This window comes from Psychromonas ossibalaenae ATCC BAA-1528, assembly GCF_000381745.1.
Classification (GTDB): Bacteria; Pseudomonadota; Gammaproteobacteria; order Enterobacterales; family Psychromonadaceae; genus Psychromonas; species Psychromonas ossibalaenae.
Window position 1 is genome coordinate 1 of the sequence record NZ_KB906971.1, and the last position, 115,343, is coordinate 115,343.

108 protein-coding genes (1 of these 108 running past the window's edge) are annotated in these 115,343 nt (G+C 41.2%); 51 read left to right on the forward strand and 57 right to left on the reverse strand.

Annotated features, from left to right (window positions below):
• Window positions 1-141: 141 nt before the first annotated feature.
• Both G327_RS0103625 and G327_RS26395 read left to right on the forward strand, forming a co-directional pair.
• On the forward strand, window positions 142-708 hold the full coding sequence (locus tag G327_RS0103625) for a primosomal replication protein (RefSeq protein ID WP_019613400.1): 567 nt from the start codon (window positions 142-144) through the stop codon (window positions 706-708).
• On the forward strand, window positions 701-871 hold the full coding sequence (locus G327_RS26395; protein WP_019613401.1) for a YbaM family protein: 171 nt from the start codon (window positions 701-703) through the stop codon (window positions 869-871). The genes G327_RS0103625 and G327_RS26395 overlap by 8 nt, the downstream gene beginning before the upstream one ends.
• A gap of 18 nt (window positions 872-889) precedes the next feature.
• Here the strand turns inward: G327_RS26395 and yccX are convergent, their stop codons facing one another.
• Window positions 890-1,162 (reverse strand): acylphosphatase, encoded by a 273-nt coding sequence (yccX, locus tag G327_RS0103635; protein ID WP_019613402.1) that lies wholly within the window; start codon window positions 1,160-1,162, stop codon window positions 890-892.
• Window positions 1,163-1,364: 202 nt separating this feature from the next.
• Window positions 1,365-2,750: a cysteine--tRNA ligase gene (cysS, locus tag G327_RS0103645; RefSeq protein WP_019613404.1), complete on the reverse strand. Its 1,386-nt coding sequence runs from the start codon at window positions 2,748-2,750 to the stop codon at window positions 1,365-1,367.
• 129 nt (window positions 2,751-2,879) lie between these two features.
• Here cysS and G327_RS0103650 point away from each other — a divergent pair, with 129 nt between their 5' ends.
• Together G327_RS0103650 and G327_RS0103655 are read left to right on the forward strand one after the other, a co-directional pair.
• Window positions 2,880-3,374: a peptidylprolyl isomerase gene (locus tag G327_RS0103650; protein ID WP_019613405.1), complete on the forward strand. Its 495-nt coding sequence runs from the start codon at window positions 2,880-2,882 to the stop codon at window positions 3,372-3,374.
• Window positions 3,375-3,379: 5 nt separating this feature from the next.
• Window positions 3,380-4,120 carry a UDP-2,3-diacylglucosamine diphosphatase gene (locus G327_RS0103655; RefSeq protein WP_019613406.1) on the forward strand — a complete coding sequence of 247 codons (741 nt, stop codon included), beginning with the start codon at window positions 3,380-3,382 and terminating at the stop codon, window positions 4,118-4,120.
• Between the two features lie 400 nt (window positions 4,121-4,520).
• Here the strand turns inward: G327_RS0103655 and prc are convergent, their stop codons facing one another.
• Together prc and proQ are read right to left on the reverse strand one after the other, a co-directional pair.
• Window positions 4,521-6,515, reverse strand: coding sequence for a carboxy terminal-processing peptidase (gene prc / locus G327_RS0103660; protein ID WP_019613407.1), 1,995 nt, complete (start codon window positions 6,513-6,515; stop codon window positions 4,521-4,523).
• A gap of 10 nt (window positions 6,516-6,525) precedes the next feature.
• Window positions 6,526-7,149, reverse strand: a complete 624-nt coding sequence (proQ, locus tag G327_RS0103665) for an RNA chaperone ProQ (protein WP_019613408.1) — start codon at window positions 7,147-7,149, stop codon at window positions 6,526-6,528.
• 321 nt (window positions 7,150-7,470) lie between these two features.
• Here proQ and trhP point away from each other — a divergent pair, with 321 nt between their 5' ends.
• From trhP to tpiA, 11 genes are all read left to right on the forward strand, one after another.
• Window positions 7,471-8,814 (forward strand): prephenate-dependent tRNA uridine(34) hydroxylase TrhP, encoded by a 1,344-nt coding sequence (trhP, locus tag G327_RS0103670; protein ID WP_019613409.1) that lies wholly within the window; start codon window positions 7,471-7,473, stop codon window positions 8,812-8,814.
• A 2-nt stretch (window positions 8,815-8,816) separates the two neighbouring features.
• Entirely contained in the window at window positions 8,817-9,065 is a 249-nt protein-coding gene (locus G327_RS0103675; RefSeq protein ID WP_019613410.1) for a YfhL family 4Fe-4S dicluster ferredoxin, read from the forward strand.
• A 30-nt stretch (window positions 9,066-9,095) separates the two neighbouring features.
• Entirely contained in the window at window positions 9,096-10,433 is a 1,338-nt protein-coding gene (locus tag G327_RS23935) for an MATE family efflux transporter (protein ID WP_245542671.1), read from the forward strand.
• Window positions 10,434-10,522: 89 nt separating this feature from the next.
• Window positions 10,523-12,127 (forward strand): ABC transporter substrate-binding protein, encoded by a 1,605-nt coding sequence (locus tag G327_RS0103685; protein ID WP_019613412.1) that lies wholly within the window; start codon window positions 10,523-10,525, stop codon window positions 12,125-12,127.
• Window position 12,128: 1 nt separating this feature from the next.
• The gene (locus G327_RS0103690; RefSeq protein WP_019613413.1) at window positions 12,129-13,091 is read left to right on the forward strand and encodes an ABC transporter permease subunit; all 963 of its coding nucleotides are present in this window, start codon (window positions 12,129-12,131) and stop codon (window positions 13,089-13,091) included.
• Complete coding sequence (locus G327_RS0103695; RefSeq protein WP_019613414.1) at window positions 13,078-13,968, forward strand: ABC transporter permease subunit; 891 nt, start codon at window positions 13,078-13,080, stop codon at window positions 13,966-13,968. The genes G327_RS0103690 and G327_RS0103695 overlap by 14 nt, the downstream gene beginning before the upstream one ends.
• The gene (locus tag G327_RS0103700; RefSeq protein WP_019613415.1) at window positions 13,968-14,999 is read left to right on the forward strand and encodes an oligopeptide/dipeptide ABC transporter ATP-binding protein; all 1,032 of its coding nucleotides are present in this window, start codon (window positions 13,968-13,970) and stop codon (window positions 14,997-14,999) included. Before G327_RS0103695 ends, G327_RS0103700 begins: the two co-directional genes overlap by 1 nt.
• Complete coding sequence (locus G327_RS0103705) at window positions 14,974-15,759, forward strand: ATP-binding cassette domain-containing protein (RefSeq protein WP_019613416.1); 786 nt, start codon at window positions 14,974-14,976, stop codon at window positions 15,757-15,759. Before G327_RS0103700 ends, G327_RS0103705 begins: the two co-directional genes overlap by 26 nt.
• A 132-nt stretch (window positions 15,760-15,891) precedes the next feature.
• Window positions 15,892-17,736, forward strand: coding sequence for an EAL domain-containing protein (locus G327_RS0103710; protein ID WP_019613417.1), 1,845 nt, complete (start codon window positions 15,892-15,894; stop codon window positions 17,734-17,736).
• Window positions 17,737-17,842: 106 nt separating this feature from the next.
• Complete coding sequence (gene ttcA, locus G327_RS0103715; protein WP_019613418.1) at window positions 17,843-18,772, forward strand: tRNA 2-thiocytidine(32) synthetase TtcA; 930 nt, start codon at window positions 17,843-17,845, stop codon at window positions 18,770-18,772.
• A gap of 186 nt (window positions 18,773-18,958) precedes the next feature.
• Window positions 18,959-19,711, forward strand: coding sequence for a triose-phosphate isomerase (tpiA, locus tag G327_RS0103720; RefSeq protein WP_019613419.1), 753 nt, complete (start codon window positions 18,959-18,961; stop codon window positions 19,709-19,711).
• 158 nt (window positions 19,712-19,869) lie between these two features.
• On the opposite strand, the gene G327_RS0103725 is transcribed toward tpiA, so the two are convergent.
• Window positions 19,870-20,748: an ABC transporter substrate-binding protein gene (locus tag G327_RS0103725; protein ID WP_019613420.1), complete on the reverse strand. Its 879-nt coding sequence runs from the start codon at window positions 20,746-20,748 to the stop codon at window positions 19,870-19,872.
• 199 nt (window positions 20,749-20,947) lie between these two features.
• Here G327_RS0103725 and G327_RS0103730 point away from each other — a divergent pair, with 199 nt between their 5' ends.
• Both G327_RS0103730 and G327_RS0103735 read left to right on the forward strand, forming a co-directional pair.
• Window positions 20,948-21,607 carry a Bax inhibitor-1/YccA family protein gene (locus tag G327_RS0103730; protein WP_019613421.1) on the forward strand — a complete coding sequence of 220 codons (660 nt, stop codon included), beginning with the start codon at window positions 20,948-20,950 and terminating at the stop codon, window positions 21,605-21,607.
• A 64-nt stretch (window positions 21,608-21,671) separates the two neighbouring features.
• Window positions 21,672-22,277, forward strand: a complete 606-nt coding sequence (locus G327_RS0103735; RefSeq protein WP_019613422.1) for a GDSL-type esterase/lipase family protein — start codon at window positions 21,672-21,674, stop codon at window positions 22,275-22,277.
• A 39-nt stretch (window positions 22,278-22,316) separates the two neighbouring features.
• Here G327_RS0103735 and lolE read toward each other — a convergent pair whose 3' ends face one another.
• The 3 genes from lolE to G327_RS0103750 form a co-directional block, all read right to left on the reverse strand.
• Window positions 22,317-23,561, reverse strand: a complete 1,245-nt coding sequence (lolE, locus tag G327_RS0103740; protein WP_019613423.1) for a lipoprotein-releasing ABC transporter permease subunit LolE — start codon at window positions 23,559-23,561, stop codon at window positions 22,317-22,319.
• Entirely contained in the window at window positions 23,561-24,244 is a 684-nt protein-coding gene (lolD, locus tag G327_RS0103745; protein ID WP_019613424.1) for a lipoprotein-releasing ABC transporter ATP-binding protein LolD, read from the reverse strand. The genes lolE and lolD overlap by 1 nt, the downstream gene beginning before the upstream one ends.
• A 169-nt stretch (window positions 24,245-24,413) precedes the next feature.
• Entirely contained in the window at window positions 24,414-25,640 is a 1,227-nt protein-coding gene (locus tag G327_RS0103750) for a lipoprotein-releasing ABC transporter permease subunit (protein ID WP_019613425.1), read from the reverse strand.
• A gap of 243 nt (window positions 25,641-25,883) precedes the next feature.
• On the opposite strand from G327_RS0103750, the gene G327_RS0103755 reads away from it, so the two are divergent.
• From G327_RS0103755 to G327_RS0103765, 3 genes are read left to right on the forward strand one after another with little or no spacing between them, the layout of a single operon-like run.
• Window positions 25,884-26,444, forward strand: a complete 561-nt coding sequence (locus G327_RS0103755) for a hypothetical protein (protein WP_019613426.1) — start codon at window positions 25,884-25,886, stop codon at window positions 26,442-26,444.
• 23 nt (window positions 26,445-26,467) lie between these two features.
• Window positions 26,468-29,947 carry a transcription-repair coupling factor gene (mfd, locus tag G327_RS0103760; RefSeq protein ID WP_019613427.1) on the forward strand — a complete coding sequence of 1,160 codons (3,480 nt, stop codon included), beginning with the start codon at window positions 26,468-26,470 and terminating at the stop codon, window positions 29,945-29,947.
• A 15-nt stretch (window positions 29,948-29,962) separates the two neighbouring features.
• Window positions 29,963-30,925 (forward strand): peptidoglycan binding protein CsiV, encoded by a 963-nt coding sequence (locus tag G327_RS0103765; RefSeq protein WP_019613428.1) that lies wholly within the window; start codon window positions 29,963-29,965, stop codon window positions 30,923-30,925.
• A gap of 44 nt (window positions 30,926-30,969) precedes the next feature.
• Here the strand turns inward: G327_RS0103765 and G327_RS0103770 are convergent, their stop codons facing one another.
• From G327_RS0103770 to rluC, 3 genes are all read right to left on the reverse strand, one after another.
• Entirely contained in the window at window positions 30,970-31,953 is a 984-nt protein-coding gene (locus tag G327_RS0103770; protein ID WP_019613429.1) for a glycosyl transferase family protein, read from the reverse strand.
• 12 nt (window positions 31,954-31,965) lie between these two features.
• Window positions 31,966-32,610, reverse strand: a complete 645-nt coding sequence (locus G327_RS0103775) for an HAD family hydrolase (protein ID WP_019613430.1) — start codon at window positions 32,608-32,610, stop codon at window positions 31,966-31,968.
• 165 nt (window positions 32,611-32,775) lie between these two features.
• The gene (gene rluC, locus G327_RS0103780) at window positions 32,776-33,714 is read right to left on the reverse strand and encodes a 23S rRNA pseudouridine(955/2504/2580) synthase RluC (RefSeq protein WP_019613431.1); all 939 of its coding nucleotides are present in this window, start codon (window positions 33,712-33,714) and stop codon (window positions 32,776-32,778) included.
• 377 nt (window positions 33,715-34,091) lie between these two features.
• Here rluC and rne point away from each other — a divergent pair, with 377 nt between their 5' ends.
• Together rne and trxB are read left to right on the forward strand one after the other, a co-directional pair.
• Entirely contained in the window at window positions 34,092-37,262 is a 3,171-nt protein-coding gene (gene rne / locus G327_RS0103785) for a ribonuclease E (protein WP_019613432.1), read from the forward strand.
• Between the two features lie 181 nt (window positions 37,263-37,443).
• Window positions 37,444-38,394, forward strand: coding sequence for a thioredoxin-disulfide reductase (gene trxB / locus G327_RS0103790; RefSeq protein ID WP_019613433.1), 951 nt, complete (start codon window positions 37,444-37,446; stop codon window positions 38,392-38,394).
• A gap of 75 nt (window positions 38,395-38,469) precedes the next feature.
• On the opposite strand, the gene nlpI is transcribed toward trxB, so the two are convergent.
• The 16 genes from nlpI to G327_RS0103880 all read right to left on the reverse strand — a co-directional run bounded on the left by nlpI (window position 38,470) and on the right by G327_RS0103880 (window position 56,580).
• Window positions 38,470-39,390, reverse strand: a complete 921-nt coding sequence (gene nlpI / locus G327_RS0103795; protein ID WP_019613434.1) for a lipoprotein NlpI — start codon at window positions 39,388-39,390, stop codon at window positions 38,470-38,472.
• Window positions 39,391-39,625: 235 nt separating this feature from the next.
• The gene (gene secF / locus G327_RS0103800) at window positions 39,626-40,573 is read right to left on the reverse strand and encodes a protein translocase subunit SecF (protein ID WP_019613435.1); all 948 of its coding nucleotides are present in this window, start codon (window positions 40,571-40,573) and stop codon (window positions 39,626-39,628) included.
• A 14-nt stretch (window positions 40,574-40,587) separates the two neighbouring features.
• Entirely contained in the window at window positions 40,588-42,450 is a 1,863-nt protein-coding gene (gene secD, locus G327_RS0103805; RefSeq protein WP_019613436.1) for a protein translocase subunit SecD, read from the reverse strand.
• Window positions 42,451-42,513: 63 nt separating this feature from the next.
• Window positions 42,514-42,849, reverse strand: coding sequence for a preprotein translocase subunit YajC (yajC, locus tag G327_RS0103810; protein WP_019613437.1), 336 nt, complete (start codon window positions 42,847-42,849; stop codon window positions 42,514-42,516).
• Window positions 42,850-42,901: 52 nt separating this feature from the next.
• Window positions 42,902-44,026 (reverse strand): tRNA guanosine(34) transglycosylase Tgt, encoded by a 1,125-nt coding sequence (tgt, locus tag G327_RS0103815; protein ID WP_019613438.1) that lies wholly within the window; start codon window positions 44,024-44,026, stop codon window positions 42,902-42,904.
• Window positions 44,027-44,073: 47 nt separating this feature from the next.
• Entirely contained in the window at window positions 44,074-45,114 is a 1,041-nt protein-coding gene (gene queA, locus G327_RS0103820; protein WP_019613439.1) for a tRNA preQ1(34) S-adenosylmethionine ribosyltransferase-isomerase QueA, read from the reverse strand.
• Between the two features lie 215 nt (window positions 45,115-45,329).
• Window positions 45,330-46,037: a phosphate signaling complex protein PhoU gene (gene phoU / locus G327_RS0103825; protein ID WP_019613440.1), complete on the reverse strand. Its 708-nt coding sequence runs from the start codon at window positions 46,035-46,037 to the stop codon at window positions 45,330-45,332.
• 296 nt (window positions 46,038-46,333) lie between these two features.
• A complete protein-coding gene (gene pstB / locus G327_RS0103835; protein ID WP_019613442.1) occupies window positions 46,334-47,146 on the reverse strand; it encodes a phosphate ABC transporter ATP-binding protein PstB in 813 nt (270 codons plus the stop codon).
• A 58-nt stretch (window positions 47,147-47,204) separates the two neighbouring features.
• Window positions 47,205-48,863: a phosphate ABC transporter permease PstA gene (pstA, locus tag G327_RS0103840; protein WP_026339170.1), complete on the reverse strand. Its 1,659-nt coding sequence runs from the start codon at window positions 48,861-48,863 to the stop codon at window positions 47,205-47,207.
• Window positions 48,864-48,902: 39 nt separating this feature from the next.
• Window positions 48,903-51,128: an ABC transporter permease subunit gene (locus tag G327_RS0103845; protein ID WP_019613444.1), complete on the reverse strand. Its 2,226-nt coding sequence runs from the start codon at window positions 51,126-51,128 to the stop codon at window positions 48,903-48,905.
• 317 nt (window positions 51,129-51,445) lie between these two features.
• Window positions 51,446-52,627, reverse strand: a complete 1,182-nt coding sequence (locus tag G327_RS0103850; protein ID WP_019613445.1) for an aminotransferase-like domain-containing protein — start codon at window positions 52,625-52,627, stop codon at window positions 51,446-51,448.
• A gap of 379 nt (window positions 52,628-53,006) precedes the next feature.
• A complete protein-coding gene (rplT, locus tag G327_RS0103855) occupies window positions 53,007-53,363 on the reverse strand; it encodes a 50S ribosomal protein L20 (protein WP_019613446.1) in 357 nt (118 codons plus the stop codon).
• A gap of 15 nt (window positions 53,364-53,378) precedes the next feature.
• On the reverse strand, window positions 53,379-53,576 hold the full coding sequence (gene rpmI / locus G327_RS0103860) for a 50S ribosomal protein L35 (RefSeq protein WP_019613447.1): 198 nt from the start codon (window positions 53,574-53,576) through the stop codon (window positions 53,379-53,381).
• Window positions 53,577-53,673: 97 nt separating this feature from the next.
• On the reverse strand, window positions 53,674-54,231 hold the full coding sequence (infC, locus tag G327_RS0103865; protein WP_019613448.1) for a translation initiation factor IF-3: 558 nt from the start codon (window positions 54,229-54,231) through the stop codon (window positions 53,674-53,676).
• 6 nt (window positions 54,232-54,237) lie between these two features.
• Window positions 54,238-56,145: a threonine--tRNA ligase gene (gene thrS, locus G327_RS0103870; protein ID WP_019613449.1), complete on the reverse strand. Its 1,908-nt coding sequence runs from the start codon at window positions 56,143-56,145 to the stop codon at window positions 54,238-54,240.
• Between the two features lie 168 nt (window positions 56,146-56,313).
• Window positions 56,314-56,580 carry a YebG family protein gene (locus G327_RS0103880; protein WP_019613451.1) on the reverse strand — a complete coding sequence of 89 codons (267 nt, stop codon included), beginning with the start codon at window positions 56,578-56,580 and terminating at the stop codon, window positions 56,314-56,316.
• A gap of 149 nt (window positions 56,581-56,729) precedes the next feature.
• Between G327_RS0103880 and G327_RS0103885 the strand changes: the two genes are divergently transcribed.
• The 4 genes from G327_RS0103885 to rsmF all read left to right on the forward strand — a co-directional run bounded on the left by G327_RS0103885 (window position 56,730) and on the right by rsmF (window position 62,122).
• Entirely contained in the window at window positions 56,730-57,323 is a 594-nt protein-coding gene (locus tag G327_RS0103885) for a paraquat-inducible protein A (protein ID WP_157600979.1), read from the forward strand.
• Window positions 57,316-57,945: a paraquat-inducible protein A gene (locus G327_RS0103890; protein ID WP_019613453.1), complete on the forward strand. Its 630-nt coding sequence runs from the start codon at window positions 57,316-57,318 to the stop codon at window positions 57,943-57,945. Before G327_RS0103885 ends, G327_RS0103890 begins: the two co-directional genes overlap by 8 nt.
• Window positions 57,938-60,604 carry a PqiB family protein gene (locus tag G327_RS0103895; protein WP_019613454.1) on the forward strand — a complete coding sequence of 889 codons (2,667 nt, stop codon included), beginning with the start codon at window positions 57,938-57,940 and terminating at the stop codon, window positions 60,602-60,604. Before G327_RS0103890 ends, G327_RS0103895 begins: the two co-directional genes overlap by 8 nt.
• 72 nt (window positions 60,605-60,676) lie before the next feature.
• Window positions 60,677-62,122, forward strand: coding sequence for a 16S rRNA (cytosine(1407)-C(5))-methyltransferase RsmF (gene rsmF, locus G327_RS0103900; RefSeq protein WP_019613455.1), 1,446 nt, complete (start codon window positions 60,677-60,679; stop codon window positions 62,120-62,122).
• A gap of 220 nt (window positions 62,123-62,342) precedes the next feature.
• Here the strand turns inward: rsmF and G327_RS0103905 are convergent, their stop codons facing one another.
• Together G327_RS0103905 and G327_RS0103910 are read right to left on the reverse strand one after the other, a co-directional pair.
• A complete protein-coding gene (locus G327_RS0103905) occupies window positions 62,343-62,567 on the reverse strand; it encodes a DUF2835 domain-containing protein (RefSeq protein WP_019613456.1) in 225 nt (74 codons plus the stop codon).
• Complete coding sequence (locus G327_RS0103910) at window positions 62,564-63,337, reverse strand: methyltransferase domain-containing protein (RefSeq protein ID WP_019613457.1); 774 nt, start codon at window positions 63,335-63,337, stop codon at window positions 62,564-62,566. Before G327_RS0103910 ends, G327_RS0103905 begins: the two co-directional genes overlap by 4 nt.
• 61 nt (window positions 63,338-63,398) lie before the next feature.
• On the opposite strand from G327_RS0103910, the gene G327_RS0103915 reads away from it, so the two are divergent.
• On the forward strand, window positions 63,399-64,163 hold the full coding sequence (locus G327_RS0103915; RefSeq protein ID WP_019613458.1) for an ElyC/SanA/YdcF family protein: 765 nt from the start codon (window positions 63,399-63,401) through the stop codon (window positions 64,161-64,163).
• A gap of 62 nt (window positions 64,164-64,225) precedes the next feature.
• On the opposite strand, the gene G327_RS0103920 is transcribed toward G327_RS0103915, so the two are convergent.
• The 7 genes from G327_RS0103920 to phoB all read right to left on the reverse strand — a co-directional run bounded on the left by G327_RS0103920 (window position 64,226) and on the right by phoB (window position 70,839).
• On the reverse strand, window positions 64,226-64,408 hold the full coding sequence (locus G327_RS0103920; RefSeq protein ID WP_019613459.1) for a DUF1737 domain-containing protein: 183 nt from the start codon (window positions 64,406-64,408) through the stop codon (window positions 64,226-64,228).
• Between the two features lie 169 nt (window positions 64,409-64,577).
• Complete coding sequence (gene thiI / locus G327_RS0103925) at window positions 64,578-66,032, reverse strand: tRNA uracil 4-sulfurtransferase ThiI (RefSeq protein ID WP_019613460.1); 1,455 nt, start codon at window positions 66,030-66,032, stop codon at window positions 64,578-64,580.
• 80 nt (window positions 66,033-66,112) lie between these two features.
• Window positions 66,113-66,652, reverse strand: coding sequence for a YaeQ family protein (locus G327_RS0103930; protein ID WP_019613461.1), 540 nt, complete (start codon window positions 66,650-66,652; stop codon window positions 66,113-66,115).
• A gap of 83 nt (window positions 66,653-66,735) precedes the next feature.
• Complete coding sequence (gene leuB / locus G327_RS0103935; protein WP_019613462.1) at window positions 66,736-67,842, reverse strand: 3-isopropylmalate dehydrogenase; 1,107 nt, start codon at window positions 67,840-67,842, stop codon at window positions 66,736-66,738.
• A gap of 131 nt (window positions 67,843-67,973) precedes the next feature.
• Complete coding sequence (locus tag G327_RS0103940) at window positions 67,974-68,729, reverse strand: Nif3-like dinuclear metal center hexameric protein (protein WP_019613463.1); 756 nt, start codon at window positions 68,727-68,729, stop codon at window positions 67,974-67,976.
• Window positions 68,730-68,840: 111 nt separating this feature from the next.
• Window positions 68,841-70,130 (reverse strand): phosphate regulon sensor histidine kinase PhoR, encoded by a 1,290-nt coding sequence (phoR, locus tag G327_RS0103945; RefSeq protein ID WP_019613464.1) that lies wholly within the window; start codon window positions 70,128-70,130, stop codon window positions 68,841-68,843.
• A 25-nt stretch (window positions 70,131-70,155) separates the two neighbouring features.
• On the reverse strand, window positions 70,156-70,839 hold the full coding sequence (gene phoB / locus G327_RS0103950) for a phosphate regulon transcriptional regulator PhoB (protein WP_019613465.1): 684 nt from the start codon (window positions 70,837-70,839) through the stop codon (window positions 70,156-70,158).
• A 205-nt stretch (window positions 70,840-71,044) separates the two neighbouring features.
• On the opposite strand from phoB, the gene rdgC reads away from it, so the two are divergent.
• The 4 genes from rdgC to G327_RS0103970 all read left to right on the forward strand — a co-directional run bounded on the left by rdgC (window position 71,045) and on the right by G327_RS0103970 (window position 74,150).
• Complete coding sequence (gene rdgC, locus G327_RS0103955; protein WP_019613466.1) at window positions 71,045-71,953, forward strand: recombination-associated protein RdgC; 909 nt, start codon at window positions 71,045-71,047, stop codon at window positions 71,951-71,953.
• A gap of 151 nt (window positions 71,954-72,104) precedes the next feature.
• Window positions 72,105-73,295 carry a formate-dependent phosphoribosylglycinamide formyltransferase gene (gene purT, locus G327_RS0103960; protein ID WP_019613467.1) on the forward strand — a complete coding sequence of 397 codons (1,191 nt, stop codon included), beginning with the start codon at window positions 72,105-72,107 and terminating at the stop codon, window positions 73,293-73,295.
• A 178-nt stretch (window positions 73,296-73,473) separates the two neighbouring features.
• Window positions 73,474-73,884 (forward strand): SulA-like leucine-rich domain-containing protein, encoded by a 411-nt coding sequence (locus tag G327_RS0103965; RefSeq protein ID WP_019613468.1) that lies wholly within the window; start codon window positions 73,474-73,476, stop codon window positions 73,882-73,884.
• A 62-nt stretch (window positions 73,885-73,946) separates the two neighbouring features.
• Entirely contained in the window at window positions 73,947-74,150 is a 204-nt protein-coding gene (locus G327_RS0103970) for a YaeP family protein (protein ID WP_019613469.1), read from the forward strand.
• A gap of 74 nt (window positions 74,151-74,224) precedes the next feature.
• Here the strand turns inward: G327_RS0103970 and serS are convergent, their stop codons facing one another.
• The 6 genes from serS to fadR all read right to left on the reverse strand — a co-directional run bounded on the left by serS (window position 74,225) and on the right by fadR (window position 81,218).
• Entirely contained in the window at window positions 74,225-75,511 is a 1,287-nt protein-coding gene (serS, locus tag G327_RS0103975; RefSeq protein WP_019613470.1) for a serine--tRNA ligase, read from the reverse strand.
• A gap of 9 nt (window positions 75,512-75,520) precedes the next feature.
• A complete protein-coding gene (crcB, locus tag G327_RS0103980; RefSeq protein WP_019613471.1) occupies window positions 75,521-75,907 on the reverse strand; it encodes a fluoride efflux transporter CrcB in 387 nt (128 codons plus the stop codon).
• Between the two features lie 77 nt (window positions 75,908-75,984).
• The gene (locus tag G327_RS0103985; RefSeq protein WP_019613472.1) at window positions 75,985-77,313 is read right to left on the reverse strand and encodes a replication-associated recombination protein A; all 1,329 of its coding nucleotides are present in this window, start codon (window positions 77,311-77,313) and stop codon (window positions 75,985-75,987) included.
• Window positions 77,313-77,924: an outer membrane lipoprotein periplasmic chaperone LolA gene (gene lolA, locus G327_RS0103990; RefSeq protein WP_019613473.1), complete on the reverse strand. Its 612-nt coding sequence runs from the start codon at window positions 77,922-77,924 to the stop codon at window positions 77,313-77,315. The genes G327_RS0103985 and lolA overlap by 1 nt, the downstream gene beginning before the upstream one ends.
• Window positions 77,925-77,927: 3 nt before the next feature.
• The gene (locus tag G327_RS0103995; RefSeq protein ID WP_033297806.1) at window positions 77,928-80,426 is read right to left on the reverse strand and encodes a DNA translocase FtsK; all 2,499 of its coding nucleotides are present in this window, start codon (window positions 80,424-80,426) and stop codon (window positions 77,928-77,930) included.
• 81 nt (window positions 80,427-80,507) lie between these two features.
• Entirely contained in the window at window positions 80,508-81,218 is a 711-nt protein-coding gene (gene fadR, locus G327_RS0104000; protein ID WP_019613475.1) for a fatty acid metabolism transcriptional regulator FadR, read from the reverse strand.
• A 516-nt stretch (window positions 81,219-81,734) separates the two neighbouring features.
• Here fadR and dsbB point away from each other — a divergent pair.
• On the forward strand, window positions 81,735-82,250 hold the full coding sequence (gene dsbB, locus G327_RS0104005) for a disulfide bond formation protein DsbB (RefSeq protein ID WP_019613476.1): 516 nt from the start codon (window positions 81,735-81,737) through the stop codon (window positions 82,248-82,250).
• Window positions 82,251-82,350: 100 nt separating this feature from the next.
• Here the strand turns inward: dsbB and G327_RS0104010 are convergent, their stop codons facing one another.
• The 4 genes from G327_RS0104010 to G327_RS0104030 form a co-directional block, all read right to left on the reverse strand.
• Window positions 82,351-82,611: a hypothetical protein gene (locus G327_RS0104010; protein WP_157600981.1), complete on the reverse strand. Its 261-nt coding sequence runs from the start codon at window positions 82,609-82,611 to the stop codon at window positions 82,351-82,353.
• A 352-nt stretch (window positions 82,612-82,963) separates the two neighbouring features.
• Window positions 82,964-83,812, reverse strand: a complete 849-nt coding sequence (locus G327_RS0104020; RefSeq protein ID WP_211217205.1) for a GGDEF domain-containing protein — start codon at window positions 83,810-83,812, stop codon at window positions 82,964-82,966.
• Window positions 83,813-83,922: 110 nt separating this feature from the next.
• Window positions 83,923-84,549, reverse strand: coding sequence for a chemotaxis protein CheC (locus G327_RS0104025; protein WP_019613480.1), 627 nt, complete (start codon window positions 84,547-84,549; stop codon window positions 83,923-83,925).
• Complete coding sequence (locus G327_RS0104030; RefSeq protein ID WP_019613481.1) at window positions 84,549-84,914, reverse strand: response regulator; 366 nt, start codon at window positions 84,912-84,914, stop codon at window positions 84,549-84,551. Before G327_RS0104030 ends, G327_RS0104025 begins: the two co-directional genes overlap by 1 nt.
• A 451-nt stretch (window positions 84,915-85,365) precedes the next feature.
• On the opposite strand from G327_RS0104030, the gene G327_RS0104035 reads away from it, so the two are divergent.
• Both G327_RS0104035 and G327_RS0104040 read left to right on the forward strand, forming a co-directional pair.
• Window positions 85,366-85,857, forward strand: coding sequence for a hypothetical protein (locus G327_RS0104035; protein WP_019613482.1), 492 nt, complete (start codon window positions 85,366-85,368; stop codon window positions 85,855-85,857).
• Between the two features lie 563 nt (window positions 85,858-86,420).
• Entirely contained in the window at window positions 86,421-87,290 is an 870-nt protein-coding gene (locus tag G327_RS0104040) for a GGDEF domain-containing protein (protein ID WP_245542672.1), read from the forward strand.
• 107 nt (window positions 87,291-87,397) lie between these two features.
• Here G327_RS0104040 and G327_RS0104045 read toward each other — a convergent pair whose 3' ends face one another.
• Both G327_RS0104045 and G327_RS0104050 read right to left on the reverse strand, forming a co-directional pair.
• Window positions 87,398-87,862: a GNAT family N-acetyltransferase gene (locus G327_RS0104045; protein ID WP_019613484.1), complete on the reverse strand. Its 465-nt coding sequence runs from the start codon at window positions 87,860-87,862 to the stop codon at window positions 87,398-87,400.
• A gap of 79 nt (window positions 87,863-87,941) precedes the next feature.
• Window positions 87,942-88,418: a hypothetical protein gene (locus G327_RS0104050; protein ID WP_019613485.1), complete on the reverse strand. Its 477-nt coding sequence runs from the start codon at window positions 88,416-88,418 to the stop codon at window positions 87,942-87,944.
• Window positions 88,419-88,821: 403 nt separating this feature from the next.
• Here G327_RS0104050 and G327_RS0104055 point away from each other — a divergent pair, with 403 nt between their 5' ends.
• The 5 genes from G327_RS0104055 to pstB (G327_RS0104075) all read left to right on the forward strand — a co-directional run bounded on the left by G327_RS0104055 (window position 88,822) and on the right by pstB (G327_RS0104075) (window position 93,082).
• Window positions 88,822-89,634 (forward strand): phosphate ABC transporter substrate-binding protein, encoded by an 813-nt coding sequence (locus G327_RS0104055; protein ID WP_019613486.1) that lies wholly within the window; start codon window positions 88,822-88,824, stop codon window positions 89,632-89,634.
• Between the two features lie 93 nt (window positions 89,635-89,727).
• Complete coding sequence (locus G327_RS0104060) at window positions 89,728-90,543, forward strand: phosphate ABC transporter substrate-binding protein (protein ID WP_019613487.1); 816 nt, start codon at window positions 89,728-89,730, stop codon at window positions 90,541-90,543.
• Window positions 90,544-90,571: 28 nt separating this feature from the next.
• A complete protein-coding gene (gene pstC / locus G327_RS0104065; protein WP_019613488.1) occupies window positions 90,572-91,477 on the forward strand; it encodes a phosphate ABC transporter permease subunit PstC in 906 nt (301 codons plus the stop codon).
• On the forward strand, window positions 91,477-92,322 hold the full coding sequence (gene pstA, locus G327_RS0104070; RefSeq protein ID WP_019613489.1) for a phosphate ABC transporter permease PstA: 846 nt from the start codon (window positions 91,477-91,479) through the stop codon (window positions 92,320-92,322). Before pstC ends, pstA (G327_RS0104070) begins: the two co-directional genes overlap by 1 nt.
• 10 nt (window positions 92,323-92,332) lie before the next feature.
• Entirely contained in the window at window positions 92,333-93,082 is a 750-nt protein-coding gene (gene pstB, locus G327_RS0104075; RefSeq protein WP_019613490.1) for a phosphate ABC transporter ATP-binding protein PstB, read from the forward strand.
• A gap of 153 nt (window positions 93,083-93,235) precedes the next feature.
• Here pstB (G327_RS0104075) and G327_RS0104080 read toward each other — a convergent pair whose 3' ends face one another.
• Window positions 93,236-96,136 carry an Ig-like domain-containing protein gene (locus G327_RS0104080; RefSeq protein ID WP_019613491.1) on the reverse strand — a complete coding sequence of 967 codons (2,901 nt, stop codon included), beginning with the start codon at window positions 96,134-96,136 and terminating at the stop codon, window positions 93,236-93,238.
• A 293-nt stretch (window positions 96,137-96,429) separates the two neighbouring features.
• Between G327_RS0104080 and G327_RS0104085 the strand changes: the two genes are divergently transcribed.
• Window positions 96,430-96,984, forward strand: coding sequence for a PepSY domain-containing protein (locus tag G327_RS0104085; RefSeq protein WP_019613492.1), 555 nt, complete (start codon window positions 96,430-96,432; stop codon window positions 96,982-96,984).
• 5 nt (window positions 96,985-96,989) lie between these two features.
• Here the strand turns inward: G327_RS0104085 and G327_RS0104090 are convergent, their stop codons facing one another.
• A complete protein-coding gene (locus G327_RS0104090) occupies window positions 96,990-97,508 on the reverse strand; it encodes an O-acetyl-ADP-ribose deacetylase (protein ID WP_019613493.1) in 519 nt (172 codons plus the stop codon).
• A 212-nt stretch (window positions 97,509-97,720) separates the two neighbouring features.
• Here G327_RS0104090 and G327_RS0104095 point away from each other — a divergent pair, with 212 nt between their 5' ends.
• Entirely contained in the window at window positions 97,721-98,479 is a 759-nt protein-coding gene (locus tag G327_RS0104095; protein WP_019613494.1) for a substrate-binding periplasmic protein, read from the forward strand.
• 108 nt (window positions 98,480-98,587) lie between these two features.
• Here G327_RS0104095 and G327_RS0104100 read toward each other — a convergent pair whose 3' ends face one another.
• Window positions 98,588-98,983, reverse strand: a complete 396-nt coding sequence (locus G327_RS0104100; protein WP_019613495.1) for a hypothetical protein — start codon at window positions 98,981-98,983, stop codon at window positions 98,588-98,590.
• An 805-nt stretch (window positions 98,984-99,788) separates the two neighbouring features.
• On the opposite strand from G327_RS0104100, the gene G327_RS23940 reads away from it, so the two are divergent.
• Both G327_RS23940 and G327_RS0104110 read left to right on the forward strand, forming a co-directional pair.
• The gene (locus G327_RS23940) at window positions 99,789-100,547 is read left to right on the forward strand and encodes a substrate-binding periplasmic protein (protein WP_019613496.1); all 759 of its coding nucleotides are present in this window, start codon (window positions 99,789-99,791) and stop codon (window positions 100,545-100,547) included.
• Window positions 100,548-100,664: 117 nt separating this feature from the next.
• On the forward strand, window positions 100,665-101,417 hold the full coding sequence (locus tag G327_RS0104110) for a substrate-binding periplasmic protein (RefSeq protein ID WP_169337221.1): 753 nt from the start codon (window positions 100,665-100,667) through the stop codon (window positions 101,415-101,417).
• 315 nt (window positions 101,418-101,732) lie between these two features.
• On the opposite strand, the gene G327_RS0104115 is transcribed toward G327_RS0104110, so the two are convergent.
• Window positions 101,733-102,611, reverse strand: coding sequence for a universal stress protein (locus tag G327_RS0104115; protein ID WP_019613498.1), 879 nt, complete (start codon window positions 102,609-102,611; stop codon window positions 101,733-101,735).
• Between the two features lie 201 nt (window positions 102,612-102,812).
• Here G327_RS0104115 and G327_RS0104120 point away from each other — a divergent pair, with 201 nt between their 5' ends.
• On the forward strand, window positions 102,813-103,070 hold the full coding sequence (locus G327_RS0104120; RefSeq protein ID WP_026339176.1) for an EAL domain-containing protein: 258 nt from the start codon (window positions 102,813-102,815) through the stop codon (window positions 103,068-103,070).
• Window positions 103,071-103,536: 466 nt separating this feature from the next.
• Here G327_RS0104120 and G327_RS0104125 read toward each other — a convergent pair whose 3' ends face one another.
• The 5 genes from G327_RS0104125 to G327_RS0104150 all read right to left on the reverse strand — a co-directional run bounded on the left by G327_RS0104125 (window position 103,537) and on the right by G327_RS0104150 (window position 107,069).
• On the reverse strand, window positions 103,537-103,749 hold the full coding sequence (locus G327_RS0104125; protein WP_019613500.1) for a hypothetical protein: 213 nt from the start codon (window positions 103,747-103,749) through the stop codon (window positions 103,537-103,539).
• A 156-nt stretch (window positions 103,750-103,905) separates the two neighbouring features.
• Window positions 103,906-104,166 (reverse strand): Txe/YoeB family addiction module toxin, encoded by a 261-nt coding sequence (locus tag G327_RS0104130; protein WP_019613501.1) that lies wholly within the window; start codon window positions 104,164-104,166, stop codon window positions 103,906-103,908.
• A complete protein-coding gene (locus G327_RS0104135) occupies window positions 104,159-104,413 on the reverse strand; it encodes a type II toxin-antitoxin system Phd/YefM family antitoxin (RefSeq protein ID WP_019613502.1) in 255 nt (84 codons plus the stop codon). Before G327_RS0104135 ends, G327_RS0104130 begins: the two co-directional genes overlap by 8 nt.
• Window positions 104,414-105,058: 645 nt before the next feature.
• A complete protein-coding gene (locus G327_RS0104145) occupies window positions 105,059-105,748 on the reverse strand; it encodes a hypothetical protein (protein ID WP_019613503.1) in 690 nt (229 codons plus the stop codon).
• Window positions 105,749-106,655: 907 nt separating this feature from the next.
• Entirely contained in the window at window positions 106,656-107,069 is a 414-nt protein-coding gene (locus G327_RS0104150) for a hypothetical protein (protein WP_019613504.1), read from the reverse strand.
• A 361-nt stretch (window positions 107,070-107,430) separates the two neighbouring features.
• Here G327_RS0104150 and mobC point away from each other — a divergent pair, with 361 nt between their 5' ends.
• From mobC to G327_RS0104185, 7 genes are all read left to right on the forward strand, one after another.
• Window positions 107,431-107,805 carry a plasmid mobilization relaxosome protein MobC gene (gene mobC, locus G327_RS0104155; protein ID WP_019613505.1) on the forward strand — a complete coding sequence of 125 codons (375 nt, stop codon included), beginning with the start codon at window positions 107,431-107,433 and terminating at the stop codon, window positions 107,803-107,805.
• On the forward strand, window positions 107,805-109,622 hold the full coding sequence (locus G327_RS0104160) for a relaxase/mobilization nuclease domain-containing protein (protein WP_019613506.1): 1,818 nt from the start codon (window positions 107,805-107,807) through the stop codon (window positions 109,620-109,622). The genes mobC and G327_RS0104160 overlap by 1 nt, the downstream gene beginning before the upstream one ends.
• A 120-nt stretch (window positions 109,623-109,742) precedes the next feature.
• Window positions 109,743-111,812: a type I restriction-modification system subunit M gene (locus G327_RS0104165; protein WP_026339177.1), complete on the forward strand. Its 2,070-nt coding sequence runs from the start codon at window positions 109,743-109,745 to the stop codon at window positions 111,810-111,812.
• Complete coding sequence (locus tag G327_RS0104170; protein WP_019613508.1) at window positions 111,812-113,158, forward strand: restriction endonuclease subunit S; 1,347 nt, start codon at window positions 111,812-111,814, stop codon at window positions 113,156-113,158. The genes G327_RS0104165 and G327_RS0104170 overlap by 1 nt, the downstream gene beginning before the upstream one ends.
• Window positions 113,151-114,155 carry a hypothetical protein gene (locus tag G327_RS0104175; protein ID WP_019613509.1) on the forward strand — a complete coding sequence of 335 codons (1,005 nt, stop codon included), beginning with the start codon at window positions 113,151-113,153 and terminating at the stop codon, window positions 114,153-114,155. Before G327_RS0104170 ends, G327_RS0104175 begins: the two co-directional genes overlap by 8 nt.
• Before the next feature lie 2 nt (window positions 114,156-114,157).
• Window positions 114,158-114,730 carry a hypothetical protein gene (locus G327_RS0104180; protein ID WP_019613510.1) on the forward strand — a complete coding sequence of 191 codons (573 nt, stop codon included), beginning with the start codon at window positions 114,158-114,160 and terminating at the stop codon, window positions 114,728-114,730.
• An 8-nt stretch (window positions 114,731-114,738) separates the two neighbouring features.
• Window positions 114,739-115,343: the 5' end (the start) of a type I restriction endonuclease subunit R gene (locus tag G327_RS0104185; RefSeq protein ID WP_019613511.1), read on the forward strand. Its footprint extends 2,620 nt past the window's final position; 605 of the gene's 3,225 nt are visible here — the first part of the coding sequence; its start codon is at window positions 114,739-114,741; the stop codon falls past the right edge of the window.

Here is a 115,343-nt window from a genome sequence, read left to right on the forward strand (position 1 = left end):
AGTTAACGGATTTAAGCAGCTTTATCCGTTCAGTATTCATCTCAATTGTTGTTATTATGGCGCTTAATTTAGGATATAACGCATGGCTGAGTTAAACAGCATAATCCTTTTCATCACTATACCTAACTCAGGATGCAAAAGATGGCAGGATTAAAATCGATCAATTTGCCGTTAGATCAGCTAAAAGAACAGTTAGCAGATTTAAGCCGCCGCTGCACTAAGCTGGATGCGGTTATTCAACAAACTGAGAACAGATGCTTCGTCTTTGAAGCTCACCTGTTTTCAAAACGCAGCCTAACCCTGTGCGGTTATATTAAGCAGATCAACAGGACGTTCAGTTCATTACAGGATGCTGTCAGAAAAGACAGGCCGGAAATGCTTATTAAACACGAATGCGAGCAGTTTATTGCGCAGTACCACGTACTGCTCCAGCTGGTGCAGGGGCTGGAAAAAGGTAAAGCAGAACTGCTCTATAAGTCCTACTCTTCTCCGAAAGAAAAAATTTATCAGCAGCTGCAGAAACAAGCGCAGTATGAGCACCGGCTGCTGAATATGATTGCCGAACAGGAAGAGCTGCTGGTAAACAGCAGTTATCAGCACAAAGCTTACATCAAAGAAAAAATCGAAGCCTTAAAAGTACGTTATCAAAAATGTAATACATTCACCCAGAAATTAGAGTTCCAGTTAGAAGAGATTAGTGATGAGTAAAGAGACCCATAATAAATGCAGCCTGGCAGATGCGCCCAAATCAGTACAGCTGGCTGTTGATTTAATCCAGCTGTTAGAAGAAAATCAGATTGAGAATCATGTTGCTGTGGAAGCCCTGAGTATTGCTTTAAATGATTTCAAACAAAAAGCAGTAGACGAATAAACACACTTTTATACTGCGTCACAGGCATAGAAATTCTTCTTTATGCCTGTACGGGATTTCATTTACCTTGAGCTCATCGACCCGTGCCGTTTTAGGCCCGTTCTCCAGCCAGGCCAGCATCTTGCTTATTGCTTCCCTGTTTCCGAACATTAATACTTCAACTTCGCCGCCGTATAAGTTTTTGGCGTGGCCGACCAGCCCGTATTTACAAGCTTCTCTACAGGTGAAGTAACGAAACCCCACGCCCTGAACCATACCTGACACCATCACTTTACAACCGATATTTTCCATAATTTCTCCTCACGATAACGCATAATTATACGGCCTAAGTTTAGAAGCAATTATAAATAAAATTAAAAATGAGAGCTGCACTGTTTAATGTTGTGACGGATAACTCATGAAAACTGAACAGACAGCTGGGGAAAATAAAAGTAAATTAACAAGAGAAGTCAGCCTGCAGCTTGATTTATCAAGCAGCAGGCTTCAGTAGAGGTTACTGTTTACGCCAGGTTGTACCATTCGGGCCGTCTTCCAGCACGATTTTTAACTCTGCAAGTTTGTCACGAGCCTGATCAGCTGATGCCCAGTCTTTAGTAGCACGTGCATCATTACGCTGCTTGATTAAAGCTTCAATCATCACAACTTCATCATCACTTTCATCGCCCTGCAGGAACTGCTCCGCAGTCTGATTTAATAAACCCAGTACGTTAGCCAGTTTAACTAACAGATAAGCTAAACCCGTCGCCTGTTCACTATCCGTCGCTTTAACTCTATTTATCTCTTTAACCAGGTCAAAAAGAACCGCTAACGCTTCCGGTGTATTAAAATCATCATCCATCGCTTTACAGAACTTGATGTAATGACTGTCGTTTTTATCAAGCTCGGTAACTGCTGATATATCCAGATCACGAATACTGGTATATAAACGCTCTAAACTAGAGCGTGCCTGCTTAAGGTTATCTTCCGAGTAATTAAGCTGACTGCGGTAATGCCCTGAAATCAGAAAATAACGAACTGATTCACTGTCATAAACTTCTAATACGTCTTTAATCGTAAAGAAGTTGTTTAATGATTTAGACATTTTTACTTTATCAACTTGAACCATACCCGAATGCATCCAGGTATTTACATACTGGCCGTGGTGCGCACAACAGGATTGAGCAATTTCATTTTCATGATGCGGGAAAGAAAGATCTGAGCCGCCGCCGTGAATATCGAATACTTCACCGAGGTGCTTATTATTCATTGCTGAACATTCGATATGCCAGCCTGGACGACCGTCTCCCCATGGCGACTGCCAGAACGGTTCACCGGCTTTTGACATTTTCCACAGTACAAAATCCAGCGGATTCTGTTTGCTGTCTTCAACTTCGACACGCGAGCCGGCCTGGAGCATTTCCAGATTCTGACCGCTAAGCTGACCATACTCAGAATAACTTACAACAGAGAAAAGAACATCACCGTTAGCGGCAACATATGCATGCTCTTTATCGATCAGTTTTTCGATCATAGCAATCACTTCAGGCATATGATCCGTAACACGAGGCTCTAAATCTGGACGTTCCATAAATAACGCGTCAAAGTCCTGGTGCATTGCTTTAGTAAAACGCTCCGTCAGCTGATCGCAGGTTTCATTGTTTTCATTTGCACGTTTGATAATTTTATCGTCAACGTCAGTAATATTGCGAATGAAGTTAAGATCGTAACCACTGAAGCGAAAATAACGGGCAACGGTATCAAAAGCTACAAATGTTCTAGCATGTCCAATATGACAATAATCATAGATAGTCACACCACACACATACATGCCGACCTTTCCAGGAATAAGCGGTTTAAATTGTTCTTTTTGTCGTGTCAGTGTGTTGTAAATTTTTAACATGCAGCTTCCAGTCTAATTTCGGATAAAAAACGTATTCTAACCTGACCTTGTGACAAATTCATCCTTTGTGTTTAATGAATTCAGTTGTTCAGGTATGATATCGTTTTTTTACAGATACAGGATCTGACAATGATTACTTTACATACAAACTTTGGCGATATTAAGCTTGATTTAAATGAAGAAAAAGCACCTAAAACAGTTGCCAACTTTATTAAATATGCAGAATCAGGTCATTATGACAATACAATCTTCCATCGTGTAATTGACGGTTTTATGGTTCAGGGCGGTGGTTTTGCATCTGGTATGGAAGAAAAAGACACTAATAAACCAGTTAAAAATGAAGCAAACAACGGTCTGTCAAATAAGAAATATTCAGTTGCAATGGCACGTACTATGGAACCGCATTCGGCATCAGCGCAGTTCTTCATTAATGTTGGCGACAATAAATTCTTAGATTTCAAATCAGAAACAACTGACGGCTGGGGTTACTGTGTCTTTGGTGAAGTTGTTGAAGGTACAGAGGTTGTTGATAAAATCAAAAATGTTGCAACAGGTAACTTCGGTTTTGTGCACCAGGATGTACCGCTTGAAGATGTTGTTATCGAAAGTGTAACGGTAGCATAACTTCTATGAGAACACTCTTCATCGCCGATCTGCACCTTAGTGAACATCAACCCGCAGTTACAGATGCGTTCTTTTCATTTTTGAACAATGAAACAGAAAATGTTGATGCGCTTTATCTCCTCGGGGATCTGTTTGAAGTGTGGATTGGTGATGATGAGCATACTCCGCTGATGGACGAGGTCGCGGCCAGACTGTCAGCATATGCTCAGAGCAATAATATCAAACTCTATTATATTCACGGCAACCGTGATTTTATGATTGGTAAAAAGTATGCGGCGCAGGCATCTATGAATCTGCTGCCCGAGCACAGCGCAATCAGCCTAAACGGTGAGAATGTACTGGTAATGCATGGTGATACACTATGCTTAGCTGACAAAAACTATCAGAAAATGCGTACAGTAATTCATAATCCGTTTTTACAGCTCATTTTTAACCTGCTGCCATTGTCCCTGCGTAAAAAAATAGGCTGGAAGATCCGCACTGCCAGTCAGTCTAAAAAAGTATACAAGAACAGAGAGATGATGGGCGTAACCCAGGCAGAAGTATTACGTTTAATGGAGAAATATCAGTGTCAGACGCTTATTCACGGCCATACGCATCAGGCGGCAGAGCACAATTTTCTGCTGGCAGATAAAGCAGCCAGACGTTTTGATGTGGGTGACTGGTCGAAAAACTTAAGTTTTGTTGAAGCACAGAAAGGACAAATATCCTTGATAACCCGCCCTATTGACTATTACACCCAGTAATAATCTCAGTCTCCTTTTAACAACTGCCGTAATACTTTAGCAGCATTATTTTTCGGCAGTTCACTGATAATCTCAATCACTTTAAGCAGTTCATAACCAGTAAAATATTTTCGAAGTCTGTTTAAATAACCTGCACGCTAATTGAGTGCCCCTTTAAACTACAAGCAGTTTAACCTTTTCACCTAACATTCAGTCATTTAGCCTAACTGCACCGCGTACTGTCTGTATCCGCCAAATAGAACAGCTGGTTATGGGGTTAAAGCCGCGAAGTTATCGTTAATTTAAACCAGTAACACTGATCAGATATTTATGTGAAATGATATTAAATATTAATAATTCTCAGTGTACTACGGGCATAAAAAAACCGGCTAAAAGCCGGTTTTAAGAATAACAATACAGGTTATAGTTTTGCGTAATCCAGCGTAATGGCGGCCGCTTCTATTAAAAAGGCGTCAATAGGCTCAAAATCATCGGGTAAATCATCAATTGATTTAACAGCAGGCAAACCCGCACGCTTTAACCGTTCATTATTACGCTCTAACAAAAGAAGCTCTTTTTCTTCACGTATTTTTACCCGCTCGCTTTCAACAAGCGATATACTGGTCATATCCTTTTCTTTACGGTATTCCTTTATATCTTCAAGCAGGTAAGTAAACTCAACTTCACCTTTAATACGGCTTTCATGTTTCTTAGCAAGTTTGTTAATATCAGACTGTAAATCTCCGACAGGTTTATAAGCGGCTGACCTGATATTGTCCCAAGGTAATGCATTTTCCTCTAGACTCTCACCTGTATCAGCACTGTCAATCGCAGTTGGAAATAGAATATCCGGTATTACACCTTTATTCTGTGTGCTGCCACCGTTGACCCGGTAGAATTTTGAAAGAGTATATTTAACCGAACCGATTTTTTCTTTATCTTTATCATAAAAACGCGATACGCCGCCGTGCTGCTGCACAGTACCTTTACCGAAACTTTGTTCGCCGATCACAACCGCACGTCCATAATCCTGCAGCGCAGCCGCAAATATTTCAGAAGCAGATGCACTGTAACGATTAATTAAAACAGTCAGCGGGCCGTCGTAGATTACCGATTTATTTTCATCTTCATGAACATAAATATTATTCAGGTTGTCTCGAACCTGCACAACAGGGCCGGACGGAATAAATAACCCCGTTAACCAGGTTGCTTCTTTTAAGGCACCACCGCCGTTATTACGCAGATCAATAACAATACCTTCGACATCTTTTTTAATTAATGAAGTGATACCTTTTTCAACATCTTCCGTTAATTTTATATAAAAACTAGGGATCGTAATCACACCGATTTTTTTATCGTCAATCTCTTCAACGGTAAATTTCGCCTCACGGTCTTCCAGGTGAATCTCTTCACGAACAATTTCCACCACCCGGTTTTTAACATCCGCTTTGCCGGATAATATCTGCAGCTGCACCTTTGTACCTTTAGGACCTTTAATCAAGTCAACAATATCATCTAAACGCCATCCGATAACATCAACAAGCTGTTCGCCGTCTTGACCGACTGCAACAATTTTATCATCTTTAAAGACCTGTTTAGAACGATCTGCCGGACCGCCGGGAACCAGGCTGCGGATCACTGTGTAATCATCTTCGAGCTGCAGAACGGCACCTATGCCTTCTAACGACAGACTCATTTCGGTTTTAAAACGCTCGGTATTTCTTGGAGATAAATAATTGGTATGAGGCTCAATTGTCTGCGCGTAAGCATTCATAAAGCTTTGGAATACATCTTCACTTTCAGTCTGAGTCAAACGTTTAAGCATATTGCGGTAACGTTTATTCAGCAGCTCTTCAATCTTTTCCCATTCTTCACCGCTTAACTTTAATGCTAATGCATCAGACTTAACTTTCTGCTGCCAGAGCTTATCAAGTTCAGCTGAATCCTTAGCCCAGCTGCTTTCGGTACGGTCAAACTGATATTCATCTTTACTGTCAAACTTAATTTCATTTTTTAACAGTGATAAAGCATAGTTATAACGTTCAAAACGACGCAAAAGGTTTAACTGATAGATTGCATAAGCAGGAGATAACTGCCCAGATTTCAAACTGTCATCAAGTGAAAACTGATGAGTTTTTAACTTATCAATATCACTTTGTAGAAAGAGCTGTTTATTATAATCAAGCTGTTCTATATATCGATCGAATACTTTCTGGGAAAGGTCATCGTCAAGGGGAATAAATTTATAATGTGAGCGACTGAATAAGTCACTCACTCTTTTCGCCACCTTTGCATGCTGCTCCTGCTGCTGCAGCTGCGGAATATCTTTTATATCGAAACTAACAGGAAGTGCATAAGCGGCCCCAATAAACAGGGAGCTGGCTATAAATAGCGCATGGCGAAAAAATTTATTCATTATTTACCTTTTATACAATTAGATGTTTTGCTTTAACTTTTACAGTCATTCCAGAATCAAGCTGCACCTGTACATCATCTTTAAGCAGTTCAACAACAACACCAGAGACAGGAGACTTACCTAATAAGACCCTAACTGACTGTTTAAGTTTCAACTCAGAGTGAGTCGCTTCTTTGAAATTACTTAAATCTTCAACTTTCTCTTCTTTAACAGCCGCTTTTTTTGCACGAGTAGGAACACTCACTTTCTTAGGTGCACGCTTTGGCGCTGCGTTTTCAGTTGTTTTTTTCTTGTTAGCAAAGGCTTTTTCTTTGCTCTCTTTTAGTGTTTTTAAAGCGTGCTCAGCATGCTCAGCAGAAACGTCTTCGCCTTCCACGCCGTCAAGATCAACTCGTTTAACGGCTTGTTTAATGCAGTGCAGGTAACGCCAGCTTAGTGTGTATTGACGTAATGCGCCACGAAGTTGAGTTTTACTGACTCGAGTTTCATTTTCTAAACGCGAAGCGAGCTCTTGAAATATCCCAATTTTTAATGGTTTAGCTTCATTACTAGCAGCTGTAAAACATAAAGGAAACTGTTCAGTTAGAAAGTTAATAATCTGTTTGTTGTTAGTAAATTTTTCTGTGTTTTCCATGTAAAACCTATATTGAAGCCAGTAACCTGACGGTAAGAAACGCCCAAACGGGTCATTTAAAATAAAAAATATTGCCATATTATAGTGATGCGTTAAAGAAATGTGAAACTTAATTTGAGTTTCCCTACTATTTTCGCGATGTTGGCTGTCTGTTTGCTCTATTTATAGTCAATCCAAGCAGCTTTAAACGGCAGCTGAAAAACAGGCCATATCAGGACTACCACTTTTCTGTAAAAGCGAGTAGAATCCAACGCCCCGCAATACCTATGAGCCAGATACCTGGTTTTATATTGCCCTGACTTGATATCAGAAGAGAAGAAAATGACTCCAGAACTACTTTCACCAGCCGGTACACTTAAAAATATGCGTTACGCATTTGCTTATGGCGCAGATGCAGTTTACGCAGGCCAGCCGCGTTACTCACTACGAGTACGTAATAATGAATTTAATCTTGAAAAGCTTAAAATCGGTATCGATGAAGCACATTCCCAAGGGAAAAAACTGTATGTGGTATGTAATATCCAGCCGCATAATTCAAAATTAAAAACATTTATCCGTGATATGCAGCCGGTGGTTGACTTAAAACCCGATGCAATAATTATGTCGGACCCTGGTTTGATTATGATGGTTCGTGAAGCTTTTCCTGATATGCCGGTACACCTAAGCGTCCAGGCTAATGCCGTTAACTGGGCCAGCGTGAAATTCTGGGAAAAACAAGGTATTGAGCGTGTCATACTATCCCGTGAATTATCTTTAGATGAAATTGAAGATATCCGTCAGCACTGCCCTGATATTGAAATTGAAGTCTTTGTTCACGGTGCGCTGTGCATGGCCTACTCAGGCCGCTGTTTATTATCCGGTTACATTAATAAACGAGATCCTAACCAGGGTACCTGCACTAACTCATGCCGCTGGAAATATGACGCGCATGAGGCAAAAGAAAATGAAACGGGTGACATTGTTGCCATTGAACGTCCGGATCCAACTTTAGGTCAAGGTAAACCCACTGACCAGATGTTCCTGTTACAGGAAGAGGGACGCCCGAACGAATATATGCCGGCTTTCGAAGATGAGCACGGCACCTATATTATGAATTCAAAAGATCTGCGTGCTATTCAGCATGTAGAACGTTTATTACAAATCGGTGTGCAGTCGCTGAAGATTGAAGGCCGTACCAAAAGTTTTTACTACTGCGCACGTACTGCACAGGTATACCGCAAAGCGATGGATGATGCCATTGCTGGTCGCCCTTTTGATCCGAAACTAATGGGCACCCTAGAAAACCTGGCGCACCGCGGTTATACAGAAGGTTTCTTAAGTCGTCATACTCACGATGAATACCAGAATTATGATTATGGTTACTCAATCAGTGATACCCAACAGTTTGTCGGTGAAATGACCGGCAGAAACGAAAACGGCCTGGCTGAAGTTACCGTAAAAAATAAATTTTTAGTGGGCGATAAACTAGAGTTAATGACCCCGCAGGGCAACCTGAATTTCACTTTAGAACAGCTGCAGACACGTAAAGGCGAGCTTGTGGATGTTGCCCCTGGATCCGGCCATGTTCTTTATATGCCGGTACCGAAAGAGATAGACCTGAACCATGGTTTATTAATGCGTAACCTGAATTCCGGCGCTAATACACGTAACCCGCATAGTAAATAACAATGGCATTATTAATAAAAGATAACTGCATCAATTGTGATATGTGTGATCCGGAATGCCCGAATGAAGCTATCACCTTTGGTGCAGAAATATACGAAATCGATCCGGATAAATGTACAGAATGTGTCGGTTATTATGAAAGACCAACCTGTATTGATGTCTGCCCGATCAACTGTATTATTGTCGATCCTGCCCACGTCGAAAGTGAAGCGCAGTTATTAGACAAGTTTGCTGAATTACACAGCAGCTAAATAGCTATCGCTATGACACAAGCAAAGTTTTTGCAGGGTTCAATACTAAACCATGTAATGACCATGTCAGCGACTAATGCCCTGGGCATTAGTGCGCTGTTTATGGTTGACCTGGCTGATATCTATTTTATTAGTTTATTAGGCAATCCTTCATTAACCGCAGCTATTGGTTATGCCAGCGCAATTCTATTTTTTACTACCGCAGTCTGTATCGGCCTGGTTACAGTTAACAGTGCCAGAGTGTCAAAATCGATCGGGCAGCACAAAAGAAATCAGGCTCGCTGCCAGGTCAGCTGTATCTCTTTATACGCAGTTATCCTCACAAGTTTTATCGCACTGTTATTCTGGCTGTCTGCACCACAACTGTTAACAGCTCTCGGCGCTCAAGGAGAAGAACATCGTGAGGCGGCACTTTACCTGAGAATTATATTACCTTCCCTGCCGATTTTAGCTTTTGCGATGCAGATGGGAGCAACACTACGCAGTTTAGGTGATGCTAAACACGCCATGTATGCCACCCTGGGCGGCGGTATTATTAATGCCCTGCTCGACCCTGTCCTTATTTTTGTGTTTGAAATGGATCTGCAGGGTGCGGCTATTGCATCCGTTGTCGCCCGATGTACGGTACTGGCTGTCGGTTTCTATTTTGTATTCTGCAAATATAAAATGCTCTCGTGCATCAGGTTGCGTGATTTTCGTCCGGATATAAAAATAATTTCAAATATTGCTTTTCCAGCGATGTTAACCCAAATTGCGACCCCTTTAGGCAACTTGTACGTAACTTATGAAGTCGCAAAGTTCGGCACGGAATATATTGCGGGCTGGGCGATTATCGGACGTTTGATCCCGGTTGCATTTGCCATGATGTTTGCACTTTCCGGTGCGGTCGGCCCTATTATCGGTCAAAATTACGGCGCCTTGCAATTTTCCCGAGTCAGAGAAGTATTAAATCAATCGATTAAATTCATTATCAGCTACACCCTGGTCATCTCTCTTATCCTGTCTATGGGTCAGGATATTGTGGTTGAGCTGTTTAATGCTGAAAATCAAACTGCTGAGATTATAAGAATTTTTTGTCAATACATCGCCGTCACTTTCATATTTAGCGGTATTACTTTTGTGGCAATGGCATTTCTAAACAATCTGGGTTACGCAAAATATTCAACCATGCTCAATATAGGGAAAATGAGCTTCGGCACAATTCCATTTGTCACCATCGGCGCACTCTATTATGATGCGCCGGGAATTTTATACGGTCAGGCGGCCGGCAGTATTGTTTTTGGCATCATAGGGTTATTATTAACCCGCAAAGTGATGAATATTGTTGAAAAACAACACATGAATAGCGATCCAGGTCCTCTTTCTTGATCTGTATTATGAATAAGCCTCTGAAATATTGGTCTAATATCAAGTGATAACTTACTTGTCACGCTAGCTAATGGAATAAGTGATTAACCATGCGTATTATATTTATTTTAACCGCCGCACTACTGTTAGGCGGCTGTTACCAGAATGAATCTGGTCTTAGTGACACTTTGCTGTACTGCACTGAAAACAGTCCGCAGTCTTTTAACCCGCAGATCAGCCATGATGTTTCAACGTTAGATGCAACAACGCATCAGCTGTACAATCGGTTAATTAAAATCGATCCGACCAGCAATCGCTTTATACCCGATCTGGCAACCCATTGGCAGGAAAGCGAAGATAAACTAAGTTATACCTTTTTTCTGCGCAGAAATGTCAACTTTCACCAGACAGATTACTTCTCTCCTACGCGCTATTTTAACGCCGACGACGTTATTTTCAGTTTTAATAGAATGCTTAATAAAAATCATCCTTTTCACTCTGTTAACCGGGTTTCTGATACTTTCTTTTTTAATCATCCATTTACTGATCTGGTCTCCGATATTATAAAAATTGATGCCTATACGGTTAAATTCGTATTAGACAGCCCCGATGCAACATTATTAGCAAACCTGGCAGCCCACTATGCCGTGATTCATTCACAGGAATATGCGCACACTCTGTTATCCAGAGGACATCCGGAAAAAATAGATTTTTATCCGGTCGGTACAGGTCCGTACAAATTTAAAAACTTCCAGTCATCTCGAGTGACTCGCTACCTGGCGCATGATCTTTACTGGGGAGAAAAGGCTGCGGTAAAAAATCTTATTTATGATGTAACAGCAAACAATACCAAGCGTTATACAAAACTACTTTCGGGAGAGTGTGACGTTATTACCTATCCGGCAGCCAGTCAGTTAAGTAAAATCAGTAAAAATACCGATGTCGTGATCAGCAGTCAGCCGACTGCCAACATTGCATTATGGTCCTTTAATACCAGCAGAGAGCCCTTTGACCAGGTTGAAGTACGCCGGGCATTAAGTAATGCCGTCGATCAGAAAACCATTGTTGACGCCGTGTTCTTTGAAAGCGCCAATGCCACCGATACCCTGCTGGCCAAACAGTCATGGGCGTTTAACCCAAGGTCTACTCATATTGACTACCAGCCGGATGACTCTTTGACGTCATTAAAAGAAACAGATTATGATTTTACTAAAAAATTAACTATTCTGACCCCCTCGGATAATTCAGTTTTCAATCCTAATTTTCATAAAACGGCTGAGTTAATTCAAGCCAATTTGTTCGATATTGGAATCGACAGTGAAATAATTTCGCTGTCCCACGCTGAGCTGGAAAAACATCTGCTTTCAGGTGACTATGATACTTTTATAACGGGTATTAATATCCATATCAATGATCCTGACAATTTATTCCGGCCCCTGCTTAGTTGTGACTCGACTGTCTTAGAGGGTAATTCCAGCCGCTGGTGCAGCCCACAAGTCCAACAGCTGTTAGACTCGACGCTGATCGAGTCAAGTTTTATAAAGCGCGTCAAAAATTATTACCAACTTCAAAAAATAATTCAGGAGCAGCGCCCCTATTTTCCAATCGCTCATGTACTGCGGATGGATGCATTCAACAAAAATATCTCAGGTTTATTAGTTAATCCGTTAACTGGTATTAATTTTCAAAATGTCCGAAAAATAGAAGCCCAGTAATATGCTTAAATATCTGTTTCGACGTCTTAATTTACTTCTGATTACTGCGTTTATCTTAACCGTAATCGCATTTATGCTGCAGCATTGGTCCAGCAGCAGTATAGATAATCGTAATTACTTTATGCTGTACGGCGATTATATGGCTAATATATTTCAGGGCCACTGGGGAATATCCTCAATTGACCAGCGCCCGTTGCTGAATAAAGGTCTAATAGCTTTTGCCTCGACACTGGAGTTATGTTTTGTTGCCTGTATTACATCGATAATTATGGCGTTTCCACTGGGTATACTCGCGGGGCTCAAACGAAACGGAGTTATTGACTATGCGATAATGAGCATTGCGTTAGTCGGCCTGGCAATTCCTGTTTTCTGGCTGGCAATCATTATGACTATGCTGCCTAACTCTATCGGCATCAGCCTACCTGTAGACGGGAATATCAGCCTTGTTTTTGAAGTTCCGGTGATCTCCGGCTTTGTATTAATCGACAGTCTGCTGGCGGCAGATCAATATCAGATGCGTGCGTTTTCTGACCGTGTCGCACATCTGGTACTGCCTGCTGTTGTTTTGTCATTTTTCTTAACCACCGAAATCATCAGGCTTACACGCCATGCCATTACTATGGTAATGAGAAGTAATTATATAAAAGCGGCTTACGCTAAAGGGCTGGCTACGAAACAAATTGTTCTGCGCCATGTTTTAAAAAACGCATTACCGCCTATTATTCATCAGATCCGGCTGCAGTTAAGCACCATTATCTCTTTTGCAATGACCATCGAAATTGTATTTTCATCCGGCGGTGCAGGAGTCTGGTTATTAACCAGCATTCAAGAAGGCGACTACCTTGCCCTGCCTACAGCTGTACTTATTATTTCTAGTTTCATCCTGTTATCAAGCATTATAATCGATATTGTACTAATGATTATTTCGCCAACTAAACGGAAAGCTTTATATGCTGATCAATAACGAATTCAATGAAGATAAGATCCAGTCGCCTCTGCAGTATACCTGGTCTATTTTCAAGAAAAAAAGCGCGGCTATCGTATCTATGTGGGGGGTCATTACCCTTATATTTTTTGCCCTGTTTGCAGATTTAATTGTTGCCCATGAACCGTCAACCCAATATGCGCAAAACCTGCTGCTGCCGCCATACTGGATGGAAGGCGGCAGTACAGACCATATTTTAGGAACCGATGACCTCGGCCGGGATTCATTAGCCCGCTTGATTCAAGGTCTGCAGCTGACTCTCGGCGGCGGTATACTAATCACGTTTATGATTTCCTTGATAGGTTCAGTGATAGGTGCCTCGGCGGTATTAACCAAAGGAATAAAAGCAAGTATTCTGCATCACCTGCTCGATGCTCTGCTTACTATTCCGACCCTGCTTACTGCACTTATTCTTATTGTTCTGTTCGGTCCGAGTTATGAAAACTGCTTACTTGCCGTATCCTTGTCACTATTACCGCAGTTTATACGAGGTATCTATATTGCCATCGAAAATGAACTCAGCAAACAATATATAATTGCACTGCAGCTTGACGGAGCGACAAATAGCCGTCTGCTGCGTTTCGGCATTTTTCCTAATATTATTGAACCTATCGTGACCCTGTTAAATCGAATTTTCACCATGGCAGTCCTGGAAATTGCCACATTAGGTTTTTTAGGCTTCGGTACGCAGCTGCCCGACGTTGAATTGGGCTCATTAATTGCCAGCAGTATAGATCTTATCTATTTATCTCCCTGGCTGGTGTTTTTTCCTGGTATTGCAATCTTTCTGATCATCATCATATTTAACGTTTTTGCCGAAGGCCTCCGCCACTCTGTTATTGAAGGGGAAGAATAATGGCGCTGCTTGATATTCGTAATCTAAGTATTGATATTACAACGGCACAGGGAAAAGTGCGTGTTATCGATAAAGCTTCATTAACTATCGTAGACGGCACAATTCACGGCTTAGTGGGAGAGTCGGGATCCGGTAAAAGTATCATAGCTAAAGCTATCTTAGGCCTGCACAACCCAAGCTGGACGGTTACCGCCGACCGGATGTTTTTAGGAACAACTGATTTGAGCAAACTATCCTCGCCGGACCGCAGAAAAATCATGGGTAAAGAGATAGCGATGATTTTTCAGCACCCTAGATCTTACTTAGATCCAAGCCGAAAGATTTTGTCACAAATTAAAGAGGTGCTGCCGCACTCTTCGGTAAGATCACGATTTATCAACATAGTAAAACCCAAAAAAGAGCAGTCCGTTATGCGCCGGATTAATGAGCTACTGCACAAAGTCGGCATTCAAAACGGCCGGTCTGTACTAGATAGTTACCCGTATGAACTGTCTGAAGGTGTCTGCCAGAAAGTCATGATCGCCATGGCCGTTGCCAACAGCCCGAGACTGATTATTGCAGACGAACCGACCAATGCGATGGAAGCCGTTACTCAAGCGCAGATTTTCCGCCTGCTGTATAAATTAAATCAGCTGCACAATACCGCCATTTTATTATTAAGCAATAATTTTGGCAGTATCAGTGATTTATCGGATTATATAACCCTGGTTTACTGCGGCCAGACAGTTGAATCAGGCAGCTATAAGCAGGTAATGGAAAGCCCGATGCATCCCTATACCGAGACAATGATCAAAACAATCTTAAACTTTGATGAGTCAATTGATCATAAAAGTCAGTTATATACTTTACCCGGTAATATTCCGTCAGCGAATCAGCTGCCGATTGGCTGTCGTCTAGGCCCCCGATGCCCGCGGGCACAACGAAATTGCGTAAAAAATCCGGATGTAGTGAACTACAAAGGTCATATTATCCGCTGCCACTTTCCAACTTTAGATGAAAATAAACATGCAAACACTTCTCAACGTAAGTAATTTATGTAAAAACTACAAACGCAGTGCACGATTTTCATCTTCAGGTTTCCGTAAGGCGCTGGGCCCGCTTAATTTCACTTTAGAGCGCGGAAAAACCTTAGCGATTGTAGGCGAAAGCGGTGCAGGCAAAAGTACACTGGTACAGATTATTGCAGGTTTAATTAAACCAAGCTCCGGGGAAATTTATGTAAAAGACAAACCGCTGTCGACTTTTTCACAACAGGAAAGGTGTACATCAATCCGTATGATCTTTCAGGACCCGAGCAGTTCACTCAATCCCAAAGCCACCATAGGCCGAATACTGGCGGCGCCGCTTGAGCTGAATACTCCTTTAACACTGGATGGGCGTAAAAAACAAATTTTAGATACATTAAATCTGGTTGGATTATTACCTGACTACCTTGATTTTTACCCTAATATGTTGTCCGGCATACAGCAGCACCAAGTTGCAATGGCTCGTGCACTAATTTTAAAACCGGACATCATTATTGCCGATGAAATTTTAGCAAGTTTAGATATTTCCCTGCGTTTTAAAATAGTTAACCTATTATTAAATATACAGGAAAAGATTGGTGTGAGTTTTATCTTCGTTGCTCATAATATGAATTTAGTACGGCATATGAGTGACCAGATTGTCGTTATGGAAAACGGCATGATCGTTGAAAATAACACGACTGAAAAGATCTATAAATTCCCGCAGTCTGCAGTTACCAAGCAGCTTTTACAGAGCCATCAGCCGCATTACAGAAAAGAGCGCTAATACATTGTATTTAATTACTAATAAACAGATTTTGTTACTATGATGTAGGGATATTAAGATAACTAAGTATTTTGATTTGCTTGATAGAGATTATTTATTAACCACATATGAAAATCATGGAGTGAATTTTCGATGAATGACTATAGAAAAAGTCTTTGGGTAAGTAACCTTATTGTCCTGCTCTTTGCAGTATTGGTGACTTTTGCCGCCAAATTCATATTTAATCCACTGCTGTCTCAACAGCAGGAGTTAATTGCCAAAAAACTTAATTTACAGGACAGTCCCTTAATAACCAATGTTGAGCAGTTAAATGAGCTGGTTGAGCATCAGCTTTTTGATTTCATAAAAGTCAGCAATAGTAATTTACCTGCACCATTAGTTCATGAGGATCCGGAACTTCGCAGATTCTTCTCTTATCTCTCTCCCGTTTCCTCGACGACGGTCATCTCCAACAGCGGCAGCCAGCTAATCGAGTTTACCATACATAACCGTCAACTTTTTGCACTGTTGACACAGATTCTCTTTGTCATTTACACCGCATTAATCATTTCAGCTTCGCTGATCAATATTGTTTACTACCGCTTGTACAGGAATATTGAAACCTCGCTGGTACATGAAATATCAGATGAACAGTCATCATCCCGCCCTTTTTCTAAAGTTTCAGAGCAGCTGCACGAACAAAAAAGATTGTTCCACAAAGCGCTGCAGAATCAAGAAAAGCAGATTACCCAGCTGGCACGTCAGGTCAATATGGATAATCTCACCGGACTGAGTAACCGTCATGCATTCCGTAAAGAGTTAACCGAAATACTCAGTGAAGATAACGAACAAAAACATGCAATACTATCCATTATTCGAGCCAGTGAATTAAATACCATTAACTCACAGCGGGGTTTTCAACAAGGTGATGACTATATCGTTAATATTGCCAATATAATCACTCAGGTTACCGATCGTTTTTCCGGCGTATCAGTATTTCGCATAAGTGGCTCGGACTTTGCGCTGATAGCCCGGGAAATGAACGTCAGTGAAGCTCAGCGAATTGCTAAAGAGTTAAAATCAAAATTCGATCAATATCAGAACGTCAACCAACTGGAAAGTATTGCTTACAACGGCATCTCATCTATCATTTCCGGTCAGCTTCCCGAGCAGGTTTTGGCGCGTACCGATATGGCGCTGGCAAAAGCGCAGACAGAAGGAATTAACAGCTGGGCGTTTGAACAGCATGATCATGATGAAAACCAGTACGGTCAGCAGCATTGGCGTAATATCATTGACAGCATTATCGAGAAAAAAGCCTTAATGCTTCTACACCAGCCGATTCAAGCTATTCACCGCAATATGAAAGGCTACCAGGAGATATTTACCCGTTTTCTTGGTGAAAACAACAGCATGATCCCGACCGAAACCGTTTTTGCTATGGCGCAGCGTGTTGATATGAGCGTTAAATTAGAACAACTGATATTAGAAACAGTGGTCAGTCAGTGCCGCCATAAATCCGACGGCAGTACACGCTGGGGCCTCAATATCACCGGCTCTGCTATACAGAACAATAATTTTATCGTGTGGCTGGAAAGACTGTTATTAAGAGAGCCTAATATAGCGGGCTCTTTAATATTTGAAATGCAGGAAGAAGTACTGGACTGCAACCTTGTTGCCAGTAAACGGGTTTTTGATATGCTCAAGCGTACCGGCACCCGCTCTGCGATCTGCAATTTTGGTAAAGGAATTGGATCATTTAGATTATTCAAAGAGCTGAAACCCGATTTTGTCAAAATTGATGCAAGCTTGATCAGCAATATTGAACGTGACAGTGCAAACCAGCAGTTTGTACGTATGATCATTGACGTAGCTCACCGCATGGACTGCCGCGTCATAGCTGAGGGAATCGAACACTTAGAGCAGAAACAGATCTTAGAAAATATGTATATCGACGGCGTACAGGGTTTCTTAATTGCACGTCCTAGTCCCCTATAACTTCCTTTTTACCGCCCTGCTTTCACAGTAGGGCTTTGCATCTCAAAACTTCTTTTTGTACAATGCGCGCCTAGCAACGTTGCCCTCAAATTTTCAAGGCTGAATAATGTCAGACGCACTAACAAAAAAACAACAGTTCACCATAAAAAAACTTAATAAAGGTTTGCGTCGTTTAACCGGCCAGGCAATCGCAGACTACAACATGATTGAAGACGGAGACCGTATCATGGTTTGTCTGTCAGGAGGAAAAGACAGCTTTACCATGCTTGATATACTGCTCGAGCTGCGCGCGGCTGCACCTATTGAGTTTTCAATCATAGCGGTTAACCTGGATCAAAAACAACCGGGATTCCCTGCACATATACTACCGGAATATTTACAAACCCTCGGCGTTGAGTACAAAATCGTAGAAGAAGATACCTATAGCATAGTGCAGGACAAAATACCGGAAGGTAAAACCACCTGCAGCTTATGCTCCCGCTTACGCCGCGGCATTTTATACCGCACAGCAAAAGAGCTGGGTGCAACCAAGATTGCACTTGGGCATCACAGAGATGATATGCTGGCAACCATGATGCTGAATATGTTCTTCGGCGGCAAACTAAAATCGATGCCGGCGAAACTGGTCTCTGATAACGGCGAACATGTGGTGATCCGCCCGCTTGCATATTGTAAAGAAAAAGAGATTGAACAATACGCACAGTTGAAACAATACCCGATTATTCCATGTAATTTATGCGGTTCTCAGCCTAACCTGCAGAGGCAGATAACCAAAGAGATGCTTAACGACTGGGATGATAAATTTCCGGGGCGTTTAGAATCGATGTTCACCGCCATGCAGAATGTTGTGCCCTCACACCTTAGCGATACCACACTGTTTGATTTTAAATCAATCAACAAAGATTCAGGTATCATTAACGGCGGTGATATCGCTTTTGATAAAGAAGAAGTTAAACATGAAAGTCAAGAAAGCGACTCAATCGAAACTCAATACTACAGCCAGCATCAAACCTTAGAAATTAAAGAACTGGTTTAATCTGCTTTTGTTCAAATCGTAGCTTTATTGAGCGGTGCTTATCCACTTAGGTTTGTTTTAGATCAGTTTATTGTTTTTTATGGTAATTTAATTACAGTAAGTTGAAAAAATAGATAGGTTTCAACAGATAGTCATTTATAATCAACGCAGTTTTTAACAATTTTAATTAATATAATGGAGAAAACCATGAGAACACCTCTTGTAATGGGTAACTGGAAATTAAACGGTACTAAAGAATCTGTATCTACTTTAATCAAAGGCTTAGAAGCAGCAGCAGACGCGGCGACAAATGTTGAAGTTGCTGTATGTCCACCAGCTATCTTTATCGAGCAAGTTGCTAACCTAACGGCAGCTAACAGCATCGAATTTGGTGCTCAAGATGTAAGTACAAATGTTGAAGGTGCTTACACTGGCGAAACTTCTCCAGTAATGGTTAAAGAATTTGGTGCTAAATACAGCCTTGTTGGCCACTCTGAGCGTCGCCAATACCACAACGAAACTGATGCTGTTGTTGCAGCTAAATTTGTTGCTATCCAGAAACACGGTCTAGTTCCTGTATTATGTATCGGTGAAACACTTGAAGAGCGTGAAACTAACGTAACTACAACTGTTGTTGAGACTCAACTTAAAGCAGTAATCGACCTAGCCGGTATTGATGCATTAGAAAACTGTGTTATTGCATATGAACCAGTTTGGGCTATCGGTACTGGTAAAGTTGCAACTTCTGAGCAGGCTCAAGAAGTTCACGCACATATCCGTTCTTGGTTAGCAGAGCAAAGCAAAGTTGTTGCAGAGAAAGTACAAATTCTTTACGGCGGCAGCGTCAAAGCAGCAAGTGCAAAAGAATTGTTTGCACAAGCTGATATCGACGGTGGTTTAGTTGGTGGTGCTGCACTAATCATTGAAGAATTTGTTGGTATCATCGAAGGCGCTAAATAAGCTTTTAGCCGCAGTTTGATACTAAAAAAGGCGCTTAATGCGCCTTTTTTGTGCGCTTAAATTTTTTCTATACCCGTTAGATCTTCAGCTTCACGCCTAGAACCTGCCCACCTTACGGCTTGCTGATTTTTGTATCTTGAATGATAACGGCTATATTCTTAAATAATCTTATCCCATTGTTGAACCTGGTTATTAAAAAAACCAGAGTCTCTATAAGCTTGTTCAAGCAGTCCTTTTTCCTTAAGAATTTTAATACCCTTATTCAACACGTTAATTAACTCTTTACCCTGACTATTCCTTTTCGATACTGCAAAGTGACGACTGCCCTGCAATCCAACTTTAATCCCGGGTACAGGTACTAAACGAATTCCTTGCGGCGTAAATGATAAATCATCACTGGGTTGAAACGGTGCTAATAAAAAATCGGCACGTCCTTTTGCAACCATTTTTACCATTGATGACCACTTTACCGTATTGATTAGTGAGTGGATTTTCATCGCATTTAAAGTCTGCCAGTCTACACTCCATGCTTTGCTTGAAACGACCGTCAACTGGCGAACATCTGCAAGCGATTTTGCGTTGAGTGCATTTCTATTTTCGCTGATGGTATATAAGCCGGCTTCAAACTGACCATTTTCAATAACAGGCTCAGAAACATAAAGCAGATCGGAATCATTCAGCAGATTCTGCCAGATTGAGTTTCCTGCCATTACTGCTTTTCCAGAATGAACCAGTTTGATTATTCGAGCATGAGAAGAAGCCACAATAAAACGAATAGAAGCATTAACACCTCCCAGTGCTAAAGCCTGCTGAATCAACACCACTTCAACAACATCACGTCGAGAGCCAGGCCCGTAGTAATCTGAAATCTGTAACGGATCACGCCCCTGCATAAAGAAATCATAATCCCGCTTTACATCTTTGGGTATCACAATAATCAGTTCATCTCGCTGTGTTATTACGGAATGCTGGTTTTCTACAGCCGCACCGGAAGAAGGAGTTATTAAGGTAATTAACAACAACAGTATTTTTTTCATAAACTTCCTTATTTAATAAACAGATTTCATTTTAATTAAAAACTTAATTCACTACACGCATTAAGCATCAATAATGCTGAGCCTCCTGCATTTAAATAAAATTTTACATTTTTTTATATTGTGAAAATAAAAGTTTGTCTTTATGGGTAAAGCACATGCTATGATGAGTAATAACTATTACTGATTATCCGGAGAGCGTATGAATTCACCAACTACAAATACTCAAACACAGAGTCATGGTATTTCAATTAATAAAGTATTGAAAAACACCTACATCCTACTCGGCATGACCTTAGCTTTTTCTGCATTAACAGCAACTATTGCAACTATGTTCAACATCGGTGCAATGGCGTCATTAGTGCTGATGCTGGTTGGTTTTGCTCTTTTATTTGTTGTCTCTAAAACGGCCGATTCCAGTAAAGGACTTTTCTGGGTATTTATGTTCACCGGCGTGATGGGGGCATCACTTGGTAACATGCTGAATCATTATTTAGCAATGGAAAACGGTGCTTCACTGATTATGCAGGCATTAGGCTCAACAGCGCTTATATTTTTTGCCCTGTCGGCTTATGTATTAACATCACGTAAAGACTTCTCATTTATGGGCGGCTTCTTGATGGCTGGTATGATTGTTGTGATTATTGCGATGATTGCTAATATCTTTTTACAAATTCCAATCATGCAGGTGGTTATCAGCAGCGTTGTAGTGTTAATCATGTCAGGCTTCATTCTTTTTGATACCAGCCGTATTATCCACGGTGGTGAAACCAACTACATCCGTGCAACGGTTTCTTTGTATTTGAACCTGTTTAACCTGTTTATCCATCTGTTAAGCTTATTAAATATTTTAGATGATTAATTATAACTGATTACTATAGCGCACCTTAGGTGCGCTTTTTTTTGTCTTAAGAAAGGTAATATCGATGAAAATGGCCAAGTATCTGTCACCTCTTCTGCTGTTATTATTTTCCTGTAGTGATTCATCTAATATGCTTCAGCCGCTTAACCCTGAGCGGCCGATCCTTGCCTTTGGAGACAGCCTGACATTTGGATACGGCGCACCGGAAAATAAAAGTTACCCTGCTCAGTTAAGTACGTTGATCAATATGCCGGTGATTAATGCCGGTATTAACGGAGAATTGAGTAAAAACGGCCTGGCTCGATTAGAGCAGCTTCTAGAACTGCATGACCCGCAGTTATTGCTGCTCTGCCACGGTGCGAATGATATGCTTCAGAAATCTAATTTATCGCTTATGGCAGATAATCTGCGTGCGATGATAACCATGGCACAGGAAAGAGATATACAAGTAGTACTGATAGCCGTGCCGAATACAACGCTGCTGTTAACGCCCTTAAAACAGTATCAGCAGGTGGGGGACGAAATGAATATTATTGTAGAAAATGATCTGTTGTCGAACGTATTAAGCAAGCCGGGCTTTCACAGTGATCTGATTCACCCTAATGCGTTAGGTTATCGACAAATAGCCGAAGCAATTGCACAGCTTTTAACCGACAAAGGTGCAATATGACAGTGACTGCGCAGAACAACACGTTCTGCGCGGTATTCCTTAATGACTGTAGCCTAACTCCTCTGCCGGTTGAATATTACTTGCGCGCCATGCCGGATAAACAGTCGATAAGACACTCATTATAAAAGCGACAATGGTGACAGTGATAACCTGGCTGATATCAAGCTGCGAGGGTAAAAAGTCAATAAAGTAGATATCACCGGATAAAAATTGATGACCTGTCAATCTTTCAATAGATTTAATAATGGCTGTTAAATTAACTGCTAAATAAACGCCGCCGAAGGCGCCCAGCAGACAGCCGACAAATCCGTTAAATGCTCCCTGTACCATAAATATACCGCGCAGCATCCACTTGGAAGCGCCCATTGTTTTTAGAATTGCGATATCAGAGCGTTTTTCATTAACTGCCATCACTAATGTTGACACAATATTAAAACAGGCGACAGCAACCACCAGCAGCAGAATCACATACATTAATGATTTAACCATCTGAATATCCTGATACACAGAGCCCTGACTGGTGATCCAGCTTTTAATGTATAAATAGGCAGATAAACTGTAACCGATGTCGCGCGATATTTTCTGCGCATCGAGTAGGTTTGTTACTTTAAAAGCAATCGCATTGGCGCTTTTCATAGACAGTATCTGTTTAGCATCGTCAATATGAATAAAACCAAGTACATTATCCAGCTGTCCGCCCATATCAAACAGACCGACCAGTTTAAACTTTAATTTACGTGGAGATTTTAACTGATTACCTGCCCGTTTATCCGGCAGCAACAGAGTGAGTGAATCACCAACAGCAACTGACAGTTTTTTAGCGACACTTTTACCTAAGATGATTGACTGTTCACCCGGCACTAAAAGATCCCACCCCCCCTGTTTAATATACTGCTCAATACTGGTTACTTCACTTTCAGAATCAGGGCTGACCGCACGCAGCTGCAGGGCTTTCATCTGCTCATCTTTCTGCAGTAAACCGCTGAATGTTATATAAGGTGCAGCACTGACCACATCTGGATGCGCTTTTACCTGTTCTAAAGTCGCATCAATATTTTTAAAGCTGCCGCTGACCATTTCCAGCTCACCATGAGGAACAACTGACAGCAGCTGGTCCCGTAACGCTTTTTCAAACCCGTTCATCGCCGATAAACCGATAATCAACACCGCCACCCCCAGTGAAATACCGAGTATTGAAGCGATCGAGATAAATGAAACAAATTTGTTTTTATGCTTGGCACGGCTGTAACGTAAACCGACAAACACAGATAATGGTCGAAACATTATGAATTACCTTGTAAAACGCCGCTGATCATATGCTCCTGACGATTAAGCTTATTAGCCAGAGCCTGGTCATGGGTGACCACCACAAATGCCGTTCCTAACTCTTCGTTAAGTGTTTTTATCAGCTGGTACACACTTTCAGCGCTTTTAGCATCAAGATTACCTGTAGGTTCATCAGCAAGTACCAGTTTAGGTTCATTGATTAAAGCACGCGCAATGGCTACCCGCTGCCTTTCACCACCGGACAACTCTGACGGACGGTGATCCATACGCTCCTGCAGACCGACACGTTTTAACATCTGCTGTGCTTTAGCCGTGGCAGTCTTAATATTAACCCCGGCAATCAGCAGCGGCATCGCGACATTTTCCAGCGCGTTAAATTCAGATAACAGATGATGAAACTGATACACAAAACCAAGGCACTGGTTGCGCCATTTTGCCTGTTTGTTAGCAGATAACTGCTGAATATCTTTACCCTGGTAATAAACCTCACCTTCACTGGGCACATCAAGTGCGCCTAAAAGATGCAGTAAAGTACTTTTACCTGAGCCTGAGCTGCCGACAATCGCCAACAATTCACCTTCCTGCACAGTTAAATCTACACCACTTAAAACCGTCGTTGACAACTTACCTTCCTGATATGTTTTCCCTAAATTTGAACAAACCAGCATATCTTTACTCATCTCTTAAAACCTTGCCCTAATAGGACTTATTAAATCATTCATTAACTGTTTAGCTTTCTGCGGCTAATCGTTACTCATATCTTAAGACTTCATCGGAGTTACTTTTCCGGCTCGCTATACTAGATATAGCCTGCTGATAGACTCAAGAGCAGATCTGGCCAAACATAGCTTATTCATACCTTAACGCTTCGACCGGGCTTACTTTTCCGGCTCTGTATGCTGGATATAAGGTTGCCAGTAAGCTGAGGATCATCGCCCCAAACATAATCACCATAATCTGCAGCGGCTCATGTAAAACCGGTAATAAACGCGCACCGCCGGATGCATTAGACAGCAGATGCAGTCCTAAAAATGCCAGTGTTTCATTGATATAAGTGCTTAAAACAAGCCCCAGACCAGTGCCGAACAACGCTCCGATAATACCGCTCCAGGCGCCCTGGATAATAAAAATTAGATTAAGTGTACTACCGCGGATACCCAGCGTTTTTAAAATCGCAACCTCGGCATTTTTATCACTGACCACCATCACAGATGAAGAAAGAATGTTAAAGGCGGCCACTGCAATAATTAAACATAATAGTAACCAGATCATGTTTTTTTCCATTTTAACAGCGGCAAACAGCTGTCCGTGTGTTTCCCGCCAGTCCGTAACCGTCTGACCATCTGCCAGTATGGGTGGAATCCAAGACTGAATATCAAAGGGATCATCAAGATACAGACGAAGCCCTGTAGCCTGCTCTTTTTTAATGCGGATAAGACGGGCTGCATCTTGAATATGCATCAGCACCATCTGCTTATCAACATCAGAACCGACCGAAAACAAACCTGCCACAGTAAAGTTACGCTGGCTGGGCATGCGTCCTAACGGTGTGAAACGGCTTCCTCGTGCAGAGATAAGGCGTACTTTATCGCCGACTGTTACGCCAAGTTCCCGCGCCAGAGCCTGACCAATAATAACTTTGTAATCTCCGGCTTTAAGATCTGTTAAGCTGCCCATATAAACGGTTGATTTAATCACATCACTGGCAAACAACTGCGGCTTGATGCCTTCTACCTCAACGCCAAGCAGACCTTTGCCGCTTTGAATAATAGCTTCAGCACGCACAACAGGCTCGACACTTTTCACATGTTCCAGCTGTGTAAGCGACGCAAGCTGCGGCTGCCAGTCACTAATAACATTTTTCTGATTACTGACCATAGCATGCGGCACAGCACCTAAAATACGTGTTTTCAATTCCTGCTCAAAACCATTCATCACAGATAAAACCGTAATCAACGCCAGAACACCAAGTGTAATGCCGCCTGTTGAGAAAAGTGAGACAAAGGAAACGAACTTATTGTTGCGTTTTGATTTGGTATAACGCAGCCCGATAAATAAACTGAGGGGGTAAAACATAAATTCCTTTGCTTTTTGCTAGTATTACATTGCATTACAATCATAATGATTCGTAATATAGTTACTGTAATAGGGTGAAAACATAAACGGATTACTCAACCCAAGCGTACTGAAGATGCAGGAATCAGCATCTTCAACTGGTTTGGCTATATATAATGGCCATTCTAATGTATCTTTATAAATCAAGATACTGAAAACTATGTAAAATAGTACTTTGTAAATAATTTAATAAAAGGTCGAATAATGACAACCAATGAATATTTTCTAGTTAATTATCAGCTTGCGATTAATGTCGAGTTACTCGATAACGATGAAAATATCCCGGACGATGAGCAGTTTGAAGCTGAAATTCCCGCTCCTTTTCGTATGGCCAGCGACCTTGCCAGCATCGACTCACACCTTCTGCATCCTTTAAAACTAAATAGTGAAACCACTCAGGCATTATGGATGTTTTTACAGGCGCAGAACCAAAAAATTAATACCCTGCTCAGTTATGTACTCAGTCAGCAGGATCAGCCGGAGTTTCATTACCAGAGCACAGCATTCAGTGCCGGATGCTGCTGTTTTGACGGCAACAGCAGCAAATTCAGCACGGGCAGAAATGTACGTCTGAAAATCTTTATTCCCGAAGAATCGGCTGCTGTATACTGCTATGCGCTAATCAGCTCAAACACAGACAACAATATCGAACTGACCTATCAGCAGATCCGTGAAGAAGACAGAGAGCTTTTAATCCGTACGACCCTGCATATACAGTCAAAACAGTTAAAACTTCGTGCCGAACAACGTGCATTATCACAATAAAATATCACGGAAAAAAAGATCCAATGAAACAAGCTCCTTTATTATCTATACCGGCAGTTAAAAATAAAACTGACCGTCTAACATTTTCAAATTTACTCGGAAGCAGTCAGGCTTTAGCGGTCAGTGAGTGTGCCAGACAGCAGCAGTCACCGCTGATATTAATTGTTAATGATACGCCGACAGCCTTAAAACTACGTTATGAGCTGGAATTCTTTGTCGAAGACAAAATAGAGCTGATTGCATTTCCTGACTGGGAAACGCTGCCTTATGATCATTTTTCACCACACCAGGATATTATCTCTACCCGAATTGAAACCTTATATAAACTGCCGACTTTAAAACAGGGAATTTTAATTGTACCGCTTAGTACACTGTTGTTACGCCTGGCTCCCCCGTCATACCTAAAGCAGCACACTTTAATCATTAAAAATGGACAGAATATTGAACTGCAGGCTTTACGCGCAGACTTAGAACAAGCAGGTTATTATGCCGTTGACCAGGTTATGGAGCATGGTGAGTTCTGTGCACGCGGCTCATTATTAGATATTTATCCCATGGGCAGTGAAACGCCTTACAGGATTGATTTTTTTGATGATGAAATAGACTCTATCCGCCCTTTTGACAGTGAAAGTCAGCGTTCTTTAAAGCCGGTTAATGAGGTGAAATTTCTACCTGCCCATGAGTTTGCAACTGACAGTGATGCAATTAAACGTTTTAAAGGTCAATTTGCATCGACATTTACTAATCCGATGTCAACCGGCAAAGACTCCATTTTTAGAGAAATCAGCCAGTTTAACTTACCTGCGGGTATTGAATATTACCTACCGCTGTTTTTTGATCAGACTGCCACCCTGTTTGACTACTTTCCCGCTAACTCCACACTGGCAGTTATCGGGGATATTAATCAAGCAGCCAACGATTTTTGGCAGACCATAGAGTCTCGCTATACAGAGCGCTCTGTGGATCTGTTCCGCCCTTTATTAGCTCCTGAACAGCTCTATTTACGTCATGAGCAGTGCTTTGAACAATTAAAACAGTGGCCCCGTTATTACTTTGAAAAAGAAGCGCTTAAATCTCCGAAACCGGGTCAAGAAAATCTCAGTATCGCGGCGCTTGGCGACATTCAGATAGAGCATAAACAAAGTGATCCGCTGCATAAACTTAAAGAGTTCCTCAGCAGCTTCAGCGGCTCTATATTATTCAGTGTTGAATCCGCAGGCCGCAAAGAGTCATTAACCGAGCTGCTTGCACCATTAAAATTATCACCGTCTGAGTATAGCGATCTTTCTGCATTTACAAAAAGTAAAAAGAAATTCGGCATAACAATCAGCCCGGTTGCAGACAGCTTTATCTTAAATGATGCCAATTTAGCCTTTATAACCGAAAATGAACTGCTCGGATTTAAAGTCACACAGCGTCGCAGACGTAAAGAAAGCAGCGATGAAAACTACAGCTCAGAGCATATTGTCCGTAACTTAACAGAGCTGAAAATAGGCCAGCCTGTTGTACATATTGACCACGGTGTAGGCCGCTATTTAGGGCTGCAGACGATTGAAACAGCAGGCAGCTTAACTGAATTTGTAACGCTGGAATACCTGCGCGGTGATAAACTTTATGTACCGGTCAGTGCACTGCATCTTATCAGCCGCTACAGCGGTCACGATGTAGAAAACGCGCCGATCAATAAGCTGGGTACAGAAACCTGGCAGAAAGCTAAAAAACGGGCGGCTGAAAAAGTACGCGATGTAGCCGCTGAGTTATTAGATGTATATGCACAGCGCGCGGCTAAAGTCGGCTTCCGTTATAAACTGAACAAAAGTAACTATGCGATGTTTAGTAACGATTTTCCCTTTGAAGAAACCCATGATCAGGCGCTGTCGATCAACGCGGTATTATCAGATATGTGCTCATCACAGCCGATGGACCGCCTAGTCTGTGGTGATGTTGGTTTTGGTAAAACCGAAGTCGCTATGCGCGCGGCTTTTTTAGCCACCGACAATACACGCCAGGCAGCCCTGCTTGTTCCCACTACGCTGCTGGCGCAGCAGCATTATGAGAACTTTAAAGACAGGTTTGCCAACTGGCCGGTACGCATTGAAGTATTATCTCGATTTAAAACTGCCAAAGAGCAGAAGCAGATCCTGCTGGAAGCCGATCAGGGTAAAATAGATATATTAATCGGTACCCATAAGCTGCTCAGCAGTGATGTGAAATTTTCCGATCTCGGCCTGCTGATTATTGATGAAGAGCACCGCTTTGGTGTACGTCAGAAAGAAAAAATTAAAGCGCTTCGCGCACAGATTGATATTCTGACCCTGACCGCCACTCCGATACCAAGAACACTCAATATGTCCATGAACGGTATGCGGGATCTGTCAATTATCGCCACACCACCGGCGAAACGCTTAGCAGTTAAAACCTTTGTAGAACAAAAAACAGATCAACTGATCAGTGATGCCGTTACTCGTGAAATTATGCGCGGCGGTCAAGTCTATTTCTTACATAATAATGTCGAAACGATAGGCAAGGCTGCTGAAGATATTCAGAATCTGCTGCCCCTGGCAAAAGTGTCGATTGCACATGGTCAGATGAATGAACATCAGCTTGAGCGTATCATGTCTGATTTTTATCATCAGCGTCAAAATGTATTAGTCTGTACCACCATTATTGAAACCGGTATCGATATCCCCAGCGCTAATACCATTATTATTAACCGTGCGGATCATTTAGGACTTGCGCAGCTGCACCAGCTTCGCGGCCGGGTTGGACGCTCGCACCATCAGGCATATGCCTACCTGCTGACACCAACACCGAAATTAATGACTAAAGATGCTAAAAAACGTCTACAGGCGATTGAATCACTGGACACTTTAGGTGCCGGGTTTACCTTAGCAACACATGATTTAGAGATCCGCGGAGCAGGTGAATTATTAGGTGATGAGCAGTCCGGTCAGATCACCACTATCGGTTATAACCTTTATATGGAGATGCTCAATCAGGCGGTCACAGCATTACAAAACGGGCAGGAGCCAACACTTGAGCATCTGCTGGCCAGTCAGTCAGAGGTTGAATTACGTATTCCGGCTCTGCTGCCCGATGATTATATAAGCGACGTTAATATGCGCCTGTCTTTATATAAACGCATTGCTAACAGTAAAACACGGCATAATTTAAAAGAGATCCAGGTAGAACTGATCGATCGCTTTGGTTTACTACCCGACTCGGCAAAAAACCTGATTCAAGTGACCGAAATCAAACAGCAGTGCAGTGGCCTTGGTATAAAGCGTCTCGAGGCCCACGCTAAAGGCGGTAATGTATTATTTACTGAAAATACGCAGGTTGATCCTATGTTCTTAGTTTCTTTACTGCAAAAACAGGCAAATACCTTTAAACTAGACGGACCGACAAAACTGAAATTTACATGTGATCTACAGGACTCAAAAGAGCGTCTTAAATGGATCGGCCAGTTATTAAGTAGTTTTAAATCTCATTTAATTAAATAAATTTAAGGATACATCTTGAATTACAGACTGTTATTACCCTTTATTTTAACCTGCACCTCATTTTCAGCCGCTGCCGAGCAGCGCTGGTTTGAAGTTGAACTGCTTCTTTTTCAGCGCGGCACAGAGATTAAAAATGTAAGTGAGCAATTAGCGGCGGATAATATCTCTGTTGATACAACAAACAGCATCAGTATGTTAAAAGCTCAAGCAGACCACCAATGCCAGCCGGATCAAAGCTGCCTGAACGAACAGCTTCCGGTTGTTATAACAGCAGAGCAGTTTGATAGTGAAAACAATGTTTTTCAGCTTTTAGATGAATCACAGCTGCAGCTAACAGAGCAGCGTAAAAAATTAAAAAATCACGCTTCTTTTACACCTGTTGTACATCTAGCCTGGCGTATGCCCGTTGACAGCAGATCCAAAGCACTGCCGATTCACCTTTTTGCAGGTAAAAATTTAGCTTTTACTGTACCTTCAGAAGAGGCTAAGTCAGAAAGCAATGAGCCGGCAGTGCTCACGACAGAAACTGAGCTTACGAATACTGCCATTACAGATACAACATTGATTGAATCGACTGAAACTACAGCTGCGGAGCTGGATATCAGCAGTGTACTACCGCCTGCTGTGCAGCAGACAGATAAGTGGGAAATTGACGGCAATTTTAAAGTCTATCTGCAGCATTACCTGTTTATTGATAGTCAGCTGGTTATCCGTCAGACGGCCAAACAAGATATCGAACAGGCTGAAGAAACTGCGCTTACTGAGTTTGAAGTAATCGACGGTGAAAATGATGTACAGATAATCAATCAGACAGACCCTGTTGATAATATACCTGCAGCTCAGGAAACAGTGATCAAAGAAGTGCTTTTTGACCAGAATCGTCGTCTGCGCAGTGAAGAGATACATTACCTGGATCATCCGTTAATGGGTATGATAGTACAGATAAGAAAAATTCCAGCGAAACCGGAGTCAGAATAACGATTAGAACTAATATGCCCGTCAGCAATAGACGGGCATTATTATTAGGCTTGTTTATCTCTTGCCTGCCAGTAATGTTCAGCCTGCTTTAGACATTCCTTCTGACTGACTGCCTCATTAAACTGCTTTAATAAAACCGCGATGGTGGAGATAACAGCCGCATCACCATATTCATCTTGTGTTTCCCCCTTCCAGACTCTGCTTAAATACTCAGCAGAAACCTCACCATGGGCGCCGCTGCTCTCTTCTAAATATGTAGGCCACTGCTCTTCAAAGTAACTACTGCTGTTATTTTCGCTGCGCACACCGCAGACAGTTGTACTTACGCGCGGATTAATTTCACTTTCCCCGCCCTCGCCCTTAAAAGCAATCATATTAACCTCTTTACTTAATACCGAAGCCTGCGCATGCAGCTTCTCATAACCTTTATGAAATACTCCGTGAACAGCATAAGGAGCAGCACATGGATTAAGTGCCCTGGCAACAGTATTGAGCGGTGTACGTAAGCCGACTTGTTCACGTAATGCTAATAAAGGAATCATCTGAGGACAGTAGGCAGATAAAGGCAGATAACAAATATTAGTCTGATCCAGGATCTGCGCAGCCTGCTTCGGGGAATGTGCAATGCTGATATTTAACACAGGGCAAGCCTCTTCAACCTGGAACTTAACCGCATCAACGGCATTATAACCATGGATAATAACTCGTTTTCCCTGTTGTGCTAATACTTTAGCGGCCAATAGTAACCATGGCGGCTGACGTTTTTTCCCTGCAAAGCACGGCCAGTCTAAATCTGCATTCAATGAGCGCCACTGCGGAGAGATAGTCTCACGCAGTGCTTCAATGTAACCGGCAGCTTCTTCAGCCGTTTCACAACGAACCCGCTGCAGCATCAGCAGTACAGCAAGCTGTAATAACTGTGCATCACCATTAAGATACAAAGTTAATGCATCAAAAGCTTCCTGCTGTGTTAAAGAACGGCGTCCTTTTTCACCCCGACCGGTTATTTTAATGTATTCACTAAACATATTAATCCTTGTTTATATATAAGAGCCAAGCTGTGTGGGTAGGTCATTTAATATTGCAATAGGTTTAAACTGAGAAAGTATCTGCTGATCGTGAACGCCGTAGGTAACACCAACACAGGCAATGTTCGCATTATTAGCCATTTCTAAATCGTAACTGGAATCACCGATCATCAATGCCTGCTCAGCTTTAACATCTAATGTTTCTAATATTTTATACAGCATTAACGGATCTGGTTTAGAGCATGTCTCATCGGCACAGTAAGTCACGCTGAACAGATCCAGCACATCATATTTATCCATCATACGGTTAAGGCCGCGGCGTCCTTTACCCGTTGCAACAGCAAGAATATAACCCTGCTCTTTTAACGACTGAAGCCACACCCTGATACCGGGATAAAAAGGCGTTTCCTGCTGATTAATATGCAGGTACTGCTGTCGATAAGCATCGATCATCTCACCATGTTTACTTTTATTTTCTAAAGGAAACAAAGTCTGCATAGATTTCTCTAAACTCAGCCCGATAATATGACGAACAGCTTGTGCGGAAGGAGGTGACAGTTGACAGGCAGCGGCGGCATGCTGCACGCAGGTGACAATCTTATCGATTGAATCCATTAATGTACCGTCCCAGTCGAAAATAATAACCGGATATTTCATTTTACCTCTCTTTATCTGTAAATGATTAAGAAACAGCATAAGGATATAAAATGAAAATACAATGATAAGCTGCCGGTTTGTTAAATTTGTACCAGCAGGCAAAAAGGAATAATAAAAGCTGAATAACCGTTTAAAAAGTTTAAGCGGATATTCAGCTTATTTAATTTAACTGCGCTGCAGTTTTTCCAGTAAATCTGCAAGCTGACCGCACAAAGGAGCACTGACTGTCATCTCTTTTTCAAGAACAGGATGAAAGAAAGTAATATGTGCTGCATGTAAGAAAAGGCGGTTAAGCCCGAGTTTACGCATTTTACTGCTGAAATCATCATCGCCGTAACGGTCGTCACAGGCAATATTATGACCTTTACAAGCTGTATGCACACGAATCTGATGCGTCCGCCCCGTTACAGGACTAGCTTCAACTAGTGTACAGCCCTGATAACGCTGCAGTATTTTAAAACGAGTTTCAGAAGGTTTGCCCTCAGGGCTTACTTTCACGACTGAATTTTGTGAATCTTTTAATAACGGCTCACGAACGCTGCGCCATTTTTTATCCCAGGCACCATTTACCAGGGCCATATACTGTTTATTCATGGTTTTATTACGCAGCTGCTCATGTAAAGCGCGCAACATGCTGCGTTTTTTGGCAATTAATAAACAACCGGATGTTGCTTTATCAAGGCGGTGTACCAGTTCTAAAAAGCGCGCTTCGGGACGCAGTGAACGCAATCCTTCAATCGCACCAAAATCTAAGCCGCTGCCGCCGTGTACTGCGAGCCCGGAAGGTTTATTTAGAATAATCAAACCATCATCTTCATAAACAATTAAAGATTCAAGCTTCGCAATTATATTAAGCTTAGGTGAAGGTAAGGAATTTTCTGCAGCAACACGCACCGGCGGAATTCGCACCAGGTCACCTTGCTGAAGTTTATATTCAGGTTTGATACGTTTTTTATTTACACGCACTTCTCCCTTACGCACAATCCGGTAGATCATACTTTTAGGGACACCTTTTAAATGTAAACGAAGAAAATTATCGATTCGTTGCTGTGCATTTTCTTGAGTGATCTCAAGTATGCGTACTGAGTGATTTATCTGTTCCATTCGTTAAGTTTATCACGACTTAAACAGATAATATGTAAAAATTTGTATTGCGGCTAAGCACCTATTAATGAGAGAATCGGCTAGTTAGCGACTCGTTGATGCAATATTGACTAGAAGTCGAAATAACGAAAATAATGAAAACATAATGTTGAGCCTTTTTACTCATTAATATTATATTGATTAATTTAAATCAACTGGTCTGTCAGCCTAGTAGTTTTTAAGCTGCGCAAACCTGATTAATGAGCTTCTTGCTTTCACTTTATAATGCACCTCTGCACATTCCCAGTCGAGAGACTGTATAAACAGACCCGAGGTCAAGTGAGCAAATGTATTGCCAACACACTAAAAAATAACGATAAAATTAAGAGTTTAATAAAATGAAAAGAATGTTAATTAATGCAACTCAAGCAGAAGAGCTGCGTGTTGCCCTTGTAGACGGGCAGAAACTGTACGACCTGGATATTGAAAGCCCGGGTCATGAACAAAAGAAAGCAAACATCTACAAAGGTAAAATCACCCGTGTTGAACCAAGTTTAGAAGCCGCATTTGTTGATTACGGCGCTGATCGTCACGGTTTCCTTCCACTTAAAGAGATTGCTAGAACTTACTTCCCTGAAGGTTACTCCTTTAAAGGCCGTCCAAATATCAAAGACGTGATTAAAGAAGGCCAGGAAGTTATTATCCAGATCGAAAAAGAAGAGCGCGGTAATAAAGGCGCGGCTTTAACGACTTTTATCAGCCTTGCCGGGAGCTACTTAGTATTAATGCCGAATAATCCTCGAGCAGGCGGCATTTCTCGTCGTATCGAAGGTGATGAGCGTACACAGTTAAAAGAAGCACTTAGCCATCTAAAACTACCGAACGGAATGGGTCTGATTGTACGTACTGCGGGTGTTGGCAAAACACCGGAAGAACTAGAATGGGATCTAAACGTTTTAGTTAATCATTGGCAGGCAATTGATGAAGCTTCACGTTCAAAACCGGCGCCATTCTTAATTCACCGTGAAAGCAACGTTATTGTACGGTCTATTCGTGATTACCTACGCCGTGACATTGGTGAAATTGTTATTGATCACGCTAAAACCTTTGAACTTGCTAAAAACCATATTGCAATGGTTCGCCCTGATTATGTTAACCGCCTTAAATTATACCAGGGTGAAATCCCGCTATTTACCCACTATCAGGTAGAAAGCCAGATTGAATCAGCTTTCCAGCGCGAAGTACGTTTACCGTCAGGCGGCTCAATTGTTATTGATCCTACTGAAGCACTAACATCAATTGATATTAACTCAGCTCGTGCTACACGCGGCGGTGATATCGAAGAAACGGCATTTAATACCAACTTAGAAGCAGCAGAAGAAATTGCTCGTCAGCTGCGCCTGCGAGATTTAGGCGGCCTGGTTGTTATCGACTTTATCGATATGACTCCGGCTCGTCATCAGCGTGAAGTAGAAAACCGTATGCGTGAATCTGTGCGTCAGGATAGAGCACGTATTCAACTGGGTAGAATTTCACGTTTCGGTTTAATGGAAATGTCACGTCAACGCATCCGCCCTTCTCTTGGTGAATCAGCATCCCGTGTTTGTCCGCGATGTCATGGCCAGGGTACTATTCGTGATAACGAATCACTTGCATTAGCAATTCTACGTTTAATCGAAGAAGAGGGATTAAAAGAAAATACCGTACAGATTCAGGCAACTGTACCTGTTGCTGTTGCAGCTTACCTGCTTAATGAAAAACGTAGTGCTGTGGCTAAAATCGAAAAACGCCATAGCTGCGAAGTGTACATAATTCCAAATGCTAACCTTTTAACACCGCATTTCGAAATCAAACGAACTCGTAAAGACGGCAAAGAAGACATCAACTATGATGCGCTTGAGAAGCAGCATACGGTTTATGTACCGAATGTCATCAAAGATGAACATAAAAAAGACTCAGACCCTGTTTTAACCGGTTTTTCCAGCCCGAAAAAAGAAGTAGAAACTAAAGCTAAGCCGAGCAAAAGTACTGACAAAAAAGTACAACAGCCTGAGCCGTCATTCGTTTCTCGTCTGCTTTCAGCTGTTTCAGCATTCTTCTCTGATAAACAAGAAGCTCAACCAGAAGAGAAAAAGACTGAAGAGAAAAAAGTAGAACGTCCGCAGAATACACAGCGTCAGCGCAGTAATAACCGTAACCGTAACCGTAACCGCAATCAGAACCGAGCAGATAAAAGCAGCCCTGAAGCAAAAGGTAACGAACGCAAGCCAAATACGCGTAAAGACAATGAACGTGTTAAAAAACAGGAGCGATCTCAGCAGCCGCATAGCAAAAAAGAAAACGAAGAAGTAGTTGCAGTTCGTCGTAAACGCAGAAATATGCGCAAGAAAGTACGAGTGCAGAATCCTGAACAGGCACTAGAAAATGCAGTGACACCTGTAGTAGAAGCGGTAGCACCGGTTGAGCAACCAGTGCAGGCTAAGAAAAAACCACGCAGAGCAGAGCCTAAAGCAGCTCCTGCTGCCGCTGAAAAACAAGCGGTTCAGAAAAAAGTAAGCGAAACAGAGCAAGTTAATAGCGAAGCTAAACCTGCAGGAGATGAATATACTCCGGTTGCAATTCCAAGCCGCCGTTCTCGTTATCTGCGCAACAATGGTCAGCGTAAGAAAAAGAACAACGTTGCTGAAGATAATATCGAAAGCACAGTGCCGGCTAGTCAGCAGGACCCTGTCTGCAGCCGTTATCCAGAAACTGAAATTAAAGCTGAAGTGCCGTTTGAACCCGTTGCTGATCAAGCAATGGCAGAAATGGCCGACGCATTAAATGAAATTGAGCAGAAAACACGCAGTGAAGCACCTGTTGCCAGCGAAATCAGTACGATTGAAAATACAACTGATACTCACCAGGCAGCCCAACAGCTTCAGGAAAGTATTTCTGAAGAAGTGATTAAACAGGCGACACAGATATTACCTGAAACTCCAGTAGTTGAAGCACCTGTAGTTGAAGCACCTGTAGTTGAAACTCCTGTAGTTGAAACTCCTGTAGTTGAAACTCCTGTAGTTGAAGCACCTGTAGTTGAAACACCTGTAGTTGAAGCACCTGTAGTTGAAACTCCTGTAGTTGAAGCACCTGTAGTTGAAACTCCTGTAGTTGAAGCACCTGTAGTTGAAACTCATGTAGTTGAAACTCCTGTAGTCGAAGCACCTGTAGTTGAAACACCTGCAGCTGAAACTCCAGTAGTTGAAACACCTGCAGCTGAAACTCCAGTAGTTGAAACACCTGTAGTTGAAACACCTGCAGCTGAAACTCCAGTAGTTGAAGCACCTGTTGTTAAAACTCCTGCAGCTGAAGCTTCTACAACGGCTAAAAAATACGGAACAGTAAGTGCAGTTACACAGTCCGCCACTTCACCAATGACCAGAACGGTTAGTGATGCACTGGACCTTAGTGCAGAAATTGTAATTATCGGTGCAACTGAACGAGCACCCATTACAAAATCCACACAACAAGCCGGTAGTCGCTTTGCCACGAGTCACTCAAGCAGTGAAACGGTAAAAGCAGCCCTGTAATGTTTTAATATTACTCAATAGCTTTTACCTATTAAATCAAACGGATATTTCATTGAAATATCCGTTTTTTTATACTGCTATTTTTTACCTGGCGGTTTACTATACTCCCCTAAATCCTATAACAGTTTGTTTACTTTATTGTATGCAAAACAAACGACTCAATTTATTTCAAGGTATTTATATGAGCGAAACAATACACCACAAATTATTAATTTTAGGCTCAGGCCCTGCCGGATACACTGCCGCTGTTTACGCCGCCCGCGCTAACCTAAACCCGGTTTTATTAACAGGAATGCAGCAGGGAGGTCAGCTGACAACAACTACAGAAGTAGAAAACTGGCCGGGCGGTAATGCCGATATGACAGGACCAGGTCTGATGGACAGCATGAAAGCACATGCCGAGCGTTTTGATACAGAAATTATATTTGATCATATTAATGAAGTTGAATTAACTAAACGCCCTTTTACCCTTAAAGGTGACAGCAACACGTATAGCTGTGATGCCTTAATTATCGCAACAGGTGCATCTGCACGCTATCTTGGCCTTGAGTCAGAAGAAGCTTTTAAAGGCCGTGGTGTGTCTGCATGTGCGACTTGTGACGGTTTCTTTTATCGCAACCAGAAAGTTGCTGTTGTCGGCGGTGGTAATACCGCTGTTGAAGAAGCATTATACCTGTCAAATATTGCTTCAGAAGTTCACCTTATTCACCGTCGTACCGGTTTCCGCTCTGAGAAAATTTTGTTAGACAGGCTGAATGACAAAGTCGCTAACGGTAATATTATTCTTCATACAGACAGAGTCTTAGATGAAGTCCTAGGCGATGGGATGGGTGTTACCGGACTGCGCTTAAAAGACACTTTATCCGATAATACTGAAGAGCTTGAAGTGATGGGTGCATTTATCGCTATCGGCCACAAACCGAATACAGACATGTTCGAAGGCCAGCTGGAGATGAACCACGGTTACTTAAAAGTGCAGACAGGCAGTGAAGGTAATGCAACTCAAACCAGCATTAAAGGCGTATTTGCAGCCGGTGATGTTAGTGATCATATCTACCGTCAGGCTATCACTTCAGCAGGAACAGGCTGTATGGCGGCCTTGGATGCGGAACGTTTCTTAGATAATCTGTAAAATTTAACAGTAGAAACACAAAAGGTAACCCGCGGGTTACCTTTTTTAGGTCCAAAAATTATTGGCTGATGAACTCTATAAGTTATTTTTTAATTCAGTCTGCAGCATCTTCTGAATCGCAGCTAATTCTATCAGCGAATACTTATATTCAATAAAGTCATGCACGTTAGTGGCAGTGCTTAATTTAAAGTAATATATAGCGGTTTCTAAATCACCGGATAATTTATGCCAGTGTGCCAGATAAAAATAAGCTTCACATAAACGCTGTGCCAGCTCTTTGTTACTCTTAACCCCGAATGAAACGCGCTCAAAAAATTCCTTTTCAGTTGTTCGACCGGCAATAACATCAACCAGTAACCAGGCATATCGCTTATCTTTATCTAACTGCTGAGCATCCTGCAGTGCCTGCTGCGCTTCCTGCGGCATTGTTTTACTGTTAATAATAAAACGCCATAAAACCCGATACGGATCGTTAACATCGAGTTCATAAAAAGTATTAATATCATCACTAGCCAGCTCGTAACGGTGTACCTGATATAAACCAATGGCACGGTGCAGGTAGCTGTAATGCATATTTTCGGACAGCTCAATGGCGGAATCGAAGTTTTCAAACGCTTCACTGTATGACTGCGCTAATAACAGATACAGGCCTAAGGAGTTATAAGCATCAGCAAAAGTCGGATCAATATTAATTGCCTGATGGAAGTCATAGCGGCTGTGCGCACTTAAGCCCATACGATCATAAATAATGCCGCGTTCATAAAACAAAACGGCACGCTGCTTCGGATCCAGCGCTTTCTGCTCGGCAATCAGCTGATTAATACGGAGCAGTTTTACTTCATCCTGGTAATCAATCTGCACCGCGGTTGCAATCGGGAATATTGGCGAAACGGCAGTGCTTTCAGGTACAACCTCATCATCAGTAGAAACACTCTGACAGGCGGTCAGCGTTAATAATATCGGTAAGAAAAGCAGTGTAGATAAATGAATTCTCATGAATAAACCCTTGTAGATAAGAGATTTAAGAGTGAACTATAACACAGATAAAGTAAAGGTCGATCTCGGTAAAGCGTTTGCAAAAACATGATTTAGTTAAAGCAGTTATTTCCAGGTTTATCAATGTGCCTAAGAAAAACCGGAACGCTGTTCTCAGCGAACACTTAAAATAAGGGCATAAAAAAGCACTGCGAACAGTGCTTTTTAGACAATAAAAGGAGTAAAACAGCTTCTATTAAAGAATTGCCTCCTGATCTGCCCCCTCTTTTTCAACCACTTCAGGGATCATATGATCACGTGAAATGCCTAATCTAATAGCCGATGAGCTGGCAACATAGATCGATGAGTAAGTACCAACAAATATACCAATCAGTAACGCTGTCGCAAAGCCGTGTATCAGAGCACCACCGAAGATAAACAGCGATACAAGTACAAAGATGGTTGTACCCGATGTGATTAATGTACGGCTTAAAGTTTGTGTTAACGACTGGTCGACAATATCTTCAGGCGTTGATGTTGCCAGCAGACGGAAGTTTTCGCGTATACGGTCAAATACAACAATTGTATCATTAAGCGAATAACCCACTACCGCCAGCAGCGCGGCTAAAACCGTTAAGTCGAACTCCAGCTGAAACAGAGAGAAAACACCTAATGTGATGATAATATCGTGAGCAAGGGCGAAAACAGATCCCATCGCTAAACGCCATTCGAATCGCGCACTAACATAAATCAGGATACAAATAAGCGCGATAATAATCGCTAAACCGCCGTCTTCAGCCAGCTCGTCACCTACATTCGGGCCGACAAATTCGATACGACGCATGTCAACCTGACCAAAATCGGCCTGCTGCAGGGCGTTAAGTACATTTGTACCAATAACTTCTCCTTTAACACCCTCACGAGGAGCAAGGCGTACCATCACCTCATGACTGCTGCCGAAATGCTGCACAATAGCATCACCAAAATCAGCTTCTGCAAGCGTTGCACGAACTTCGGTTAAATTAGCCGGCTGTTCAAAACCAACTTCAATCAGAGTCCCGCCGGTAAAATCAAGTCCCCAGTTTAACCAGTTAATACTCAATGTTGCCAGAGAACCAACAATTAACAATATTGAAAACCAAGAAGCAGGTTTTGAATATTTCATAAAGCGAAGAGTCTGCTTCGCTCTAAATAACTCAAACATAATTTATCCTTGCCTTAAATTGATAGTTTTTTAATGTTATTACGACCGCCCCAGACTGCGTTGACAATAGCACGCGTTCCAAAAATTGACGTAAACATTGAAGTTGCAATACCAATCGCAAGTGTCACTGCGAAACCTTTAATAGGTCCTGTACCCACAGCAAACAGGATGATTGCAGTTATTAAGGTAGTAATATTTGCATCGGCAATGGTTGAAAATGCATTTGCATATCCCTCATGAATCGCTTTCTGTACTGATTTTCCAGCACGCAGTTCTTCACGAATTCGTTCAAATATCAATACATTAGCATCAACAGCCATACCTACGGTTAATACAATACCGGCAATACCAGGCAGTGTTAATGTGGCCCCCGGAATCATCGACATAACACCGATAATCATCACGATATTAAATAACAACGCAGTATTCGCCACTACACCAAACTTACGGTAATAGACAAACATAAACAGAATCACGGCAAGCATACCGTAAGTCATCGCTTTGATACCGTTATCGATATTTTGTTCACCTAAACTTGGACCGATTGTACGCTCTTCAACGATCTGAATTGGTGCAATCAGGGCACCAGCACGTAATAACAGTGCTAAGTTATGCGCTTCTGCTGCATTATCAAGTCCAGTAATACGGAAGCTTCGGCCTAGCTGTGCCTGAATGGTTGCAACATTAGCAATTTCTTCACGCTTTTTGATTTCAAGTTTGCCGTTAGCTTTCTTCTTACCCGTCGGTAAGTATTCAATAAACAGTGTTGCCATCGGTTTACCAATATTATTTTTGGTAAAACGAGACATTTTACTGCCGCCTTTTGAATCAAGAGAGATATTAACCTGCGGGCGGCCGTATTCATCGGCACTGGACTGTGCATCAACAATATGGTTACCCGTTAAGATAATCTGCTTCTTAACAACCACTGGACGGCCATTACGCTCTTTATAAATAACTGAAGAGGAAGGCAGGCGGCCGGCTAATGCGTCATTAACATCAGTTACAGAATCTACCGGATGGAATTCCAGTGTTGCCGTTGCGCCAAGGATCTCTTTAGCACGGGCAGTATCTTGAATACCGGGTAGTTCTACTACAATACGGTCAATGCCCTGGCGCTGTACTAGCGGCTCAGCTACACCCAGTTCATTAACACGGTTACGCAGAATACTTAAGTTCTGCTGCAGAGCATCTTCTTTAATTGATTTTAATTTCAGCTCTGTCATAGCAATAGTCAAGACATACTCGTCTTTTTCTACTTTATCAGTAAACTCGAAACCAGCATTTCTCGGTTTTAAGAAATCAACCGCTTTATCTAAAGTATCCTGGTCTGTGAAGCGTAACAAAACACCCGTGGTGCTGGAGTCTTTGCGGATTCCACGAAAACGAATTTTTTCTTCACGCAGATCCGAACGCAGATCTTGAACCATCTGCTCCTGCGCTTTAACAACCGCTTCATCCATATCCACTTCCATCAGAAAGTGCACACCACCACGTAAATCAAGACCTAGTTTTAAAGGTCCGCCGCCGATGGCTTCAAGCCAGGCAGGAGTTGACGGGGCTAAATTTAATGCAGTAACGAAACCGTCACCAAGACTGCTGCTGATATTTTCACGGGCAACAAGCTGATCTTCACTAGTTTTTAAACGGACTAATATTTGCCCATTTTCTAAAGCGGCACTTTTAGGGCTGATACCGGCCTGCTCTAAAATACTTTGAACTTTATCTAAAGTAGCAAGTTCTACTTTTGCACCACGAGTTGCGGAAACTTGAATAGCAGGATCTTCTCCGTATAGATTCGGAGCTGCGTAAAGTAAGCTGATCAGCACAATAAAGCCGAGCAGTACATACTTCCACATAGGGTATTTATTTAACACATTTCTGTCCTTTAAAGTAGGGACTAAAAAAAGCGAAACAGATAACTGTTTCGCTTTATTTACTTAGATTGATTTAATCGTGCCTTTAGGAAGAGCCGCACTAATAAAATCTTTTTTAAGAACAATAACGTTATTTTCATTCAGTTCAATTTGAACATAATCATTTTCGTCACTGATTTTAACAATACGACCGATTAAACCGCCCTGTGTTAATACTTCATCACCTTTACCAAGGTTATCCATCAGGCCTTTATGTTCTTTAGAACGACGAGCCTGCGGGCGATAAATCATGAAGTAGAAAATCGCAGCAAAGATAACCATCATAAAAATAAAAGAAAAACCACCCTGCTCCGGTGCGCCTTCAGCTGCTGCATGTGCTTGTGAAATGAAAAAACTCATCTTGTATCCCCTGTAAATTGAAAATTAAATATTATTGTTGTAATTAAATTTGTTAAACGTCCAGCTGTGGTTTTTCTTTTCCAATACGCTGATAGAACGTGTCAACAAAGTCCTCTAATGTACCCTGTGAAATGGCATCACGCAAACCTTTCATCAAACGCTGGTAGTAACGTAAGTTATGGATCGTATTTAGACGCGCACCGAGGATTTCTCCACACTTGTCAAGGTGATATAGATACGCCCGAGTATAATTTTTACAGGTGTAGCAGTCACACTCTGAGTCTAAAGGACTTGTATCTTCACGATGTTTAGCGTTACGGATCTTAATGACGCCGTCTGTCGTAAACAGATGACCATTACGGGCATTACGCGTCGGCATAACACAGTCGAACATATCAACACCGCGGCGGACACCTTCAACCAGATCTTCCGGTTTACCAACGCCCATCAGGTAACGAGGTTTATCAAGCGGTATTTTTGGTGCAATATATTCAAGAATACGGTGCATATCTTCTTTCGGTTCACCAACAGCAAGACCACCGATTGCATAACCGTCAAATCCGATATTAGTCAGACCGTCAAGTGAGATGTCACGTAGATGTTCAAAACAGCCGCCCTGGATAATACCAAACAGTGCATTTGGGTTTTCCAGTTCATTAAAACGATCACGGCTGCGCTGTGCCCAGCGGAGTGACAGTTTCATGGAAATATCTGCTTCTTCTTCCGTTGCCGGGTATGCAGTACATTCATCAAAAATCATTACGATATCTGAGCCTAAATCGTACTGGATTTCCATTGATACTTCAGGCGATAAGAATACTTTATCGCCGTTAACCGGGCTGCGGAAGTAAACACCTTCCTCTTTTATTTTACGCATTTTCCCTAAGCTGAACACCTGGAAACCGCCTGAATCCGTTAAGATAGGCCCTTTCCACTGCATAAAGTCATGCAGATCACCGTGCTGCCTGATCACTTTCTGGCCAGGACGTAACCACAGGTGGAAAGTATTACCTAATAAAATCTCTGCACCGGTTGCATCAACTTCTTCAGGTGTCATGCCTTTAACCGTTCCGTAAGTACCAACCGGCATAAATGCAGGCGTTTCTACGCTGCCGCGGTCAAATGTTAAACGACCGCGTCGTGCGCGTCCGTCAGTTGTAATTAATTCGTATTTCATGGTTTTCCTTATCAGATAAACAGTCTGATTATTGTTAAAAAAGTTTGTTAGTTCTTGGTTAAAAACATAGCGTCGCCGTAACTGAAAAAACGATATTTTTCATTAATGGCGGTTTTATAAGCATTGTCGATATTATCTTTACCGGAAAAGGCACTGACTAACATCAATAATGTGGATTCCGACAAATGGAAATTAGTGACCATTGCATCGATTAACTGAAATTTGTAACCCGGATAGATAAAGATACTGGTTTCAGAAAAATAGGGAGATAATTCTCGGCCTTCTTCAACTGCGGCCTGAGCGGCACTTTCAACAGAACGCACAGAGGTGGTTCCGACGGCAATCACCCGGCCGCCCTTCTTTTTGGCTGTATTAATTTTATCAACCACTTGCTGCGATACCTGTGCATACTCACTGTGCATTTGATGATCGAGTATATTATCTACTTTAACCGGCTGAAATGTACCGGCGCCGACATGCAGAGTAACAAAAGCAAAATCAACACCTTTTTCCTGCAGTTTATCTAGTATTTCCTGATCGAAATGCAGGCCGGCAGTCGGCGCTGCAACCGCTCCCGGATTTTTATTATAAACTGTCTGGTAGCGTTCTTTATCAGCATCTTCATCGGGACGGTCGATATACGGCGGCAGGGGCATATGACCGATATTTTCTAATACTTCTAATACACTTTTTTCATTATTAATATGTATTTCAAACAACGGACCATGGCGTTGTACCATCAGCGCGTCCACGCTGTTCTCTAAACGCAGCTTGCAGCCTGGTTTTGGCGATTTTGAACTGCGCACATGCGCTAGAAAACTTGTTTCGTCTAAAACCCTTTCTACCAGCACCTCAATTTTGCCGCCGGTTTCCTTTTCGCCGAATAAACGGGCCGGGATCACACGTGTATCATTAAAAATAAGCAGGTCGTCTTTATTGATAAGCTCACAGATATTACTGAAATTCAGATGTGTTAAAGCGCCTGTCTGTCCGTCTAACGAAAGTAGACGACTAGACGAGCGATCCGGCATAGGATAACGAGCAATCAGCTCTTCCGGCAGTTGAAAAGAAAAATCAGAAACTTTCATATAATTATATCCGCGCAAACAAAGCGGCATAGTATACCGCAGCAGTCTGTCTGTGCATAGCTATAGATAATAGCTGCAGCGAAATTTACATAAAAAATAAAATGTAGATAACAGCTTGTTGTAAAAGACAAAAACAGACCTATATGGAAGATTAGCAGCAGTTTAGCAAAGCCAGAAACTGGTGATAAAACAAACTGCCTGCAATCATTTGTAAATTACTCGGTGAGCAGTGAATTAATCTCTTCTTCCGTGGCATGACGAACATCAACACCTTTTACCAGATAAACAATCTGTTCACATATATTCTGGCAGCGGTCACCGATCCGTTCAATACAGCGTGCCGATGAAAGTACCTTTAATACAAAAGGAATTGAACGCGGATCTTCCATCATAAAAGTCATCAGCTCACGCAGAATACTTTCGTACTGACGATTTACTTTTTTATCTTCATTATGAATAGTAACAGCTGCTTTTAAATCTAAACGGGTAAAGGCATCCAGTGAATTATGAAGCATCTTGAGCACAATCTGTCCCATATTCTCAAGTCCAATAAGCGAAGGCAGTGCTTTACCATGATTTTCAATCACCATCGAGGCAATACCGGCAACCCCGTCTCCAACACGTTCAAGTTCTGTCACTGTTTTCATAATGGTTAATATTAAGCGCAGATCACTGGCTGCCGGCTGACGCTTAGCAATGATTCTAGAACACTCGTGGTCAACATTCGATTCAAACTGGTTAACTTCTTTGTCTTTCACAATAACCTGACGCGCCAGTTCAATATCGTTGTCAGCCATCGCGGTTAACGCATCGGAAAACTGCTGTTCAATTAGTCCGCCCATCTGCATCACCTGGTTACGCACGCTTTCTAATTCGCTGTTAAACTGTCCTGATATATGGCGATTAATATTTAAAGATTCCATTGGTTATTCCTTGCAGCTGCATTGTAATATACACAAATATTGTAAAAATGTTATTAACCATAATGTACGATAATGTAGTCTTCGATCTGTTTCTACAAGGCGTAGTAAACAGTGTATTGGTATCGTATGTTAAATCAGCTGACCCATATACTAATCCGCCCATCTGCATCACCTGGTTACGCACGCTTTCTAATTCGCTGTTACACTGTCCTGATATATGGCGATTAATATTTAAAGATTCCATTGGTTATTCCTTGCAGCTGCATTGTAATATACACAAATATTGAAAAACGTTATTAACCATATCGCCCGGTAATATAGTCTTCGGTCTGTTTCTGCAGGGGCGTAGTAAACAGCGTATTGGTATCGGAATATTCAATAAGTTTACCCATATACATAAACGCAGTCTGATCGGAAACCCGCGCTGCCTGCTGCATATTATGAGTGACAATCACCACGGTAAATTTCTTTTTCAGCTCAGAGATAAGCTCTTCAATGGTTAATGTTGAGATCGGATCCAGCGCAGAGGTCGGCTCATCTAATAATAATACTTCCGGGCCGATAGCAATAGCGCGGGCGATAACTAAACGCTGCTGCTGGCCGCCGGACAAACCGAATGCATTATCGTGCAGGCGGTCCTTAACTTCATTCCATAAGGCGGCGGCGCGCAGTGAATTCTCGGCAGCTTCATCTAATGTGCGCCTGTCTTTAATACCCTGCAGGCGTAATCCGTAAATAACATTTTCATAGATCGATTTAGGAAACGGATTCGGACTCTGGAATACCATGCCGATACGACGGCGTAATGAAGCAACATCAACTGATTTATCATAAATGTTAATCCCCTGCAGTTCGATACGCCCTTCTACCCGGCAGCTGTCAACCAAGTCGTTCATGCGGTTGATGCAGCGCAGTAGTGTTGACTTACCACAACCAGACGGACCGATAAATGCGGTTACTTTACCTTTAGGGATCTTCATGGAAACATCATACAGAGCTTGTTTTTCTGCGTAATATAGATCCAGTTTTTTAATTTCCAGTGCCGTCTGTGCAGCACTTAAGCCTGTAAGTGCCTGTGTATCAGCGGCTGGTGTTGCCAGTGTGATCATCTATCTATCCAAGTTTGGAGCATTAAACTTTCTATGCCCGCATATATTTGTAGTTAAGTTAATGTTCCAGTGCTCTATATTTTTCACGCAAATTATTGCGGATTGCAATGGCCGCCAGGTTAAGCCCGATAATAACCGTTACTAGTAAAAACGAAGTCGCATAAACCAAAGGTCTGGCAGCTTCCACATTGGGACTTTGAAAACCCACATCATAAATATGAAAACCGAGATGCATAAACTTACGATCAAGATGTAAAAAAGGGAAGTTAGCATCAACCGGCAATGCCGGTGCCATTTTCACCACCCCTACTAACATCAACGGTGCAACTTCACCGGCCGCGCGTGCAACCGCTAAAATCAGTCCGGTCATAATTGCAGGACTGGCCATGGGCACAACAATTCGCCATAGAGTTTCCGATTTTGTAGCCCCAAGTGCTAACGATCCTTCCCGCAGCGAACTTGGTATGCGGCTTAACCCCTCTTCAGTTGAGACAATAACAACCGGCAGAGTCAAAATAGCCAGGGTTAATGCTGACCATAAAACCCCGGGGGAGCCGAATGTCGGTGCAGGAAGCGCTTCAGGATAGAACAATTGATCAATACTGCCGCCGATAATATAAACAAAAAAACCTAAACCAAAGACACCGTAAACAATCGACGGTACACCCGCAAGGTTAATAACGGCAATGCGGATAAATTTAGTGAGGTTATTTTTTCCTGCATATTCATGCAGATAGATAGCGGCAACAACACCAAACGGGGTCACCATCACAGCCATTAACATAACCATAAAAACGGTACCAAAAATAGCCGGAAAAACACCGCCTTCTGTATTTGCTTCACGAGGATCGTCACTAACGAATTTACCGGCCTGATGCAGCCAGTGCTGCACTTTGGCAGAAAAACTCATATCATTCGGCAGATAAAAATCAATCAACTCAGACAGCGGCAGCGTTACTTCACGTCCTGTCATATCCCGCACAACAACACTATCACGCTGCGCCTGTTTACGATAAGAAAACAGCTGTTCTTCTAAGGCCAGGTATTTATCAGTTAATTTTTCATTCTGTGCATTCAGTTCGAGAATATTCTGTTCATTTAATAAACCCTCTAAATCCAATTTTCGTTTTTTTAAACGGATTTTTTCTAAGGCAAAGTTAATACTACTGATTTCACCGTTCAATAATTCCAGCTGCTGATTTTTTAGAGCGTCGGCACGAGCCAGGCGGATCTGCAGCTGCTCTTTGAACGAAGTCTGTTCAACGTTTACCGAACGCCCCTGCTGCAGAATATCTTCAATATAACCGTAAAAATTACCGTTTTTACTACGCTCAAATACAACAATATCTTTAGGTTTACTTGTCGCACTGATAATCGTTTCTAATACCCACTGAAAATCCAGATCAACATATTCTCGATTACCTATTTTAATCAAGTAACGCTCTAAAGTTTCCGGCTTTCCTTCTAGTCCGCTGATACCGGCATCAATAAGTTGCTCAGTTGATACAGTTTCAACATCATAGATTTCACCGATTAACGTATAATGCCCGCCCTGTTTATCAAGCATGTCAAATTCATAGACGCTGCCCGGCCAGAAAAAACTTAATCCGCGCCAACCGATTAATATAAACAGGCCGATAACTGCAATTAAACTGATACTTACTGCGCCGCCGGTCATCCATATCCACGGAGTGCCTGATTTAATCCATTTTCTCATAATATAATCATATTGCCTCAAGGTACTTTGTCAGCGGCTTTACAGCCTAGAATATTTTTCACGTAAACGCTGGCGCACAAATTCGGCGACCGTATTAAAAAAGAAGGTAAAAATAAAAAGTACAAACGCGGCTAAAAACAAGATGCGATAATGTGAACTACCAACTTCTGATTCCGGCATTTCAACCGCGATATTAGCCGACAAAGTGCGCATACCTTCGAATATATTCCAGTCCATAATTGGTGTATTACCCGTAGCCATCAGCACAATCATAGTTTCACCGACCGCGCGTCCGGCGCCCATCATCACGGCAGAAAATATGCCGGGACTCGCGGTCAAAATAACAACTTTTGTCAAGGTCTGCCAGGGTGTAGCCCCTAACGCTAAGGAACCCATTGTTAAACTTTTCGGAACAGTGAACACAGCATCTTCAGCAATGGAAAAAATCGTTGGAATAACCGCAAACCCCATGGCAATACCGACAACTAGTGAATTACGCTGGTCATAATCAATACCTAGCTCATTAGTCAGGAACATACGAGTATCCCCGTCAAACAACCACAATTCCAAAGTACCGCTGCAGCGCATAGACAGATAGCCTGCAAGCAGCAGAACCGGGATCAGAATTAATGGATGATAGCCCCCAGAAAGCGAGTCTTGAATATTTCTAGGTAAAATACTGCAGATAAATGCAGTTGCTAATATACTCAGAGGTAAGCTGAACAACAGCAGAATAATGCCCGGCAGATGGCTCTCAATCAGAGGCGCCAGCCACAGACCGGCAAGAAAACCGAGAATAACCGTCGGCAATGCTTCCATTATCTCAACCGTCGGTTTTATATAAGAACGAATGGCAGGAGACATAAAATAAGCAGTATAAACGGCAGCTGAGACAGCAATCGGCACCGCAAACAGCATCGCATAAAAAGCGGCTTTTATGGTTCCGAATGAAATCGGTACCAGACTCATTTTAGCTTCAAAATCATCACTGGCAGAAGTCGACTGCCAGATATACTGCGCCTGCGGGTAACCTTCATACCAGACTTTCTGCCATAACGCCGACCAGGTAATTTCAGGATGATCATTATCAACTGCAAATAAACGCAGCCGGCTGTTATCAGCTATCAAGACAGCATCCGCACGCGGCGATGCTGCGGCCAGAAATGTGCCGTTGTCACTCAGTTTTGTGGTTAACAGGCGCGTACCACCTGTGGTGTGAAACAGTGATAAATAACCCTGGCTGTCCGTAGTCAAAAAACCCTTGCGAAAATACTCCGGCGTAATAGCGGTCACATTATCCGGCGCTTTAAAATCACGGATAAAAGTAAAAGTGCGTTTATTATCTTGTAAAACCTCGAACCACTGACTGATAACACCATTATCATTAGCGACCATAAGTGAACTGGCTCCGGTTAGGAGCTGCATGTCAGTCACATCGGCATCGACAGCATTAATTGTCACAGCAGATTTAACACGAATATCAGCAATATCAGAAACGTCGTACACTAATAAATTATTGCCTGAGCGTACAAACAGGTTGTTAAGATCCGGGCTTAACAGCATCTGATCCACCCGGTGAGGCAGCGAAGGCAGTACGACAGCCTGCTTTTCCCATAGCAGCTGATCGCTGATTATGTTTTCACTCGCAGTTAACAGGTAATAAATGCCTCGTCCGTCAGCAGTCACCACAGCAACAGCCGCACTTTGTTCTGCAAGCTCAAAACTTGCACTGGTGATTTTCTGTTCCAGAGCATCTATCTGCATCCAGGCACTACCGAAAGGGTAACTAATTTCAGGTGTTATTAAACGCAGGTCATCTGGGTAGCTAGTACTGAATGTCGGCTGAAATATTTTCACCCGTCCGTGCTGATCGGCAAATAGATAAGCACCGGCAGAAGCCGACGCCTTAGCAAAAGCGGTGTAACTGCTGGAGATAGTTTCGCTCAGCAGTAAATCGCCCAGGTCATTATCCCGTAAGGAATAGAAAAACAGTTTACCGTCAGCAGTGACCTGATAAGTAATCTCATTCTGCTCATCCAGGCCAAGTGCCAGCACATCGGCGTCGTTCGAGTAAGCGAATTCTTTTTTGGCTTCAATGGTAACGGGGGCAAAAATAGGGGAAACAACATAAAGTAGATAAGCGAATATCAGCAGCAGTGTAAGCAGCACGAGCGCACCGCCGCTGCTGATACTGTATTTGACTAGTTTATCCTTAATAACACGTTTCTTGTCGGCCTGTAACGTGTTTGCTAAGTCAGCATGCATTATTTACTATCTCCAGCATATTTTTTACAAGTGCGGTTATTAAGCTTTATTATGTGTTCCTGCCGGCGACTATTTAGATTCTCAGCAAGATGGAAGTAATGCAGTGCAGACGAGCTATATTAATAAATGACTTCGGCTGAAAAATTTCGCACTCAACCGGGCAAGGCTTCCATTAGACGGCCTCTAGTATATTGCGCTTTTATGACAGTTATATTACAAATGTATAGTTTGTGACATAAAGCAGGTACTTATGGCGGTACAACAGGCAGGTATAAAAAAACCAGTCATGAGACTGGTTTCAGCAGCATCGGATAGATTTATTTATCCAGTGCCTCATGCAGCACTTTACCTAAGCGCGCTATGCCCTGTTCAATAATATCAGGGTCGACACTTGAGAAGTTCAGACGCAGGGTATGCAGACCGCGTTTACTCACGTAGAACGGGTCGCCGGGAACAAACGCAACTTTCTCAGCAATCGCTTTATCAAAAAGCTCCATCGCCGACAAAGACTCAGGCAGGGTTACCCATAAAAACATACCGCCTTCCGGATTGATATAAGTAACTTGTTCAGGAAAGCAGCGTTTGATAGCGTTCTCCATAACCTGTTTCTGTTTACCGTAGACCGCAATAATTTTTTCAATATGCGCCTGCAGATCATTATCCTGCAAAAAGCGGTGTAATACTCGCTGACAGAAATAATTTGAGTGCAGATCCCCTGCCTGTTTAGCAATAATCAGTTTTTCCATTAACGGTTTAGGCGCAACAATCCAGCCTAAACGAAAAGATGGTACAACCGTTTTTGAAAATGAACCTAATAAGATAGTCTGCTCAGGCAGGAGGTCTTTAAAGGACAGCTTTTCTTCACCGGAGAAGCGTAAATCGCCGTAGGGATTATCTTCAATCAATAAAGTACTGGTTTTTGACAGGCACTGCGCAACGGCGCGACGGTTTTCATTAGTGTAGGAAATGCCCGACGGATTCTGAAAATTCGGCACCGTATACATCAATTTGGCACGACTGGTTTTTAACGTATCCTGCAGTGCCTTTATGTCCATGCCGTCTTGATTCACAGCGACAGAATTAAATTCTGCTGAGTAAACTTCAAATGCCTGAATAGCACCTAAATAACCGGGCTCTTCGATAATAACCTGGTCACCTTCGTTGATTAATACTTTACCAAGCAGGTCTAATCCCTGCTGAGATCCATTGGTGATCAGTACTTCATCAATATTTATGTCTAAACCTTTACGCTTGTAATCAGCAACAATCATTTCACGCAGCGGTAAATAACCTTCAGTACTGCTGTACTGTAGAATATCCTTACCATCATCATTAAAGATATCATTGGTTGCTTTCTGAAGCGCATCAACAGGAAACAGGTCACGGTTTGGAAGTCCGCCGGCAAAAGAGATGATTGACGGATCAACAGCCACTTTTAATATTTCACGAATGAAAGACGGCGGCACACCAGAGATACGATTTGAAAAAAGCTCGTTCATAAAATTATCCATAATAACAGTTATTGAATTAGTGTTATTCAATAGGGTAAATGCAGAATAACCTTTTTATGTTATTTAAAAACAAATAACAAGGTTTAGGCGTGTGATAAACAGAATTATTATCTTTTTCTATTATTTCCGATAATAAAGAGATGCATTGTTCAGATAAAAGTAAGGTGTTGATTATAATCATAAATTATAAAACCAATAACAAAACAGTCGTACCTTTAAGAAAACTAAACTGCAGATCCGGCCGCTTACTTTAACCACAAAGTGCTGGTAAATTAGATTAAAAACCTCAATACATCGATTTTAGGTTAAAAAAAAGGAGACATAATGTCTCCCTTTAAAAAATCTAATTATTCATCAGATATTTTGATTAAGCTAGTGCTTTTTTAGCTACTTCAACTAAATGAGCAAATGTTGCTTTATCAAATACTGCGATGTCTGCAAGGATCTTACGATCGATTTCAACAGAAGCCTTTTTAAGACCATTGATGAAACGGCTGTAAGATAAACCGCTTAGACGAGATGCAGCGTTAATACGTGCAATCCACAGTTGACGGAATACACGTTTACGTTGACGACGGTCACGGTAAGCGTATTGACCAGCTTTAGTTACTGCTTGAACCGCTACGCGATAAACACGTGAACGAGCTCCGTAATAACCTTTAGCTTGTTTTAAGACTTTCTTATGACGTGCACGCGCTTGTACACCACGTTTTACTCTTGGCATTTTTTAATTCCTTACTTAAGCGAATGGTAACATTCTGTTAACACTAGGTACATCTACTTTTGCTACCATGCTTTGTGCACGTAGGTGGCGCTTACGCTTAGTAGATTTTTTAGTAAGGATATGACGTAAGTGTGATTGCTTACGCTTAAAACCACCAGAAGCAGTCTTTTTAAAGCGCTTTGCAGCACCTTTGTTAGATTTCATTTTAGGCATTGCGAACTCCGCATTGTTCTAAGTTTAAATTAAACCAGTAAGGCGAATGTTTATGCTGTTTTATATAAAATAAAACAGCTTAACACTACTTTATGCCTTAGCTAGCACGTTTAGGGCCTAACACCATAACCATCTGACGGCCTTCCATTTTCGGGAAAGACTCGACAACAGATATCTCAGCTAAATCCGCTTTAATACGGTTTAAAAGATTCAATCCTAATGACTGGTGTGCCATTTCACGACCACGATAACGCAGTGTTACTTTAGCTTTGTTACCCTCTTCAAGAAAGCGAGTCAGGTTGCGTAGTTTTACCTGATAATCGCCTTCATCAGTCCCAGGACGGAATTTTATTTCCTTCAACTGAACCTGTTTCTGATTCTTCCGCTGTTCTTTAACGGATTTACTCTTTTCGTACAGAAATTTGCCATAATTCATGATGCGACAAACTGGCGGCTCAGCATTTGGGCTGATCTCAACTAAGTCTAAATCTGCATCAATTGCCATTTCTTTTGCTTCATCTAGTGAAACAATACCAACTGGTTTGCCTTCCGAATCAGAAAGACGAACTTCAGTCCCAGTGATCTCATCATTCAAACGATGTTTATTGCCCTGTTGCGGGGCTTTTCTTGCACCTTTTATAACAAATTCCTCCAAATAGATTTAACGACGTGTAATGATTTCTTCTTTAACGTAATTAACAAAGTCTTCGACATTGTATTTTCCTAAATCATCACCTTTACGTGTTCTTACAGCCACTTCCCCGGCTTCGACTTCTTTATCACCGATAACAAGTAAATACGGAACACGCTTTAAAGTATGCTCGCGGATTTTAAAGCCTATCTTCTCATTTCTCAAGTCCGAAATGGCTCTAATTCCCGATTTTTTCAATTTATTTACAACTTCTTGCACAAAATCAGACTGTTTGTCCGTAATGTTCATCACTACAACCTGCTGCGGTGATAACCACGTCGGATAAATACCCGCGTACTCTTCGGTTAAAATACCGATAAAGCGCTCTAATGAGCCTAAAATAGCACGGTGGATCATAACCGGCGTATGGCGTTCGTTATCTTCACCAACAAATGACGCATCCAAACGACCCGGCATTGAGAAATCAAGCTGGATTGTACCACACTGCCACGCGCGACCTAAACAATCATACAGGGTGAATTCAATTTTCGGTCCATAAAATGCACCTTCGCCCGGCAGTATATCATACTTAATTTCATTTTTATCTAAAGCATCCGCTAAAGCTGCTTCAGCTTTATCCCAAGTTGCATCATCACCTACGCGCTGATCCGGGCGTGTTGATAATTTAACTTCGATATCATCAAAACCAAATGTTTTGTAGCATTCAAATACCATTTGAATACATGCAGATACTTCACTAAGGATCTGTTCTTCTGTACAGAAGATATGTGCATCATCCTGAGTAAAGCTGCGTACACGCATCAGACCGTGCAGTGAACCCGATGGTTCATTACGGTGACAAGAACCAAACTCAGCCATACGTAATGGTAAATCACGGTAAGACTTCAACCCCTGATTAAAGATCTGTACATGACCCGGACAGTTCATCGGCTTAATCGCGTAATCGCGGTTTTCCGAACAAGTACAGAACATATTATCTTTATATTTACCCCAGTGACCAGATTTCTCCCAAAGAGACCGATCTAATATCTGCGGTGCTTTTACTTCCTGGTAATCATAAGCTTCAGTCTGCTCACGAACATATTTCTCTAATTCGCGGTAAATAGTCCAGCCGTTATTATGCCAGAACACCATACCAGGAGCTTCTTCCTGCATATGATAAAGATCTAACTGTTTACCAATTTTACGATGGTCACGTTTCGCGGCTTCTTCAAGACGTTTTAGATACGCCTTAAGCTGCTTTTTATCTGCCCATGCTGTGCCGTAAATACGCTGCAGCATTTTGTTGTCTGAATTACCGCGCCAGTATGCACCGGCAACTTTCATCAGTTTAAAATACTGGCAGAATTTCATTACCGGTACGTGCGGACCACGACACATATCGATATATTCTTCATGGTGGTATAAACCGGGACGGTCATCTTTATGGATGCCTTCAAGGATCTCCAGCTTGTACTCTTCGCAGCGCTCTTTAAAAATACTGATCGCTTCGTCTACCGATACTTTCTTCTTAATCACAGAATAATTGGTTTTTACCAGCTCATTCATGCGTTTTTCTATTTTTGCCAGCTCTTCATCATTGATAGCAACATCTAAGTCGATATCGTAATAAAAGCCGTTTTCGATAGTCGGACCGATAGCCATTTTAGCTTTTGGATAAAGCTGCTTAATTGCGTGACCTAATAAATGTGCACAGGAGTGACGTAGTATTTCTAAACCTTCATCATCTTTTGCGGTGATGATAGAGATATTTACATCATCTTCAATGGGATCACAGGCATCAACTAATTTACCGTCTACACGACCGGCGATACATGCTTTCGCAAGACCCGGGCCGATATCGGCGGCGATTTCCATTATTGATGTCGTATTTTCGAATTGACGTTGATTACCGTCGGGAAGAGTAATTATTGGCATGCTGTTTCCTCACAGTGATGCTTCCAACCAAAAAGCATTTGTATTATCTATAAAAAACGAAGCGCGTATTTTAAAGCAATATAAGCCGCATGAAAAGCGGCAATTTTAAATCGCATAAAAGTTACACATATTTTCTATAGATCTTAGGGGAAACAGTCTGAAAATTATCTATTTTTTGCTTTTTCCCGGCGTATTTTCAGGTAAAAAATCATTCCCTTTAAATAGATTCAGAACCACCTCCTTGTTACTTGCCAAATACAAGCCCAGTTCCTCTAACTGCTCATCATCTAAGGTAACCGAGCTTGCTCCCAAAAATGCGGCCAGCTGATCAGCACTGTCTAACATTTTGTCATAAGCATCAGCTTCTTTTTTACTGGTAAAGGTCATTTTTTCAACACCTTTTCTTTCTACAATGTATTTTATAATTACTGCCACGGCGGCCTCTTTTATAACTCGATAATGAACCTGGTATAACAACTGTTTTTTTATACAGTAAGTGTTTTATATTTAATATGCAAGCTTTGTTTATAGATGTAAATTTTGCTATCTTCTACTTTACCTATTAAAACATATGAATACAGCCAGTGAAAACGATCATCTGTCACCATTGTGATATGGTTTCAAAAGTACCTAAGTTAAAAGCGGGCTACGCGGCAAAATGTATACGCTGCGGGCGTGTAATTGCCAAAAACAGTTTATGTGATCCTTCCGGTATACTGGCATTGTGCATTGCTGCGCTGATTCTTCTTATACCCGCCTTTTATTTCCCCCTGATTTCTATTCACCTGTTAGGTATTACCGAAGGAGCTAATTTATTACAGGGCGCGTTAATGATGACCAGCAATGCACCGATTGTCTCGTTTGTTGTCCTGTTTTGTGCCGTGATTGCACCTACCCTGTTAATTCTAACCATCACTTTCAGCAGTGCCTGTTTAACATTTAACTATCATCCGCCTTACCTGCCGAAGATTTTAAAAATAACACGTATTCTTATACACTGGTCGATGCTTGAGGTCTATATGGTGAGTTTAATGGTGGCTATTTTTAAACTAATGACTTACGCCGATCTGTATTTAGGGGCTGGTTTTTATTTTTTTGGTGCTCTGTTAATGCTTAATATGACGATTTTAAGTAATTATAATAATCATGATTATTGGGAACGCTATATACATGGATAAACACGCGACAGCAGGAAAAACCGGTATAGAGCAAGGACTGCAGCTTTGTACCATCTGCGGTAATTACTCCAGACAAATTGATAATCCTGAAACCTGCCCGGTATGCTTTAACGATATTGCCCAGCGCAAAAACAATAGTTTACAAAAAACCTGGGCATTATTAATTACCTCCATGGTATTTATTATTCCGGCAAATTTATACCCGATCACCTACCTGCTGAAAAATAATATTTTATACCCGGACACCATATTTTCAGGCATTATAAGTTTAATCAACAGTGATATGCTTGGTATTGCTCTGATCGTATTTGTTGCATCAATAGCAGTCCCCATTTTTAAAATTGCCGCATTAGCGGTCATTGCACTATCAGTACAGCTTCATTGGAATTTAAGTCCGAAAAAACAACTTTGGGCATTTGGATTCGTTGAATGGATCGGCAAATGGTCTATCCTGGATCTTTTTGTTATATCAATTATGGTTGCCGTTTTCGATAAAGGGCATCTTTTGTCCGTATATCCGGGAGTCGCAGCAACTTCTTTTACAGTCGTAGTCATCACCACCTTATTTGCAGCTAACAGCTTCGATACACGTTTAATTTGGGACGCTCAAACACATGAATGAACACTTTTCAGAAAATCAGGCACAGATTGTAAAAACTCGTTCAGTTTCTCCTATCTGGTTTTTACCCGTTGTAGCTGCCGTTCTCGGCTTGTGGATTCTATTTCAGAATATTACCCATGCTAATATGCAGGTTAAAATTCACTTTCAAAAAGCGGATAGTATTATCGTTGATAAAACCAAAATCCGCTATAAAGGGGTTATTGTCGGTACCGTCAAAAAAATTGAACTGGACAGTGCCAGCGGTGTTAATGTAATTGCAGAAATAGAATCCCATGCAACTTTTATGCTTCGTGAGCAGACCCAGTTCTGGTTAGTTTCACCAAAGGCCTCTCTGACTTCAATTACTGGTTTAGACACTTTATTTTCAGGCAGTTATATCAACCTACAGCCGGGTGACGGAGAAGAGGCAACTGTTTTTGACGCAATAGATGAAGAACCGATAACCATCCCCGATAATGCTTTATTAGTCAGCCTTAAAAGTGACTCAGCCGGTTCCGTCAGTGTCGGCACGCCCATTTTCTTTAAAAAGATAAAAGTCGGTGAAATTGTGCAGGTGCGCCTAGATGACAGCGGCCGTCATGTTAATATAAAAGCCTTTGTCGAAAGCGATTTTAGCCACCTGGTGAAAAGCGCCAGCAAGTTTTGGAATATAAGCGGGTTACGGGCAAATATTTCACGTGCTGGTATTGACGTAAATTTAGACAGTATTACCTCGTTAATTGCAGGGGGCATCACATTCAGCTCACCGCAAAAAAGTGAAGCGGCTTCCGCACAGACTCAGTTTGAATTATATGAAAATATTGACAAGAGCGAGGCTGGCCAGGCAATCGAGCTGACCATCAATAATATTAATAATCTACCTAAAGGCGCCGGTATCTTATTTAAAGGTCACGGTATCGGTAGAATCACTGATATTGAGTATTCCCTTGAGCAGAAACAGTTTATTGCCCAGGCCACTATCAATCCGCAGTTTAGTGAAATGATCACCGAAGGTGCTCAATTCTGGGTTGAAAAAACTGCAGTTTCTTTTTCTAAAATTGAAAATCTGGGGAATATCATCACTGGAGATTATGTCGCTTTTGCTCCTGCACCGGATGTGACGGAGGCTAAAAAGGCCGACAGGTTTACACTGCTTCAGTCACGCTTACCTGTTTCTCCATCTCTTGATTTAATGCTGCTCACTGAAGATGCGACAGGTTTAAATGCCGGTGATCCAGTCAGTTACCAGGGTATAAAAATCGGTACTATCCGCAGTTTAAATTTTGCACAGAGCGGCCGTTTTATCGAAACTGCTATCAGTATTGATCACAACTACCAGTACCTTATCAACAAAAGCAGTCAATTTTATTTATTAAGCGGTGTTAATATGAAAGCGTCTCTGCAGGGCATAGAAATGCAGTCGACACCTCTAGAGCACCTTCTGTCCGGCGGTATAGGTTTATATAATGCCCAGCCCGTTAAAAAAACCGCTAATAATAAAGCACTCGATAAAAACCTGCGCTTCAGGTTATACCCTTCCAGAGCGCTTGCCGAAGTGGGAAAAAACGTTTTTAGTAAACCATTACCCATTTCTGTTTTAAGTAAACAATTACCAGCAGTGAGTGAAGGCTCACCGGTTTATTACCATAAACTGCCGATTGGAGAGGTAATCGGATTTTCTATCGACAACTCTGGTTTAATGAAAACCAGCTTGAGTATTAAAGGACAATACAGACACCTGATTAAAGAGCAGAGTATATTCTGGAATATCAGCGGCTTTAATGTCGATGCAGGACTCGGCGGCATCGAAATTCAGGCCGACTCATTATTATCGATAGTAAAAGGCGGGATCGCTGTTGATCTCGGCAAAAAAGGCATCGATAACAAACATGCTAACGGCAGTTATAAACTGTTCGACAGTTATGAAAAAGCCACTAAACCGCCAGTGGTTATCTCTGTATTTTTTGATCAGGCCAATGACCTGCAGGTCGGCAGTAAATTACGTTTAAAAGGTTTAATTATAGGCAGCGTTAGTGAGCTGACACTGACTAATAAAGGTAAAGTACAGGCGAAAATAAATGTCAAAGCAGAATTTGCAGCGCAGACAGCACGTAAAGGCAGCCGCTTCTGGGTGATCAGTAGTGATATTTCATTATCCGGTGCTAAAAATCTGTCAACCTTAGTCAGCGGGGTATATATTAATGTCGAACCGGGTAAGGGAGCACCTGCTGATGAGTTTAGCGGTGAAACCTCTGCCCCTATTATTGAACGCCATAAAACCGGCCTGCCGTTAATTTTACTGTCTGATAACGCCGGCTCAACCGATATCAACAGCCCTGTTTATCACCGGCAGATTCAGATTGGTGAAGTGATGAGCAAGCAGCTAAGCAGTGATGCTTCTGGTGTTGAAATCGCGATTAACATCTACCCGCAGTATTCACATCTGATCCGCGAAAATTCTATTTTCTGGCCGGCTTCTGGTTTTAACTTAAATGTGGGTATTACCGGCGTGGCATTAAAATCAACTTCACTGACCTCTTTAATAAAAGGCGGGATCAGTATGAGCACACCTGATAACAAACCACTGCAGGAAATGAGTGATGCTTTTGCCCGCTTTAAATTAAAAACTGAATTCAATGAAAACTGGCTGAACTGGAAATTAGCCATTCCCAAGCCATAGATTTACTTTCTAAAAACCTGTATAAAGCGCACTTATGCACCTGCATAAGTGCGTTTTTTTTAAGGATTACTAATGGACAGCAACACCCTTCTACCACAGCTCTTTATCGATAAAATGGGCAGTATTTTACCACAACATCTACAGCTTCAAGACTTGATCGATGCCTGTCAGCGTCCTCTGCGCCGTGCTGTTAGAGTGAACACATTAAAAATATCCGTAAGCGATTTTAAAGAACGTGCTGTTGAACAGGGCTGGAACTTAACCGAAATTCCCTGGTGCAGTGAAGGTTTCTGGATTGAAATAGAAAATGAGCAAACGCCCCTGGGCAACAGTGCTGAACATTTAGCCGGACTTTGTTACATACAGGAAGCAAGCTCAATGATGCCGGTAGCCGCCCTGTTTCATTTCTTCAAGCAGACAAATGAATCAATACTGCTGGATGCAGCGGCTGCCCCGGGCTCAAAAACCACACAGATGGCGGCTGAAATGGGAAACCGCGGTCTGATTATCGCTAACGAATTCTCCTCAAGCCGTATTAAAATGCTTCATGCTAATGTGCAGCGCTGCGGCATTAAAAACGTCGCATTAACCCATTTTGATGCACAGGTGTTCGGAACGTGGCTGCCCGATACTTTTGATGCGGTTTTATTAGATGCCCCCTGCTCTGGCGAAGGCACTGTACGTAAAGATAGATACGCAATGAAAAATTGGAGTCAGAACTCCATAAATGAGATTTCACTGATGCAGCAGGGTCTTATTTTAAGCGCTTTTCATGCACTAAAAGAAAACGGTATTTTAATCTATTCAACCTGTACGTTAAGCCATGAAGAAAACCAGGATGTCTGTTTTTATTTAAAAAATGAATTTCCGGAACATGTTGAGTTTTTAGATCTGCGAGATCTGTTTAGCGATGCGCAAAAAACAGCAACACAAGAAGGTTTCCTGCATATCTGGCCGCAGGTATATGACAGCGAAGGTTTCTTTGTAGCAGCAATTAGAAAAACTCAGCGCAGCACCGTTGAACCTGCTAAAAAGCGTTTAGGAAAATTTCCTTTTATCAGACCAACCAGACAGAAAGAGAAAGAACTCTACGACTACTTTGCAGAGCAGTTTGCTGTAACAGCTATTGAAGGCATGTTATATCAGCGTGATAATGAATTCTGGCTGTTTCCAGATCCGATTAAACCGCTGATCAAAGAGCTGCGTTTTTCACGCTTAGGCATCAAGATTTCCGAAGAGTTTGGTAAAGGGCGCAAAAGCGGTTTTAAAACTATGCATGAGTTTGTCAGCACTTTTGGCGATCAGGCGGGTAAAAATAAAATCGAATTAAATACCGAGCAGGCTAAAGAGTTCTATCAAGGCCGCGATATACGCGGACTAGAAACAAACGGCGCATCGGGCGAAATTTTACTAAGCTATCGCGGCAGTGTTATCGGTTTAGGCAAAGCGCTTAATAACCGTATTAAAAACAGCCTGCCTCGAGAAATGATCCGCGATAACAATTTATTCGAAAAATAAGCTCAGCTAACTTCCTCAATAAAACACAGTTCTTATAATTTATTTGAACTGTGTCTTTCATTTTGAAAATTAAATGTAGTCAATCATTTGTATATTAGTTGATCTTTACTAAACTCAAAGTGTTCAAACAATTATTCCTTTAATTAGAAACAACTGTTTCCCAAGCCTAGGTTCCCCCTTTACTCCTAGGCTTTTTTTTGTCTGAAATTCACAAGCCGTTTTACTGATTCAGCAGAGTCAGCTGTTGAAATTTATTATTGTCGTCAAGCAGCAGTTGAAACCGTCCGCGTACTCCCAGCTGCGAAAAGAAAGGCACAAAACGCATCGCAGGTATCTGGATCATCCGTCCACCTTCATCGCGTACCTTTACAATAGTATTAGGTGTACGGTACAACTGCTCAAAAGCCTGATAGGAAATATTGAGGCGGAAATAATAAGCATTCACAAATTTTTACCCTTGACAGTTAAATGTGTATATCTGCCCAGCGAGGCATAAGGCTCCTGATGGCAATAGAGCTTCTCCATTTCTAATAGTTGTACCAGCTTTTCTTCACAGTGCGAAGACTCTTTTAAATAGTCATGTAATACACGGACACCAGTTTTGCGCACAACCTGCATAGCAGATTCATCCAGCCACATTTTAACTTGTGATTCTAACAAAGGATACGCCGGTGTTAACCGCACTACCTTTTTACGCACCATGCCTTTAGCAACAAAGTCAAAATTACCCGAGACTAAATTAAAAAAACGCTGTGCTTCTTTGTTATAAAACATTAAAGACAATAAACCGTCCACCGATAAAAAACTCAATAATCCCTGTAATGTCTGTTTAGGATCAGCCAGCCACTCTAATACCGCATGGTTTAAAATCAGATCAAATTTTCCCGCACAGTGTTCCGGCAGATTCTGAATTGAACAATGCAGAATCTCAACATTCGCGGCGTAGACCTGCCCCTTAAGCTGTCGTTGCGCTTCCTTCAACAACTCTCCGGAAATATCGCAAAGTACAACCTGGTGTCCAAGGGCGGCCAGTTTTTGAGTGAAAAAGCCAAATCCTCCGCCTGCATCAAGAATACGTAACGGCCGCTGCGGCAGTAAAGATAAACAGTGTAATAACTCAGACCAGACGATTTCTGAACGTATTTTTCCTTTAGTCGAACCGTAAATGTTTTTTACAAATTTCTGCGCGATATTATCAAAATTATGATCGGTCAATTTTTTCTACTCAATTTAGCTGTTAGAATTCGCCATCAAATTAAACTAGCGAGTTTTCAATATGTTATTTATCTTAAAGAAATGGATTGGCGGGCTGTTAATGCCGCTTCCGTTGTTACTGATACTCTTTTTTATCGGGCTTATTTTACTCTTTTTCAGCAAAAAACAAAAAACGGCTAAGACTTTTTTACTGTTTACTTTTATTGTGCTGTTCACTTTAAGCTTTATGCCGGTATCTGAACGTATTGTTCACTCTGTGGAGCGAAAACATCTGCCTATTATGCAGCCGGCGCAAAATTATGAAGTGATATTACTGCTCGGCTCAGGCGGTATCGCTGATCCGAGCCTTCCAGTCACCGGCCAGCTTTCAGCAACCGCATTAAGCCGCTTTGTTGAAGCACTACGTTTATATAATGCTAATCCAGGCGCGATTTTAGTGGTTTCCGGATCCGGTTTCGGAGATGTCAAAACACATGCACAGATGATGCAGGAGTTAGCTTTAACTATGAATATTCCGGCGGATAAAATAGTTCGTCTGGATGATACCTTAGATACCGATGATGAAGCGCGTATTATGTCAGAAATAATCCGCGGTAAAAGAGCTGTATTAGTCACTTCCGCCACTCATATGGACCGCTCTCTGCAGTTGTTTTATAAATACGGCGCAGGCCCGGAAGCTGCACCAGCTAATTTTCTAGCAAAGAACCGTACAGGAGAAACGGCGGCCCATTATTACATCCCTTCTGCACGTTATCTTGATAAAAGCACCGTGGCCTGGCATGAGTATTTAGGGAAACTGCAGAATAAAATAAAAGGACTGCTGTAATAACTGCAGGTACAAAAAAGGCGAAGGATTTTCTTCGCCTTTTTTATTAATAATTAGAATATTTAAAGCAGCTGCGGGCCCGCTTTAATCAGCGCCTGTGCGACAACGATATGTTCACCGTTAAAAGACATGGCCGGCGAGCCGTATAGCTCATAGCCCTCTTCAAGTAGTTTGGTTACACGGGCACAGAAGTCTCCATCGTCTTTACCTGTGATCAGCTTGTATGTTTCTTTTGTTTGAGGCATTTAAGTTTCCTTCTTGTTAGCATCTATAGCAAACAGCATACGACAATATTTTAAAAGAGAAAATCAAACGCAGTAAAAATGTGAAAGCACAACTGAGATGGATAAAAAAACGGCACTTTAAGTGCCGTTTTTGTGAGGGATAACGCTTGCCCTAGGAGGGCTGTCTAAGTTACGGACGATAAACTTTAACGTTTTCAAACCCGGCTTCTTTTAAATATAAAGCCTGTAGTTGACTCATTACACCGCGTTCACAGTATAAAAGATAAGTTTTATCCTGCGGCAGTTTTTCAAACTGACTGGCTAATTTAAAGAAAGGCAGGTGCTCGATAGTTACGCCTTCAATTTCCAGCGGCGCTTCTTCTTCTTCATCAGCTGAGCGAATATCCAGCACCACTTCATCGGCAGCAAAATCAGAAACAGACTCAACTTCAGCAACTTCTTCATGAGCAGCTTTAGCGATATCGCGAATATCTAATACATTGGCTTCGGTTACTACCTGCTCGATCAGAGAAAGATCAAATTTCGCTTCCTCTTTCTCAATTTTTTTCATTACCGCTTTAACCGTCGGACGCTGTGAAATAACCCCGCAGTATTCAGGAATCGTTTCAGAAAGCTCAGCAGTACCAATTTCACGTGCACAGTCGATAATATCCTGCTTATCAGTGGCGATAAGCGGACGCAGGATAAGCATATCCGTTACCTGATCAATAACAGACAGGTTACGCAGAGTCTGGCTGGAAACTTGACCAAGTGCTTCACCAGTTACTAATGCTTCGATATCTAAACGTTCAGCGGCTATCGCTGCAGCACGCATCATCATACGTTTTAAGATTACGCCCATTTGACCGTTATCTACTTTTTCTAAAATTTCAGCAACAACAGGCTCAAAAGGAATAGAGATAAACTTAACCCGATGCGATGCGCCGAAACGATTCCAAAGCTGATATGCAACCTGCTTAACGCCGATCTCGTGGGCTGCACCGCCTAAATTAAAGAAGCAGTAATGAACACGAGAGCCGCGTTTAAGCAGCTGATAACTGGAAACACCAGAATCAAACCCGCCGGAGATAAGTGACAGTACAGATTCCTGTGTACCAAGAGGGAATCCACCTAAACCTTTATGACGCTTATCGATAAAAAACAGTTTGTCGTTATTAATTTCAAGATGAACAGTAATATCCGAACCCTTTAATTTTACCCCCGCCGCATCAGTATGCTGATTTAAGCCGCCGCCGACATAACGCTCTGCATCAATTGATGAAAAATCATGTTTACCGATACGTTTAACACGTACACAAAAGGTTTTTCCGTCTAATGTGCTGCCGACATTTTCTTTAGTCAGTTCATAAATATTATGCAGATCAGTAAACTGTGTTTCTTTCACTTCCAGAAAATGTGCAATTCCCGGTGTACTTTTCAGCGCCTGGATCAAAGCTGTTTTATTCTCAGATGTTTCGTTTTCCGTGCGGACAATGATTTTATCCCACTCTAAAATTACTTTAACCTGTTCATCATGGCGTGATAAAACATTACGGATATTACCCTGTAACATTTTGCTGAAACGTTTACGAACGGGTTTACTTTTCATCATGATTTCAGGGAAAAGTTTTACGATAAATTTCATTGTGTGGTCACTGTGCTAGTTAAAATAAGGTGCCGGATTATACCCTTTGCACTCCGTGAGGCAAAGAGGATAGTTAATTTTTATTGCTTATTCTGCAGTGCAGTACAAGTCACTTCACAATCACCCAGTTCAGCTGCAACATAACTGATGCCGTCTGTGATTGTTACCGAGAAATCCATGCTCCGTTGTACGAGCTTGGCTAATGCCTGGATCTGTTCAAATTCAAATTGATAGACTTCAACATCTAGTTCGCTAAATTTAGCTTGGCTCTGTTTCCACCACACACCTGCTTTGCTATTAAAACTATAAACTTTGGTCTGCTGTGCTAAACGGCTGGCTTTTTTAATTCGCTCAAACGCCGGCTCACCGACATCAATCCATAACAGAAACTCATCGGCTAGACTTTTAGCCCAGATATCCGGATCGTCCGCCACTGAAAGCCCTTTGGTGAATGTTAAAAACTCTTGATTGTTATAAATAAAAGCCATCACCCGCGCCATCATACGCTCAGTATTTTCTGACGGATGCTGAGCAACGGTTAAATTGATACTTTCGTATATATCGTTATCTAGATCTGAAACATTAATATTCATTTTAAAGATTGTGGGTTTAAGTGCCATGGTTTTTCCATTATTTAAGGGCAGCAAAAAGCCGCGTAAAACGCGGCTTTAAATATTTTATAGTTTGTTACTTTTATCGTCGTTTATGCTGTAGGCATTTTAGCCAGCTCAACACATACTAAATCGCCGAATTCTTCAGTACTAACTAGATTAGCTTCAGTCGCTTTAGACAAATCTGATGTTGAATAACCTTTAGCAAATACACTCTGCATAGCGGCCCAAAGGTTCTTCGCTTCTTTTTCCATACCAAAGCTCATTTCCAGCATTAGTGCTACAGAGCCGATCATTGAATAAGGATTTGCGATACCTTTACCAGCGATGTCCGGCGCACTGCCGTGTGACGGTTCGTAGTAAGACTTTTCAGGACCTTTACAAGCAGAAGGCATAAGACCTAAAGAGCCTAAAATACCGCCGCCCTGGTCACTTAAAATATCACCGAACATGTTTTCCATCACCATCACATCAAACATAGTCGGATTTAAACAAAGGTAAGTAGCCGCCGCATCAACAAGAATGTTTTTAACTTCAACATCCGGGTAGTTTTTACTTTCTTCTTCAACAATTTCATTCCACAGTACGCTTGATTTTAACACGTTTGATTTGTGGATATTATGCAGTACTTTTTTACGTGTCATAGAAACATCGAAAGCAACTCGAATAATCTGACGAATCTGATCTTCATCATATTCAAGTACTTCACGGACAAAACGTTTACCATTTTCATCAACACCGCTTTCTTTCTCACCGAAGTATAACCCACCCACTAATTCGCGGATAATCATAATGTCGATACCTTCACCGATAACTGATTCTTTTAACGGAGAAAAGTGTGCAAGACCTTTCGGCAGGTAAACTGGACGGAAGTTTGCATAAGTATTGTAACGGCGGCGAAGCGGTAATAAAGCACCACGTTCAGGCTGTTCATCAATAGGAATTTTTTTAGAGTCTTCATGATTCAGACCGATTGTACCTTTCAAGATTGCATCGGCTTTATCACAAGCGGCTTTGGTTTCTTCAGGGAAGGCGCTGCCCGTAGCAAAATAGGCTGCTGCACCAAATAACACGTCGTTAAGTTCAAAGTTAACTTCCGGATTACGCTGTTCAACAAGGTTTAATACTTTAACCGCTTCTTTCATTACTTCAGGACCGATACCGTCACCTGCAAGTAAAGCAATGTTATATGTAGTCATTATAATTCCCTAAATGATGGTTATGTTTTTAGATCTTCTTAATTTTGTGTAAAACACTATAAGGAAAAGCAGCCGCAGTTTCAAACCTCCTGTGACTATTTCTCCATAAAAAATGTATATTTAAGCATAAATCAAACCGGATTATCGATATCGATATAGGTCACATCCAGCTCAAGTTCATCATTAAGCCATTGCCCAAGGGCCTGAACACCGTAGCGTTCCGTGGCATGATGACCAGCCGCAAAATAATGAATACCCATTTCCCGTGCAATATGTACGGTGCGCTCTGATATTTCACCACTGATAAAAGCATCGATGCCCTGCTCAGCGGCGATATTGATATAATCCTGCCCGCCGCCGGTACACCAGGCGACACTTTTAATCTCTTTTTTACCGCCGTTTATATGCAGTGGTTTACGTGATAAAGCAGATTCAATGCGCTCACTCAACTGCTGCGCGCTGAGCGCTTGTTCAAATTTACCAACGCGCCCGACACTGCGTTTATCCCAGGGCTCTAATGGACGACGATCGGTAATCTGTAATAATTTTGCCAGCTGCGCATTATTACCCAGCTCAGGGTGCACATCTAACGGCAGGTGGTAGGCATAAAGGTTAATGCCGTTTTCAATTAATGCTTTGATACGATTGTATTTCATACCGACAATCGCTTCATTTTCGCCCTTCCAGAAAAAACCGTGGTGCACAACAACAGCATCTGCATTTTCTGCAATAGCGGCATCGATTAACGCCTGACAGGCAGTCACACCGGTAATAATTTTTTTAACGTCTTCACGCCCTTCAATTTGTAAACCATTCGGACAGTAATCTTTAAACTGATGTATTTCTAAAAACTGGTCTAATTTATTGGCGAGTTTATTATTTTTCATATCATTTCCCATCGACTCAAAACTGCTCTGATTGTAACGAATAGCTTGTTACTTCGATACAAATAAAAAATCTGAAAATCAAACTTTTACAGAGGAGTCGTGATAATCAATTCAGGCCAGATAATTTTTCGGTATTACAAATGAAAACTGACTGCCCTCTCCGAGAGTACTTTCAATATTTAATTCACAGTCATAATGGGTTAAGGCATGTTTTACAATTGACAAGCCCAGCCCCGAACCACCGGTATCACGAGAGCGGGAGTTATCAACACGGTAAAAACGTTCCGTGAGATGTAGAATATGCTCAGGGGCAATACCGTCGCCGTTATCCGTCACACAAAAATAAGCACCCTGTGCAGTGGATCGCCAGGTAACTTTAACCGTGCCCTTAGCAGGCGTATAGTTAACAGCATTGTAAACCAGGTTAGCCATCACACTGCGCAGCTGCATCTGATCGCCAAGCAGCAGCAGATCAGCCTGAATATCAAACTCAACGCGCAGTACCTTCTTGTCACCCAGAGCAACCGCTTCGTTTTTAATCTGGGTAAGCAGTGCCGGCACATCCACCTGCTGCTCCAGGTCAATACTCGGCGCTCCTTCGATTTTCGACAGAGTCATCAGCTGCTCAACTAAGGAGCACATTCGAGTAGTCTGCTGATCCAGCACAGTAATTGCTTTGCTCTGATAGGAATTCTCTTCGCTCTGCATTTCTAAAATTTCAATATACCCCTGCAGCACAGTCAGCGGCGTACGCAGTTCATGGGAAACATTAGCAACAAACTGACGGCGGGTTTCATCCATCTGCCGGTAGCTTGTAACATCTCGAACAATCAGCAGGCGCTGATGCTTAGCATAGGGCATAACCCGGAACTCTAATATTTTGTCGGGATTAATCGGTGAGGTTAGATCCAGAGGTTCATGAAAATTATCTGCTTTTAGGTAACCGACAAAATCAGGATGACGTATCAAATTGGTAATGTTTTCACCGCTGTCTTCCGGCCACTTAAAACCCAGCTGCAGCTGCGCTAAACGGTTACACCAGATAATCTGGCCTTCCTTACGAAATACCACCACCGCATCGGGCAGTGCTTCCGACCCTTCGCGAAAGCGGCTGATAACGCCGGCTAATTTATTACGTCGTTTACGGTGACGCTGCTGCATATTATGAATACCGGTAAAAGCATGCTCCCATTCCGATTTCCCCTGCGGCAGTACCGTACTTTTGCTCAGCCATAACCAGTCATTAAGTTTTTTAAGATAATAATAATGCCAGATAATATGCACAGAAAATGCAGCTAAGAGCAGTTCTGTCAGACAGTTAAATAATGTGCCGATAATAACGATCGGCAGGTATACAATTACCAGTGACCATATTAACTGCTTCCATGAATAGATTTTCAAATTAGTTACTCTTGCTCATAGACAGTTAAGATTTTGTCGAAAAACGATAACCGGCACCGCGGACAGTCTGCACCAGATGGTCATGATCGCCTAGCGCTTTACGCAGACGTCGAATATGCACGTCAACAGTACGGTCTTCAACGTATACATTGGTTCCCCATACGTTATTAAGCAGCTGCTCTCGACTGTAGACCCGCTCAGGATGGGTCATAAAAAAGTGCAGCAGTTTAAATTCAGTGGGCCCCATATCCAGCGGCGTGTCAGCAAGCGAGGCGCGGTGTGAAACAGGATCTAACTTTAATTTACCCACTTCTAAAGTATCATCCAGGGAAGTCGGATTAACCCGGCGCATCACAGACTTTAAACGCGCCATTAACTCTTTCGGTGAAAACGGTTTGGTCACATAATCATCGGCGCCGTTCTCCAGCCCGCGCACTTTGTCTTCTTCTTCACCACGGGCAGTAAGCATTACCACCGGTATCTGACGCAGTATGTCATCCTGTTTAAGATGTTTTAATAATTTAATGCCGCTGCCGCCGGGGAACATCCAGTCCAGTAAAATAAGATCAGGATAGGGTTCAGCTAGCTTGTCTAGTGCCGTTTGATAATTATCAGCTTCAATACATTCATAACCATGCTGATCTAATACAAAACACAACATATCGCGGATTGCTTGTTCATCTTCTACAACTAAAATGCGGCTGGCCATTAAATTTTACCTGTCTGTTATCAATTTTAAGTGCGCTCATTATTGCTATGCATTATGACACTTATATTACAATGAATCATAAACTGTCATCAAACTTGTAGAAAACAGCATTTATTAAAAAAACTGATCAACTTTTGCCGATCTTGCTAAAAATCATTTACACTCTGTTCCTATTTTTTGTTTCTCATTAATTAAGGTGTATTCCATGTTTTTCAAAAACCTGCAGGTTTATCGTTTTACTCGTCCGTTAGAGCAAGATGCAGAGGCTTTAGAAAAAAATCTTGAAGAGTTTAAATTTAAAGCCTGCGGCAGCCAGGATGTTTCTAAACTTGGCTGGGTATTTCCAATGGGAAAATCAGGCTCTATGTATACCCACCTGGCCAGTAAACAAATTCTAATCTGCCTGAAAAAAGAGGAGAAAATGTTACCTGCCGGCGTGATTAAGGATCAGGTTAATGAACGTGCAGAAGCCATTGAACTTGAACAGGGGCGCGCACTGAAGAAAAAAGAGAAAGACAGCCTCAAAGAAGAAATTATCATGCAGCTGCTGCCCCGCGCGTTCAGCCGTACTTCACAGACTTTCGCCTGGATTGATCCGGAATCTGACATGTTATATGTTGACGCATCAAGCAGCCGTAAAGCAGAAGAGTTAATTTCTCTGCTGCGTAAAACATTAGGCAGTTTGCCAGTTGTACCTGTACAGCTTAAAAACCAGGCAGATGTGGTTATGACCGACTGGCTGGCTGAAGGTAATATCCCGGCTAACTTTAAATTAGAAGATGAAGCTGAATTATGCTCAGCATTAGAAGGCGGCGGTATTATCCGCTGTAAACAGCAGGATCTACTTTCAGAAGAGATTAAAAACCACCTGTCGGCAGATAAGTTTGTTACTAAATTAGCGCTTAACTGGGCAGACAGTATCTCATTTATTATTGGTGAAGAGTTTGCATTCAAACGCATTAAATTTGCTGATGTACTGCAGGAGCAGAACGAAGATATCGATAAAGATGATTTTGCAGCCCGCTTTGATGCAGATTTTGCATTAATGACAGGTGAAATCAAACAGCTGATCCCCGCTGTGATTGAAGCCTTCGGCGGCGAACAGAGCCTGTAATTTAAAAACCAGACAAAAACCTCTGTAATGACTCAATTACAGAGGTTTTTTATTGTCTAAATTTTATATTTTTACTCCAACCAATCCCCCCCGTTTCCTGCTATTATGCACCGCTAATAATCCCCATTAATTACACAATGAGTTGAATATTATGAGTCTTTCTATTTTTGGCAGTGCAAAAGCAAGCAGTGCAACAAAAGCCCTTTTATTAGGTTCGGGAGAACTGGGTAAAGAAGTGGCGATCGAGTTACAGCGGTTTGGTATTGAAATCATAGCGGCAGACAGTTATGAAAATGCCCCCGCTATGCAGGTTGCCCACTCATCACATGTTGTCAGTATGCTCGACGGTGAAAAATTAGAGCAGATTATCCGCGCTGAAAAACCTGATTTTATCATTCCGGAAGTTGAAGCGATAGCAACCGATACCTTAGTCGCTTTAGAAGCTGACGGCTTCAATATTGTGCCCAGTGCCCGTGCCGTAAAATTAACCATGGATAGAGAGGGTATCCGCCACCTCGCTGCCGAAACACTCTCTGTTAAAACATCCCCTTACGTATTTACAGACTCAAAAGAAGAATACCTGCAGGCAGTTAAAACAGTTGGTATTCCCTGTGTTATTAAACCGGTAATGAGCAGCTCTGGTAAAGGGCAGAGTATCATTAAATCTGAAGCTGATTTAGAGGCTGCCTGGACTTACTCACAGGAAGGCGGCCGCAGCGGCGCCGGAAGGATTATTATTGAAGGTTTTGTTCCCTTTGATTATGAGATTACCCTGCTGACGGTCAGCGCTGTTGACGGCATTCATTTTTGCGCACCAATCGGGCATCGTCAGGAAGGTGGAGATTACCGCGAATCCTGGCAGCCGCAGCAGATGTCTGAACAGGCGCTTGGAAAAGCACAGAAAATAGCAGAAAAAGTAGTTAAAGAACTAGGTGGGTACGGCCTGTTCGGCATGGAGTTTTTTGTTAAAGATGATGACGTCTACTTTAATGAAGTATCACCCCGCCCGCATGATACCGGATTAGTAACGCTGCTTTCACAGGATGCTTCGCAGTTCGCTCTGCATGTACGTGCAATTCTCGGCCTGCCGATCGGCACCATCACCCAGTATGGTCCAACAGCATCCAGTGTGATCCTAGGTAACGGCAGTTCACAGGATATTAAGTTTGCAAATATCAGCCAGGCATTAGGCGCCGCCGCCGGTTCACAAATACGCTTATTTGCGAAACCGGATATCAACGGCACACGCCGTTTAGGTGTCGCAGTTGCACGCGGTGACAATACCAGTCAAGCAGTTGAAAATGCGAATGCGGTTTCATCAAAAGTTGAAGTGATTTATTAATTTAATCACTGTTAGATAAGTACAAAGGCGGCTTCGGCTGCCTTTTTTTGTACCAAAAAATCGGTTAAAAACCCTATTTTTGTAAATAATCTCCCGTAAACAACAGATAGAGCTTGAAATATAAACACAAAACAACTACTGTTCGTGTATACAGTGTTTTTATATACAGGTGCTTATTATGTTATCAGATTACGTGCAGGCTAAAAATTCAACCTTCTCTTTAACTGAACTTTATGCAAAAGCAATTAATAAACAGTTCGTTAATATCAGCTATGAGCAGCAGAACTTTCATGATTTATTAACCCACCTGAACCAAGATAATGATCCGCGCTGGATACTATTTATTGCTCCCCCCGGCAGACCGAATTTCAGGTTTCTACAGCAGGCCGGCATTGATAAAAGCCGCGTTATCACCCTTGATGCGAGCAAAGTAAAAGACACAACAGAGATGCTGAAAAGCACATTGAAAAGTAATAACTACGCAACGGTTATTTCCTGGTTAAACGATCTGGATAATGATTTACAGACTGAACTGGAAACATACTCTCGATCTTCTGAAACAGACTGTTTTGTTTACTGTAAACAATAACCTCATTACATTAAAAATTGGGTATAATACGGTAAATTTATTAATAAACAGGTCAGTAACTAATGTTTCAATACAGTGATAAAACCAAAAACTTCATCAACCTTATCGGCAGCGGCGATGCGGCTTACGTACCTAAAGCGATTACTTGTGCGATTAAAACATTAGATGCAATTGCAGCTGATGAAAGTTTACCTGAGGCAACTCGTAAAAATGCGTCCTTTGCAGCCGCTAACCTGGTATTAAGCGATTACAACGACAACGATTAAGTTTTTCTTAAGCGCAAAAAACAAAAAGGAGCCACAGGCTCCTTTTTTTATGGATATTTAATACAGAATATTAATTAGCCGATATGTGTAAGACCACCCATGTAGTGTTGTAAAACAGCCGGGATTTCAATACGGCCGTCTTCAAGCTGATAGTTTTCCAGTACAGCAACCAGTGTACGGCCTACCGCTAAACCAGAGCCGTTTAAGGTATGTACTAACTCAGGTTTTTTCGCACCGGCAGCACGGAAACGCGCCTGCAGACGACGAGCCTGGAAATCACCTACGTTTGAACAAGATGAAATTTCACGGTAAGTTTTCTGCGCCGGTACCCATACTTCCAGGTCATAAGTTTTGGTTGCACTAAAGCCCATATCACCGGTACATAACACAACTTTACGGTAAGGCAGTTCAAGGTTTTTAAGTACCTGCTCAGCATGTTTAGTAATTTCTTCTAATGCTTCAAAGCTTTTTTCCGGATGAACTATTTGTACTAATTCTACTTTATCAAACTGATGCTGACGGATCAGGCCGCGAGTATCACGCCCGTAAGAACCGGCTTCACTACGGAAACAAGGCGTATGCGCTGTGATTCTAACCGGCAGTTCAGATTCATCGTAAATCATATCACGGCTCATATTAGTCAGCGGTACTTCTGCTGACGGAATCAGCGACATACCAATGCCCTCTTCCGTTGCCGGTTTAGTATTAAACAGATCATCACCGAATTTCGGGAGCTGTGTTGTACCGTATAAACTGTCTGCATTTACCAGTAACGGTACGTACATTTCAGTGTAACCATGGTGGTTAGTATGAAGGTTCAGCATATACTGTGCTAATGCACGATGCAGTTTGGCAATCTGCCCCTGCATCACAATAAAACGTGAGCCGCTGATTTTAACGGCAGATTTAAAATCTAAACCGCCTAACGCCTCACCCAGATCAACATGATCTTTAACATCGAAGTTAAACTCTTTCGGCGTTCCCCAAGTTGAAATTTCAACATTTTCATCTTCATCGTTACCCACAGGAACCGATTCGTGAGGCACATTAGGAACTGCGTAAGAAGCTTGTTTAATCTGCTCAGCTAAAGCGGTAAATTCTTCTTTAGCTGCATCTAGATCTTCACCAAGTTTACCCATTTCCGCACGTAAAGGTGCAATATCTTCACCGCGTTTAGCCGCCATGCCGATCTCTTTGGAACGAGTATTACGCTGTGACTGTAATGTTTCTGTTTCAACCTGCAGTGTTTTGCGTCTTTCTTCTAACTGATTGATTAACTCAACATCTAAAACAAAACCGCGAGATGCTAATTTTTTTGCTGTTTCTTCTATATCATTACGTAAAAATTTTGGATCTAACATGCTCTTTCCCTAACTCTTTAAAACTAATAAAGTGCCTACATATGCGGCTAAAATACAGACAACAACATTCAATGCGACGTTTAACATCGCTTTGACTAATTCACCCTGCTGTAAAAGCAGTAAATTATCCATGGAGAATGTTGAAAATGTTGTTAATGCACCTAAAAACCCGACACCGATTAACGGCCACCAGGGTGATGAGGCAATTGTTTCCTGCTGGACCAGCTGAAAAATGTAACCCATTATCAGCGAGCCTAAAATATTGACCGTAAGTGTAGCAAATGGAAAACCTTTTCCAAAGAGGCTTATCATGCCAATACCAATTAAATAGCGTAATGTTGCACCAAAAGCGCCGCCGCAGGCCACTAAAGCGATATTTGTTATCATATTATTCATAGAATTTGTTGATACCTTGTAACTTTCTTGTTTTTATCCACAAGCACCTCAAAGATAACTCGATTGTTCCGCTGAGGCTAATAACGTTTATTTTTACTTTGTAGATTTAGCTGCTGCAGATAATTGAGTTTATCTGCAATCTGCTTCTCAAAACCACGATCGCTAGGCTGATAGAATTTCGTGCCCTGAAGTTCCTGCGGCAGGTACACTTCTCCGGCGGCAAATGCGCCGTCTTCATCATGGGCGTAACGATAACCAAGGCCGTGATTCAGTTCAGCCATCAGTTTTGTCGGAGCATTACGCAGATGCAGCGGTACTTCAAACTCCGGCAGTTCTTTTACTGCTTGTTTGGCATTAGCAAAAGCCACATACACGGAATTACTTTTTGGTGCCGATGCGCAGTAAACAATCGCCTGCGCAATCGCACGCTCACCTTCATAAGGCCCAACACGGGCAAAACAGTCCCAGGCATTAATAGCAATCTGCATGGCACGCGGATCGGCATTACCAATATCTTCAGAGGCAATTGCTAATAGACGCCGCGCCACATAAAGCGGATCACATCCACCAGCCAGCATACGTGCAAACCAGTACAGAGCAGCATCAGGATCGGAGCCGCGTACAGACTTATGAAAAGCGGAAATAAGATCGTAAAACAGGTCCCCCTGCTTATCAAAACTGACACCTTCCCGGCCGGCAATTTCCATCAGTAAATCTAAGCCTATGTTCAGATGCCCATCGCTGTCATCCCCCATATCCGCCAGCAGCTCTAAATAATTAAGCACTTTTCTAGCATCGCCCTGCACCAGCTGCGCAAGCTTGCCTTTAACACCCTCTGCAAAGCGAATATGCTTTTCAGCTAAACCACGGGTCGAGGAGCAGGCCTGATCAATCACCGCACCTATTTCATCGTCACTTAGTTTTTTCAACAGATAAACACGCGCCCGCGAAAGCAGTGCGTTATTTAACTCAAAAGAGGGATTTTCCGTCGTCGCGCCGACAAACAAAATAGTACCGTCTTCGATATAGGGTAGAAAGGCATCCTGCTGGCTTTTATTAAAACGATGTACTTCGTCAACAAACAGCAGGGTTCTGATACCCGATGCCTGATTCTGCTGCGCAATTTCAATGGCGGCGCGGATCTCTTTAATCCCTGACGTTACCGCAGAAAGCCGTTCTACATGTGCCTGACAGTAAGTTGCAATAAGCTCGGCTAATGTAGTTTTTCCCGTACCGGGCGGCCCCCATAAAATCATGGAGTGGGCAGCACCGCTTTCAAGCGCTTTACGCAGCGGTTTACCGACACCGACAATATGTGACTGACCAATATAATCTGCAAAGCCTCTAGGGCGCATACGCGCAGCTAAAGGCTGAAAATCATTATTGAATTCGAAAAGATCTCTCATTAACGCTGGTCATCAATTTCAACACCATCGGGAATGGTAAATGTAAAATAATCCGTTTCTAATTTTTTGCTCAACGGCTGGTGTGTTAACTCAAACTCACTGCGCTGCTCCTGCGCGTCGATAACCACGAATTTACTGACATTATCAGAAGCATTGAATTCAAAAACGAATGTAGTTTCCTGCTCCTGCTGTTTATTATCTTTTACGGTAAAATTATTTTTATCTTTTTTAACTGAATAATCTGCCCACTGCTGCTTATTCGCCCCTGACAATAAAACAAACGGCGTGCCTTCAATGGCATCACTTAAATTAATAATGCTGACCTGCTCAACAAACGGCGTGTAATACCACATGGTTTTACCGTCGGAAACTATCAGCTCCTCTTCTGGTGTCTGCACCTGCCAGTGGAATTTACCCGGGCGGGAGATGGTCAGCTGACCTTTGCTCTCATTTAATAATTTACCTTCCGGACTGATTATTTTCTGCGAAAACTCGGCGTTAATCACAGAGAATTTTGCTAACTTTTCTTTCAGCAGCTGCGCATCACTAGCAGCAGAAACGGTCTGCGGCAGCGTTAATAAAATAAATAATAGAGAGATGATTTTTTTCATGAATTAATCCTTCATTGGAGGGGGAGTAAGTACGTCACGGCTGCTGTTTGCACCTGAGGGTGCGCTGACAACACCTTGCGCCTGAAGCTGATCAACAAGGCGTGCAGAACGGTTATAGCCTATTCTAAATTTACGCTGAATGCTGGAGATGGATACTTTACGGGTTTCAGTGATAAATGCCACTACTTCATCAAACAAGGAGTCAATCTCGCTTTCAGCTTCAGCTTCTTCGCCCGGCAATAAGGTATCTAATGAAGCATCACCGTCAATAATCTCCTGGATATAATTTGGTTCGCCGCGTTTCTTCCAGTCGGCAACCACTTTATGTACCTCATGATCATCAACAAATGCACCGTGAACACGGGTAGGAACACCAACCCCAGGCGGCATGTATAACATATCACCATGGCCTAATAATGTTTCAGCGCCCTGCATACCTAAAATGGTACGCGAATCAATTTTGCTCGAGACCTGGAAGGCAATTCGCGTTGGAATATTAGCCTTAATCAAACCGGTGATAACATCTACCGATGGACGCTGCGTTGCCAAAATAAGATGAATACCGGCTGCACGTGCTTTTTGCGCAATACGCGTGATCAGCTCTTCACATTTTTTACCAACAATCATCATCATATCGGCAAATTCATCAACCACTACCACGATATTCGGTAATTTAGTCAACTCCGGTGCGCTGACATCCATGCTGTCTCCCGGTTTCCAAAGCGGATCGGTTAACGGCTCACCTGCATCAATAGCTTCTTTCACTTTACTGTTATAACCGGCAAGTGTTCGTACTCCGATTTCAGACAACAGTTTATAGCGGCGTTCCATTTCACCTACACACCAGCGCAGCGCATTGGCGGCATCCTTCATATCGGTGACTACTTCAGATAAAAGGTGTGGAATACCTTCATAAACACTTAACTCCAGCATCTTCGGATCGATTAGTATCAGGCGTACATCTTCAGGGGATGATTTATACAGCAGACTGACCAGCATACAGTTGACACCAACTGATTTACCGGAGCCCGTTGTACCCGCGACTAACAGATGAGGCATTTTAGCTAAATCAACTACCACCGGCTCTCCGGAGATATCAGCCCCAAGCACCATACTCAGCGGTGATTTAGCATCAGTGAACTCTTTACTGCCTAACACGGTAGATGAATAGACGGTTTCACGATATTTATTAGGCAGCTCTAATGCAATCACTGATTTACCGGGTATCTGATCCACAACCCGCACACTCATTGCAGACAGCGCACGTGCGAGATCTTTTTCTAAGCTTGAAACAGTGCTTACCTTCATACCCGGTGATAATGCTAATTCAAAACGGGTAATAACCGGGCCGGGCAGCACATTAACTACATCGGCTTTAATTTTAAATTCTAATAATTTCGCTTCCACTAAGCGGGCGGCGCTGTCAAGCTCCTCCTGAGAGACTGGATGTGCTTTTTTATTCGGTCTATCTAACAGGTCAATGCTTGGAAACGGGGCCAGATCTTTATCTATTTTACGTTTAATAACGGGTTTGGCATGTTCAGGTAAATGGGAAAAATCAGTCTTTACTGCTGGCACGGCTTCAGGGACTGGTGCGTCAGTGAACTCCGGCTCTGTCGATTCCGGGTATGGAAACTGGTCAAAATCTATTTCCTCTAAATCGGGAATTTCATTATCTATCTGAAACGGGCTGTCAAGGTAGTCTTGATCAGTGTTATGGGGTTCAAAATTAAATGCGTGCTCTTCCTGCGGTGCTGCTTGTACTTGATCATCAACACTTAACGGTACAGACTCAGGTACAGCTTTAGCAGCACGTTTACCCGGCTTCCTGGATTTTTTCGGAGCTGGATTGCTCAGCGCCTCTTCAACAGCCTGTCGTTTTACACTTTGGCGCTGCAGGTTCCAGTGGCTGATGTGTGACGGTAACTGATAAGTCCAGGTCACGCCGGCAATGACAGCAGCCCCCAGGCCGTCAATCAGGCGAAGCCAGGAAAAACCCAGCAGCAGTGTCGTACCGGAAATCAGCAGGGTTAATAAAATAAGATTAGCAGCCAGCAGACTGAAAAAACCAAGCATGCTCTGGGAAATTATATCTCCAACCAGACCGCCGGACGGGTAATAATGAAAATCATTAAAATTTAGCGATGCTAAAGCAGAGGTACTGAATACGGTAAAAATAAAACCGACAATCCGAAGCCCCAGGTTCAAAAAATCAATATCTAAACGAAACTGCGGCTTCCAGAAAAGAACCCAGGCAAAAGCGGCAATAACAATCGGAATAAAATACGCCAGCAGACCAAATGCATAAAAAAGAATATCAGCTGTCCATGCGCCGACTCTGCCGCCGGCATTCTCAATTTCAGCAACCCACTGCTGCTGCGACCAGCTTGGATCTACCGGAGAAAATGAAAAAAGTGAAATAGAAACAAAAATAGCCGCAAAAATACTGATGATAATGCCGACTTCAAACAACTTTTGAACACCTGAGAGGTGATTAATCATATTAGTTTTCGTCAAAAGGTTAACCTTGTAATAAAAATATAACTGGAAATACTACACCCAAATATTTAGGGTGCAAAATACTTAATCTAAAAAATCATCAGGCAGCTGGTCACGCAGGCGCAGCCATATTTTACCGCTGGCAAAGGCTGAGTCTCTGACTATCTGCATTATCTGCTGCGAGTCCCCCTGCCCTATTGCCTGTTTAACCTGTGCATAAAAATCCAGTGCAATCGATTTAGCCTCTGTATTAGAAAAATAAAAAGTCCCGACTTTGCGATAAAGATCCTGCAGGCCGTTTAATATTAAAACGTAAATCATATTGTTAGAGGAAACAGCGACCTGATGATAAAAACGGTAGTCAAACTCAGTAAACACTTCACTGCTTGCTTCAATGGGAGGCACATCCTCTAAAAAAGACAGCACAGCTTCACGATTGTGTTTAGCAGCCATGCGCAGAATGATGGTGCTGACATTAGTACGCACAGACATTAACTGGTCAATGAAATCAGCACGGCGATTCACATCAAGACGAGTAAGTGTGCTTAATATGTTAAGGCCGGAGCTTTCCCAGAAGTCGTTTACTTTGGTCGCTTTACCATGGCGTATGGTGATCCAGCCGTCTTTAGACAGACGCTGCAGTACTTCACGCAGAGTAGTGCGTGTAACGCCGATTTTATCAGCAAGCAGACGTTCAGCAGGTAACTCTGAATGAATTGGAATTGATCCGTTCCAGATGGACTCAATTAGATATTGCTCAGCAACATCAGCAGGCCCCTTTGCTTTCATAATCATTAATTTCTATCGCCCGTTTCTTATTATTTTTTTATATACCCATGATACTTCAAGATGCAAAGTCAGCAAGGCAAATTGTGCCGAGATGCTAGGCATAAAATTGAAGTATGGTTATTCTACATAAAGATTTTATAACAACGCAGATTGACACAAGTTGCTTTGCCCTACGGGGCGTTAATTCGAAAACCAGCCCAGCGTTGCAACAATCGAAAAGTGAATAACAATTACCTCATGTTACGCCTTGCTCTGGCATCCGAGCTAGCGCCTGACAAAGCATCTTGAGGTAACACGGGTATAATACCACAGACATTATTAAGCAGGAAAAATCCTTTACTTATATATATAAAACAATCAATTGTGCTTATGTTATGAACAATTACGGTAAATAATCACTGCCGCTTGTTGAAGTTCATTTATTTACCGTCGTTACGATGATAGTGTTATGGTCAAACTACCTGCATTTTCAAATAGCTTGAGTATATAAAACCAACTTATCTTATTAATTAGGAGTCGATAGTGTTATCAACGTTAAAAAGTCTCAGCAAACAACGCTGGGCATGGCTGCTGCTGGCCGCCAGTGCGCTCTCCCTTGAAATGTGCGCACTCTATTTCCAGCATATTATGAAACTCGAGCCCTGTGTAATGTGCGTATATGAACGGATAGCCATGCTTGGCCTTATATTCGCAGGTTTAATCGGGGCAGCGGCACCACAGAATATACTGGTCAGACTAACGGCATTTTTAGTCTGGGGCGTAAGTGCAGTGTGGGGGGGATTATTAGCTGTCGAACATACAGATTACCAGATGAACCCGTCACCTTTTGCCACTTGTGAGTTTTTACCGAATTTTCCAAGCTGGGCCCCTCTGCACGAGTGGCTGCCGTGGTTATTTAACCCGAGCGGCGACTGCGCAGAAATATCATGGCAGTTTCTAGGTTACTCAATGCCGCAGTGGTTAATTGTCAGCTTCGGCATCTACTGCGTATTATTCTTATTTGTTGCAGTTACAGCATTATTACCAGCCAGAAAGTAATTTATAAACCAGCCTGTATAAAACCCGGACAGCTGACCGGGTTTTCTTTATCTGCACAAACTCAATAACATCATCTCTTTGCGGGGCATCTTTTTTTATATCAAAGACAGCGTTTAAATAAGATTGATAACGGAAAAACAACTCGTTTAATTTCTAGCATTAAACGTTTATTTAAATTCAGCTCTGAGCCTAATGCAGCCAATAAAGGATCAAGGCTTAACCCTTTTTCCTGATGCTGAAAAATCAAATTATAAAACTGCCGGCGGAGCTTTAAATTAATTACCAACTGAGTTTTTAAAGGAACCTTTTGGCGGTTTACACTAAGCGAGGGCACCCTTGTCACACCTTCATCATGCGCCACGATAATCTAAAACCGTAAAAAAAGCGCTCAGCAGTGATATCGCGACACTCACCGCGATAACTTTGTACATAACTATAACCCTTCTGCTTTAAGCGCTGTACATACCGGCGGTATAAAGTAACCGGATTTGTTTCAAACCAGCTGATCAGTCCGAAACTCTGATTCACTTATTTAGCAAAGTGATTCAGCCAAAAAAGTTTGCTGGCTTCCGGGTCTGCGTATTTCTACAGCAGATAAGATTTATATAAAAAAACGGGAGGTATATTAAACAGGTAATAAAACGGCCTTCTGGTGCATCCAAAAGGCCGAAATAAATAAACAGCTGTTCAGCTCTTTAACAGTGACTAGACAGTCAATCTGACTGATGCTGTTCTACGCGGTTTCTGCCGTTGTGCTTGGCTAAATATAGTGCTGCATCTGCCTCTGAAATTATCTCTTCTAAAGATTTACTGCGGCTCAAAAAAGAAACGCCAATACTGACAGTGACCGGGATTTCTCGCCCGCCAGAAATAATAGGCGTCTTATTAACGCACTCGCGAAGACGTTCACACACCTGCAGCGTCTGCTGCTCAGTAGTATTAGGCAGGATCAATGCAAACTCTTCGCCACCGTAGCGGCATAAGCTGTCAAATGTACGCAGCGTAGCCTGAAGTCGTTCTGCCAGTTCCTTTAAAACATCATCACCAGTCTGGTGTCCATAGGTATCATTAATTGACTTAAAGTGATCCGCATCAATCATTGCGATACCCAGATCCCAGTTCAAACGACGACAACGGGAAGCATCCTGTACTAACTGATCCAGGAAAAACTTGCGGTTAAACAGTCCTGTTAAATGGTCATGAGTACTGATTTCCTGCAGATCTAAAGCCTGCTCTGTGACGTTTTCAAGGAGTTTTTGACTAACCGCTATTTCTGTTACATCGTAGATAGCAATGCCGACAGCAATCGTAGAATTATCACTGTCTTTAACTGGAAAATAAGAACAGTTCTGATACATAAAGTCGACATCATCGATTGAGTATTGAGTACTAGGCAGTTTCAACAGGTAGGGTCTATGCTCCCAGGAGGTAACAGCCTGATTATTCAGTACTAACGTTGATCTTATCTTTTTATTCAGCCAGGCTTCATTCACATCAGGGAAAAAACTGGTCAGCTTGCGGCTGAGAATCTCCTCCGATTTGATATGGCTGTGAAGTTCCATAAAACGGTTCCAGAATATAACATTCATACGCCTGTCTAGGATAATAAAACCGATACTGGATAGCTCTTGGAGGAGTTTGGAAAACTCCGTGAACTGGTCATGATTTCCCATCAAAGCAGCCTTTCTAACGCATTGCGCAGGTTTTCTAAGCTGCTTATTTTAAGAGAAATAATATTGTCACAATACAAATTGATATCTTTAATAAAAAACTTAATTTCAAATAATAAAGTCTGATGTGTCTCTTGATGCTTTTGTTTAAAGAAAAAGTCTTTTAATGTTGAATTGGGTGTGTTGAAAGCAACAATTGAAGGGTTGGTTAGTTCAATATCTAACTCAAGCTGCTCTGCTAATCCTGACAGGCAGGCGCTGTTTACCGCATTTGAGACATCCATCAGCATCTCTTTCTGGCGCCCTTCATCAATCGCATCATCTTCCTCATAACCAAGGATATTCACTAAATCCGCAAAGTTATGGCCGCCGATAATGAATGCGGAACGTCCTTCAATTTCGCCGATAAAAGACTGCTGAATAATATTAACAATCGGACTGCCGGTTTCAAATTTTAAGGCTAAGGAATTGAGTTTATCTTCATCCACCATCGCCACATTAGGTACATTCAACGTAACTCGGTGTTCAAATACCTCTGATAACTTAGCCCCCGCTCTGCCCATTCCTATATTGGCAAGCTCCTTTAGCGCATCGATCTGATAATCTGTAAATTCTTGTTGAGTTGTCATCAAACCACCTCATGATGCTGCAGCATAGCAAGCAAAGTATCGGTTTTAATTGGTTTAGGAAAGAAATCTATCGCACCGCGCTCTTTAGCTATCTGCTTTGAGCTCTCCTGAATATCCGCCGAAATAATGAATACTCGAGAATTGTAGTTACGTTTATTAAGCTCTAATAAAACATCAAGGCCGTCAATATCGGGCATAGTAAGATCTAAAAAAATAACATCAAACTGTTTAAGCTCACAAACTTCCAGCGCTTCTTCACCGCAAATTACTTCAGTAACATCAACATCCCAGTTATTGGGCAGCACTCGTTTAATCATATTCCGCGAAAAAGTTGAATCATCAACAATTAACAAAGATGTGGTCATTATATTCCTCTTATCTAGTCGTATTTACGCCGGGTTGCTATCCTTGGCTAATTAATTTGAGAGCAGTTGTCACTATCACAACCGCATAAATCATGCATGATTACGCGCTGAAACAGTTCTATTTTTTATAATTATTTATACCGCGCTGACAAATCAAAGCGAAAATATATAGGCTATGTGTTTATTGGTCAATGATTTGCGCAATTCAACATGACACAGGTCATGAGAGGAGCTCAGTAAATAATGAATATACAGATAAACAGGCTAACCAAGTGAAATTCAGATGCATCAAGCCTTGCTGAGCAGCTAAAATTGCTCCTTCGTTAGTTTTGTCTTTGATATTTCCATTAACATGCCTAGAATCTACTCACCTCTCGATCTGCTGATTTTTGCATTTCGATTGCTAACAAGTGACTATATAATCACTATTGTTATTTATGTCGGGGGAAGTATGAAAAAGTTCGCTGTTTTACTTTCTTTAATTCTATTTATTTTAAGCCCTGTCGCCTATGCAGGCGGATGTGCTGAACTTAAGGTGATGGGAGATACCTATAATAATCTCAATAAGATGCTTAGCCTGCAGGTCAAAATTTATAACAATAATGTTTTAAGAGTAAAAAATGATATTCAAAACCTCTTTACCCGCGTAAATACAAATGACGATGTTAAAGCGGCCCGCAAGCTTAACAGTATTCTTGAAAACTTTATTAAAGAGCTGCGCACAGAGCTCGAAGGTGTAGAGGAAACCTACATGGATCTCGATATTCTTGCCTTTGAACGCGATAATATTGAGGGAAAGTGTCGTCCGAAAGCAGTAACCTTGAGTGATGACTATATTGACCCGGTGGCCGAAGAAGCAGCCGTATTGATGGTTAACTACGATGACCTGATTAAAGAACTCGAACGAATTAATACCCGCAGCAAAAGCTTAGCTGCTAAATAAGCTTCAACAGGCGACAAGCTTTCAAACAGCGCGCTCTTCCCCATAGGAAACGTTGTTAAATAAAGCATGCCCTTCACCACCAGAGTAAAGGGCATAAAAGCAGTCAACCCCAAGAAGGAATTCGGTGCAGTTTCAAACACTTTGTTTTAATTTCATTCAGCTAGAGCATTAGCCCTCTATTGAACCAGTAATGCCTTATATCTTTTACTTTACATTTAAATCACCATCAAAAATAAAGCAATTCAATACCGTGGAGAAAATTGCTGTTTTGACTGTTATCGGACAACCAAGTTAAAAAGGTTGTGTCTGCCCCTCTAGCTACATACATTAACACCAACTAACCGTCTGATTTTAAACCTCTCCACATATGTTAGTGCTTTTTGTTTTTATTCATATACGAATTAATGTCCGCTATAAGTTGCTTTTAACAACATCTGTAAATTGACTTTTTAACCTAAAACCTCTTTCTGTTATCTGCAATCCAATCACCTAATTTAGTTCCCTGGTGACAACCTCTTAGTTCTTGATTATATTTATATAAAATCGAGTCATAAAAATATTATTTGAACGATAAATCCTGTAGATTTTACGACTTATTAGATTCAAGGTTATATATGGAAGTTTTAAACCGTCAAGGAAGCACAGTTGAACTAGACAGAGGTTTTAGGTTCGGAGATGATTTTTTTAAATTACTGAACTTTGTTAAATTTCCGAACTATAAAGATTCAGATAGGAACTCTGTTGAAAATCAATGTGAAATTTTTTATCGCGATATTATGAATTATGGTTTTGTTGAATCTCATAATCAGCATTTACGTGACGGCAGATATGATTTAGCGGCTAAAAATTTAAATGAAATTAACAAATTATCTCTAGACCCTTTGACAGGTTTAAGAAAAAAAGAATTTTTAAAAAGAAAAATAACCAGTTTAGAGAGTGATATTTATCTTGAAGCTATTTCTGACTTCTCATTAATTATGTGTGATCTGGACAAATTTAAAGAGGTTAATGATTCTTTCGGTCATTCTGTCGGAGATGATACTTTAGAATTATTCGGCAAACTTGTTTTAGAAAATTTACGTCCTTGTGATTTTGGATACCGATATGGCGGAGAAGAATTTTTAGTTTTACTGCCTGAAACTAACCTGCCTGATGCGGTTGCGGTCGCAGAAAGGATCAGAGCATCAATTGAACAAAGGCTGCTGATCGGGCATTACGGATTAAACCAGATCACTGCACACGATTTATGCAAATCTTTAATAAAGCCCGCTGATGATGAAAACGATGCCTTCTTCTTATCTAAAGATATAACCTGTAGTTTCGGCGTTGCAAATTTTCAGGACTGCTCTCAATCTGGTGAAGATCTGTTTTCTCATGCTGATGAAAATTTGTATGTCGCCAAAGAGCAAGACAGAAACAAAGTGGTGTATTGATCATGCCTGCTCTGCTAGTCCATCGAGGTCACTATTTGCTGCAGCTGAAACAGCTGACGAACTATCTCACAAAACAAGGCGCTATTACTTCAAGCACAAACACTCTGTTAAAATTCTTTATTCTTAAGCTGACAGACTAAACGAATCATATCCTTGTGCTGTATACCGTTTTCGAATATCGGCTCACTATAATTTTCCAAGAAGAAATTGCTAACCACTGAATCAACATGAAACCCCAACTGTTGATAGAAATTCAATTGATAGCCAAAAGTGCCGGTACCTAATTTAACGGATTCGATCCCTTTTTTAGCTAATTGGTTTAAGACATACTTTAAAAACTTCTTCCCGATCCCCTGCTTCTGAAAAGCGGGTGCAACAACAAGATTAAATATTTCAGCACTGCCGCAATTCAGCACTTTTACAACACAAACACCAATAATCAAACTATCTTTAAGTACTGCAAAACACTGTGAATATTTTAAATATTTTAAGATACATTCTTGTGAAGGATCGGCTTCAAGGAGCAGACTCATGGGAGCCTGACACGAAGCAATTTCTCTATATTGAATCATTATGAAACTCCATTAACAGCAATTTGTAGCGGCATATTCTAGGTCCCGTTAAAATACACATGAGGATATCGAAAGTCATTTATTTCAAAAACACGTCAGCCCACCACTCTTTAAGCCGGTGCTTGTCACTCGCAGTGATTTTCGGCCGGGTCGAATTAAGATCCGGCGGATAGTGTCCCTTTTGAAAACCGATAATTAAAAAAGCAGCTTCATCTCCAATGGTTGAGCCGTTGAAGTCAATATAGGACGAAATGGATCTTGCCACTGCGGCACAGGGAACAGTTGAATCAAGCAGCTCAATCAACTTGGTTATATCAGAGTATTTGATCCAGTTTTTATGCTCCCCCCGTACAGTATAATATGCTTCAGGCCCTCTGCTCCGGAGCAGTTCCAAAAAATCAGCCGGTGTTTTTTTCTGCCAGTCAAAGCTATCACTATGCTTTTCCACACGACTCTCTGAGACCTGATAATAGATCACCTGATGTTTTCGCTCAGCTGTTAAGGGGCTGCAGGCGGCAGAGCAAAATACCGTCACCAACACAAATAATAATTTCATCCCGCCTCCCTTGGTAATCTGTATTTATTTGATATTAAAACGAAACTACCGGCAAACCGAACAGTTAACTGCACACAGCAGACTGCATCTATAAAAAACAGTTAAACGATAAATAATACTTGTCATAAAAATGTAATCTAAATGCAACCAGGCTGTCATATTCAATTGTTTCAATACACTCGCTTCCACAGAGGAAGAGCGAATTAATTTTAATACCAATTCCACTAATTAGATAATCTATTTAGGCGTAAGGAAAATGCATAAAAGCAAGGCATTGATTGCAGTAACTAGTTGTTCTAACTGCAAAATCAATAACGAAGCTAGCATTCATTTTAACAAGCGTAAATGAATAGATAATCAATGGATTTGGTTTAATACTACTTTAATTATAGAGTGACTAAAAATGAAAAAAGTAATTGGTTTAGCAGCAGCGATTGGTTTAATGACAACTTCCCTTGTTCAAGCAGACTCTACCATTACCGTATCTGGTTCGACATCAGTTACCAACGTAATGGAAGTGTTGAGTGAGAATTACAAACAGACAGCAGGCAAAACAGTTGAAGTACAGGGAACAGGCTCTTCAGCAGGTATTCGCGCGGCGAAAGACGGCACAAGCATGATCGGCATGTCTTCGCGTGAAGTCAAAACGAATGAGATGAGCGCAGATACAAAAGGTACCGTAATAGCACGTGACGGGATCGCCATTGCGGTTAATAACAGCAACCCGATTAAAAACCTCACAAAAGAGCAGGTAGCTAAAATATATCGCGGTGAAGTTAAAAACTGGAAAGAAGTCGGCGGTGAAAACAAACCTATCGTTGTCGTTACGCGTGATACAGCCTCCGGTACGCGCGGCGCATTTGAAGATATCTTAAAACTTAAGCGGAAAGTAAACGGTATCAAAGTATCGGCGATTGCAGCAACCGCGCAAGTGGGCAATGGTAACGGTATGGTTAAGACAATCGTTGCCAATAACCCCTTTGCCATCGGTTACATCTCTTTAGGCTCGGTAGACAGTTCATTAAAAGCCTTAGCGGTTGACGGCTATAAAGCCAGCGATAACAACATTGCGGCCGGCGACTACACCATTGCACGCCCGTTTGTTTTATTAATGAAAGATGATGTGAATAAAGAAGCACGTGAATTTGTTAACTATATTCTGTCCGATACAGGCCAGAATATCATCGTTAATGAAGGTTATATCCGCGTAAATTAATCCGCCGGACGCTAATGGGAAATAGTATTTCCCATTAGCGTCACTTTTATACGCACGTCCACTATCCGCATCACACATCATATGGATTTATTAATGAAAAATGTTATTGCTTTAACCGCCGCTATTGCCCTGTTAACGGCTCCATTTACCACCGCCTACGCAGCCGTAAGCGTATCCGGCTCTACGTCGGTATCCAACGTGGTTGAAGTACTGGCTGAAACGTACCAGAAAAGCAGCCGCCATAATGTTGACGTCCAGGGAACCGGATCTTCTTCAGGTATTTTAGCGGCGAAAAACGGCACCAGCATGATCGGTATGTCGTCAAGAGAGCTAAGACCCGATGAAGCGGCGCCAGATACACAGCAGCTGGTTATTGCCCGCGACGGTATTGCACTGATAGTCAATAATAACAATCCGGTAGAAAGCCTAACCCGAGAGCAGATAAAGCGCATTTACCGTAAAGAAATAACCAACTGGCAGGAAGTCGGCGGAGATAACAAAGCGATTGTCGTGGTCACTCGTGATGCCTCGTCGGGTACCCGTGAAGCTTTTGAAAAAATCCTCGGTTTAAAGCGCCGGGTGAACGGTATACCGGTAACCAGTATTTCAGCAGCCGCACAGGTTGCTAATGGTAACGGCATGGTTAAAACACTGGTCGCAAATAATGATTATGCAATCTCATATATTTCATTGGGCTCCGTTGATGACAATCTGCTCAAATCGCTGAAAGTAGACAATGTTGAAGCCAGTGAAAAAAACATTCTTTCCGGTCAATACAGCATAGCCCGTCCTTTTATCCTGCTGTTTAAAAATGAACTAGACCCGCAGGCAGCTGATTTTATTCGTTATATCATGTCCGATACGGGTCAGAGCATAGTAGCAGAACAAGGTTATATCCGTGTTAACTAACAATCCACCAGCAGCTCAAGGCAACGTTATGAATACCTGTACAAAAAACAGCGACAGCGGTATTTTTCTCCGCCCGACGCCTAAGCCGGACCGGCTGGGCACCTTTTTCCACCTTTTGTTTATCTGTTGTGCAATGGTCGGTGTCGTTTCACTGGCGACCATTGCCTGGTTCCTTTTCTCTGAGGGTTTACCCGCTTTTCGTCAGGCAGGCGTTATCGAATTAGTGTTCGGCAGTGAATGGCTGCCGCCGGCATTATTCGGGATTTTCCCGATGATTGTGGCCTCGTTAATTTCAACATTCGGCGCAGTATTAATAGGCGTTCCGATTGCCATTTTAACAGCCGTTTTTCTTGCTGAGCTTGCCCCAAAATGGCTGGCTGATATTGTCCGCCCGGCCGTTGAACTGCTCGCTGGTATCCCGTCGGTTGTATACGGATTCTTCGGCTTAGTGGTTATCGTGCCTGCCATTGAAGTACTGTTTAATATCCCGGCCGGTAATACACTATTAGCCGGGGTTATTGTCTTAGCTATTATGATCCTGCCGACCGTTATCACCATCTCAGAAACATCAATACGCGCCCTGCCGCCGGTTTACAAAGAAGGCGCATTAGCCTTAGGCGCGTCGCATATTTACAGTATTTTTAAAGTGCTTATCCCGGCGGCCCGCAGCGGCATTTTAACCGGTGTGGCGTTAGGGATTGCCCGCGCAATCGGTGAAACCATGGCGATTATTATGGTCATGGGGAATGCGCCGGCCATGCCGGGCTCAATACTTGAACCGGCAAGAACATTAACCGCGAATATCGCTATGGAAATGTCCTATGCAACGGGGATCCATGCCAGTGCCCTTTATTCAACCGGTATAGTATTACTGATATTTATCGTACTGCTTAATGCAGGCCTGCTGTACATTAACAAGAAGAGTGTTCACTAATGTTAAAACGCGAAACTCAAGATAAACTTCTGCTTGCCTCAACCTGGGCGGCCGCTTCCATTACCATTGTGTTTCTATTATGGGTGGTGTGGCACATCTTAAGCAACGGGCTCTCCCATGTCAGCTGGGAATTTGTCAGCAGTGCTTATACACGTATTGGTGAAAGTTCCGGTATCTGGTCAATGATTGTCTCAACCGTTTATATGGTTGCTCTAACATTAAGCATTGCAGCCCCAGTCGGCATTATGACCGCTATTTATTTAACGGAATACGCTAAAGCCGGCAGCAAAATCGTGCAGGTGCTGCGCTTCTGTATCGAGTCATTAGCCGGTATCCCGTCAATTGTATACGGCCTGTTTGGTATGACCTTTTTTGTTACGACTCTAGGGCTGGGCTTCTCAATTTTAGCCGGTGCCTTAACGTTATCGGTGTTAATTCTGCCGGTTATTATCCGCACCACCGAAGAAGCATTAATGGCCGTCCCCATGAGCTACCGCGAAGGCGGCTATGCATTAGGCAGCTCTAAAATTTATACCATCTGGCGTTTAATTTTACCCAGCGCCATGCCGGGTATTGTCACATCAGTCATTTTAAGTATCGGACGTGTTATTGGAGAATCAGCACCGGTATTTTTAACCGCCGGTATGGTCACAAAAATTCCAGAGTCGGTGTTTGATTCCGGCCGCACCCTGACCGTACATTTATATAAATTAACCCAAGAACTCTTTACCCAGCATGAATGGGATCAAGCCTATGCAACCGCAACCGTCTTGATTGTTTTAGTGCTTATCTTGAATTTAATTACAAAAATTATTGCCGCCCGTTACAACAAAGCATCACATTAAGGTCGATATTATGAATAAGCTAGAAGTTAACAACCTGAATCTTTTTTACGGCGAAAACCATGCGCTCAAAGATATCTCAATTAAAATACCCAATCGTCAGGTAACAGCATTAATCGGTCCTTCCGGCTGCGGCAAATCAACGCTGCTGAGAACCCTAAACCGTATGAATGATTTAGTGCCCAATGTAACAATCAACGGTGAAGTGAAATTTGAAGACTGGGATATCTATGCCAATAATGATGTAAAGCAGCTTCGCATGCGTGTCGGTATGGTTTTTCAGAAAGCCAATCCTTTTCCCATGAGTATTTATGAAAATGTTGCTTTTGGGCTTAAAGCACAGGGCATGCGTGATAAGAAACAGCTGGATAAAATCGTTAAAGAATCACTGCGCAGCGCGGCGCTTTGGGATGAAGTACAGGATCGTCTTGATACTTCTGCACTCGGCCTGTCAGGCGGGCAGCAGCAGCGTTTATGTATTGCCCGTACCATTGCTATGGAGCCTGAAGTGATTTTAATGGATGAACCCACCAGTGCCTTAGATCCTATCGCAACCCATAAAATTGAAGAACTGATGGACGAGCTGCGTAAAAAATTCACCATTGTGATTGTCACCCACTCCATGAATCAGGCGAAACGTATTTCTGATAAAACCGCTTTTTTCTGGATGGGAGAGTTAGTTGAACACGGTGATACACAGCAGGTCTTTAACCAGCCGCAGGATAAACGTACCCAGGGTTATGTCAGCGGCGAGTTTGGTTAATAAGAAATATTAAAACCCGGTGCTTCAGGAACATCTGATTTTCTATAATAGATAAATTCCCTGCATCATAAATACAATAAAAGTGCAGTCAGCAGACTGCGCTTTATAAGTACAAGGTAAGGCCAGTTGTATAGCGGCAGCTAAAGAGGACTGTTACTGATTAACATCATCCATCTCATTAAAGTACTCAACCTGCTCTTCAAGGGGCATCTTTCCCCCTCCCTCTAGTGTACTCGCGCCCAGTGTCCACATAAAGAAGCCGCCGTAACCTTCTTCATGCTGCCACTGAGTACGCTCTATATTTGTCGTTCTTTCTTCAACAAACCGGCCTTCAGGTCCCCATTGACTGTTAATGGTATTTCCCAAAACCACTTTATCTTTATCCACGTATTGGGCGTAGTTATTCATTGCAACTTTATACAGGAAATTCTCTCCTGCGTCGTAGGCCATCACATTAAAGAAATCGAACTTGTCACTTGCAGACTGCAGTAATGGAATCACTTCACCGTGATGTGCAGAGCGCCCGGATGGTTCAACATAGGAGCAGTTTTCAGTCACTGATGAACTCAGACATGACTCAGGATCTGCACCAACATGATACGTTGTTAAAGAAAGCAGCGTATCGTGGCCAACCTCTTCATCCGCACGTATCAAGTCGATTAACGCTTCCAGATTCTCATTTTCCTGTTCAGTAATTCGAGCTGTTTTTTCAAAATCAAAATCCAAACCGTCAAGAGTGATATAATCAGCAATTTGATATGCTTCAAAGTTACATTCTTCCATCTCTACCGGCTCACCACGGCTGTCTAAACATTGACCATTATGTATTTCATCTTCAGTCAGCCCTTTTTTATACACTGGGTACGGGGTTTTAAGAAGTTCAATTAAGCCTTCCGCAATTGCTTCACGACTTTCAGGCGTATTTAAATACCCCCATATACTTTCATAGGTCTGCCCGCCGAAGGCAACTAAGACCGCTTTTTCCGGATCATCATGTTTGAGGTGCGTCCAGGATAAATAATTCGGCGCAAGCCAATGAGCATCATAAGCAGGTATATCAAACATGCCGTCTGAACTTATAATTGTACCGTCTTGAGTCCATTGACCAAACGCCAGCAGGTAACCGTCGCCATTGGAGTTGTTGATCGTATCGTTAAGCGGTGCCCAGGATGTCAGGTAACTGATTGAACGATCAGGATTATCAGCAAGCCCGGTACCTGGGACATGTACTTTTACTTCAATATCTGAAACTGCCGTTTTCTGCTCAACATCCTTGCTGTTAACCGCTTTGGCGTAAATGCTGTGCCCGCCTACTGAAGCTCCGATCCAGTCATACTGATAAGGTGCTTCTGTCGCTGTGTGAACTTTATTATTATTAATATAAAACTCAACATAGTCTATCTCACCTTCAAAACTGGCGACTTTAGCTGTTAAGTTGATAGTACGTCCTTCAGTATACGTTGATCCGTCTGCAGGTGATGTCAGGCTGACCACAAGATCCTGATCCGTAACTGCTAGCGGTACCGGTGTTGTTTCTGTGAAACCATTTTCTAAATCATAAGCCACTGCAGTTAATACATAAGGACCTTCTGACTGTCCCGGTACAGTTATAATATACAGCCCCTCTTCATTGGCTTCTGTGCTCGTTGCGACAACTTCCCCGCCGAGTAATAGATCAACTTTTGCGATTTCGCTTTCTGAAGACGAAGCATCAACCGTTACCACAAACGCTTGTCCAGGGGCGATACGCTCACCGGCAGCCGGTGATAAGATACCCACTTCCGGCGGAGGTGTTACATCACACTCCCCAAGGTCGTCCCATGCACCTTCCCAGGCGTCAGGATAGTCAGGATGTCCGGTACCCGGAGCCCACACCGGATCACCACACCAGCCGAATACTTTACAGGAAAAGATTGAGCCGACATTGGAAACCTGATCTCCAACCTGATAAGGAATACCGTCCTCATACTGCGGTACAGCCCCACAACTGCCGCCGCTGCTGTCAGTTACGGTAATCGTCAGACTTGACTCAGTTGTCAACTCGGCAGCATCTACGGCTTGTGCATGAATTTCAACGGTGCCTAGCGTATCTGCAGTATAATCACAGCTGTAAGTGTCACTCGGCGCTTCCGGATCCGGCAGTCTAGTACAGATCTCAGTATTATTTGCGTAAAAAGTCACTGAAACAAGGTCATCATCGGCATCAGTTACCTGTGCAGATACCTCAAGCTGATCAGAAAGCTTATGGCTGCTTTGGTCTGCCGGGCTTAAAAAGTTTATGATCGGCGGATTAACAGGAACTTCAGAAGAGGTAACTTCAACATCCACAGACTGCTGTTCAATATTCTCGCCTGCCTCATTAAAAGCTATCACAGTGATAACCGCTTCTCCGGCAGCAGTCGGCGTCCAGCTGTGTGTGTATACCTCTTTATCGTCTTCTATCTGCTGCTCAGAAATCCGCTCATTTTGTGCCCAGAACTCTACTTTAACAGCATCTTCACCAGTTACCTGTGCTGAAATATCAACAGCTTCAGAAATCGGCAGTTCAGCACCGGACTGAGGTGATAAAATAGTCACTTCAACATCACTCGGTGTACCGTCTTCCTGAGTGATAACCTTAACAGACTCTTCAAACGCGCTGATATCAGCTATTTGTCCGCCGAAAGCAACGGTCAGCGTAAATGACTCACCCGGCTGCAGTGTATGATCAACCCAGTCATCTTCTGAAAACTTAATTTCCACATCATGCACAACACCGCTACTGCCCGGAGCATGTTTAACGGCCAATGTCGGATAGCTAAGAGCAGTAGATTTCCATCTGACATCCGACGTTGACTGATCCAGCACAAACTGCACTACCGCATCCATTAAATCTACCTCAACATTATCACTGTTGAGTAAGTTAATATCATAAGTGCTCCAATACTGACCTTCACTCTGCGCTTCAACCTCAGTATTAAATTCACTGGCAACAACACTTGCTATAGGAGAAAGAGCAAAACCAAGGCTGAAAAGACCGATACCGATATTTCTGCCGACACTTCTTTTAAACATAAAATTCACCTTCAATAGTTCTTACAAAAAATTAATAAACCTACAATTCCAGCTGTCACTTTAATATAAAGTGCATTTGAAACAGGTTTAATGAAGACACTTTACCCTTTATATCAACAGCTTATAAGTGATAAGTAGTGAAAGGATGTGAATTGTTGTGATACTAGAAAATAGTGCCCCCTTTGCCGCCTGAACGCATGTTTTTCGACAGATTAACTTTTTGTAATACTCCCTCCACCTTTTTGACATGTGCCCCCAAGTAAACTTCAGTCATCAATCACGAGGAGATAAATATGAAACTAAATAAATTAAACAAACTAATCTGTGCTGCCGGCGCGCTTACTTCTTTTACAGCAGCCGCCGACAATGATGCGCTTTCACAGCTGGCATTAAAACGCGCCAGTTTCACCATGGAGCAGGCCGTTGAAAAAGTAAGCTGTGACTATCCCGGACAAATAGCCGAATTTGCAGTCGATGACCATAGAGGACAAAGCGCCTATCAAATAAAAGTGCTTAACCTGCTGAAAGAAGAGAAATATAAGCTGTACTTAAGCACAGAAGACGGATCCTTACTCAAAGAGAAAAGCAGCAGTTTTAAAACACTGGGTTTCAACAGCTTAGACGATGATGATTATCAGGCTCTGCAGGAACTGCAGGTATCAGAATTCAATCTGCAGTCCACAATTGCCATGGTCAGTGAAAAATACAATGCAGAAATTGTGGAGTTTGAATTAGAAAATGAAAAAGGCATTACTTTCTACAAATTCAAATTATTGGATCAGCACAGCCGCCAGCATGTTTATGTCGATGTTAAAACAGGTGAGATGAACAACATTATAAAAAGCTAAGCATGTTAAGGCAAAATACTATTTTCTGCATCCAGCCAGACGCTAAGCATCTGCTTATCCGCCAGGCAGATATAGATTGTTAATTGTTTAAATTCTTCACGGGAGCAGGCAGCCAGCGCCGTCTCGGCGGCCTCCCGATGAGGATAACCGTACACACCGCAGGATATAGCAGGAAAAGCGATACTGCGGCAGTGATTCTTAAGCGCTAAACGCAGCGAGCTTAAATAAGCACACTGCAGCAGTTCTTTCGGATTCGTTACCTGTTGATAAACAGGCCCCACGGTATGAATAACATATCGGCAGTGCAGACGGCCGGCGGCGGTTATTCGAGCTTGCCCCGTTGGGCAGCGGATGCCGTTAACCTCTTTGACTTTGCGGCACGCTTCTAATAAAGCAGGACCGGCAGCCCGGTGAACTGCACCGTCAACGCCTCCTCCTCCGAGCATTTGCGGATTAGCTGCATTAACAATTGCGTCAACGTCAGATTTTGTTATATCGCTTTCGATCACAAATATATTTTTCATCTGTTTTTATTCCCAGCCACAAGCACTTAAATATCAATATAAGCAAAATTGAATTGTCTATAAAACAGTCTTACAATTTCTATGGCGTTCTGTTAGAAAAAGTGGTGATGGTTATAATAATTCCGTATCCGTTTGTTTAGCTCAAGTATAGATAAACTGACTTATTTAACTGATGAATATCCCAAATAATTCAAGGGGAATGGAGCAGAGTTATGAAGGTAATATTTATTGCAGTCATTTTATTTTATACAAACCTTGTTTTTGCCCAGGTACAGTTAAAAATATGCACAGATGCAAGCACTTGGTATCCCTTTACTTTTGAAAAAGATGGAATATCAAAAGGTATTCATATTGATCTTGTTAAACAGGCCTGTGAAAAATTAAACTGGCGATGCTCATTTAAACCTTTACCCTGGAAGAGATGTCTGCAGGAAAGCTTTCAAGGTAAATATGACGCAATCGTTTCGGCCTCTTACACAGGGCAAAGGGCCAAACACTTGTACTACCCGGAAATAATAGTGCCGGGCGTAAAAAAATCAAAGTGGCGAATTACTCAGCTAGAGTACATCGTTGTTACACACCCAAGTCTTAAATATAAATTTACTGGCGATCTTAGTACTTTACCCAAGCCGATTAGGGCTCCCTTAGGTTACTCCATCGTGGATGACCTTAGAGAAAAAGGGATTGAGGTTTTAACGGATCAAAAAGCTGAGACTAATTTTATCAAGGTGATTAAAGCCAAACGCGGTTCAATCATCAGCCCCCATGGGACTGCTAAGCTTCTTATTGATAAATTTAATTTAGATGCATCAACCCAAATTCATGAAAAACCAATTGCATCAAAGTCATATTTTATGCCCTTTTCTAAAAAAACAAAGGCTCTTCAGAAGCAGCGTATCGAAATATGGAAAACAATTATTTCGATACGAGAAAATCAAGAACTCTATAATAAGATAATATCGAGTTATTAAGAAAAAAATAATAAGCTTCACGGTTCGCTTTTAGGAAAAACGAAACTAAAAGTGTTCAATATTCCGGGGGGCAGAATAGATTACAATTTCAGCCAATGACGCTGTTATTTATCCACCGACACCTGAAGCAATCTTATTTCCTGAGTCAATTTCTTTAATAAAAAACAAGATATCTCCTCTGTGTAACTTAATATGTGCACTGTAATTTTTTCCCGGCTCTACAAAGGCGGTTACCTTGGCTGAAGCCGTGCTGGTTCCTCTATTGCTGTATTTGTAATAACTGAGATCAAATACATGGGTACCAGACTCAATACTGATCGCTTCTTGATATGGAAAATGATCATAATCTAATACCTTTCCATTGACAGCTTCAAATGCAACGCTCCCATTATTGTACGTTCCAATAATTGTTGCAGCGTTATCTGTATCAAAATCATCGGGAAGATTATAAGAAGAGCAGCCCTGCAGGATAAGCAGCAGTATAAAGGCAAATATTTTGTTCACAAAAACTCCTTTTAATAATAAGCATGATGAGTTCAAACACCGACAACACATCACAAACAAGACAATAGTTTATAACAAATTAGACACAAATACACAGTAATTTATTATCGTAAAAGGCAAGAATAAGTCCAAAAAAGGCATATAAAACACTAAAACTAGGTAGAAACCAACAAAACAACTTAAATTCAAAAAGTTACAGGTGCAAAAAAACATCCTGCCGCAGTCAGCTATTGTAGGCTACAGCAATGTTTTTGTTGACCTTTTTTCGATTGCGACACGAACTTTAAGTAATTAATTTATCAACGGGATTTATGACTGGAAATAATTTTTTGCAGGTGGACAAAAAACAACCAGACAATCAAAATAACCGGTTTCAACAAAACCGCCCTCCTTCGCAGAAATCAATTATTAAAAGTCATTTAGGTGAAAAAGGCTGAGTTTATCTTTTGAGTAAGGGGCAAAATCTAATGGTAGATCTATCACATGATAATTTATTGTTCGCCGCTTTCAGGATAACTACAAAGTGAATAAGACTCACCCGCCCACTTTTCTATTCAAAAGGAAAACAGCCGCATGGCATTTTCATAGTCAAATATCTCAAATACGTTGATCTTGAAAGCATAACTTCAACTGCTAACTGTTTCTATTAATTCAATATCTCTAAGATTAACCACCATAAAAAATGCTTTTCCTTAACAATTCTTCCCCTGACCTTAACTGTTCGCTAACCTGCATTTTTAGACTTGCATAAATACTGTTGTTTCTGAGCTATGCTTAGAGAGTTAAAGTAATTAAGGAGTCTATTGTGAAAATATTCCTAACCTGCCTGCTGCTCATACTGACGGTTGAAGTTCACAGTGAGACTTTCCGTATTGCCACAGGTGAATTTACCCCCTATTGTTCCAGTGTTGCCAAACACAAAGGGTTTGCCAGTCATGTGGTGAGCGAAGCTTTTGCCCGCCAAGGGCATAAGGTGGAATTTTATTTTTTGCCCTGGAAACGAGCGCTTGCACAGACCCAGAGCGGAAATTTTGACGCAACCAGCTGGTGGGCTTTCAATGAGCAAAGAGGCGAGAATTTTCATTATAGTGAGAAGCTTTTAGAAGCCCATATTCATTTTTTTTACGTAATAAGCCATCGCCCGGATTTTGACTGGAAGACAGTGGATGACCTTAGCGGATATCGGATAGGTAAAACTCGCGGTTACTTTACCTCCGACACACTTGAAGCCGCTAATAAAGATGGCAAAGTGACATTCATTACAGTGAATGATGATGAACAAAATTTCAGACTGCTGCTTTACGGACGTACCGATCTGTTTCCTGTTAATATTGTTACTGGACTTGAGCTGCTGAGAACAAAATTTGCTCCAAATATTATCCATCAAGTCACTTTTCATCCTAGGCCGATGAACTCCCGCCCGGGCTTTCTATTGTTTCCCAAAACCAATAAACGTTCACAGGAGATCATGCGTATTTTCAATGCAGGATTAGAGTCACTTCGTGCAGACGGTACCTACGATAATATGTTTGATAACCTGTTATCAGGGTATTATTCTCAATAAATAGTGTCTGCCCATATGAATTAATAATTCAATAAGGCTGATGTAAACATTTAAGCAATGAAACTGCTCTACAGGCTCAACAGAATAGAGTTATACACTACAATTGAAGCCCGGCTTATGAAAAAACTGTTATTGAGTTATTTATTACTGTTTACATTTTCTCCTGCCATGCCCGCCGTAGAGTCTATAACTCTTGCCATAGGAGATTGGGAACCATATACGTCCAGCAGAGATAAAAAAGGTAAAGTGCTGGAGCTTGTGGTTGAGGAAGCTTTTGAACTGGAAGACATTCACGTTGAATATGAACATTTCCCCTGGAAAAGAAGCTTTGAATATAGCCGTGTAGGCAGATTTCACGGAACATTCCCATGGTACAGAACCAAACAAAGGGAAACCGATTTTTATATAAATAACGAACCGATACTTGTAGAGAAAACCGTTTTTTTTCACTTAAAGAATTCAACGTTTGACTGGTCAGATTTTGATGATTTAGAAAAATACCGGATAGGAGGCACTGTTGGATATTCCATTACACGGATGCTTGAGGGTTACGGTATAGACGTGGAATATGTGGGAAAGGAAGATTTAAATTATAAGAAAATTCTCTCATCCAGAATTGATATTTATCCAAACGCTCTTAATGTCGGATATTATCAGATAGAAATGTTATTTGATGATGTTGAATCAACCCGTTTTACTCATCACCCCAAAACATTAAATGAACAATCCTATTATATGCTGTTTAATAAAGACCTTCCTAATGTAGAAGAACTGGCTGATAAACTAGATTCTGGACTGAGAAAACTCAAGGACAGCGGCAGGTATGATGCGATTCTTTCTGCATTCGATTCTAAAATACCGATTCAATAAGACTGATCTACACAGCAAAAATAGTACAAAATCCGCAACTGTACATTTACATATTAAAATCCATACACGGCACTTTTCTCAATTCAATATTTTGTATCTATTTTCAAATCTTTGCCTGTATTTTTTTAGTGAAAACTGCTATTTTCTTGCGGTATATCTATGCAGGTTATCGTTATTGTGCACAAATCATCAGTCATGTTTTGCGTTTAGTTTCGATATACCAAGCTTTTCAAGCTCATCTCAATAAGCCGACAGTCCCCGAGCATCTGTTAAACAGGGGGATTATTCCCCCCCCCTAATACCCAGAGCTCTTAGTTATAACCCCAGCACAATCATATCCTTTTTAGTGACATGCAGTACTCCTTCACAGGTATTACCAATCACTTTTCCAGCCAGTAATTTTTTACCCATACTGCCTATAATAACACCCCCCGCATGATGCTGACAGGAAATGCTGTCAATCACTTCGTTAGGAGTCCCCATTTTTATATGGATGTTTTCTGGAGGGATATTAAACTCTTCAAGCAGCAAATTGGCATTTTTACACGCTGATGCCTCAATTTTTTTGTAATACTCTTGAGCTTTATCAGGGCCGAAATCAGTCAAGACTCCAGGAGGTGAAATAGCAAAGCAGCAGTGAATTGCCAGTGACATTTTTTCCGCAAAATCAAAACCAAACGTTAGTAGTTTTTGGTTTAATTGTCGTTTCTCCCGACTGCTTGCCATCAAATCTAATGCTAATAATACAGACTTTCCATCTTTGCCTGTTTGTTGTTCAACAGCAATATAGGAAGGTATCTTGCTCTCTCGCAATAACAGCCAGTCTGAAGGTGTATGTAAAAACGATTCGCTGCGATGGCCTTTTTTTACATAAAAGTCATATTTATGCTGTTCACAATGCGTTAAAACAGCATCGACAAAATATTTTTCCCAAATAATTTCATGGGTAATTGATATGGTAGTGCTGTAAGCTGTTATATACTTTTTCCACCAGACTTCTTTTTGTTGAATCAATTGATCTTTTATTCGCAGGTTTTCGATCATATCAAAAACATCATTCATCCAGCTTAAATTCTCATAACAATAGATCAATACGTGAATGTCCGCCCCGGTTATTGTCGCAATATCAATAGCTCTATCCAATGCACATTTGATCTCTTGCTCCTGCTCAAGGATAACTAGTATTTTAGCCATGACAGCCCCCTTAAAGTACACGAAAGATATACAATAACTATAGTATAGAGTGGTACTTGACGCAGCCGTTTTCATGAAAATAAAACGTTATCTTCTTTTTGGTAGATTGTAGTGGTGCAGAGGACGTGCTGGGCGGTTCAATACGTGTTTTGAACGATTTTTAGAAAGGATCAAGATTAAAGACCTGCTCCTCTAATTTGTTTGCACAGCGCTAAGCTTCGTAGACATAAGTCTTTCGTCGACGATGTCATCGTAGATGAAGACACACGCTCGATGATTAACAGTATAATTTCTATTGCAAAAAATAAGAATATAAAAACTGTTGCTGAAGGTGTTGAAACAAAAGAGATGTTATTAGAGCTTAAGGGATTAGGGTGTGACATATACCAGGGCTGGTATTTTTCAAAACCTATAGATAAATATCAACTTGAGCTGTTTCTATGCGATAACAATATTTAACTTCGTAGGTATTATCAACTAATCTAGCTGAGCCGATTAAATTCATTCAAACACACTTTAACCAAAATTGGGGACGCAGCTAATCACATTCAGAAAAGGAACGATCGCAGCCCTTTAGCGGCATTAGAGTAAATAAACTAAGCAGCCGCTACTGAAGTGAAAACAACCTGCCTTTGGCCGTTTTACGAACACCTGTTTTCAGTTTGGCTGATAATCGAATCAATCAACAATGCTTATTCTTCGCAGATCAATAAATCAGCTAACCTCACTTCAGAGTAACTGTGGGACAAACTTTTATGACCAAATAAGTTTAAGCCCCTTCCCTTTCGTATTTACCACTGGCAAGCTGAAACTTCATCACGTGGAATAGCGAATTGATGCCTGCAGTTGTCTGCAAGCCCCATTTTACCAAATGTAAAGACAGCCTCTCCCAGATTTTCAAACGCGGTATTTTGAATTGTTGGAGTTATTGCTGACACTTTTGCTTTGGGGCGACGTCTGTACCTGCTGTCTGATTACACACCAGGCTCATACATAACGGTTTCGCAATAGCTTGGGGTACTACCGCATCTACTCTCTTGACTACCTGATAGGTAGTCACATCAACATCTGAAATTTCAAATGGTTCACTAAAGGCATAGTTGGCCCACATAATACCCAAGAAAAAAACTTTATTCATCTCCAGTCTCACCTTCTTCATATAAACCATATAAGCAACTGATTGAAAAAAACAAAAAACTAAAAGCAGCCAGCAAAACAACATAACCTTTTGGGTGGTTAAAATTGTACTACTTTAGATGGGAATACTGCGATAGAGGAGCAAAGCCAGCGTATTTTAATAATGATATCGACAAGAAATTATTGTCAAATGAGCGTCAGTAACAGCATAAACTAACCTATTTGTTTCATCGATACGACGAGACCAAAAACCAGATAAGTTCTCTTTCAATGCTTCTGGTTTGCCGATTCCTTCAAATGGAGATCGTTTTGTATCACTTATTAGTTTGTTAATTCTCTTTAACGTTTTTTTATCCTGCCCTTGCCAATAAACATAATCTTTCCATGCTTCATCAGTCCACGCAAGCAGCCTAGTCATTTGGAATTTCTCTCTCAGTAATTTTACCTAATTGAAATTGTTCGATTGACTTTGATAAGTGCACAGCATTAGCTGGAGATTTTAATAAATGAACAGTTTCCATTAAACTGTTGTAATGTTCCATAGACATTACAACTGCATCTTCAGCATCTCGACGAGTAATTACAGTACAATCAACATCATCAACAACATGATCTAAAACTGATTTAAGCCCATTTCGTGCTTCTGTGAATGATACAATACGCATATAAGCCACCTCTCTAGTTGTACAATTAATAAGACAAGTCTAACTAATAAAGATAACATGTGCAACATTATGTACAACTTAACAACTGGGAGAGAGCTAACTCGCCACTCCAAGTACTTTCGAGTTAAGAGACTAATTCAGTAGCAAGAACGGACTCATGCTTAATTGCTTCAAGGTAATTTCTTGTTCTAAGGCTTATTCTTGGTTGTTTATGCTTGCCATTAGCTCTGATATTCCATCTAAACGTGTAGATACCAGTACGGCTTTTAATAAGATAAGTAGATTCTCTGGATGAAAAGTTAACTTGGGGATTGATTGGCATAGTGTCGGCTCGATTGTCGGCTTTGAGTAACACTGTTGTAACTTTTGAATAAAGAGGCTGATAAATCAACCTCTTATAATGTGGCGGTGACGGAGAGATTTCCCATCTAAAAAACTATGCAACATAACCTATTGATTTAATTGAATTGTAACAAATAGAGGCTCGATTGTATAGGAGTTTTGTGACAGAGGAAATGAGCATACTTGCTAGGCGTGCTCCCTACTAAAGATCAGAAATAGACAAAATATCACTGCCCTTTTGCAATTACTAAATACCCATTAAGCGACACATTTTTATTGTATTTTGCGAATAATTTAACGCCCCTAATCATCATCAAAATCCATCTCTAAATCTTCAAAAAATTGATAATCATCTAAACGAGGTGTTTCTATCGTATAGCGAGTTTTTTTATCATAGGTTTCACCGTAGTAAACTGGCTTTTTGCCGTTTTTAGCAGAGCCGAGAATACGCTTGATTGCAACAAGCTGGTTAGAGTGACTCATTTCTTTAGAAATATTAAAAAAATCTACTGCGCCATAAAATGAGATTTTATAGCACTCAAAATAACCGATTTGCAGGTGTGCCTTCATCGCAGAGATATTTTTATATCCCATTAACTCAGACAAAGTGACATTTTTATTATGTGTAGCTTTTTTAAATAAATCCTTAATATATGCTTCTGTTAAACAATATGTTATTTCATCATCCGCATACATTACTGTATCGATTTTTAAATAAGGATGATCAATATTATTAAGAAGCTTTCCAACAGCAGTTAAGCTTAATTTTTTAGTGCCAAACAATCCCTTTTTACTACTGATATTTTTTAAACTCAGCGTGAAAGAGAGTTCATTACTCTTAGCTACGGTTCGGATCATCATTGCGTGGGCTATCAGCGCAAAAACAAACTTTAATTCCAGTGGGTTACTTGCTTGATAAAGACTGTGTTGTGCTTTGTTCTTATTTTTAAAACAAACGCTTGGAACGGGTAAAAATAGATTTTTTGTTAACATAATTTCCTCTTTTATTGGATAAATATTCCCAATATAAAAGGATTTTTTACATAACAAGCTCAGTGATAATTGACTAAATTAAATGGGTTGATATATTAAAATCATCTTCAACGGCAATTGAGATATTCATTTTAAAGCGCACGTCAATGCGCTTTTTCTTTCTCTTCAATAAATCATAGAAAATAATTATTGCAAATAATTCATCATTTTTAACGGTGATTTTTCAATAGCATCGTTTCGTAATTCTGCATTCACCCCTTCGTAATACTGCATTTAAACGTTCGTAATAATGCATCATATTAATATATTAAACTTTAATTAATTTTCTTTTAATTAATGAAATTGGCAAAAATATTGTTTGAAAAGCACATAACTGCTTCGCAAGAAAATCAGAGATTTTCAATTCTGGTGGGAGGAAATAACTAGGCGGATGATCAGAAAATAAACATCAAATAAGCTAAGTTGATTTTACTCCTACCATTTAGGCATAATTTTTTAACTCAGACAAATACGATGGAGAGATGGAAGTAAATCTAGCATTCAGTAAATAATTTCGATTTAGATTAAACACGCTTAATAATTAACAGGTCGTTTCGTAATTCTGCATTAACTTCTTCGTAATACTGCATTTAAACGTTCGTAATAGTGCATCATATTAATATATTAAACTTTAATTAATTTTCTTTTAATTAATGAAATTAGCAAAAATATTGTTTGAAAAGCACAAAACCGCTTCGCAAGAAAATCAGAGATTTTCAGTTCTGGTGGGAGTCGATTAATCAGACTGATTATCGAAAATTAAAACTGAAACAGTCCTAAATGCTGTTGAAATTAGTCCATATAAGCCATTTTTTACTGATTGGGTAAAATGATAGAGGCATTTATAAAAAGAGGTATATTCTATCGTTTAAAGTCGTTTCTTGGTGATAGTGCGATTTTTCTTAGTTTTATGCTTCAAAGCAATGGCATTTTGAAGCTCACTCGCTAACTTTGGGTCAACAATTCTAAGCGCTAAAATAGCCCTATTTACTTGATCAAGTGATAGGTAAAGCGTGGTATCAAGCGAGTCTACTTCCGCCTGTATCTCTTCAACTAACGACTGTTCAGACTCAATACGATCCAGCAGATTTTTTGAAGGTGCTTCCATCTTATCCAAGATTTTATCTCGTAACACAATACTGTTTTTTAATTTATCATTTTTCATCATTAATAATTTATCGGTAACAAACTCCGACACACTCAATGCCTGTGTTTTTTGTAGTTCTGCTTTTGCTGTATTAACCAGGCATTGTTTATTGCCTTTTTTATTATTATTTTTCATTTCTGTTTCCTTAATCATCTATTACAGCAATAGCATAGCTAATAAGCTTTGCAAGAACCATAAGCCATTGACCCACTTTGGTTATTTGACAAATCGTAAAAATATGAGTGGATAGATATTAGGAAATAAGACAGTTTTACTGCCCTGCAAGTTGTGCCACGGTTAACCCGTAGCCTTGCTTTTAAAAACGATAAATCGCTTTAAAAAGAGTGGTGATTGATAGCCAAAAATACATTTAAAAATCTTATTGCATTCGATATTTTAAAAACATTTCTCGTTATCAATCTTCGCTAAAACCATCATTAAGCATTAGCTGTTTTTACTTCCTCATTACATTTGGATCATTAAGGAGAAAGTAAAAATGGAGTGCAACCGTAAAAATAAAGAAAAAATAATTATTCGTTGTTCAGGTGAAAAAAAAGCTGAGTTAGTGGCGATTAAAGAGAGTTTACAGGTAGATACTTGGCTGGAAATGGTTGAGCTATTAATCAGTGAAAAAGAGATAGGTCCCCCTAAAGTCATCATTCAAGACGATATGTATTTAATGAAAATACTCACTGAATTAAGGCGGATTGGCAATAATTTAAACCAGCTAACTAGGCACTGTAATACCAACAAAGCAATATCAGTGGACGAAGTTAAACAGTTGAAAAAATTAGCAACCTCTGTTTCTCGATTAAAAAACAAAGTGATTACAACTTTTGTTGTTAAAAGAGCAAAAAAAGGAGGTGCTTAATGGCTATTGCAAAAATCCTTCACGAAGGCGAAAAACTATATCAGCTAAAAAGAACCATTAAATATAATAGTGTTGCTAAAGAGTGGCTGAACTCAGCGGATAACCCTCGTTTAATTGGTGCGTTATCAAACTTGGGAGTTATAGATATAACCGATCTGCAAGCTTATGATCAGTTTATGAAAGAGTTCATTAAAGAAGTCACATTAAATAAATCCCTTTCAACCAATAACCGCCAGACTAAGCTTTATTCTCACGATGTAGTGAGTTTTGCGGAACTCGATAACCAACAACGCTCACAAGATGAATTAGCCCAAATAAGCATCGAAATATTAAACACTGTTTATGATATGGAAAATACCCCCTACATTCTATGGCCACAAACAGACAATAAGCACGGTTTACACTTTCATATTGTTCGATCAATGTATTCGAGTAATGGAGAGTATCAACGAGTTAAACAATCAAAATTGAAACTACGATCGGCTTGCGAAAAAGCAGAGAAAAAGCATTCTCTTGTGCTCACGGGTAAAAATATTAAAAACACTCCCAAAATCAAAAATGACCCAATGCTTAAAGTGTTTAAGAATAAAAAATCAGAAGCTAATTATCTGCACCAGAAACGACTCAACGAGGCAATAAACCAAGATTCCCCACTCATTAAACTAAAACGAAATATCCATAATGTAATGCTCACCACAACTTACCAAAGTGATTTAGAAATTGAAGAACACCAACACTTTGAAGCGGTAAATATTAAAATATCAGATAAAGAGCAAGTTAATAACGAGTTAAACTGCATTAAAAAAACGATATTTTCACTTTATAAAAAATCAGAAAATGAAGCGGAGTTTTTAAAGCAAATCACCGATAAAAAAATTACCGTTGAACTGCTTAAACACAGTAAATCAGGCAAAAATAAAGGCATCGTTTTTCACTATAAAGGCCAATCTATTTCAGGCGGAAAAATATCTAGTTCAATTACATTAGGCAAGATTAAACAACGCTTTCCAAACTTCATTAACACACTTGAAAAACCTCCTACATTCAGTCAAAGAGGAGCAAAACCAGTTAGCCTACTCGACTTTCATATCGAGCAGATAAACAAATATTATAAACAACGCAGTAACAAAAATAACGGGGATATTTTAATCTATTTTACCAAGAAAAATGTAGAGCAAAGACCCTATAACTTTAATCTTAAATTATCGCAACAACGAGATAAAATCAGCTTTGGCCCATCAACACCCAATGATTTTGACCTGAAATTAGCGCTTGATGTAGCGTTAGAAAATGGCTGGAAAGGTGCAATCATATCTAACTCAAGCCGTGACTTTTTAAAGCGTAATATGGCGATTGCTTACAAACAAGATCCTAATCTGTTGTTTTATTTTCAACCCGATAAACCTAATTTATTAACTTATGATGATTTAAAATCCATTAAAAGCGACCTTACCGCTACAGATATAAAAACAGCAATCAGAAATAATTTAATCTGCGAAGATGATACTCATAAAATGATTAATACGCTGAAAAAAATAGCTGAAACTCCGCAGGAAATAGGCTTTGCAGAAGCGCTTAAAAAAGGTTTTTCAATTGAAGAACTTGATAATAAATCAGCGCAAGCATTACAGCACTTTTACCAAAATAACACTTTTAAAACGATACCCCCCACGGAAAAACACCAAAACAGTTTAAAAAATGATGATGCCCGTGAAGCCTGTTTGAACGAGATAAAAGCAGAGTTAAACAAACAGCCACTTGATATAACCACAAAAGAGCATCGAGGCAACCCAAGCCAAAGAATAAAACCGCAATAGCTGTTGTTCAACAGCTCGTTTTTTATGCTTGTAAATCAAATAATCAGCGATTAATGAAGACCTTATAATAACATTTGTTATATAGTGGTTTTATTTTTAATAATTTGAGTGTAGAGCCTAATGACGAATAACAATTTCTCTTCAACCGCATCGTTTCTTTGGTCGGTTGCTGACCTTCTGCGTGGTGATTTTAAGCAATCTCAATATGGTCGAATCATTCTCCCTTTTACACTATTAAGACGTTTAGAGTGTGTGCTTGAAGCCAGTAAACCAGATGTATTAACCAAGTATGAAGCTGTAAAGGCGATGCCTTTTGAAGCGCAAGATAAACTACTGACACATTCAGCGCAATTAAGCTTTTATAATACCTCTAAAATGGACTTAAACCGCCTTGGTGAAACAGGTGTTGCCAGTAATTTAGAAAGTTATATACAGTCGTTCAGCCCTAACGCTCGTGAAATATTTGAACACTTTGATTTTTTCAATACCATCGACAAATTAGCAGAGGCAGATCTACTTTATAAAGTAGCTAAACGCTTTGCCACTACTGATCTACATCCAGAGGCAATTAGTAACTATGGAATGGGCTTGGTGTTTGAAGAGTTAATCAGACGCTTTGCAGAAAGCTCTAATGAAACCGCTGGTGAACACTTTACACCAAGAGATATTGTCCGTTTAACGACTTCATTAGTATTTAGTAACGATGATGATGCATTAACACAAGCAGGTTTAGTGCGCTCTATTTACGACCCAACAGCGGGAACAGGTGGCTTTTTATCATCTGGTATGGAGTATCTGCACGAGCTTAACGAAAAAGCTTCTTTATCTGCTTTTGGTCAAGAGCTAAACCCAGAGTCTTACGCAATCTGTAAAGCGGATATGCTAATTAAAGGGCAAAAGGTCGATAACATTAAGTTAGGTAATACCCTATCTAATGATCAACTACGCACCGATAAGTTTGACTATATGCTGTCTAACCCTCCCTTTGGTGTAGATTGGAAGAAAATCCAAAAGTTCATCAATGACGAGCATAACGACAAAGGTTTTGAAGGTCGTTTTGGCGCAGGTTTACCACGAGTCTCTGACGGTTCATTACTATTCTTAATGCACCTTGTGAGCAAAATGCGAACTCTTTCCCCTCAAGACAAGAGCCAAGGCGGATCACGTATCGGTATTATCTTGAACGGTTCTCCACTGTTTACGGGTGGTGCTGGTAGTGGCGAAAGTGAAATTAGACGTTACATTTTAGAAAATGATCTGTTAGAAGCGATTGTTGCCCTACCTACCGATATGTTCTACAACACAGGTATTGCGACTTATGTTTGGATTTTATCGTCTCACAAACCAGCTAATCGCAAGGGTAAGGTTCAGCTTATCAATGCCTCAAAAGAGCGAGCTAAAACAGGCGGTCGTGGACGCAGTGGCGGTGGTGAAGTTGAAGGTAATGATGAAAATGTATTTTACTCAGCAATGCGTAAATCACTAGGTAGTAAACGAAAAGAACTCACCGAAGAGAGTATTGAAACCATCGTTAAAACCTACGGGCAGTTTGTAGAAAACGACTTTAGTAAAATCTTTGATTATAAAGCGTTTGGCTACCGAAGAATAACCGTAGAACGTCCTTTAAAACTGGCTATTTTCCCGAAAGATGCACAACGTATTGAAGCGTTAACAGCGGATAAACCTTGGGCTAAATTATCGGAGTCAGTGCAACAAGCCGTGCTTAGTGCGTTAGCTTCTTTCACAGAAGAAAAAATACTTTCCCGTGATCAATTCTTATCTTCATTTACAGCAAAATTGAATGCAAGTCCTTTGCATAGCAAACTAACCGCAGGTCAGCAGAAACTCATCATCAAACATTTAAGTGAACAGGATGATGAAGCTGAAACGTGCAAAACAAAAGGTAAGGTAGAAGCAAACCCAGATCTACGTGATAACGAGAATGTGCCTCTAACCGAAACCGTTGAAGATTATTTTAAACGTGAAGTATTACCGCACGTTCCTGATGCGTGGATTGATACCAAAAAGATCGATGAAAAAGATAAAGAAGTCGGTATTGTCGGTTATGAAATCCCGTTTAACCGTCATTTTTATGTGTATCAACCACCAAGATCATTAGAGGTAATTGATCAAGACTTGGATGCAGTATCGGCTGAAATTATGCAGTTATTAAATGAGGTGCATTCATAATGACAGGTCGTTATAAAAAATACCCCGAATACCTTGATTCAGGTATTGAGTGGCTAAAAGAAATGCCTGCTCATTGGAAGCTTGTTAAAGCCAAAAACATATTCAAAAGAGTTCAACGACCAGTTCAACCTGAGAATGGAATTATCACCGCATTTCGTGATGGTGAGGTAACTCTTCGAAGTAAACGAAGAACTGATGGATTTACTAATGCAGTTAAAGAAATTGGTTATCAAGGTGTTAGAAAAGGTGATCTTTTAGTTCACGCTATGGATGGATTTGCAGGGGCTATCGGTATTAGCGACTCTGATGGTAAATGTTCACCAGTATGCTCAGTGTGCATTCCCTGGAATAAAGATTTGATCGATACAAGTTATTACGGTTACTTAGTTCGTCAACTTGCAGTAACTGATTATATTACTTCTTTAGCTAAAGGTATAAGAGAAAGATCTACTGAGTTCCGATACAGTGAGTTTTCAAACTTATTTTTAGCGGTGCCTTCTCAGGAAGAGCAACAAAATATCGCCAACTTTCTCGATCACGAAACAGCCAAGATCGACACCTTAATCACCAAGCAAGAAAAGCTGATTGAGCTGTTAAAAGAAAAACGCCAAGCGGTAATTTCTCACGCAGTGACCAAAGGGCTTAACCCCGATGCACCAATGAAGGATTCTGGTGTGGAATGGTTGGGTGAAGTGCCTGAGCATTGGGCGATTCCTAGAATAAAGCAAGTGGTTTCCACTCCAATTACAGATGGTCCACACGAAACACCAAAGTTTGTTGATCAAGGTGTTCCTTTTGTTTCCGCAGAAGCGGTTTCTAAAGGGGTTGTCAATTTCAATAAAATTAGAGGCTTTATTACAGAAAAGCAAAACGCTATTTACTCGATGAAATACTCCCCAAAAATATATGATATCTATATGGTAAAATCTGGTGCTACAACAGGCGTTACAGCAATCGTAGAAACGAATAAAATATTTAATATTTGGTCTCCCCTCGCTGTTATAAGAAGTAAAAATAGTATTCATCCTTACTTTGTCCTTAATTTTATGAGATCGCACGAGTTTCAAAAAGCTATTGAGTTAAATTGGAACTTTGGGACTCAGCAAAACATTGGTATGGGGGTTATAGGGAACTTACATATTGCTTGTCCTCCATTGAGTGAAGCCATTGAAATTGCAAGTTTTTTAAATGATAAAATTGATAAATATAACAAAATCATTGAAAAAGCGAATAAAGGAATAAGTTTAATAAAAGAGCGCAAAATAGCCCTCATTTCCTCAGCAGTAACAGGTAAAATTGACGTAAGAAACTACGAAGCAATTGAACAGGAATTATCAAATGGCTAAAAAAAATGAACGGACAATATTGTTTCTAGATTTGCACATTAATACTAAAACAACTTCGCCTAAAATTAACGGATTAACTAACAAGTTTACTCTGACTGAAATATTTAAAAAAATTGAAGCTATTCGAGAAGCAAATAATGTCAATATGGTTCGTGGTTCAGGAGACAATAAAACAGAAGTCTATCTGGCTGATATTGAACAAGATATTGCAAATAACTGCTGGAAACTACTAATCAATGTTACAGATACAACATTAGCTGACGAAGTTCACCGAAAAATTGGTGGCACTGATGACACTAGAAAGGTTAATGCTAAGCAAAATGGGGTAGGCACTGATTTTTCATCACATATAATTATAAAATCAGATCCAGAAGGAAATGGAAGTTGGATAGTATTATATGAGCAGTCACCTGCTTTATCTGTCAAATTAGTTTCCAGCTATTTAAATGAAATATTTAAGAGAATAGCGAAAGCAAATAAAGATGACTTTGAGACTGAACACCCTAAAAATATTGTAGATACCAAAGGGGTAGTAAAAAAGATCAATACCTACTGTCATTGTCATTTTAATGGACATATTTCTAAACAATTTGAAGATGACCTAAATGGTGGTAGCTTGAAGTCATTAACTCTTATTACAGGGAAAATAGATAGTGTTGTCGGCTATGACGCTCAAAAGCACACAAGTGTAAAAGAAGTTCAACTACCAATTAAAATAGATAAAGATGAAATATTGAAAGCAGGTGGAAATTATAAGCTGATTGATCGGTTTAGAAATAATGATGCAAAAGCAATGAATATGGAGTCAATCAAAGTATCATTTAAAGATGATGGTGATGTTTCTCATACCGCAGAAATAGATACTACTACAGGACAATTAATCAATTCAGAAAAATATGTGAAAAAAGTTAAAATCATAGGCTTTGCAGATATTTTAACTACTTCTGTAAACCTAATCTATAAACCAATCATCACTAAGATGCTAGAGCATATTTAATTATGACAAAATATGATGTGATAGCTTATCAGTTAACAAGACCTATTTCATACTTGCTTCTTAAACATCCAGCAGGAAAGGTTTATAACTGGATAATTCCACTTATTCTGACAGCCATTAGCTTAACCATTCTGGTGCTTTTAGCTGAAATAGGCGATGTTATCGGTCAAAATGGTTTAGTTGAAAATCTAACTGATTTTGTGATTAGCCTCCCTGGTTTTCTAATTGCGGCCTTAGCCGCTATTGCTACTTTTAATCGACCAATAATCGATCAAGAAATGATTGATGCTCCAACTATTGATATTAAGGCTGGTAATACTGAGTTAGTAGATCAAGCATTAACACGTAGAGACTTTCTTTTACGGTTATTCTCATTCTTGACTGTAGATAGTATATTCCTGATTATTTACGCAAAAATCGGATCAATTACATCTGTTCCAAGCTTTTTAGAAACTCAATATCATATCGCTGAATGGTTCTTCGCAGGTATATTTCTAACGATATTTTGGCAATTGCTCACCCTTTTGCTTTTTGGAATGTATTACCTTTGCGAACGACTTAACTTAAATATATAGGATTATCAATGACCGATAAATCTCAAGAAAGAATATTCCAAGATGATATTTTAGCGCAAATGCAAGCACAAGGCTGGTTGTTAGGTCAGTCGAACAGATACAACAAGCAATTAGCACTATACCCAGAAGATGTAATCGCTTTTGTTAAAAATACTCAGCCTGAACAGTGGGATAAATTATCTAAACACTACCCTGATACAGAGCGTAACCCAACCGCTACCACTGATGCATTGTTAAAATCTATCGAGCGAGATTTAAAAAATAAAGGCACATTATGGGTATTGCGAAATACCGTTAAAGATCGTGGTGCAAAGTTTAACTTATGTAGTTTTAAACCCGATCATAATTTAAACCCTGATGCTACCGTTCGTTATGATAAGAATATTTTACGAGTCGTGCCTGAGCTGGTTTATTCGCCTAATGGTTATGATGGTCGATTAGATTTAACTCTATTTGTTAACGGGCTTCCTGTTGTTACCTGTGAATTAAAATCTGAGTTTAAGCAGTCGATTAATAATGCCAAAGTGCAATATATGAAGGACAGGCAACCAAAAGATCCTACGACTAAAAAGCCAGAGCCATTATTAACTTTTAAACGTGGCGCATTGGTTCA

What these genes read in the sequence shown, in the direction of transcription:
- G327_RS0103625 (WP_019613400.1), top strand. Translation starts at nt 142, where the DNA reads ATGGCAGGATTAAAATCGATCAATTTGCCGTTAGATCAGCTAAAAGAA.
- G327_RS26395 (WP_019613401.1), top strand. Translation starts at nt 701, where the DNA reads ATGAGTAAAGAGACCCATAATAAATGCAGCCTGGCAGATGCGCCCAAA.
- yccX (WP_019613402.1), bottom strand. Translation starts at nt 1,162, where the DNA reads ATGGAAAATATCGGTTGTAAAGTGATGGTGTCAGGTATGGTTCAGGGC.
- cysS (WP_019613404.1), bottom strand. Translation starts at nt 2,750, where the DNA reads ATGTTAAAAATTTACAACACACTGACACGACAAAAAGAACAATTTAAA.
- G327_RS0103650 (WP_019613405.1), top strand. Translation starts at nt 2,880, where the DNA reads ATGATTACTTTACATACAAACTTTGGCGATATTAAGCTTGATTTAAAT.
- G327_RS0103655 (WP_019613406.1), top strand. Translation starts at nt 3,380, where the DNA reads ATGAGAACACTCTTCATCGCCGATCTGCACCTTAGTGAACATCAACCC.
- prc (WP_019613407.1), bottom strand. Translation starts at nt 6,515, where the DNA reads ATGAATAAATTTTTTCGCCATGCGCTATTTATAGCCAGCTCCCTGTTT.
- proQ (WP_019613408.1), bottom strand. Translation starts at nt 7,149, where the DNA reads ATGGAAAACACAGAAAAATTTACTAACAACAAACAGATTATTAACTTT.
- trhP (WP_019613409.1), top strand. Translation starts at nt 7,471, where the DNA reads ATGACTCCAGAACTACTTTCACCAGCCGGTACACTTAAAAATATGCGT.
- G327_RS0103675 (WP_019613410.1), top strand. Translation starts at nt 8,817, where the DNA reads ATGGCATTATTAATAAAAGATAACTGCATCAATTGTGATATGTGTGAT.
- G327_RS0103685 (WP_019613412.1), top strand. Translation starts at nt 10,523, where the DNA reads ATGCGTATTATATTTATTTTAACCGCCGCACTACTGTTAGGCGGCTGT.
- G327_RS0103690 (WP_019613413.1), top strand. Translation starts at nt 12,129, where the DNA reads ATGCTTAAATATCTGTTTCGACGTCTTAATTTACTTCTGATTACTGCG.
- G327_RS0103695 (WP_019613414.1), top strand. Translation starts at nt 13,078, where the DNA reads ATGCTGATCAATAACGAATTCAATGAAGATAAGATCCAGTCGCCTCTG.
- G327_RS0103700 (WP_019613415.1), top strand. Translation starts at nt 13,968, where the DNA reads ATGGCGCTGCTTGATATTCGTAATCTAAGTATTGATATTACAACGGCA.
- G327_RS0103705 (WP_019613416.1), top strand. Translation starts at nt 14,974, where the DNA reads ATGCAAACACTTCTCAACGTAAGTAATTTATGTAAAAACTACAAACGC.
- G327_RS0103710 (WP_019613417.1), top strand. Translation starts at nt 15,892, where the DNA reads ATGAATGACTATAGAAAAAGTCTTTGGGTAAGTAACCTTATTGTCCTG.
- ttcA (WP_019613418.1), top strand. Translation starts at nt 17,843, where the DNA reads ATGTCAGACGCACTAACAAAAAAACAACAGTTCACCATAAAAAAACTT.
- tpiA (WP_019613419.1), top strand. Translation starts at nt 18,959, where the DNA reads ATGAGAACACCTCTTGTAATGGGTAACTGGAAATTAAACGGTACTAAA.
- G327_RS0103725 (WP_019613420.1), bottom strand. Translation starts at nt 20,748, where the DNA reads ATGAAAAAAATACTGTTGTTGTTAATTACCTTAATAACTCCTTCTTCC.
- G327_RS0103730 (WP_019613421.1), top strand. Translation starts at nt 20,948, where the DNA reads ATGAATTCACCAACTACAAATACTCAAACACAGAGTCATGGTATTTCA.
- G327_RS0103735 (WP_019613422.1), top strand. Translation starts at nt 21,672, where the DNA reads ATGAAAATGGCCAAGTATCTGTCACCTCTTCTGCTGTTATTATTTTCC.
- lolE (WP_019613423.1), bottom strand. Translation starts at nt 23,561, where the DNA reads ATGTTTCGACCATTATCTGTGTTTGTCGGTTTACGTTACAGCCGTGCC.
- lolD (WP_019613424.1), bottom strand. Translation starts at nt 24,244, where the DNA reads ATGAGTAAAGATATGCTGGTTTGTTCAAATTTAGGGAAAACATATCAG.
- G327_RS0103750 (WP_019613425.1), bottom strand. Translation starts at nt 25,640, where the DNA reads ATGTTTTACCCCCTCAGTTTATTTATCGGGCTGCGTTATACCAAATCA.
- G327_RS0103755 (WP_019613426.1), top strand. Translation starts at nt 25,884, where the DNA reads ATGACAACCAATGAATATTTTCTAGTTAATTATCAGCTTGCGATTAAT.
- mfd (WP_019613427.1), top strand. Translation starts at nt 26,468, where the DNA reads ATGAAACAAGCTCCTTTATTATCTATACCGGCAGTTAAAAATAAAACT.
- G327_RS0103770 (WP_019613429.1), bottom strand. Translation starts at nt 31,953, where the DNA reads ATGTTTAGTGAATACATTAAAATAACCGGTCGGGGTGAAAAAGGACGC.
- G327_RS0103775 (WP_019613430.1), bottom strand. Translation starts at nt 32,610, where the DNA reads ATGAAATATCCGGTTATTATTTTCGACTGGGACGGTACATTAATGGAT.
- rluC (WP_019613431.1), bottom strand. Translation starts at nt 33,714, where the DNA reads ATGGAACAGATAAATCACTCAGTACGCATACTTGAGATCACTCAAGAA.
- rne (WP_019613432.1), top strand. Translation starts at nt 34,092, where the DNA reads ATGAAAAGAATGTTAATTAATGCAACTCAAGCAGAAGAGCTGCGTGTT.
- trxB (WP_019613433.1), top strand. Translation starts at nt 37,444, where the DNA reads ATGAGCGAAACAATACACCACAAATTATTAATTTTAGGCTCAGGCCCT.
- nlpI (WP_019613434.1), bottom strand. Translation starts at nt 39,390, where the DNA reads ATGAGAATTCATTTATCTACACTGCTTTTCTTACCGATATTATTAACG.
- secF (WP_019613435.1), bottom strand. Translation starts at nt 40,573, where the DNA reads ATGTTTGAGTTATTTAGAGCGAAGCAGACTCTTCGCTTTATGAAATAT.
- yajC (WP_019613437.1), bottom strand. Translation starts at nt 42,849, where the DNA reads ATGAGTTTTTTCATTTCACAAGCACATGCAGCAGCTGAAGGCGCACCG.
- tgt (WP_019613438.1), bottom strand. Translation starts at nt 44,026, where the DNA reads ATGAAATACGAATTAATTACAACTGACGGACGCGCACGACGCGGTCGT.
- queA (WP_019613439.1), bottom strand. Translation starts at nt 45,114, where the DNA reads ATGAAAGTTTCTGATTTTTCTTTTCAACTGCCGGAAGAGCTGATTGCT.
- phoU (WP_019613440.1), bottom strand. Translation starts at nt 46,037, where the DNA reads ATGGAATCTTTAAATATTAATCGCCATATATCAGGACAGTTTAACAGC.
- pstB (WP_019613442.1), bottom strand. Translation starts at nt 47,146, where the DNA reads ATGATCACACTGGCAACACCAGCCGCTGATACACAGGCACTTACAGGC.
- pstA (WP_026339170.1), bottom strand. Translation starts at nt 48,863, where the DNA reads ATGAGAAAATGGATTAAATCAGGCACTCCGTGGATATGGATGACCGGC.
- G327_RS0103845 (WP_019613444.1), bottom strand. Translation starts at nt 51,128, where the DNA reads ATGCATGCTGACTTAGCAAACACGTTACAGGCCGACAAGAAACGTGTT.
- G327_RS0103850 (WP_019613445.1), bottom strand. Translation starts at nt 52,627, where the DNA reads ATGAACGAGCTTTTTTCAAATCGTATCTCTGGTGTGCCGCCGTCTTTC.
- rplT (WP_019613446.1), bottom strand. Translation starts at nt 53,363, where the DNA reads ATGCCAAGAGTAAAACGTGGTGTACAAGCGCGTGCACGTCATAAGAAA.
- rpmI (WP_019613447.1), bottom strand. Translation starts at nt 53,576, where the DNA reads ATGCCTAAAATGAAATCTAACAAAGGTGCTGCAAAGCGCTTTAAAAAG.
- thrS (WP_019613449.1), bottom strand. Translation starts at nt 56,145, where the DNA reads ATGCCAATAATTACTCTTCCCGACGGTAATCAACGTCAATTCGAAAAT.
- G327_RS0103890 (WP_019613453.1), top strand. Translation starts at nt 57,316, where the DNA reads ATGGATAAACACGCGACAGCAGGAAAAACCGGTATAGAGCAAGGACTG.
- G327_RS0103895 (WP_019613454.1), top strand. Translation starts at nt 57,938, where the DNA reads ATGAATGAACACTTTTCAGAAAATCAGGCACAGATTGTAAAAACTCGT.
- rsmF (WP_019613455.1), top strand. Translation starts at nt 60,677, where the DNA reads ATGGACAGCAACACCCTTCTACCACAGCTCTTTATCGATAAAATGGGC.
- G327_RS0103915 (WP_019613458.1), top strand. Translation starts at nt 63,399, where the DNA reads ATGTTATTTATCTTAAAGAAATGGATTGGCGGGCTGTTAATGCCGCTT.
- G327_RS0103920 (WP_019613459.1), bottom strand. Translation starts at nt 64,408, where the DNA reads ATGCCTCAAACAAAAGAAACATACAAGCTGATCACAGGTAAAGACGAT.
- thiI (WP_019613460.1), bottom strand. Translation starts at nt 66,032, where the DNA reads ATGAAATTTATCGTAAAACTTTTCCCTGAAATCATGATGAAAAGTAAA.
- G327_RS0103930 (WP_019613461.1), bottom strand. Translation starts at nt 66,652, where the DNA reads ATGGCACTTAAACCCACAATCTTTAAAATGAATATTAATGTTTCAGAT.
- leuB (WP_019613462.1), bottom strand. Translation starts at nt 67,842, where the DNA reads ATGACTACATATAACATTGCTTTACTTGCAGGTGACGGTATCGGTCCT.
- G327_RS0103940 (WP_019613463.1), bottom strand. Translation starts at nt 68,729, where the DNA reads ATGAAAAATAATAAACTCGCCAATAAATTAGACCAGTTTTTAGAAATA.
- phoB (WP_019613465.1), bottom strand. Translation starts at nt 70,839, where the DNA reads ATGGCCAGCCGCATTTTAGTTGTAGAAGATGAACAAGCAATCCGCGAT.
- rdgC (WP_019613466.1), top strand. Translation starts at nt 71,045, where the DNA reads ATGTTTTTCAAAAACCTGCAGGTTTATCGTTTTACTCGTCCGTTAGAG.
- purT (WP_019613467.1), top strand. Translation starts at nt 72,105, where the DNA reads ATGAGTCTTTCTATTTTTGGCAGTGCAAAAGCAAGCAGTGCAACAAAA.
- G327_RS0103965 (WP_019613468.1), top strand. Translation starts at nt 73,474, where the DNA reads ATGTTATCAGATTACGTGCAGGCTAAAAATTCAACCTTCTCTTTAACT.
- G327_RS0103970 (WP_019613469.1), top strand. Translation starts at nt 73,947, where the DNA reads ATGTTTCAATACAGTGATAAAACCAAAAACTTCATCAACCTTATCGGC.
- serS (WP_019613470.1), bottom strand. Translation starts at nt 75,511, where the DNA reads ATGTTAGATCCAAAATTTTTACGTAATGATATAGAAGAAACAGCAAAA.
- crcB (WP_019613471.1), bottom strand. Translation starts at nt 75,907, where the DNA reads ATGAATAATATGATAACAAATATCGCTTTAGTGGCCTGCGGCGGCGCT.
- G327_RS0103985 (WP_019613472.1), bottom strand. Translation starts at nt 77,313, where the DNA reads ATGAGAGATCTTTTCGAATTCAATAATGATTTTCAGCCTTTAGCTGCG.
- lolA (WP_019613473.1), bottom strand. Translation starts at nt 77,924, where the DNA reads ATGAAAAAAATCATCTCTCTATTATTTATTTTATTAACGCTGCCGCAG.
- G327_RS0103995 (WP_033297806.1), bottom strand. Translation starts at nt 80,426, where the DNA reads ATGATTAATCACCTCTCAGGTGTTCAAAAGTTGTTTGAAGTCGGCATT.
- fadR (WP_019613475.1), bottom strand. Translation starts at nt 81,218, where the DNA reads ATGATTATGAAAGCAAAGGGGCCTGCTGATGTTGCTGAGCAATATCTA.
- G327_RS0104020 (WP_211217205.1), bottom strand. Translation starts at nt 83,812, where the DNA reads ATGGAACTTCACAGCCATATCAAATCGGAGGAGATTCTCAGCCGCAAG.
- G327_RS0104025 (WP_019613480.1), bottom strand. Translation starts at nt 84,549, where the DNA reads ATGACAACTCAACAAGAATTTACAGATTATCAGATCGATGCGCTAAAG.
- G327_RS0104030 (WP_019613481.1), bottom strand. Translation starts at nt 84,914, where the DNA reads ATGACCACATCTTTGTTAATTGTTGATGATTCAACTTTTTCGCGGAAT.
- G327_RS0104035 (WP_019613482.1), top strand. Translation starts at nt 85,366, where the DNA reads ATGAAAAAGTTCGCTGTTTTACTTTCTTTAATTCTATTTATTTTAAGC.
- G327_RS0104045 (WP_019613484.1), bottom strand. Translation starts at nt 87,862, where the DNA reads ATGATTCAATATAGAGAAATTGCTTCGTGTCAGGCTCCCATGAGTCTG.
- G327_RS0104050 (WP_019613485.1), bottom strand. Translation starts at nt 88,418, where the DNA reads ATGAAATTATTATTTGTGTTGGTGACGGTATTTTGCTCTGCCGCCTGC.
- G327_RS0104055 (WP_019613486.1), top strand. Translation starts at nt 88,822, where the DNA reads ATGAAAAAAGTAATTGGTTTAGCAGCAGCGATTGGTTTAATGACAACT.
- G327_RS0104060 (WP_019613487.1), top strand. Translation starts at nt 89,728, where the DNA reads ATGAAAAATGTTATTGCTTTAACCGCCGCTATTGCCCTGTTAACGGCT.
- pstC (WP_019613488.1), top strand. Translation starts at nt 90,572, where the DNA reads ATGAATACCTGTACAAAAAACAGCGACAGCGGTATTTTTCTCCGCCCG.
- pstA (WP_019613489.1), top strand. Translation starts at nt 91,477, where the DNA reads ATGTTAAAACGCGAAACTCAAGATAAACTTCTGCTTGCCTCAACCTGG.
- pstB (WP_019613490.1), top strand. Translation starts at nt 92,333, where the DNA reads ATGAATAAGCTAGAAGTTAACAACCTGAATCTTTTTTACGGCGAAAAC.
- G327_RS0104080 (WP_019613491.1), bottom strand. Translation starts at nt 96,136, where the DNA reads ATGTTTAAAAGAAGTGTCGGCAGAAATATCGGTATCGGTCTTTTCAGC.
- G327_RS0104085 (WP_019613492.1), top strand. Translation starts at nt 96,430, where the DNA reads ATGAAACTAAATAAATTAAACAAACTAATCTGTGCTGCCGGCGCGCTT.
- G327_RS0104090 (WP_019613493.1), bottom strand. Translation starts at nt 97,508, where the DNA reads ATGAAAAATATATTTGTGATCGAAAGCGATATAACAAAATCTGACGTT.
- G327_RS0104095 (WP_019613494.1), top strand. Translation starts at nt 97,721, where the DNA reads ATGAAGGTAATATTTATTGCAGTCATTTTATTTTATACAAACCTTGTT.
- G327_RS0104110 (WP_169337221.1), top strand. Translation starts at nt 100,665, where the DNA reads ATGAAAAAACTGTTATTGAGTTATTTATTACTGTTTACATTTTCTCCT.
- G327_RS0104115 (WP_019613498.1), bottom strand. Translation starts at nt 102,611, where the DNA reads ATGGCTAAAATACTAGTTATCCTTGAGCAGGAGCAAGAGATCAAATGT.
- G327_RS0104125 (WP_019613500.1), bottom strand. Translation starts at nt 103,749, where the DNA reads ATGAATAAAGTTTTTTTCTTGGGTATTATGTGGGCCAACTATGCCTTT.
- G327_RS0104130 (WP_019613501.1), bottom strand. Translation starts at nt 104,166, where the DNA reads ATGACTAGGCTGCTTGCGTGGACTGATGAAGCATGGAAAGATTATGTT.
- G327_RS0104135 (WP_019613502.1), bottom strand. Translation starts at nt 104,413, where the DNA reads ATGCGTATTGTATCATTCACAGAAGCACGAAATGGGCTTAAATCAGTT.
- G327_RS0104145 (WP_019613503.1), bottom strand. Translation starts at nt 105,748, where the DNA reads ATGTTAACAAAAAATCTATTTTTACCCGTTCCAAGCGTTTGTTTTAAA.
- G327_RS0104150 (WP_019613504.1), bottom strand. Translation starts at nt 107,069, where the DNA reads ATGAAAAATAATAATAAAAAAGGCAATAAACAATGCCTGGTTAATACA.
- mobC (WP_019613505.1), top strand. Translation starts at nt 107,431, where the DNA reads ATGGAGTGCAACCGTAAAAATAAAGAAAAAATAATTATTCGTTGTTCA.
- G327_RS0104160 (WP_019613506.1), top strand. Translation starts at nt 107,805, where the DNA reads ATGGCTATTGCAAAAATCCTTCACGAAGGCGAAAAACTATATCAGCTA.
- G327_RS0104165 (WP_026339177.1), top strand. Translation starts at nt 109,743, where the DNA reads ATGACGAATAACAATTTCTCTTCAACCGCATCGTTTCTTTGGTCGGTT.
- G327_RS0104170 (WP_019613508.1), top strand. Translation starts at nt 111,812, where the DNA reads ATGACAGGTCGTTATAAAAAATACCCCGAATACCTTGATTCAGGTATT.
- G327_RS0104175 (WP_019613509.1), top strand. Translation starts at nt 113,151, where the DNA reads ATGGCTAAAAAAAATGAACGGACAATATTGTTTCTAGATTTGCACATT.
- G327_RS0104180 (WP_019613510.1), top strand. Translation starts at nt 114,158, where the DNA reads ATGACAAAATATGATGTGATAGCTTATCAGTTAACAAGACCTATTTCA.